Annotated in this window: 80 protein-coding genes, 2 tRNA genes and 1 rRNA gene (2 of these 83 running past the window's edge); 30 read left to right on the top strand and 53 right to left on the bottom strand. The window is 42.4% G+C overall.

Going from position 1 to position 80787, the window contains the following annotated elements; translation table 11 throughout:
* Positions 1-46, bottom strand: a tRNA-Ile gene (locus GVT53_RS03085) (it extends 28 nt beyond the left edge of the window).
* Between the two features lie 103 nt (positions 47-149).
* Positions 150-1671, bottom strand: a 16S ribosomal RNA gene (locus GVT53_RS03080).
* A 720-nt stretch (positions 1672-2391) separates the two neighbouring features.
* On the opposite strand from GVT53_RS03080, the gene thrS reads away from it, so the two are divergent.
* The 4 genes from thrS (at position 2392) to rplT (ending at position 5598) form a co-directional block, all read left to right on the top strand.
* Positions 2392-4332: a threonine--tRNA ligase gene (gene thrS / locus GVT53_RS03075; RefSeq protein WP_166247368.1), complete on the top strand. Its 1941-nt coding sequence runs from the start codon at positions 2392-2394 to the stop codon at positions 4330-4332.
* 90 nt (positions 4333-4422) lie between these two features.
* Positions 4423-4920, top strand: coding sequence for a translation initiation factor IF-3 (gene infC / locus GVT53_RS03070; protein WP_220123560.1), 498 nt, complete (start codon positions 4423-4425; stop codon positions 4918-4920).
* A 47-nt stretch (positions 4921-4967) separates the two neighbouring features.
* Positions 4968-5165 carry a 50S ribosomal protein L35 gene (gene rpmI / locus GVT53_RS03065; protein ID WP_108245191.1) on the top strand — a complete coding sequence of 66 codons (198 nt, stop codon included), beginning with the start codon at positions 4968-4970 and terminating at the stop codon, positions 5163-5165.
* 88 nt (positions 5166-5253) lie between these two features.
* Entirely contained in the window at positions 5254-5598 is a 345-nt protein-coding gene (rplT, locus tag GVT53_RS03060) for a 50S ribosomal protein L20 (RefSeq protein ID WP_014033571.1), read from the top strand.
* 132 nt (positions 5599-5730) lie between these two features.
* Here the strand turns inward: rplT and GVT53_RS03055 are convergent, their stop codons facing one another.
* The gene (locus tag GVT53_RS03055) at positions 5731-6153 is read right to left on the bottom strand and encodes a secondary thiamine-phosphate synthase enzyme YjbQ (protein WP_166247367.1); all 423 of its coding nucleotides are present in this window, start codon (positions 6151-6153) and stop codon (positions 5731-5733) included.
* 97 nt (positions 6154-6250) lie between these two features.
* Here GVT53_RS03055 and GVT53_RS03050 point away from each other — a divergent pair, with 97 nt between their 5' ends.
* Both GVT53_RS03050 and GVT53_RS03045 read left to right on the top strand, forming a co-directional pair.
* On the top strand, positions 6251-7042 hold the full coding sequence (locus tag GVT53_RS03050) for an HAD family hydrolase (RefSeq protein ID WP_166247366.1): 792 nt from the start codon (positions 6251-6253) through the stop codon (positions 7040-7042).
* Between the two features lie 87 nt (positions 7043-7129).
* A complete protein-coding gene (locus tag GVT53_RS03045; RefSeq protein WP_166247365.1) occupies positions 7130-8017 on the top strand; it encodes a dienelactone hydrolase family protein in 888 nt (295 codons plus the stop codon).
* On the opposite strand, the gene GVT53_RS03040 is transcribed toward GVT53_RS03045, so the two are convergent.
* From GVT53_RS03040 to tgt, 6 genes are all read right to left on the bottom strand, one after another.
* Complete coding sequence (locus tag GVT53_RS03040) at positions 8014-9234, bottom strand: asparagine synthetase B (RefSeq protein ID WP_166247364.1); 1221 nt, start codon at positions 9232-9234, stop codon at positions 8014-8016. The genes GVT53_RS03045 and GVT53_RS03040 overlap by 4 nt on opposite strands.
* A 64-nt stretch (positions 9235-9298) precedes the next feature.
* Entirely contained in the window at positions 9299-10150 is an 852-nt protein-coding gene (locus tag GVT53_RS03035) for a leucine-rich repeat domain-containing protein (protein ID WP_166247363.1), read from the bottom strand.
* A 9-nt stretch (positions 10151-10159) separates the two neighbouring features.
* Positions 10160-11707 carry a replicative DNA helicase gene (dnaB, locus tag GVT53_RS03030; protein WP_166247362.1) on the bottom strand — a complete coding sequence of 516 codons (1548 nt, stop codon included), beginning with the start codon at positions 11705-11707 and terminating at the stop codon, positions 10160-10162.
* Between the two features lie 167 nt (positions 11708-11874).
* A complete protein-coding gene (locus tag GVT53_RS03025) occupies positions 11875-12828 on the bottom strand; it encodes an acetyl-CoA carboxylase carboxyltransferase subunit alpha (RefSeq protein ID WP_166247361.1) in 954 nt (317 codons plus the stop codon).
* A gap of 114 nt (positions 12829-12942) precedes the next feature.
* Positions 12943-14025, bottom strand: a complete 1083-nt coding sequence (locus GVT53_RS03020; protein ID WP_166247360.1) for an LptF/LptG family permease — start codon at positions 14023-14025, stop codon at positions 12943-12945.
* Complete coding sequence (gene tgt / locus GVT53_RS03015) at positions 14025-15155, bottom strand: tRNA guanosine(34) transglycosylase Tgt (protein ID WP_166247359.1); 1131 nt, start codon at positions 15153-15155, stop codon at positions 14025-14027. Before tgt ends, GVT53_RS03020 begins: the two co-directional genes overlap by 1 nt.
* A 156-nt stretch (positions 15156-15311) precedes the next feature.
* Here tgt and GVT53_RS03010 point away from each other — a divergent pair, with 156 nt between their 5' ends.
* Genes GVT53_RS03010 through GVT53_RS03000 form a run of 3 tightly spaced genes read left to right on the top strand, consistent with a single transcriptional unit; the run spans position 15312 to position 17777 of the window.
* A complete protein-coding gene (locus tag GVT53_RS03010; RefSeq protein ID WP_166247358.1) occupies positions 15312-16157 on the top strand; it encodes a transketolase in 846 nt (281 codons plus the stop codon).
* A gap of 17 nt (positions 16158-16174) precedes the next feature.
* Positions 16175-17128, top strand: a complete 954-nt coding sequence (locus tag GVT53_RS03005) for a transketolase family protein (protein WP_166247357.1) — start codon at positions 16175-16177, stop codon at positions 17126-17128.
* Positions 17129-17177: 49 nt separating this feature from the next.
* Positions 17178-17777: an outer membrane beta-barrel protein gene (locus GVT53_RS03000; protein WP_166247356.1), complete on the top strand. Its 600-nt coding sequence runs from the start codon at positions 17178-17180 to the stop codon at positions 17775-17777.
* A 72-nt stretch (positions 17778-17849) separates the two neighbouring features.
* Here GVT53_RS03000 and GVT53_RS02995 read toward each other — a convergent pair whose 3' ends face one another.
* Positions 17850-18800, bottom strand: coding sequence for an FKBP-type peptidyl-prolyl cis-trans isomerase (locus GVT53_RS02995; protein WP_166247355.1), 951 nt, complete (start codon positions 18798-18800; stop codon positions 17850-17852).
* Positions 18801-18877: 77 nt separating this feature from the next.
* Between GVT53_RS02995 and GVT53_RS02990 the strand changes: the two genes are divergently transcribed.
* Both GVT53_RS02990 and GVT53_RS02985 read left to right on the top strand, forming a co-directional pair.
* On the top strand, positions 18878-19249 hold the full coding sequence (locus GVT53_RS02990) for an RNA-binding S4 domain-containing protein (RefSeq protein ID WP_166247354.1): 372 nt from the start codon (positions 18878-18880) through the stop codon (positions 19247-19249).
* A gap of 37 nt (positions 19250-19286) precedes the next feature.
* Positions 19287-19784 carry a phosphoribosyltransferase family protein gene (locus GVT53_RS02985; RefSeq protein ID WP_166247353.1) on the top strand — a complete coding sequence of 166 codons (498 nt, stop codon included), beginning with the start codon at positions 19287-19289 and terminating at the stop codon, positions 19782-19784.
* Here GVT53_RS02985 and GVT53_RS02980 read toward each other — a convergent pair.
* Complete coding sequence (locus GVT53_RS02980) at positions 19776-20288, bottom strand: shikimate kinase (protein WP_166247352.1); 513 nt, start codon at positions 20286-20288, stop codon at positions 19776-19778. The two genes, GVT53_RS02985 and GVT53_RS02980, sit on opposite strands and share 9 nt — an antisense overlap.
* Before the next feature lie 118 nt (positions 20289-20406).
* On the opposite strand from GVT53_RS02980, the gene GVT53_RS02975 reads away from it, so the two are divergent.
* Positions 20407-20479, top strand: a tRNA-Lys gene (locus GVT53_RS02975).
* Positions 20480-20705: 226 nt separating this feature from the next.
* Positions 20706-21923, top strand: a complete 1218-nt coding sequence (locus GVT53_RS02970) for a site-specific integrase (protein WP_166247351.1) — start codon at positions 20706-20708, stop codon at positions 21921-21923.
* Positions 21924-22096: 173 nt separating this feature from the next.
* On the opposite strand, the gene GVT53_RS02965 is transcribed toward GVT53_RS02970, so the two are convergent.
* The 20 genes from GVT53_RS02965 to GVT53_RS02875 all read right to left on the bottom strand — a co-directional run bounded on the left by GVT53_RS02965 (position 22097) and on the right by GVT53_RS02875 (position 38835).
* Positions 22097-22636 (bottom strand): DinB family protein, encoded by a 540-nt coding sequence (locus GVT53_RS02965; RefSeq protein ID WP_166247350.1) that lies wholly within the window; start codon positions 22634-22636, stop codon positions 22097-22099.
* Between the two features lie 380 nt (positions 22637-23016).
* Positions 23017-23859 carry a hypothetical protein gene (locus GVT53_RS02960; RefSeq protein WP_166247349.1) on the bottom strand — a complete coding sequence of 281 codons (843 nt, stop codon included), beginning with the start codon at positions 23857-23859 and terminating at the stop codon, positions 23017-23019.
* Positions 23860-24085: 226 nt separating this feature from the next.
* Positions 24086-25675 carry a type IV secretory system conjugative DNA transfer family protein gene (locus tag GVT53_RS02955; protein ID WP_166247348.1) on the bottom strand — a complete coding sequence of 530 codons (1590 nt, stop codon included), beginning with the start codon at positions 25673-25675 and terminating at the stop codon, positions 24086-24088.
* A gap of 4 nt (positions 25676-25679) precedes the next feature.
* On the bottom strand, positions 25680-26708 hold the full coding sequence (gene mobB, locus GVT53_RS02950; protein ID WP_166247347.1) for a MobB family relaxase: 1029 nt from the start codon (positions 26706-26708) through the stop codon (positions 25680-25682).
* Positions 26709-26710: 2 nt separating this feature from the next.
* Entirely contained in the window at positions 26711-27274 is a 564-nt protein-coding gene (locus GVT53_RS02945) for a BfmA/BtgA family mobilization protein (RefSeq protein ID WP_166247346.1), read from the bottom strand.
* A 373-nt stretch (positions 27275-27647) separates the two neighbouring features.
* The gene (locus GVT53_RS02940) at positions 27648-28097 is read right to left on the bottom strand and encodes a JAB domain-containing protein (protein WP_166247345.1); all 450 of its coding nucleotides are present in this window, start codon (positions 28095-28097) and stop codon (positions 27648-27650) included.
* Between the two features lie 83 nt (positions 28098-28180).
* A complete protein-coding gene (locus GVT53_RS02935) occupies positions 28181-28606 on the bottom strand; it encodes a single-stranded DNA-binding protein (RefSeq protein ID WP_166247344.1) in 426 nt (141 codons plus the stop codon).
* 260 nt (positions 28607-28866) lie between these two features.
* Entirely contained in the window at positions 28867-29202 is a 336-nt protein-coding gene (locus GVT53_RS02930; RefSeq protein ID WP_166247343.1) for a hypothetical protein, read from the bottom strand.
* A gap of 324 nt (positions 29203-29526) precedes the next feature.
* Positions 29527-29649 carry a hypothetical protein gene (locus GVT53_RS21140; protein WP_258537761.1) on the bottom strand — a complete coding sequence of 41 codons (123 nt, stop codon included), beginning with the start codon at positions 29647-29649 and terminating at the stop codon, positions 29527-29529.
* Between the two features lie 216 nt (positions 29650-29865).
* Positions 29866-30369 (bottom strand): DUF6252 family protein, encoded by a 504-nt coding sequence (locus GVT53_RS02925; RefSeq protein ID WP_166247342.1) that lies wholly within the window; start codon positions 30367-30369, stop codon positions 29866-29868.
* Between the two features lie 479 nt (positions 30370-30848).
* Entirely contained in the window at positions 30849-31109 is a 261-nt protein-coding gene (locus GVT53_RS02920) for a hypothetical protein (protein WP_166247341.1), read from the bottom strand.
* 145 nt (positions 31110-31254) lie between these two features.
* Positions 31255-31677: a hypothetical protein gene (locus GVT53_RS02915; protein ID WP_166247340.1), complete on the bottom strand. Its 423-nt coding sequence runs from the start codon at positions 31675-31677 to the stop codon at positions 31255-31257.
* A 239-nt stretch (positions 31678-31916) separates the two neighbouring features.
* Positions 31917-32744 (bottom strand): DUF4138 domain-containing protein, encoded by an 828-nt coding sequence (locus tag GVT53_RS02910; protein WP_166247339.1) that lies wholly within the window; start codon positions 32742-32744, stop codon positions 31917-31919.
* A 47-nt stretch (positions 32745-32791) separates the two neighbouring features.
* Complete coding sequence (gene traM, locus GVT53_RS02905) at positions 32792-33733, bottom strand: conjugative transposon protein TraM (RefSeq protein ID WP_166247338.1); 942 nt, start codon at positions 33731-33733, stop codon at positions 32792-32794.
* An 11-nt stretch (positions 33734-33744) separates the two neighbouring features.
* Complete coding sequence (locus GVT53_RS02900) at positions 33745-34356, bottom strand: conjugal transfer protein TraK (protein WP_166247337.1); 612 nt, start codon at positions 34354-34356, stop codon at positions 33745-33747.
* A 23-nt stretch (positions 34357-34379) separates the two neighbouring features.
* Positions 34380-35219, bottom strand: coding sequence for a hypothetical protein (locus GVT53_RS02895; protein ID WP_258537760.1), 840 nt, complete (start codon positions 35217-35219; stop codon positions 34380-34382).
* A gap of 2 nt (positions 35220-35221) precedes the next feature.
* Positions 35222-35797, bottom strand: a complete 576-nt coding sequence (locus tag GVT53_RS02890; RefSeq protein ID WP_166250402.1) for a conjugal transfer protein — start codon at positions 35795-35797, stop codon at positions 35222-35224.
* 29 nt (positions 35798-35826) lie between these two features.
* A complete protein-coding gene (locus tag GVT53_RS02885) occupies positions 35827-38244 on the bottom strand; it encodes a TraG family conjugative transposon ATPase (protein ID WP_166247336.1) in 2418 nt (805 codons plus the stop codon).
* The gene (locus GVT53_RS02880) at positions 38231-38515 is read right to left on the bottom strand and encodes a hypothetical protein (RefSeq protein ID WP_166247335.1); all 285 of its coding nucleotides are present in this window, start codon (positions 38513-38515) and stop codon (positions 38231-38233) included. The genes GVT53_RS02885 and GVT53_RS02880 overlap by 14 nt, the downstream gene beginning before the upstream one ends.
* 32 nt (positions 38516-38547) lie before the next feature.
* The gene (locus GVT53_RS02875; protein ID WP_166247334.1) at positions 38548-38835 is read right to left on the bottom strand and encodes a hypothetical protein; all 288 of its coding nucleotides are present in this window, start codon (positions 38833-38835) and stop codon (positions 38548-38550) included.
* Positions 38836-39022: 187 nt separating this feature from the next.
* Between GVT53_RS02875 and GVT53_RS02870 the strand changes: the two genes are divergently transcribed.
* Together GVT53_RS02870 and GVT53_RS02865 are read left to right on the top strand one after the other, a co-directional pair.
* Positions 39023-39661, top strand: a complete 639-nt coding sequence (locus GVT53_RS02870; RefSeq protein ID WP_166247333.1) for an N-acetylmuramoyl-L-alanine amidase family protein — start codon at positions 39023-39025, stop codon at positions 39659-39661.
* 214 nt (positions 39662-39875) lie between these two features.
* Complete coding sequence (locus GVT53_RS02865) at positions 39876-40553, top strand: DUF6904 family protein (RefSeq protein WP_166247332.1); 678 nt, start codon at positions 39876-39878, stop codon at positions 40551-40553.
* Positions 40554-40566: 13 nt separating this feature from the next.
* Here GVT53_RS02865 and GVT53_RS02860 read toward each other — a convergent pair whose 3' ends face one another.
* Both GVT53_RS02860 and GVT53_RS02855 read right to left on the bottom strand, forming a co-directional pair.
* The gene (locus tag GVT53_RS02860; protein ID WP_166247331.1) at positions 40567-41691 is read right to left on the bottom strand and encodes an endonuclease/exonuclease/phosphatase family protein; all 1125 of its coding nucleotides are present in this window, start codon (positions 41689-41691) and stop codon (positions 40567-40569) included.
* Positions 41688-41975 (bottom strand): helix-turn-helix domain-containing protein, encoded by a 288-nt coding sequence (locus tag GVT53_RS02855; RefSeq protein WP_166247330.1) that lies wholly within the window; start codon positions 41973-41975, stop codon positions 41688-41690. The genes GVT53_RS02860 and GVT53_RS02855 overlap by 4 nt, the downstream gene beginning before the upstream one ends.
* Positions 41976-42232: 257 nt before the next feature.
* On the opposite strand from GVT53_RS02855, the gene GVT53_RS02850 reads away from it, so the two are divergent.
* Positions 42233-43288 (top strand): helix-turn-helix domain-containing protein, encoded by a 1056-nt coding sequence (locus GVT53_RS02850; RefSeq protein ID WP_166247329.1) that lies wholly within the window; start codon positions 42233-42235, stop codon positions 43286-43288.
* Between the two features lie 30 nt (positions 43289-43318).
* Here GVT53_RS02850 and GVT53_RS02845 read toward each other — a convergent pair whose 3' ends face one another.
* The gene (locus tag GVT53_RS02845) at positions 43319-44131 is read right to left on the bottom strand and encodes an RteC domain-containing protein (protein ID WP_166247328.1); all 813 of its coding nucleotides are present in this window, start codon (positions 44129-44131) and stop codon (positions 43319-43321) included.
* Positions 44132-44608: 477 nt separating this feature from the next.
* On the opposite strand from GVT53_RS02845, the gene GVT53_RS02840 reads away from it, so the two are divergent.
* The gene (locus tag GVT53_RS02840; RefSeq protein WP_166247327.1) at positions 44609-45049 is read left to right on the top strand and encodes a MauE/DoxX family redox-associated membrane protein; all 441 of its coding nucleotides are present in this window, start codon (positions 44609-44611) and stop codon (positions 45047-45049) included.
* 71 nt (positions 45050-45120) lie between these two features.
* The gene (locus tag GVT53_RS02835; RefSeq protein WP_166247326.1) at positions 45121-45357 is read left to right on the top strand and encodes a DUF6520 family protein; all 237 of its coding nucleotides are present in this window, start codon (positions 45121-45123) and stop codon (positions 45355-45357) included.
* 127 nt (positions 45358-45484) lie between these two features.
* On the opposite strand, the gene GVT53_RS02830 is transcribed toward GVT53_RS02835, so the two are convergent.
* The 3 genes from GVT53_RS02830 to GVT53_RS02820 form a co-directional block, all read right to left on the bottom strand.
* Entirely contained in the window at positions 45485-47779 is a 2295-nt protein-coding gene (locus GVT53_RS02830) for a zinc-dependent metalloprotease (RefSeq protein ID WP_166247325.1), read from the bottom strand.
* A gap of 85 nt (positions 47780-47864) precedes the next feature.
* Complete coding sequence (locus GVT53_RS02825; RefSeq protein WP_166247324.1) at positions 47865-49271, bottom strand: RagB/SusD family nutrient uptake outer membrane protein; 1407 nt, start codon at positions 49269-49271, stop codon at positions 47865-47867.
* Positions 49272-49288: 17 nt separating this feature from the next.
* Positions 49289-52321 carry a SusC/RagA family TonB-linked outer membrane protein gene (locus GVT53_RS02820; RefSeq protein ID WP_166247323.1) on the bottom strand — a complete coding sequence of 1011 codons (3033 nt, stop codon included), beginning with the start codon at positions 52319-52321 and terminating at the stop codon, positions 49289-49291.
* A 379-nt stretch (positions 52322-52700) separates the two neighbouring features.
* On the opposite strand from GVT53_RS02820, the gene GVT53_RS02815 reads away from it, so the two are divergent.
* The 9 genes from GVT53_RS02815 (at position 52701) to GVT53_RS02775 (ending at position 62595) form a co-directional block, all read left to right on the top strand.
* Positions 52701-52850, top strand: coding sequence for a hypothetical protein (locus GVT53_RS02815; RefSeq protein ID WP_166247322.1), 150 nt, complete (start codon positions 52701-52703; stop codon positions 52848-52850).
* A gap of 180 nt (positions 52851-53030) precedes the next feature.
* Complete coding sequence (locus GVT53_RS02810) at positions 53031-53357, top strand: helix-turn-helix domain-containing protein (RefSeq protein WP_166247321.1); 327 nt, start codon at positions 53031-53033, stop codon at positions 53355-53357.
* Positions 53358-53573: 216 nt separating this feature from the next.
* Positions 53574-55295, top strand: a complete 1722-nt coding sequence (locus GVT53_RS02805) for a hypothetical protein (protein ID WP_166247320.1) — start codon at positions 53574-53576, stop codon at positions 55293-55295.
* A gap of 70 nt (positions 55296-55365) precedes the next feature.
* On the top strand, positions 55366-56235 hold the full coding sequence (locus tag GVT53_RS02800; RefSeq protein ID WP_166247319.1) for a hypothetical protein: 870 nt from the start codon (positions 55366-55368) through the stop codon (positions 56233-56235).
* 155 nt (positions 56236-56390) lie between these two features.
* Positions 56391-57626: a Shedu immune nuclease family protein gene (locus tag GVT53_RS02795; RefSeq protein ID WP_166247318.1), complete on the top strand. Its 1236-nt coding sequence runs from the start codon at positions 56391-56393 to the stop codon at positions 57624-57626.
* A 74-nt stretch (positions 57627-57700) separates the two neighbouring features.
* Positions 57701-59557, top strand: a complete 1857-nt coding sequence (locus GVT53_RS02790; RefSeq protein WP_166247317.1) for a DUF262 domain-containing protein — start codon at positions 57701-57703, stop codon at positions 59555-59557.
* 233 nt (positions 59558-59790) lie between these two features.
* Positions 59791-60240, top strand: a complete 450-nt coding sequence (locus GVT53_RS02785) for a hypothetical protein (RefSeq protein WP_205791870.1) — start codon at positions 59791-59793, stop codon at positions 60238-60240.
* A 114-nt stretch (positions 60241-60354) separates the two neighbouring features.
* Positions 60355-61554, top strand: coding sequence for a tetratricopeptide repeat protein (locus GVT53_RS02780; RefSeq protein ID WP_166247316.1), 1200 nt, complete (start codon positions 60355-60357; stop codon positions 61552-61554).
* Positions 61555-61842: 288 nt separating this feature from the next.
* Positions 61843-62595 (top strand): TdeIII family type II restriction endonuclease, encoded by a 753-nt coding sequence (locus GVT53_RS02775; protein ID WP_166247315.1) that lies wholly within the window; start codon positions 61843-61845, stop codon positions 62593-62595.
* Here GVT53_RS02775 and GVT53_RS02770 read toward each other — a convergent pair.
* From GVT53_RS02770 to GVT53_RS02760, 3 genes are all read right to left on the bottom strand, one after another.
* Positions 62576-64009 carry a DNA cytosine methyltransferase gene (locus GVT53_RS02770; RefSeq protein ID WP_166247314.1) on the bottom strand — a complete coding sequence of 478 codons (1434 nt, stop codon included), beginning with the start codon at positions 64007-64009 and terminating at the stop codon, positions 62576-62578. The genes GVT53_RS02775 and GVT53_RS02770 overlap by 20 nt on opposite strands.
* 292 nt (positions 64010-64301) lie before the next feature.
* Complete coding sequence (locus GVT53_RS02765) at positions 64302-64664, bottom strand: hypothetical protein (protein ID WP_166247313.1); 363 nt, start codon at positions 64662-64664, stop codon at positions 64302-64304.
* Between the two features lie 62 nt (positions 64665-64726).
* Entirely contained in the window at positions 64727-65491 is a 765-nt protein-coding gene (locus GVT53_RS02760) for a hypothetical protein (RefSeq protein WP_166247312.1), read from the bottom strand.
* A 134-nt stretch (positions 65492-65625) separates the two neighbouring features.
* Between GVT53_RS02760 and GVT53_RS02755 the strand changes: the two genes are divergently transcribed.
* Complete coding sequence (locus tag GVT53_RS02755) at positions 65626-66438, top strand: endonuclease/exonuclease/phosphatase family protein (RefSeq protein WP_166247311.1); 813 nt, start codon at positions 65626-65628, stop codon at positions 66436-66438.
* Between the two features lie 83 nt (positions 66439-66521).
* On the opposite strand, the gene GVT53_RS02750 is transcribed toward GVT53_RS02755, so the two are convergent.
* The 8 genes from GVT53_RS02750 to GVT53_RS02720 form a co-directional block, all read right to left on the bottom strand.
* Entirely contained in the window at positions 66522-66734 is a 213-nt protein-coding gene (locus GVT53_RS02750; protein ID WP_166247310.1) for a hypothetical protein, read from the bottom strand.
* The gene (locus GVT53_RS21235) at positions 66727-67026 is read right to left on the bottom strand and encodes a DUF6804 family protein (protein ID WP_417941339.1); all 300 of its coding nucleotides are present in this window, start codon (positions 67024-67026) and stop codon (positions 66727-66729) included. Before GVT53_RS21235 ends, GVT53_RS02750 begins: the two co-directional genes overlap by 8 nt.
* A 129-nt stretch (positions 67027-67155) precedes the next feature.
* Entirely contained in the window at positions 67156-68208 is a 1053-nt protein-coding gene (locus tag GVT53_RS02745; RefSeq protein WP_166247309.1) for a type I restriction endonuclease, read from the bottom strand.
* A 4-nt stretch (positions 68209-68212) separates the two neighbouring features.
* Entirely contained in the window at positions 68213-68506 is a 294-nt protein-coding gene (locus GVT53_RS02740; protein ID WP_166247308.1) for a SinR family protein, read from the bottom strand.
* A 287-nt stretch (positions 68507-68793) separates the two neighbouring features.
* Complete coding sequence (locus tag GVT53_RS02735; RefSeq protein WP_240905124.1) at positions 68794-69600, bottom strand: hypothetical protein; 807 nt, start codon at positions 69598-69600, stop codon at positions 68794-68796.
* A gap of 98 nt (positions 69601-69698) precedes the next feature.
* Positions 69699-70364, bottom strand: a complete 666-nt coding sequence (locus GVT53_RS02730) for a DNA-binding response regulator (RefSeq protein WP_166247307.1) — start codon at positions 70362-70364, stop codon at positions 69699-69701.
* A 13-nt stretch (positions 70365-70377) separates the two neighbouring features.
* A complete protein-coding gene (locus GVT53_RS02725) occupies positions 70378-72249 on the bottom strand; it encodes a tetratricopeptide repeat-containing sensor histidine kinase (RefSeq protein ID WP_166247306.1) in 1872 nt (623 codons plus the stop codon).
* Positions 72250-72393: 144 nt separating this feature from the next.
* Entirely contained in the window at positions 72394-72576 is a 183-nt protein-coding gene (locus GVT53_RS02720; RefSeq protein ID WP_166247305.1) for a hypothetical protein, read from the bottom strand.
* A gap of 380 nt (positions 72577-72956) precedes the next feature.
* Here GVT53_RS02720 and GVT53_RS02715 point away from each other — a divergent pair, with 380 nt between their 5' ends.
* The gene (locus GVT53_RS02715) at positions 72957-73661 is read left to right on the top strand and encodes a hypothetical protein (protein ID WP_166247304.1); all 705 of its coding nucleotides are present in this window, start codon (positions 72957-72959) and stop codon (positions 73659-73661) included.
* A 349-nt stretch (positions 73662-74010) separates the two neighbouring features.
* Here the strand turns inward: GVT53_RS02715 and GVT53_RS02710 are convergent, their stop codons facing one another.
* From GVT53_RS02710 to GVT53_RS02700, 3 genes are all read right to left on the bottom strand, one after another.
* Entirely contained in the window at positions 74011-74853 is an 843-nt protein-coding gene (locus tag GVT53_RS02710; RefSeq protein ID WP_166247303.1) for a nucleotidyl transferase AbiEii/AbiGii toxin family protein, read from the bottom strand.
* Positions 74831-75871 (bottom strand): type IV toxin-antitoxin system AbiEi family antitoxin, encoded by a 1041-nt coding sequence (locus GVT53_RS02705; protein WP_240905123.1) that lies wholly within the window; start codon positions 75869-75871, stop codon positions 74831-74833. The genes GVT53_RS02710 and GVT53_RS02705 overlap by 23 nt, the downstream gene beginning before the upstream one ends.
* Positions 75872-76263: 392 nt before the next feature.
* The gene (locus GVT53_RS02700) at positions 76264-77100 is read right to left on the bottom strand and encodes a DUF932 domain-containing protein (RefSeq protein ID WP_166247302.1); all 837 of its coding nucleotides are present in this window, start codon (positions 77098-77100) and stop codon (positions 76264-76266) included.
* A 27-nt stretch (positions 77101-77127) separates the two neighbouring features.
* On the opposite strand from GVT53_RS02700, the gene GVT53_RS02695 reads away from it, so the two are divergent.
* On the top strand, positions 77128-77952 hold the full coding sequence (locus GVT53_RS02695) for an AAA family ATPase (RefSeq protein WP_240905122.1): 825 nt from the start codon (positions 77128-77130) through the stop codon (positions 77950-77952).
* Between the two features lie 1075 nt (positions 77953-79027).
* Here the strand turns inward: GVT53_RS02695 and GVT53_RS02690 are convergent.
* Both GVT53_RS02690 and GVT53_RS02685 read right to left on the bottom strand, forming a co-directional pair.
* Positions 79028-79537: a phosphohydrolase gene (locus GVT53_RS02690; protein WP_205791862.1), complete on the bottom strand. Its 510-nt coding sequence runs from the start codon at positions 79535-79537 to the stop codon at positions 79028-79030.
* A 288-nt stretch (positions 79538-79825) separates the two neighbouring features.
* Positions 79826-80787: the 3' portion of a hypothetical protein gene (locus GVT53_RS02685; RefSeq protein WP_166247301.1), read on the bottom strand. Its footprint extends 7 nt past the window's final position; the window shows 962 of its 969 coding nt (coding positions 8-969); its start codon lies beyond the right edge, outside the window; the stop codon is at positions 79826-79828.

Genomic DNA, 80787 nt, shown 5'->3' with positions numbered 1-80787 from the left:
CTCTACATTATCAGTGTAGCGCTCTAACCAGCTGAGCTATGAGACTGTCTTGGCCTTATTGCCAGTATTTGTAACATATCATAAACGACAGCGCAGAGGATAGGACCACCTCGTGCGGGACAAGGCCTTCCGGACATCTCTTTCTCTAGAAAGGAGGTGTTCCAGCCGCACCTTCCGGTACGGCTACCTTGTTACGACTTAGCCCTAGTTACCGATTTTGCCCTAGGCCGCTCCTTGCGGTGACGGACTTCAGGCACTCCCGGCTTCCATGGCTTGACGGGCGGTGTGTACAAGGCCCGGGAACGTATTCACCGGATCATGGCTGATATCCGATTACTAGCGATTCCAGCTTCACGGGGTCGAGTTGCAGACCCCGATCCGAACTGTGACCGGTTTTGTAGATCCGCGCCCCCTTGCGGGGTGGCTTCCCTCTGTACCGGCCATTGTAGCACGTGTGTAGCCCAGGACGTAAGGGCCGTGATGATTTGACGTCGTCCCCACCTTCCTCACGGTTTGCACCGGCAGTCCCGTTAGAGTCCCCATCTTGACATGCTGGCAACTAACGGTAGGGGTTGCGCTCGTTATAGGACTTAACCTGACACCTCACGGCACGAGCTGACGACAACCATGCAGCACCTTGCAGGCGGTCCGAAGAAAGGGGTGTCTCCACCCCATGCAGCCTGCATTTAAGCCCTGGTAAGGTTCCTCGCGTATCATCGAATTAAACCACATGCTCCACCGCTTGTGCGGGCCCCCGTCAATTCCTTTGAGTTTCATTCTTGCGAACGTACTCCCCAGGTGGGATACTTATCACTTTCGCTTGGCCACGGAGACCGAAGTCCCCACAGCTAGTATCCATCGTTTACGGCGTGGACTACCGGGGTATCTAATCCCGTTCGCTACCCACGCTTTCGTCCATCAGCGTCAGTACATGGTTGGCCACCTGCCTTCGCGATCGGTGTTCTATGTGATATCTATGCATTTCACCGCTACACCACATGTTCCGGCGACCCCACCATGACTCAAGACCTGCAGTATCAAAGGCAATTTTATGGTTGAGCCACAAACTTTCACCCCTGACTTACAGGCCCGCCTACACTTTAAACCCAATGATTCCGGATAACGCTCGGACCCTCCGTATTACCGCGGCTGCTGGCACGGAGTTAGCCGGTCCTTATTCTTACGGTACCGTCAGACGCCCACACGTGGGCGCATTTCTTCCCGTATAAAAGCAGTTTACAACCCATAGGGCCGTCATCCTGCACGCGGCATGGCTGGATCAGGCTCCCGCCCATTGTCCAATATTCCTCACTGCTGCCTCCCGTAGGAGTCTGGTCCGTGTCTCAGTACCAGTGTGGGGGATCCCCCTCTCAGGGCCCCTAACCATCGCTGCCTTGGTAAGCCGTTACCTCACCAACTAACTAATGGTACGCATGGCCATCCCTGTCCGATAAATCTTTAATCGTAATATCATGCGATATAACGATACCATGGGGCATTAATCCAAGTTTCCCTGGGCTATTCCCCTGACAGGGGCAGGTTCCATACGCGTTCCGCACCCGTGCGCCGGTCGCCGGCGAAAAAGCAAGCTTTTTCCCGCTGCCCCTCGACTTGCATGTGTTAGGCCTGCCGCTAGCGTTCATCCTGAGCCAGGATCAAACTCTTCATTGTATTTCCTTGAATGTCTGTCCGACACCCGGAATACCGAGTCCCTGCATCAAAATGGTTCTTTTCTTAATTCTACGCTGTCGTTACAATATGTATATGAACTTCTTATTTCAAAAAAACCGAATCAACATTTCTACAATCAAACTTCCTTCGGCTTTCACCCCTTCACCTGTTTGGTAAAGCGGGTGCAAATTTACAACTGTTTTTTTAATCGGCAAGCTTTTTTTGAAAAAAATCAAAACATTTTTTTAACCTCAAAAAAACAATCTTTTTACATGAACTAAATCCTAAAACAGCTTACTGTTTTTCGGGCTGCAAATGTAAAACGCTTTTTTTGATTACACAATGCTTCTTTATGTTTTTTTTCAAGTCGTACCGACCTGTCAAAACTATTGCTTCAATATGCTTCTGAACTTACCGAAAAGCAAACCTGTTTGTTGTTTTCGGGCTGCAAATGTAACACCATTTGATCAATAACCAAGATGTTTTTTTCTATTCTCGGCGGAATTCATTCCAACTAATTGAAAGCAAAGCAGATAAAAATACAAAAAAAATCAAAAACACAAAACCACCCTTCGTTTAATCTTCCCACACCCCAAGAAAAGGCTTATATCCACCTTACCATTGGCAGAAAATTGGTGCTTATATATAAAGTAAGTATTGTAGCATCTATACAAGGTATTATCTTTGTGCCTTTCGATTATAAAAAATAGAAGTTCGAACATGATAAAGATCACACTGCCCGATGGTGCTGTAAAAGAAGTTGAAAAGGGAACTACTCCTTTTTCCGTTGCCCAAAGTATTAGTGAAGGGTTTGCAAGAAACGTTATTTCCGCAAAGTTCAACGACACAACGGTTGAAACCACAACACCATTGACCACAGATGGCACTCTAACGCTTTATACATGGAACGATGATGAGGGAAAAAAAGCGTTTTGGCACTCCACCTCGCACGTAGTGGCCCAAGCCTTGGAAGAACTTTATCCCGGCATAAAGTTGACCATTGGACCGGCCATTGAGAACGGATTCTATTACGATGTTGATTTTGGCGACAAGACCATCTCTGATAAAGATTTCCCTACAATAGAGAAGAAGGCATTGGAAATTGCCCGCGGAAAGCACGACTATAACATGAGAAGTGTTTCCAAAGCAGATGCCCTTGCCTATTATAAAGAACAAGGCAATGAATACAAGGTCGAACTCATCGAAAATCTTGATGACGGCACCATCACATTCTGCGACCACAGCACATTTACCGATTTGTGCCGTGGCGGTCACATTCCCAATACAGGAATCATAAAGGCGATTAAAATACTAAGCGTTGCCGGTGCATATTGGAGAGGTGACGAAAAAAACACACAGCTAACACGTGTGTATGGAATCTCTTTCCCAAAACAGAAGGAACTTACCGAGTACCTCCATCTTTTGGAAGAAGCCAAAAAGAGGGACCACAGAAAACTGGGCAAGGAGCTCGAGCTTTTTACGTTCTCTCAAAAAGTAGGTCAAGGCCTTCCTTTGTGGCTGCCCAATGGTGCCGCTCTACGCGAACGCCTGGAACAATTTTTAAAGAAGGCGCAGAAAAAAGCAGGGTACGAGATGGTAGTTACCCCTCATATTGGCCAAAAGGAGCTTTACGTTACCTCTGGCCACTACGCCAAATATGGAGAGGACAGCTTTCAACCGATTCACACACCAAAAGAGGATGAAGAGTTTCTGTTGAAACCTATGAACTGTCCACATCACTGTGAAATTTACAACAGTCAACCTTTTAGCTACAAAGATTTACCGAAACGCTATGCCGAATTCGGCACGGTATATCGATATGAACAAAGTGGAGAGTTGCATGGACTCACAAGGGTAAGAGGGTTCACCCAAGATGACGCACACATTTTCTGCACCACGGAACAGTTGAACGACGAGTTCAAAAATGTGATAGACCTTACCTTATATGTATTGAATTCGTTAGGTTTCGACAATTTTACGGCGCAAGTATCCGTAAGGGATCTTGAAAACCCCGACAAATATATTGGCAATATCGATGATTGGGAAAAGGCCGAACAAGCCATTATCGATGCTGCCGAGGAAAAGGGGCTGAACTATGTTGTGGAAAGTGGCGAAGCTGCCTTTTACGGTCCAAAACTGGACTTTATGATCAAGGATGCCCTTGGTAGAAGTTGGCAATTGGGCACCATTCAAGTAGACTATAACTTGCCAAAACGTTTTGACCTTACTTATAAAGGCAGCGATAACGAATTGCACAGACCCGTAATGATCCACCGTGCGCCTTTTGGCAGCATGGAACGATTTGTGGCTTTGTTGCTGGAGCATACAGGCGGAAACTTCCCATTGTGGTTGATTCCGACACAGGCTATTGTACTGCCCGTCAGTGAGAAACATGAAAAATATGCTGAAAAAGTTTTGAATTCGCTGGAAAATCACGAAATTCGCGCGCTCATTGATAACAGGAACGAGACGGTAGGGAAGAAAATCCGGGAGGCAGAACTTAAAAAAATCCCCTTTATGATCATTGTCGGGGAGCAGGAAGAAGATTCTGCAACCATATCTGTAAGGCGTCATGGCGGTGAAGATTTAGGAGGTTTAAGCGTAGATGCTTTTTCAGACTTGGTAACTACTGAAATAAATAGTACCTTAAAGTCGTTCTAAAAAATTAAGTTTAATTAAAAAGTTTACGTCATAGCAATTAGAAGAAGATTTAGACCCCAACCTAGGAGGGAAAACAAAAACCCTCACAACATCAATGAAAAAATAAAGGCCCGAGAAGTACGTCTTGTCGGGGACAATGTTGAGATGGGTGTTTACCCCATTTCCAAAGCAAGGGAAATAGCCAACGAACAGGAATTGGATTTGGTAGAGATTTCACCAAACGCCGAACCGCCCGTTTGTAAGGTAATGGATTATAAAAAATTCCTTTACGAACAAAAGAAACGCGATAAGGCCATGAAGGCCAAAGCGAGCAAAGTGGTAGTAAAGGAAATCAGGTTTGGGCCACAAACGGATGACCATGATTATGAATTTAAGAAGCGACATGCGGAAAAATTCCTGAAGGATGGTGCCAAACTAAAAGCCTATGTATTCTTTAAAGGACGTTCCATCGTTTATAAAGACCAAGGTGAAATATTACTTTTAAGATTGGCCCAGGAGCTGGAAGACCTTGGTAAGGTTGAACAAATGCCAAAATTGGAAGGAAAGCGAATGACCATGTTCATTGCGCCAAAGACAAACAAAAAATAAAAATCGGACTTAGTTCGGTATAATAAGCGGAGTTAAATACTAGGAAAATGCCTAAGATGAAAACAAAATCCAGTGCCAAAAAGCGGTTTAAGCTTACAGGAACTGGTAAAATCAAAAGAAAGCACGCTTTTAAAAGTCACATTTTGACTAAAAAATCCAAAAAGCGCAAGCTGAAGTTGACCCACTCTACCTTGGTTCACCAAGCAGACGAGGACAACATCAAAGAACAATTACGTTTAAAATAATTGTTCCACCGGTACATTATTTATTAACCATGGAGCCAGGCCAAAAAAGTACCCAATTTAGGGACGCCTGCTACAAAAAAATGACATTATGCCAAGATCAGTAAATTCAGTTGCTTCAAGAGCTAGAAGAAAAAAAGTGATGAAGCAGGCCAAAGGTTACTTTGGAAGACGTAAAAACGTTTGGACAGTAGCCAAAAATGCGGTAGAAAAAGCAATGCTTTATGCTTACCGCGATAGAAGAAACAAAAAGCGTACTTTCCGTTCACTTTGGATTACCCGTATTAATGCCGGGGCCAGGATGCACGGAATGTCTTACTCTCAATTTATGGGCAAGGTGAAAGCCAATGGAATCGAATTGAACAGAAAAGTTCTTGCCGATTTGGCCATGAACCACCCGGATGCGTTTAAAGCCATCGTTGAGAAAGTAAAGTAAAAAAGTCAATATAAACTTACCCCGCTTATTTAGATCCCGCCTTGTGCGGGATCTTTTATTTTATAAAAGGTCTAAAACAGGTTGACACGCCTGCCTGCCGCAGGCGGGAATTACTCAAATTGTCTCGAATGATCATTGCCCAAATGCAGTAATGACCAGCTTTCTGCCCGATGCGCGGTTCCTGTGCTCACAAAGATAAATTCCCTGCCAAATTCCCATGTTCAATCTGCCCTGGGTAATCGGTATCTGAACCGAAGCTCCCATCAACGAAGCCTTGATGTGTGCCGGCATATCATCTGGACCTTCATAATTATGGACGTAATACGGTGCGTTTTCAGGAACCATTTTGTTGATGTGGCTCTCAAAATCGGTTCGTACCGTTGGATCTGCATTTTCGTTAATGGTCAAACTGGCCGAAGTATGCTTGATGAAAACTTGTAAAAACCCAGTGTTTATCTTTTGGATCTCTGGCAGGGCATCAATAATTGTATCGGTAATCAAATGAAACCCTCTGGAATATGACCTTAATTGTATTTCTGTCTGATAAAAATTCATGCACAAAAACTATTTGTCCCCAAATTAATATAAAGTTTACCAAAACAAGGGTTCAGTTCGGTCAATAACAAATAACTTTGCAGCTTAATTGATTACAATGGACCTATCACAGATAAAAATGGTGGTTACCGATATGGACGGAACCTTATTGAATTCCAAACATGAAGTAAGCCCCCGATTTTTTGAAATCTACGAAGAACTCAAAAAGAAAAACATCGCCTTTGTTGCTGCCAGTGGAAGACAATACCATAGCATGGTGGATAAATTGGAGTCCATAAAGAATGAGATTTTGGTCATTGCGGAAAATGGTGCGCTCATCAGAAAGCAGGAGAAAACATTGCTCACCACGCCCATCGATAAATCGCAAGTGCTTCGTATTCTTGACACCGTGCGTCCATTGGAAAATGTACACCCCGTACTCTGCTGTCAAAACAATGCCTATGTTGGCGGTGATTCCAACGAATTCTTGCAAATGCTCCGTGAATACTATTCCGAGTTTGAGATTGTTGAGGACCAAAAGCAGGTTAATGACCAAGTGCTCAAAATAGCCATTTACCATTTCGAAAACTCCGAAAAGCACATTTATCCCCACGTAAAACATTTGGAAGGCGACTTAAAAGTGAAGGTTTCCGGCAACAATTGGGTGGACATTTCCGATTTGAACGCCCACAAAGGGTACGCGCTTAAAAAAGTGATGGATGATTATCAAATCATGGCCAACGAGATTATGGTCTTCGGGGATTACAACAACGATCTGGAAATGTTGGAGCTATCCGATTATAGCTTCGCCATGGCCAACGCCCACCCCAATGTTTTAAAAACAGCCAAATACAGCACCCACAGCAACGATGACTTCGGAGTGGAGCGCATTTTGGAGAAATTGATCTAGCCACAAGATAAAATCCAATAGACTTATCCTGGGTAATTTGCTTTTGTAAAATTTGTACCTTAAAAGGCAAAACACAAAAGCAACACTATGGCACCTCTTAAGAAAGAACAGATCAAACAAGAAGTCTTTGATCTCTACGATAAATACGCACACAACCAGTTAGACCGCAGGGAGTTTATGGAAAAGCTTTCCGTGTATGCCGTTGGCGGTATCACCATGGCTTCGTTGATGAGCTTTATGATGCCCAATTACCAAGACACACTTACTGTATCCCCAAATGATCCCGAATTGGACGCTAAGTTTATCACCTACAATTCTCCAAAAGGCGGTGGTGAAATCAAAGGATTGTTGTCCAAACCCAAGGACGGTAACGGTAAAATGGGCGGAGTCGTGGTCGTGCACGAAAATCGTGGCCTCAACCCCTATATCGAAGATGTGGGAAGACGAGCTGCCAAAGCAGGTTTCATTTCCTTGGCGCCCGATGCTTTGACACCCCTTGGAGGTTATCCCGGCAATGATGATGAAGGAAGAACATTACAACGGCAACGGGACCGTGATGAAATGTTGCAAGATTTCATCGCCGCCTACGAGTATCTAAAAAATCATGAAGATTGCAATGGCAAGGTGGGTGTGGTCGGATTTTGTTTCGGCGGATGGATTTCCAATATGATGGCCGTAAAAGTGCCCGATTTGGCTGCAGCGGTTCCGTTTTATGGCAGTCAACCCGCAGATGATGAAGTTGCGCAGATCAATGCCCCTCTATTGATTCATTATGCTGGATTGGATGAACGGGTAAATGCCGGATGGGAAGATTATGAAGCGAAATTGAAAGAACTTGATAAAGATTACGAGGTTCATTTTTATCCTGATGTCAATCATGGTTTCCATAACAATACCACGCCTCGTTTTGATGAAGCTTCTGCAGATTTGGCATGGAAAAGGACGGTGGATTTCTTTAAAGAACACTTGACTTAGGTCTTCTGCTTCTTTTTGCGGGCAGCAGGAAACAAAACATTGTTCAAGATCAATCGGTACCCTGGCGAGGTGGGATGCAGCTCCAACTCCGTTTTCGGGTCCCCTACCCTGTGCTGGTAATCCTCGGGGTCGTGACCGCCATAAAAAGTAAAAAATCCTTTCCCTTTAATGCCATGGATATATCTGGCTTCCCCATTGATTTTATTCTCACCCAAGACCATTACCGTGGGTTTAACCTCTTTACGGGTATAGGCCGTAGTCTGCCCCATAAAACCTTTTACCAAGCTGGTATGGTTCTGGGTCAACATGGTTGGAACAGGGTCCCATTTCGCCGAGAATTCCATCAAAGAGAAATAATCCGACTCCTTGGGCACATTCGCTCTTTTGTTCGTCATATCGATGGATGAGAATTCATATCGGATGGGGTTTCGCTCCAAGGTAAAATTGGTAAAGGCAAACGTATTGCTAAAATCCAATTTGGCCTGATAATTGGCATCCGAAGGATCTCCATCGAACATAGGCTCGCAGATATCCACCCCTTCAGCAGCAAGGGCAATATCAAAACTATCGGTAGCGGAGCACATAGCGAACATAAACCCGCCACCGATTACGTAATTTCTAATTTTAAGGGCAACGGCCAACTTTTCGTCGGATACTTTGTCATATCCCAGGCTTTGCGCCAACGCTTCAGCATTGGCCTTGTCCTGTATGTACCAGGGAGCGGCCCTGTAATGTCCATAAAACCGACCATACTGGCCCGTGAAATCCTCGTGGTGCAGATGCAACCAATCATACAGTGCCAACTTATCGCCCAAAACTTCCGTATCGTAAATCGTAGTATAAGGAATCTCTGCATAGGTCAGCACCATGGTCACGGCATCGTCCCAAGGTTGGTTCCCCTTTGGGGAATACACGGCAATCTTGGGTGCCTTTTCCAAAATAACGGCGTCTTGGTTTTGGGAAGGACTGCTGATATCGTCCAAAATCTGTGCGGCCTGACCATCGGAAAGCACTTCGAAAGAAACGCCCCTAATCTGACATTCTTTGCGAATGGCGTCACCATCGGGCAACATAAAAGAGCCACCCCTATAATTGAGCAACCATTGAACCTTTTGCTGTTTGGCAAGTACCCAATACGTAATTCCGTATGCCTTTAAGTGATTTTTTTGCCCCTCGGCATCCATCGGTATCAGGATTACAGAGGCATTAATTATCATTGGAAAACAAAATATAAGAAAACAAAAAAATGCTTTTTTTGATACCCTAAAGAATTTCCAATTTCTAAGCTTTTGTAGGTGTAATTCCATAAACAGATTCTTTAATATAGTCAAAACCAACATTAAAGACGTTAGCATTAAAATCCTTTAATGGATTACCACCAAAAGACATATACTTAAATTCATTGTCTATGACGACCTTATCCATAATTTTCTTAACAAATGAAATATTGTTATTGTTGAAAGATATTGATTTCAGATAGGGCAACTCCAAAAGACCTAAAGGAAATTCTGTGAAATCGTTATTATCAAAAATAACTTCTTTCAAATTGTTCAATTGAAAAATTTCATCAGGAATGTCACTAATATTGGCACTATGAAAACTTAATGTCTCAAGGTTTTTTAGATATTTTATCTCTTTTGGAATACATTCAATATTTGTACTGTAAATACGTAAATGTTTTAAATTAACCAGTTCAAACAATTCTGGAGGCACCTTGTTTACTGTTCCACCATGAAACCAAAAATAATCATCATCAATATCCTGTCTCTCTATGGTTTCAACAAATTTGTGATAATGAACGTTTTGATCAAGCTCCTCATATATCAAGCTAACTTCTTTATAATCGACACTATTCTCTGCCAAGTCCAAACATCTTAGAAAATACATTTGGCGTAAAACATCCGAGGGGATTGCTTTTATTTTATTGTTGTAAAGATATAAATGTGTTAACCTTTTTAATTTTCCAATTTCCTCTGGAATGTTTGTTATCCTATTGTTCATTAACTTTAGCTCCTGTAAATGAGTTAAATCAAAAACAGAACGAGGTATTTCGGTCAAAGCCAAATTAGACAAATCCAAGGTTGATGTTTTCCTTAAATAGTTCTCTCTAATTAATTCTTCAACTCTACCCATACGACTTTTTTAGAAAGGTACGTCATTATCATCTGGGTCATCATCACTGTTCATTGCGCTACCAAAAGCATCGTCCACACTGGGAAGATTTGGTGTCGCAAAGGGATTATCTTCGTCCGCATTCATCTTCGATTGGAATTCGAATGGGGAATCAAAGTCATCCAAGTTATCAAATTTACCCAGAGCACCCACAAATTTTAACCTAATATTTTCTAAACCACCGTTACGGTGCTTGGCCACAATAAACTCAGCTTGACCTTGGGTAGGGGTGCGTTCCTCATCGTCCCACTCGTCAATTTTATAGTATTCCGGACGGTAGATGAACGATACAATATCCGCATCCTGCTCAATGGCCCCTGATTCCCTCAAATCCGAAAGAATGGGTCGTTTGCTACCTCCACGGGTCTCCACGGCCCTTGACAACTGCGATAGGGCAATCACAGGAACATCGAGTTCCTTGGCCAATGCCTTTAGGTTACGTGAGATAGTAGAAATTTCCTGTTCACGGTTACCTCCCTTTTGGCTGCCTCCAGCCGTCATCAACTGCAAATAATCAATAATGATGAGGCGTATATTATGCTGTGAGGCCAAACGTCTGGCCTTGGCACGAAGGTCGAAAATGGAAAGCGACGGGGTATCGTCAATGAACAATGGTGCCTTTTCCAAGGTTTTCACCTTCACATTTAATTGTTCCCACTCGTGCTTTTCCAATTTACCAGTCCGCAATTTTTCTGATGACAAACCTGTTTCCGAAGAAATCAAACGGGTGATCAACTGTACGGATGACATCTCCAAAGAGAAAAATGCTACCGGGATTTCGGAATTGACCGCAATATTTCTTGCCATGGATAACGTCAAAGCTGTTTTACCCATACCCGGACGTGCTGCCACAATGATCAAATCACTGGGCTGCCATCCAGAAGTCAACTTGTCCAACTTATCAAAACCGGAAGGAATTCCACTAAGACCTTCTTTGTTGGAAATCTCCTCTATTCGTTTTTTGGCCTGAATCACCAAGTTTTGGGCAGTCTCCGCGGAACGCTTTAAATTACCTTGGGTTACCTCGTACAATTTTGCTTCCGCATTGTCCAGAAGGTCAAAAACATCGGTGGCATCACTGTACGCTTCCTCGATAATATCGTTGGATATTTTAATCAGGCTACGTTGAATATATTTTTGAAGAATGATCCTGGCGTGAAACTCGATATGTGCCGAAGAGGCCACTTTTTGGGTGAGTTTTATCAAGTAAAAATCACCTCCACAGGCTTCTAGCTTCCCATCTTTCTTTAATTGCGAGGAAACAGTTAATAAATCCACTGGTTCCGAAGATTCGAACAATTTAAAGATGGCCTCGTAAATATATTTATGGGAATCTTTGTAGAAAACGTCTGGATGAAGAATATCGATTACCTCATCGACCCCTTTCTTATCAATCATCATGGCACCCAACACAACCTCCTCTAAATCAACAGCTTGAGGAGGTATTTTACCTCTTTCAAGATTGATGAGCGCAGATTTATCCACACGGTGTCCTACTATTGGGGTGGGTTTTTCCATGAATGCGAAAGTAGCTAATTAACCTTAAGTTAACTTTAATTTTGACAGTAACGATTTCCACAGGTACTCAACAATTTAAATGTTGATAACTTAAAATACCTGTTAATAACATAAAAAAAATCGGGGATATAACCTAACTAAAAAGGTCAACCCCCAAAAAACAAGGATTATTCACTGAAAACCCCCATGTTGGAATATTTTTCCATCCGGGATTTCACCAATTCCTTTGGTGATAACTTATTGAGTTCTTCAAAATGGGAAGAAATTTTATTTGCGACGGTTTCGAATGTTTTCTGTCTATTGGTATGTGCCCCTCCCAAGGGTTCCTTAACAATTTCATCGACCAGACCTTGCTTTTTCATATCGGTAGCGGTCAGTTTCAATGCTTCTGCGGCTTGTTCCTTGTATTCCCAACTTCTCCAAAGTATGGATGAACACGATTCTGGGGAGATTACGGAGTACCATGTGTTTTCCAACATCAATACTTTATCGCCAACACCAATGCCCAATGCGCCACCGGAGGCTCCCTCACCAATGATGATTACAATTATCGGTACTTTTAAACGGGTCATCTCCAATATATTTCGGGCAATGGCCTCACCTTGGCCGCGCTCTTCTGCCTCGATGCCAGGATAGGCACCGGGGGTATCCACAAAGCACACCACGGGTATGTTGAATTTTTCGGCAGACTTCATCAAACGAAGTGCCTTACGGTATCCTTCGGGATTGGCCATACCGAAATTTCGGTATTGACGGGTCTTGGTATTATATCCTTTCTGTTGACCGATGAACATATAGCTTTGGTCACCAATTTTTCCCAAACCGCCCACCATGGCCTTATCGTCCTTTACATTTCTGTCACCGTGAAGCTCCAAAAAAGTATCTCCACAAATGGCATTGATGTAATCCATAGTGTAGGGTCTGCTGGGATGCCTGGATAATTGCACCCGTTGCCAAGCTGTAAGGTTTTGATAGATATCTTTTCGGGTCTGAGCCAGTTTTTTCTCGATTTGAGAACAGGTCTCGGTAACGTCTACATCACTTTCTTCCCCGATCACCATACATTTTTGAAGTTGGTCTTCAAGTTCCTTGATCGGGAGTTCAAATTCTAGATATTCCATGGGAAGTCTTTTATTTTCACGAAAAACAATGGGGACAAATATATAACATTATGGCTTACTCACATGAAATATACAAGTCTTTTAACTTCAACAATATACGCTGTAATGACTGAATTATCGTTTGGCTTTCATCAACATATAAATGGCAAAAACACCAAAAAGAAGGTTCGGAATCACCACCGCCAAAAGTGGTGAAAAACCAGATTGCTCTGCCAATGTTCCAAAAACTTTGTCAAAAAAGATATATACGAAGGCCACCCCTATGCCAAATGCCAAATTAAGGCCCATACCTCCCCTACGTTTTACGGAAGATACCGCCACCGCTATCACGGTTAGGATGAATGCCGCTATGGGCAGTGCCCATCGTTTGTATTTAACAAGTACGTATGCATTGATGTTGGATGCGCCCTTTCTACGCTGATCTTCGATAAAGTCGTTGAGCTCAAAAAGGTTTTTGGTCTCCGCTACATAGGACACCGGGGTAAGGTCATCTATTTTAAAGGAGAAAACGGTATCCAGCCTACGCTTGGCATTGATGTATTCCGTTTCATTTCTCACCTCGCGTTTCTCATAATTCGTTAAACGGTAAATACTATCATCCGCGATCCAACGAATATTGCTGGCAGAAATTTTATAGTCCAGCTTTCCGATGGAGTCGAAGTGCTCGTAGGTGAAATTATAACCGATTTGACGATTGGGGTCAAAGCTGCTTACATATAAATAGTCACGCTCGTTCAATTGGTTGAAGATATTCTCCGTTACCCGGGTCTGTTTGCCCTTCTTAAAATATTTGTACTCAAATTCGTTAAAACCGATACTGGCATGCGGTACAATGAACATCCCCATCATAAAGATGAGTATGGCCACCAATGTTGCCCCGACAAAATAGGGTCGCAAAAACCGTCCAAATGACACACCCGAACTCAAAATCGCTACGATTTCGGTATTACTGGCCAGTTTTGAGGTAAAAAAGATGATAGATAGAAAAAGGAAAATGGGCAACAACAAGTTTCCGATGACCAAGGTAAAGTTTCCATAAAAAACGATCACTTCGGCCAATGGGGCTTCATTGTCTATGATCTTACCAATTTTTTCCGCCAAGTTCGCCATAATCCCAATGGGCACGAACAGCAAAAGCATACCCATAAAGGTGATCAGGTAGCGTTTTAAAATGTATCTATCTAATATGGTAAGCATTACAATCTTTTATCCATTTGATTGACCATTTGGTTCTTCCACTCCAAAAAGTCTCCGGCTAAAATACGTTCTCTTGCGGTACGCACCAACCATAAATAAAAACCAAGGTTGTGAATGGTGGCAATTTGCTTGCCCAAATATTCATTGGCCGCGAACAAGTGTCGCAGATAGGCCTTGGAATACTCGGTATCCACAAATGTGATGCCCATTTCATCAATCGCAGAAAAATCGTTTTCCCATTTCTTGTTTTTGATGTTGATGGTGCCATGGGCCGTGAACAGCATACCATTTCTAGCATTTCGGGTGGGCATCACACAATCGAACATATCCACGCCCAATGCTATATTTTCCAAAATATTGATGGGCGTGCCTACCCCCATTAAATATCTTGGCTTGTCCTCTGGCAGAATATCGCATACGATTTCCGCCATTTCGTACATTTCCTCGGCAGGCTCACCAACCGAGAGCCCGCCAATGGCATTTCCTTCCGCCCCTACGGATGCAATGTATTCTGCGGATTGTTTTCTTAAATCTTTATAGGTAGACCCCTGTACAATTGGAAAAAAACTTTGTGAATACCCATATTTGAACGGTAGCTTTTCCAAATGGTTGATACATCTGTCCAGCCACCTATGCGTCATGTGCATGGACCGTTTCGCGTACTGGTAATCACATGGGTATGGCGTACACTCATCAAAAGCCATGATGATGTCCGCACCAATGGTACGCTGTATCTCCATTACATTTTCCGGGGTAAAAACATGGCGCGACCCATCGATATGGGATTTAAACTTGACACCCTCCTCTTTTATCTTTCTGTTATCAGATAAGGAATAGACTTGATAGCCGCCACTATCCGTCAAAATGGGCCGGTCCCAGTTCATAAATTTATGCAGGCCGCCAGCCTCTTCCAGTATTCCGGTACCCGGTCTCAAAAAAAGATGATAGGTATTTCCCAAAATAATATCAGGATTAATTTCATCCTTTAACTCCCGCTGGTGCACGCCCTTTACCGATGCAACGGTGCCCACCGGCATAAATATCGGGGTCTGAATGTTGCCGTTGTCGGTCTTCAACTCCCCTGCCCTAGCCTTAGTTTTGCTATCCTTTTGTAGTAAGGTAAAATCCAATTGTTCGTTTTAGAACCGCAAATATAACTAACTCTATTTCGTTCATCCTTAACAAAAAAATAAAGTTTCTGAGCATAAGCCGTTTAATAAATGTATATTCAACACTTGTTTTCTACGAATAATGCGATTACATTTGATATCTAAATTAGAAACACGATGCCGAACACGCAAGAATTACAGGACCTGGTAGTACAGGTTAGAAGGGACATTTTACGCATGGTCCATAAGGTAAATTCGGGTCACCCAGGAGGTTCTTTGGGCTGTACCGAGTTTTTTGTAGCACTCTACAATGAGGTAATGGAATTAAAAGAAGGTTTTGATATGGATGGAATCGGGGAAGACGTATTTTTCCTCTCCAATGGCCATATTTCGCCCGTATTTTACAGTGTACTAGCTCGAAGAGGTTATTTTCCCATCGAGGAACTCAACACCTTTAGGCTAATCGATTCCAGATTACAGGGGCACCCCACTACCCACGAAGGTTTGCCAGGGGTTCGCGTAGCATCAGGTTCCTTGGGACAGGGAATGTCCGTTGCCATTGGTGCCGCATTGGCCAAAAAATTGAACGGTGACGATCATTTGGTATTCAGCCTTCATGGAGACGGCGAGTTGCAAGAAGGTCAAAACTGGGAGGCCATCATGTACGCCGCTGGGAACAAAGTGGACAACTTGATTTCAACCGTTGATAGAAACGGACAACAAATCGACGGTGCCACAGAAGATGTACTGCCACTGGGCGATGTTGCAGAAAAATTCAGGGTTTTTGGATGGGATGTATTGGAAATAGAAAATGGAAATGATCTTGAACAGGTGGTTGCCGGACTCAAAGAAGCCAAGAGCAGAACTGGAAAAGGAAAACCTGTTTGCATTGTGATGACCACTGAAATGGGCAATGGTGTCGATTTTATGATGCACACCCATGCATGGCACGGCAAAGCCCCTAGCGATGAGCAATTGGCAAACGCATTGGAACAGAACCCTGAGACTTTAGGCGATTACTAATCATAGAAAAAGATACAATGACTAAATATACAGATCAAGGAAAACAGGACACCCGAAGCGGATATGGCGCGGGAATGACGGAACTGGGAAGGACCAATCCCAATGTAGTGGCACTTTGTGCCGATTTGGTAGGTTCCCTTAAGATTGAAACCTTTATCGAGGAAAATCCAGAGCGTTTCTTTCAAGTGGGAATCGCGGAGGCCAATATGATGGGCATGGCAGCAGGTTTGACCATCGGTGGTAAAATCCCTTTTGCTTCCACATTTGCCAACTTTGCCACTGGCCGCGTGTACGATCAAATCCGCCAGTCCATAGCGTATTCTGACAAAAACGTAAAAATATGCGCTTCCCACTCAGGTTTGACCTTGGGCGAAGATGGTGCAACCCACCAGATTTTGGAAGATATCGGTTTGATGAAAATGTTGCCCGGGATGACGGTGATCAACCCATGTGATTTTAACCAGACCAAAGCGGCCACCATTGCCATTGCGGAGCATCATGGACCGGTCTATCTTCGTTTTGGACGTCCTAAGGTTGCGAATTTCACCCCTGTTGACCAAAAATTCGAAATCGGCAAGGCGCTTATGCTCAACGAAGGAAGCGATGTGACCATTATTGCGACAGGACATTTGGTATGGCAAGCGTTACTTGCCGCAGAAAGCTTGGAAAACCAAGGAATATCCGCGGAAGTGATCAACATTCACACCATTAAACCTTTGGATGACAAGGCCATTTTGGATTCTGTGAAAAAAACGGGATGTGTGGTAACCGCTGAGGAACACAATTATTTAGGTGGACTTGGAGAAAGTGTGGCAAGAGTTTTGGCCAGCAACCATCCTGCGCCTCAGGAGTTTGTGGCAACACAGGATACTTTTGGGGAAAGTGGTACGCCAGAACAGTTGATGGAGAAGTACGGCTTGAACAATAAAGCTATCGAAGCTGCCGTTTTAAAGGTGTTGAAACGTAAATAGTTTCAACTATTTCCCTGTGGAAATATTTCAATCTTTTAAAACAACACTTATGAAAAAAACTTTTTTAGTAGTAGCATTTGCCCTAATCGGCTCTGCTGCCATGGCCCAGAGCGGCTCAGGATTCGGTATTAAGGCCGGTCTTTCGTACAACAAGAACGGAGATTTGGTCAACACCGTAACGGATGCCGTTGATGATCCTGAAGGTAAGGCTGGATATCATTTTGGCTTTTGGGGCAAATTGGATTTCCCTAAAATTTATCTAAGGCCCGAATTGGTATATTCCAAGACAAAGAGTTCCTATGATATTAATGGAAACTCACAGGACTACGATGTGTCCAAATTGGACATGCCCGTGCTTTTGGGGTATAAACTGATTGGACCCCTGCATATTTTTGCAGGTCCCGCTTTCCAATACACCCTTAAAAATGATTTGGAAGGTTTGACGGTCGAAGATGTAGAAAACGATTTTACAGTTGGTCTAAATGCCGGTATCGGTGTCAATCTTGGAAGATTGGGACTGGATGTACGGTATGAAAGGGGCTTCTCTAAAAACGAGGCCGAATTTATCGACGCCAATGTTGCCAATGTGGAAGGAAGAATAGATTCAAGGCCTTCGCAAGTTATTTTTGCAGCATCACTGAAATTGTAGATTGCTACTGAACGCATAAAAAAGCCCCGCTGAGTTTCAGCGGGGCTTTTTTTATCTAAATTTTTTTCTTTCCTAGTTATCCGGATCTAAATAATCTGGAGTCCCATCTCCATCGGCATCAGGGTATGGAGTAATAATGTTGCCATCGTCATCAGAAATCTCGTCCCGTGTGGGTATACCATCACCGTCGTCATCAGCATCACGAAAATTCGTCAAACGGCTATTAAACGGTTCCAAATCAAAGTCGGTGTTATCATCAAATAAATACCCATTACCGTTCAGATCCTCTTCAATGGAAGGAATACCATCGTTATCACTATCTGTATCCTCTACAAAAAGGCCTAGCTCAACTCTAAAAACAAGAGGTGCATATCTAGGTATTACGGAGGTGGTAGGGGAATTAAAATACCCAAGACCGGAAGGCATAATAATCAGCCCTATTCCACTATTGGTAATATTGTAGGTACCATCGGGATTATCAATAATTTGGTCGGGAGTTCCTGCTTTCATTTGTGCAATACCATTGGCATACCCCCTCACAGAAAAGGGAAGTACTTGCCATAAAAAATCAGGGTTTTGATCAAAAGTAGTTCCATTTAACAAAGAGCCTTCATATTTTACAAAAGTTGAATCAGCATAGGTCGGACTTCCGCCTTCACCTTCCCGAACTTCTATATAATAGAGTTTATGGGCTATATCCTCTTCCCCGGCATTCAACCCTAAAAAACTTGATGAAACATTTACGGTAACCGATTCGGCATCTTCCATTAAAGGTCTTTTGTCCGCATTCTCCCCGGCTATGGTATCAATAACTATCCTATAATCAAATCCCTCTGGTGGAGTTTCAAATTCTTCGTAGTTGTAAAAGTGAGTGTTCAAAAACTCCCTTATGGTTTCGTCATCCTCCGGTGCCACATCGCTCAATAGGCTTGGTGGTATGGCATCGGGGCCTCCATTATCATCATTTTTACAGGATAGTAGCGTGACCGCAAAACAAATAAATACTAAAATTCCGTACTTCATCAAGTCTGTTATTTAGGCGCGCAAGATACAATTTTCCATTATTTTTGTTCTGTCCATTAACAAAGATTTGCGAGACCATGCGAATAGACAAGTACCTTTGGTGCACCAGATACTTTAAAACAAGAAGCATTGCCTCCAATGTGGTAAAAAAGGGCCACGTTAAGGTAAATGGGGACGCCGTAAAGCCCTCCCGTGAAGTTTACCCCATGGATAAAATCGTGGTACGTAAAAACCAAATCGATTACCAACTTACCGTTTTGGATGTTCCCGAAAGCCGCGTTGGTGCCAAATTGGTGGACATCTACCGAAAGGACACCACGCCAAAAGATGCTTTTGAACACAGCGAACTGCTTTCGCACGCCAAAAAACATTACAGAAAAAAAGGATTGGGGCGACCTACCAAAAAAGACCGCCGGGATCTGGACGATTTTTTGGACGAATCGGAATAAACCGTTTTCATATCTTTGAATCAACTATAGCGTTACTATGAGCAACCATATACTTAGCCACGATCAAATTCAGCATATCACAAAGCGCATCGCCTATCAAATTTATGAGACCAATGTCGATGAGTCCGAAATTGTGGTTGCCGGGATTACGGGTGGCGGTGAGAGCTTTGCCAAAAAAATAATCGCGGTATTAAAAAAAATTACCGATGCCGATATTATTTTGTGCAAAATGGATATGGATAAAAAAAATCCGTTGGAAAGTGGGGTGAGCACCTCGCTCCCTGAAGAAGGCTATAAAAATAAGTCGATAGTGTTAGTGGACGATGTATTGAACTCGGGCACCACTTTAATCTATGGAACGCATCATTTTCTTAAAACACCGATAAAACAGCTTAAAACTGCTGTATTGGTCAACAGGAACCATAAAAAATACCCCATTAAGGCCGATTTTAAGGGCATATCGCTATCCACATCGCTGAACGAACACATTAAAGTGGATTTTGAACCGAAGAACAATGCGGTCTATTTAGAGTAGGTCCCGTATTCGTTGCACTACGGTTTCTACATCTGCCCCGTTGCAATCCACCACATTTTTAGCTTGCATGTAATACGGTCTACGCTCAAAAAGGTGCTTACCGATAAACACCGGAAGTTCCGCATCGGGAATATTTTTTACCAACGGACGGCTCTCTTTTTCCTTTGAAATCCTGTTCACCAGATTGGGAATGCTTAGGTCAAGGTAAATAGATGTGTCTGCCTGTTCCAAAATTGTGGTCATATTGTTTCCATAGCATGGTGTACCGCCCCCCGTCGAAATTATAATGGATTCCTCCTTTTCCAAAACCTCTTTCAACATTTCATGCTCCAACTTCCTGAAAAAAATCTCTCCTTTTTCAGAAAATATATTTTTTATGGATTTTTTTTGATTGGCTTCAATATAGTCGTCCAGATCGATGAATTGCATCTGTAAATGACTGGCCAACAATCGTCCAACGGTCGACTTCCCACTTGCCATATATCCTACTAAAACAATTTTCATAATGAAGAATTTTATCCGATTTCAAAAAAACACAAATTTATCCATAATTCACCTTGGAAAATAGATTATTGATGTTATATTTGCACCCGCTTAGCCAAACAGCTGGGCACAACTTGAAGACCTGATAGCTCAGTTGGTAGAGCATCTCCCTTTTAAGGAGAGGGTCCTGGGTTCGAGCCCCAGTCAGGTCACTTTTTCCGTTTTAAGGAAATTCAAAAAGTCTGTAAATCGTTGATTTACAGACTTTTTTGTTTTTATTGATTTCATTTGATATCAAATAGTACCATATATCGCGGTGAACGATTCGGTGAACGGTTTTAGAATCCGCAAAAATGGCACCTGATCAATGTTAAAAACGCTGCGAACATTTTTTTTCAAATGTTCCGGAACAAAATTGAATCAGCAAATCGATGACAAATGGAAACAAAAACATTCTCTTTAATCCACTATCTCAGAAAGGCCCAATTGGACAAAACCGGAAAAGCTGGTATCTATCTCAGGATTACCGTAAACGGTCATCGGGCAGAGCTCAGTATCAAACGAAAAACAAGTCCCGAAAAATGGTGTTCCAACAAAGGAAGGTTAAAAGGCTCGAGCAAGGAGGCCAAAGAGCTGAACCACTACATGGACCAGCTAGAATCCAAAGCTTATGAAATCCATTCAAAGCTGGTCGTCAAAAAGAAACCTTTCAATGCCGAGACCATCAAAAACAAACTTCTGGGCAAAGGAACTGCCCATAAAACACTCCTTGCCATTTATGAAGAACACAATGCCCAGATCAAAGAGTTGATCGGATCTGACTATTCCTATGGAGCTTACCGCAGGCACGTACGCACAATGAACCATCTTGCCGGCTTTATCCAAAAGGAATATAAAGTGTCCGACCTATATGTTATGGAGGTGGATTTAAACTTCGTCAATGGATTTCATCATTATTTAAAGACCCAAAAAGTTGGTAACCAAAATACAGTTACCAAATATGTTGTCAACTTCAAAAAAATCATGAGGATGGCCTTTGCCAATAATTGGGTGAAAAAAGACCCTTTCTATTATTGGAAGGCCGAATGGAAAAAAGTGGAAAGAGATGTTCTGACCGAAGCAGAACTAAGGGCTATAATGGAAACGGAACCCGAGTCAAAAAGTTTAGAGCAGGTACGGGACGTTTTTGTTTTTTGTTGTTTTACTGGGTTGGCCTACGTAGATGTCAAAAAACTTTCAAATAACCACATAGTAGATGGTATTGGTGGCAAACGATGGATCAAAATCAAAAGGGCGAAAACAGACTCTTTGAGCACAGTGCCCTTACTCCCCATTGCGGAAAAAATATTGCTCAAGTATAAAGACCATTCGCAAATCATGGGTACAGAAACAATACTACCAGTTGTCAGCAACCAAAAGACCAACGCCTACCTAAAGGAAATTGCTTCTTGTTGCGGGATTAAAAAGAAGCTAACCTTTCATTTGGCTCGTCACACATTTGCGACAACTGTAACACTGTCCAATGGGATTTCAATTGAATCGGTCAGCAAGATGCTTGGGCACCAATCCTTAAAGACAACTCAAATATATGCCAAGGTAATCGACAAGAAATTACATGATGATATGAGTTTACTTGAGGGAAAATATGAGTTGTGAGGTAAAAAGATTTTATCTAGTATGGTAGAGCATCAAAAAGTATTGAATGATTTTTCATTCATATTGATGTTTTTTACTATTCTATGACTGATATTTCATACATTATTAAAACTAAAATCACCAGAAGACAAAAAGCCTATAATAGGTCTTTATAAATGTCTTATTTCCAATAATTATAAGCTTGCACTGCTTATATCATTGTCATGTGCCCTTATTATTTCCGTAATTCTTGCTAAATGATGGTCATCGTGTTCGGCAACAAACAAAAACAAATCCATTATTCGCATTGGTTGCAATAATCTTGGGTGTAAGGCGGTTCTGTAAACATCTTTTTCTGTTAGCTTTGATAATTGCTCTAAAGTTGTTTTCCTTAATCCTTCGAATTCAAAAATTAAGTCATCTATAGACTTATTATTGTGTAGAGCAATTTCGGTTTTCTGATTCTCTAGATCAGCAGAACTTAGATATTCCTCATCATTCAATATCTCACCCAGTCGAATTTTCCATAAAGGTTCCAAGTCACTCAAATGTCCAACATTCACTTTAATGGACCATTTACCACCATTTTTGGTTTCTAGTAAATCAAATGGAATGGTCTCCAGTTTTGATTTTATTCGGATTGATGTTCCTTCAAGTCGCTCCACAATAGAAGGGAAAATATTCTGTTCATACGAGAAATCAAATTTTCTTTCAAACCATTTTATTTGATTCATAATTCTTGTTTTTAATTACTTAAAACGGTAGGCAGCTACCACAATTTTGTATGCATAAATAGGTCTGGAGCAATAGAAAACAGCAGCCGAAAAGCGCATTGGTAGATGACCGTATTGCACAAGTTAGGGAAAAAGTCCTTGTTAATAATACTCGTTCGGTAAATTAAAGTATCCTAAGGATAATCAGAAAATCAAAATGGAAATAAGGCTGTCCTTAAGTGGGATACTTAATGAAAATGTCGCTGATTGAGGATATTTCAGATTCGTTTGAAAATGTATGCTTTTCAAAACTCAAGTAGTTTAAGATTTGAATGTTTAAGTTCCTTATCCAAATTAAATCGTATAGATTTCGTTGTAATTCGATGTTTTCTATGAATAATCTAGAAAATACCAAAACCGAAGCCTATACCTAACCACGGATACCCTTTATGTATCCATGTATTTGCATTTGAACCCAAGGGAATATCATAGCCAATACTTCCTATGATCTCAAAACCATTAAATGAATAGATATAAGCCAACCCAAAAGATGGCATTATGACATTGGTGTTGTTATCGATATCTGGCTCTGTGTTTTCAGCATTGAGCGGTACTAGAGTAGTGTTGAAAAGAATGTTTATGGATTGTTCACTAAAAACACTTTTCTTTTGACCGGCATAGTAATAGAAGTGCTCTTTACCACAGAATATCCATCCAAGGTGCGTACCTATATTAAAATTTGCAGAAAGGTTTCCAGCGTCATTATCATTGTCCTTGCTACCCAAGTAGTATTTAAAGGGGATTGTTACCGCCCCCATGATAAAACCTCGATAATCCAAGGTTCTAGATGTGCGTTCTTTCAATTCGTAAAAATAATACCCTCCTGCGTTTTTTTCTTCTATTTTGGACTTTTCAAGTAATTTTAATTTGCCGTTCTCCGGAATTGGCCTAAAATAAACTCTAAGCTCATTCTCCTTCTGAAAGACGTCGGCTTTCTTGTATTTAGGTAACAATAATGATTCAATCTCCTTTTTTTCATAATGGTCGTCAGTATCATATGAGAGCTCGTTGTTCTCACCCAGGTATATGTTTTTGACTATTTTCTTTTTGGTTTTTTCACCATTACTGTAGTACAGATCAGTTGCATCCTTTATGATATACCATTTTCTCTTCACTTTTTGGGCATAAACGCTAGCAGTGGATATAACCAAAACCAATACACTTGTTAGGATTCGCTGTTTCATGGTTGTAATCTTTAAGAGAATTTTAAAATATTCTTTAAATGAATAACATATTATAGGCCCGATAATCGGATTTATAACTCAATAAGTTAAAGGTTAAGGAAAGCTAGTGGTGAAATAATTATATGAATGTAAGATATATATGTATAACTGGTAAGAAAAGACCTGTTTATTTACTGTGAAAGAATCTCAAAGGATGGATTAACAATCCCTATGAAAGGTGCTGATTTCACTCCGGTATCATTGACCTGACCTCCTTATGAATTCGGTCAAAATTCAATTTTAATTCTTCGGGCGTTTTTGGAGTGGGTTGAGGCAGCTCCTTTGATATCACTGGCTTTTTAAAGCGTATTTTTTTATCCTTCCCATCAAAGAACACTACAAACTCCCCTTGTTGTAACCCATAGAAAGCATCGGCCCGTGTCTTGGTCACTTCCCGTTCACTTTGGGTCACTCGAGTATCAAAATTCAGGTTATAACCTTTGTTCACACTCTTGGACTGCTTTTTTACGATTTCAAAAAAGCGCTCATAATATTTCGCGGTATCGGGATCATTGGCCTTGCCAAAAAACTGATAGGACAGATTGCTCAGTATGGCCTTACTGGCCTTGTCCCCGTAGAGCATATCATTTTGAATCTTGTCCTGCAATACATAGACCGTCGCGATATCATAGCTCCGTAAGGTCGCCGGAATCCGGTGCATGTTCAATAGGCGAATGGTGGAGGCCTCTTCAATGAGAAAAAAGGAGGTCAATCGGTTCCGCTCGCTCATCTGTTTGGAAATGGTATGGATGATCGTTGCAATGACGGGAGAAAGTGAGCTCTCTTTTTTTGGATTATTGACAATGGACACGACCGAGGGGTTTTGGGGATTATTGATATCCAAAGGCACCTCATCCGCTGAGAGCGCCATAAATATCTTCCGGGTACTGATTTTCTTGAAGGCATTGGCCAAGGTGCTTTTCACTCCGGCGGTCTGTCTATCGGAGTCCACCCCACTGATAAAAGCATCGGCCATGGCCTTGGAAGTCAGGTCGGCACTTAAGAAACGTACCAAGTGCTCCGTATCGAGGTATTGGTAGAGAGCAATCATATGGGGAATGGTGCAATAGTCGGGAAAGTCTTCCTTCAACCGCCAGATCAGCCCTCCTATCAGGCCCTCCACGGCATCCTGGAAAAAACGTGAGGTACCACTACTACCACTTTCCTTGAGTTCCAAGAGATTTTCCAAAAGCACCCGGGAGATCTCATGGACACTTTCCTCATCGGGCAAATAACGGGGCGCAATGGGATTGACCCGTTGGTAAATGGGATCAAAGGAAACGATATGGAATTTCCGGTCAGTGCCCTTAAACAACGGATAAGCCATCTCGGTAATCTCAAAGTTCTTGTAATCATGCATCACCCCACAAAAGCGATGGGCCGCAAAATGTTGAAAAAGGTTGAGGACGATGCTTTCGGTCTTTCCGCTGCCCGCTGCCCCGATAATGGAAATACCCCTTCGGATATTGGACAATACCAATTTGGTTCCCTTGGTCTGCAGCACCAATCGATATTTTTTATCAATGGTATTGGCTTCCTTGTTTGGGATGAAAACATAACATAGCAAATTGATAAACGCCCAAGGCAACAATAGGTAGAGCATTACCCTTAGGAAATCACTCATTTCCAATAGAAAGAAAAGAGCTGTCACCACTCCAAGAACCAACAGCCAAGACCCGATAAACCCATAACGGAAGTACTTGACCAAAAGAAAAGAAATCAAGCTTCCCAATAGAAGCACCAGCAAAACAATATGTATAATGGAAGCAGTCAACATTATATTAGATTTCAATGCCCCCTGATCGGATGGCCTGTTCGACACCTTGTTTGAGCTTCATCAGGGTCTTATAGGCCAACTGCACCTTGTTGGTCGGGATGTTGGGGATGGTTACTCCTCCTTTGCGCAATAGTTTTAGGGCCAGTTGCTTTTCGTTGTTCGGCAATCCCAACAAAAGGGCCACAAACTTTTTGGGATCCTGTCGGTATAGCTTTTTCGTGCCATATTTTTCCATAAAGTTTCGGTCATAGGCAAACATCCGATCAAAGGACTTTTCTGCGGATTGGTAGAATTGATCACGGTGAAAACCCTGTTTGACCTTTTTACCCTGTAGGGTGGTTTCGGATGCCTTGAACTTGCTCCCTGGGGACAGGCTGTAGGTATTGGTCACATCCTTTCGGCTGACAATAATATGGATATGGGATTGTGTCCCTTCCTTTTTCATCCCCTCTACGATCATTTGGCCTTTTATCTTATGGGGAGCCTCTTGGGTCAGGCGCTGGATTTCCTGTTGAATGACCTTTGAATTGCCTTGTAGTGCACCCCGTTCCACCTTGGCCAGGTCATTTCGGAGTTTGGCGATTTGTTTGCGGTACGGGACATTTTCCTGCACCTGCTTTTCAAAGCCCCGAAAGCTGCGTTCGTATTCGATTTTAGCATAGTATTTGATATCATCTACAGTGACCGTTCTATCACGATAAAAGGATGCGGCATAATCCTTAATGATTTCCCGGGTGTATTTTCTAAGCGCTTTTGGATTATTGCTGATCTGTTTGAGTTCCCGTTGGCTTGGGCTTACCACGATGGAATAGAATTTAGGTTCATGCTTCTTGAGTTTGGCGGTATTGCCATCAATTTCCGATATGACGGTTTCAGGAGGAATCTTATCTTCTTTTTGGTCAAAAAAGGTCTCCTGTTCCTCTGGTTCCAAATCTTGGTTCTCTTTTTCCAAATAGGCCACATAGTCCCGGACGCTACTGTGATAAGTCTCGAAACCTCTGCCGATTTTCTGTGCCGTGATAGTGATGTACATGGTCATAGATTTTGAAGGGTACGTTTATAGTTTTCCAGCTCCCCCTCGGTGATATCCAATCGCAGGAAAGGTTTACCAAAGGAGGGCTTTACAAGCGTTGTATGTTCCATAAGATATTGGCTTTCCTTTTTTAGCATTTCCAATTTGTCCTGGAGGCGTTCGTAACGGATTTTGGGAACGGTAATCTCAATCCGTGGTTCCTGTTTTTGGGGTACAGGTTCCACTTTGGGTTTTTCGTGTTTGGCCTTTTGTTCCAATAAAACTTCCAAAATGGCATTGGTGGGTTTGGTCTGTGTGATCTCGATATCCCGGATAATGGCGATGGAGGCCTCGGTGCGTTTAATGGAGGTTTCGGTAAGTTTTTGGTTTTTGATGATTTCCTGCAAGACACTTTGATACATGCGGTCCGTAGGAACAAAGCCATGCCACTCAAAAAAGTCCATGACCGCTATTAAGGTTTCCGTGTGGGATTTTGCCGTTTTTTTAGAGAAATTACGGAACCTATTGGCCACCGCCTTTTTAATATTGATGGCCGAGAATCGATATGTTTTGCTTTTCTGCTTCATGTTTTGCTGCAACTTTTTGCAATCTTTTCAGGTGTTTCAAAAGGATTTACAGCAAATCACGGATGTCGCATATACACCATCATTCTTGAAACCCTCTGTTATTATGGGCTTTGCGAAGCAAATGGGATACGTAGCACCGCCTTGGCGTGCTACCCTCTCGCTATTCCGTTTCCCCGCGCACACGGGGAAATCGTCCTACCTATCCCAAGGTATAGGCCCTTACGGTGAGGGAGGTCGGAACATTGAATTTTAAGAGGTTGGAAAGGTTGGTTTTGGCGAATAGGCAAGTAAACCCTCCGAAAGTTGCACATTTTCAATAAAAAAGGGAACCGATATGATTCCCTAAGCTTACATAGTGCGGTTGTTCCCGCAGTCATAACACCCCTTGATCGGCAAAACTGAAGTAGTCCCCATTGGGGGCGATAATGATATGATCAAGGACCTTGACATCGAAGAGCTTGGCCGCCCGTTGGATTTTTTGGGTAATGTCTTTGTCCGGTTGGCTGGCCTGCAGTTTTCCGCTGGGGTGGTTATGGGCGAGCAGGATTCCCACGGAGAGCGTTTTGAGCACTACGGCAAAGAGGATACGCAGATCCACTAGGGTGCCCGTTATCCCTCCCTGTGAGACTTGGTAAATGCCCTTGACCTTATTGCTGTTGTTGAGCAGGACGATCTTAAAGGATTCATGAACGGCGATGGTATCGGTATTCCATGTTTGGTATAGCATTTCCGCAGCATCCTTGGAGGATTTGATCTGTTTCCAAAAGGGGGCTGGGATGCGTTCTTTGTATCGGATATGGATTTCGTTGACTTGTGTTCCCATGATGATGGTATTAGGGTGCTGATGAAAAAAAGAGGGCGGAAGTTTTTAGCTGCCCACCCTCTTAAGGCATCGGCCTTACCGTATTAGGCGGTCTTTGCCGTTTTGGGGTTCTTGGACTTTGAAACCGTTTTTTGGCCTTTTCCCTTTTCGGGGGTTGACTCGGCTTCTTGGGATTCCTTGCCTCCCAAGAGCAGGATCTCAGTGGCCACAATCTCGGTCACATAGACCTTGACATCCATGTCATTGGTATAGCTACGGGATACCAGTTTGCCCTCGATGGCGATTTCCTTGCCCTTGTGGGCATACTGTTCGATGACCTCCGCCCTTTTGTCCCAGGCGACCACGTTGTGCCACTGGGTGGACTGTACCTTTTCCCCTTGGGCGTTCTTGTAATACTCGTTGGTGGCCATGGCAAAGCGTACGGTCTTGCTCCCGCTTTCCAGTACGGCCACTTTGGGATCGTTTCCGATGTTCCCGATCAATTGGACTTTGTTTCTCAATGTACTCATGATTAAAAATTTAAAGATTAGAATTATATGGAGCCCTATCCGTCAGGGCGTTGAAAACTGATTTACTTATTATATCCAGAGCGTTTTCCTTTTTGTTTGTTTTTAACTTTTGAAGTGCTCCCGTTTTATTGTTTTCGTATGATTTCATCGTTCTTGGTTTAAATGATTTACTTCCCATAGGGCCGTCACGTATCCTTTTTGTTGCTGATCGCGGTACAACCTCCAGGCTTGTACAAGGGCGTATAAAAAGCGTAGCGGCTTTATGCCGCCCGCAAGGCTGGATGTTGTTGTTTTGCCGTCAAAAAGGAAGCACGGACGGCTTGGGCAAGGGAATCAAGAACGGGAAATGCGAAAGGAATGGGAGCAACGGAAAAAACAACGGCTATTTGAAGTGATGAAAAATGGGGATTACCGGAAGTTCCAGGTTTACAGGTATTCAAAAAACACCGACAGAAAGTGTCCCAAGACAAGTCCACCACCACAGTATCAGGGGGCACTTTCCATGTTTGGGAATCTCCTTTTGTAATATCATTTAATTTTGGGGTTCGGCCATTGGTAACAAATCCTCCCTGGGGACATTCAATCCCAGTTTCCATTCACTTACAAACCATCTTTTATGAGGGGCCACCATGCATAAGACTATAGTTGATTGACCAGTTTCTTGGCATACTGGATGAATCCCTGTAAACTATTCCTTCGGAATAGGTTTTTTTTAACCAAAATGGTAGTTGGAGATAGCACCCTTAGGTTATGATAATACAGAGTAGACCAATAAGCTATGGTACTATAGGAACTGAATAAGGTGGCAAAGACATTTAGGTTGGCGTTATTGGGTTTGGAATACAATTCCGTGCTATGCGGTTGAGCAGTCCATGTCGATATAGGTTTTCCACCAATTCATGGCTGTTGCCCGCCAATTTTTATGGCAATTGGACCGTCAACTCCTTTAAATGCAAGTACAGGATTTCAAGGTCTTCCAAGTATTTCAACAATGCAATGCGATCTTCATTGAGATTTTCCGAGATGTATGTACTTTTTGCCATTACCCTTTATGTTACAAAGAACCCTAATTTTTAGGGTCCATTGTTACAGGAATGGTAAAAACAGGCCAAGGTTTCAAAATTCCACGCTAAAAGATAAAAACATGTTCATTTTACCTCGGTAAGGGCATCAAAATTTATAATGTTCCTCGGAAAAATATGTTTTAGGGTATCCCACCATACCATGGGTATTCGGTTTATAAACGCGAATCAAGCTGTCTAAGGAACTTCCGTCAGGGTTCCCTTAAACCTGCCCTCGGTGATCCTTAGCACATATTCAATGTTCTTGCCATTCTGGGCCTCGGGAACCAAATCCAGCTCAAAGCTACCGGTCAAGGTTTTACTGGATTGGTCATAGGACTCCACCATAAAGGTGGCTGTTTCGGGTTCCTGTAGGGTATATTGCGCCACAATGGCATCCCCGCCTAGGGTATCGTAGTATAGACCATTTTCCTTGGCCACGGTATAGCTGCCCTCATCTTCAAACTTCACCTTGACCATCAAAACCCCATTGTCGAGCCCTTCCCCTTTGGCCAAGAAGACCAGGGTACCGTTCTCCATCAGCTGCAGTTCAGTGCTGCCTTCCCATAGGACATCGTCCTTTTGGGCCTCAAAGGTATTCTCGGCCAAGGGAATATCGGAACCGTCATCAGAACTACATCCAAGAATGGACAACAAGCTGAAAAGGAACAGGTATGACAATGAAAATCGAAAGCGTAACATAGGTGTTTTTTCTTTAGATGGTGGGATCTTGTTTAGGTTGCTTATAGCTTGAAAAGATAATAGGAGCCCCTCACTGCACGATCAGGGTTTTGTGCAAAGCCTCAGTCGATTTGGCAACCCGTAAATCAAAAATGGGGGCTAACCAAGTTCTTCTTAAAAATCTGCCCGTCCTGTTCTCCCTTGATGGATTCTTTCGTCGAATATATGTTGGTTTAGTTGCAGAATCTTCACTATCCCTTTAGTTTCGGGCTGCATCCCATTGGGAGCAAATCATAGACACTACAAGACATCTTGAAGTTTCATAATTATGACAGCCTGCCAACCCGTAACCGGAAAAACGAATTCATTTACCCGGGTCAGTTGTCGGGGGCGGGCTGTTCTTTTCAGGCCTTTCATTAGAAATACCTTTGGCCTGACTCATTACCCAAGCACCTCATATTGATTTGAGATGTACCTTAGTACTATTTCCATTCGTTAGGTCATTCTTTTAATTCCACTCCTGCTTTCCTGCATAATTCCTTAATTTCAGAAAGTGTTTTTGTGCCACAATTCCTAAAACCACCGATAACCCGCAACGAAAGTTTACCAATATCTGAAACTTTAAGATTGCTGTACATGATCCAAGAGGCCCGTTCAACCCCAAATGCTTCTGCATTGTTGTAGAGCACATTTTGTGTTCTTACACTAAGGTTGCAATCCCTTATAAAAGAATCCTTGTCTATTTTTGGTCCATCCTTCATATCCATGTAAAATTATAAGAATATAGGAAAAAGGACGTAAACATGTAGAGGTTAGCCGTTGGAAGGAATGAAATCTTAATGCGCTACATTTACAAACGTTACATATTCTTTTTCGGCATTACTTAAACTACGGGTTAATGCTCTTTCAAGACATCATGTTTAAAGGTGGTAATTCACCAAATTCCTTGACATAGGATTTCAGTTTCTCACTTTCCATTTCCACGCTCTTGTCAGTGCCATGGAGTTCGACATAGAGATGTTCATAGGGATACTTTTCTTGTAGGGTTTCGGAATCCATGTACCTAACACCACCTTCATGGTTTAAAGATGAATCATCTGGGGCCATGGCTTTTTTGAGTTCAATGACTTCATCGCAGAACTTCTGGGCCCGACCAATGTACAGCGTCCCCATAGCATCTGTTTTGTGCATTTGCTTTACTGCTACAATTTCAGTTTTTGGCAACATGCAATAAAGCTCATAGATACCTCCTCCATCACCGAAATCCCTATTTATCCTTTGCCAAAGCCTACTATCGGACAGCCTGTAGTTTGCGCTTCTTGTCTTCATAAATGTACTGTTGTATCGGGGGAGGGTAAATATATGGATATCAACAAAAAATACCTATATGAATCGACCAATCCATAAAATTTCCCTACATAACTAAGGAATAGCTAGTTATTCATAAATTAAAATTGCCCAGTGTCTTGATAACCACATTCCATTAGGTTTATTTGGGAGTCTCGTTTCGATCAACAATTGTACCAATCAAATTGGTATTAAAAACCAGCTTTAAAACATCTAATACCTTACTTAAAGGACAATACAACCAGCCTCGATGTACCCGCTTCAGAAAGGTTGACCTTCAGCCTCTCCCCTTTGTCCAAATGAAATTTTGGATAAACATAGACCGATTGAACCGTTTGGCCATGCATAACATTAACAGGGACATTATGTCCATGCAAAGGCAGCAGTTCCAATTCCTGATAAGAAGCCCTCCTCCCTCTTTTACCACTGACCTTGAACAGTTCCAAGTCTCCAAAATCAAACCGGACACCCGAATGGTTCGCTATTTCAAATTGGACATACACCTCGTCTTGCATGTGGTACATATTCTTTACGGCCAATGAGAGCCCCTGCTTTTTCTTGACCGAATGCTTTCGTTCGGGCAGTTGCAAGAGTGATTCACAAGAGACCTGAAACCTTCGGTCACTAATGGTAAGAACCTCCGAGGAATCCGCAATCAAAGTCCGGGCTACCCTTTCCTGTTGGGCATCTTCCCTTACCCCTTGGTCTTCGGTCCCGATGCGTTCCTCCAATCCAATAAATCTATTCGGATATTCTAGTTTTTCGGCATAACGGACCATAAAGGAATAGACACTTCCGTCCTTAGTAATGACCAGCAGATTGCTGTCCTTACCCGGAACGGCCTTTAATAGTCCCAAGGTCTGTCCTTTTTCCCGATTATAGGTAAAGGCGAAATTGTTGTTGCCCACGATGCCCTGCTTGATCTTGGCGGGAAAGAACAGGGCCATGTTCATATGTTCATTGGCATAAATGGTGTCCAAGGTTGTATTGTTGGCGGCTTGGGAGGCAACGGCAAGTAACATCCCAACAATGATGATTGCATTTTTCATGACGAAATGGTTTTAGAAGCCCGAAAGACCCCGGTTCAAACGAGATATCAAGGCTTTATTTTTAAAAGGATTTTATAGTTTCTGTTTACGGTGGCCCTGACCTGACGGTTGGAGCGTTGAAAGATATTTTTCAGGCCCCTTACCTGGGGGACCCCCGGTACATTGATATCTCCCACGACATCATCGACCACTTCCTTGGACAGTTCGGCCCTAAGGGAATTCTGGATATAGAGACCTTCCAGCCCGTCCCGATAGTCATATGCCCTTAACTTTAAGGGAATATGGTCAATATTCCCAATATCCAGTACCATCCTATTGGGCTGAAAGCCCACGATTCCGAAAACGATGGTACCTTCTGGCACGACCTTACCGTGAATGACCATCTCTTCCAGAAGTCGGACTTCCAATCGGTCGTGGGCCCTGACTGTCTGTGTCCGATCTACCACCGCCGAAATAACCATGTCATTCCGATCATCTACATCGGGTCGGGGATCGGAAGCAAAGAACAATTGCTGTTCCAAGGCCATTTCAGGTAAGGTAGGTATTGTGCTTTCATTTTGTTCAGATCCATGCACCAGCTCGTTTGATTCCTTAGGAACATGGGCATTGACCTTTACGTCATTTTCTTTATATGGTTTCCGATAGGACCCCTGTGTATAATCAATGCGCCCCAAGCTGTAAATACTGTCCACAATCCGCGCCTTCTTCCTATCTATAAAATCTGGGGCAAAAACCCCTGTAGTATCCAAATACTTCTCATCATAGATACTTGGCGCATTGGTCGTCTTCACCTCTTTAAGATCATCAATGGCCTCCAGTTTGGAGGCATACTCCTTTTGGGCCGTTTCCAAAGCGGGTACCAAGGGTTGCTTCAATGGTTCCACGGAATCACCTCCATCGGTAAGGAAGAGCATGGCATACACTACCATAAATACCAGGACCAACAGAATGACGATCCCAAAAACGATTTTCTTTTTATCCAGTTTCATAGCAGAAGTCTTTATAGGTCATTGACCTTTTTCAATTGATTTTCAAAATAGGCCGTGATCAATAGTCCATGGGGATTATTGGGAAAGTGTCGGTCGACCATATGAAGTTGACCTGAGGTCTGCAGTTCGTAGGTATCGGTTACCGAACCCCTGTCAATTTCAAAAATCACCCGGGACCTGAAGGAGAAGGCACCTGCTTCCCCAAAAAGATCGGTTTCCACGGACAGCACCTTTTGGACCAAGGAATATTGCAAGAGCCGGTTATAGACCCCATCGGCCTTTTTTTGCCGGTAGACATTGTCCACAGAACTGTCCCCCAACCATAGGGCCTTTTCCAAATGCTTTTGATAGTTACTGGCATCGATACCATAAAAGTACCTATGGAACTGTTCAATATGGGCCAAGGCCTCCACCTCACGGTTTTCCTGTTGGAGCGTCCATTTCAATGGAATGATGGAACCATCCGTTCCAATGGCAAAGTTTCCCGTCCTAGTTTCCTGATACATTTGATAGGCCACCAACACAGCACCCAGCGTACAGAGGGTCGATGTCATGACCACGGTCAGGACCACAAAACGATTGGTCCGAAGTATTGCAGATATATTTTTATACATTGTTTTCATATTATTTTAGGTTTGATCCGGTACTAGGCACCGAAGAGTTTGAGTGAAAAAGAAGTTGCCCTTCGGTACAGTTTGAATTTCAAAAAGACGATAAAGCCAATGGTGCCCAGTTCCACCAAAGGCGCAAACACGGAACTCCCGTAATTAGTACCAAAAAGGTTGATCCAAAAGTTGGTCGTCAACTCCCCATAGAGGGCATTGATAAAAATGTTCACGAGAAAAAAGGCAGGTACCAGCATGTAAACGGCCACATAGAGCTTAAAAAAGTTGTAGGCCAAGGTTCTGAACTTCTCAAAAACCGCCAAACTGATGACCAAGGGAAAAAAGGCACGCATGATGCCGAGGAGAAAAAAACGTTCCGCCAAAAACATCGGATAGATGAACAGGTCCAGCAGCCAGAGGAACACACTAATGATAAATGCCAATAGCCGCATCCCGAACAAGGGACTGACCAGCGCCTCATAAAGCAGCGCCATCCCCTTTCGTGCAGCGTCCATGAATCCGGCATCCTCTTCAATGGAAATATCCTGCAACTGCAGGGGCAACAGATCCGGTGCCGTGCCGCGGTATTGGGTCTCAATGCCCACCAGGATGGTATCAAAGGCATCCAACACCTGATCGGAAAACAACACCAACAGCACCACGACAAAATTCTTTGCCAGTTCCGTTGGTGTCAGCCCCCAGGTATGTCCATCGCGTGCCGCTATTCCCTCATTGTATTTTTTGATGATATTGATCAAAAAGAACAACAGGGCCAAGGCCTTCATGCCCGTGATGGTGTACTGGGAAAAATCACTTCCGGTGATGGTGCTGTACACCGCATCCACATATTCCAGTCCGATACTTAACAATACGCCGGCCATGATCAATGGGTTGTTATACGGTTATTGATGGCCTCCTGCATTTCCCGAAAGGAAACAATGTCCCGGTATCGTTTGGCCTTGCGCTGGACCTCACCGACCATTTCCTTGGATTGGACTTCTTTTTCCTTGAGCACCCTGATCCGTTCCGCATCGGTCATCTTCAAAAAATCACTGGAGAGTATGTGTTCCACAAATTTCACGTCTTCCAGCGAGTGCTCGATGATGGCATTGAAGGCATCGGAAATGTATTCCACCTCCTCTGGACGGATATGGGGAGAGTCGAGAATGTCCCGCAGATCGTCCCGCACCAGATCGAAAAGGCGTTGGTGGTTCCGGGTCAGTTCACGGACCGCCCTTAATTGTTTGATGACATCGTTGACTTTTTCGATACGCTCTTTTTGTTCCCGTAAAAATTCCACGGTCTTCAAGAGTTCGGAGGTCTGCTTGGCCGATTCGATGATCTGTTTGCCCAAGGTGATAAAGTTGGTATTGTCATATACCGGCATCCCCTGGGCCGTAGCGCGGCCGGGCAAGTGCATTGCCAAGGACAGGGACACCACAATTATTAATAGGCTCATTTTTCCACTATTTTGATTCTCCTTTGTTTTCATTCTTCCTTGTTTTTTAGGTTTATAAATGCTTTGATGGCTTGCTCCATATCACCATATGCTTCGTACAGGGCCATAATGGACTCATTATCCGGGCCCTCGGTCAGGTAGGCCGCATAGACCTCTGGGGGCACCTCCAAGCGGAAGATGTTGCTTTCCTTTCCAATCTTGATAAAGATTTCGGTGTATTTAGGATGTCCGGAAAGATGGTTCCTGATGGATTTCAATTGATTCAGGTCATGTGCGGATAGCTGAAGTCTTTCCTGGAGCGCAGCATAGCCTTTTTCATTTCTAAGGCTATAAATGATCTGTGTATTCTCCAGAATACTGGCCGAGGTTGAATTCTGGGGCAGTTGGTTGATGGACTGTAGGATGATGCCAATTGCCCCCTCCTGTTTCCGGATAGCCTGGTAATAAAACTCCACGCTTTCCAACACATTGTCGAACTTGAGCTGTTTGGCAAACTCATCAAAGAGGATGATGCCCCGCTCCTCCCTATTCCTCCAAACGGTCCGTTGGATGGCCGTTTTGATGAGCTTGAGCATCACGGAGAGAATCTCCTTGTTGTCCTTTACTTCATCAAGTTCGAACACGATCAACCGTTTATCCTCCAATCGATAGGACTGGTCTTCATTGGCGCCAAAAAGAAAGCTGTAGAGTCCTTCTCCCACATATTCCGAAAGGATGTGCAGGAATCCCTTGACATTAAAATATTCCGAATCGATCTGCAATCGTGACAGTAGGTCCTTTTGATGTTTGCTGACGAAATTGTAGAACCCTTCCAAAGAATGTGGAACAATTTGGCTTTCCTTATAGTAGGCCAGCAATAGTTTCTTCAAGGCCACCGACCATTCCTTTTGGGGTGTGGTACCGGCCCCCATTAGCTCAAAAAGGAAGAGGGAAAGATCCTCCAAGCGTTCTGGGATCACATCGTCACGATTCGATATATAAAATGGATTGATGCCAAGACTCTTACCGTTTTCATAACGAAGCACGGTACTCTGTCCGGGATAGAGGCTCGCGAACTTGGTGTAGGAACCGCCCAGATCGATAATGACCAGCCGGACCCCCACCTCAAAGTATTGACGGAGCATGTTATTGGCCAAAAAGGACTTCCCTTCCCCGGTCGGGGCAAAAATAGCAAAGTTGCGTGCCTTGATACGCTTTTTCCCTTCGTCCCAGACATCTTTCAGCACAGGAATATTGAACTCGCGATCATTGAACACAATCCCCGTGCAGTCCGATCTATAATTGGTTGTATTTGTCCAAAGACAAAGCGCATGCTTTAAATCGGTCACATAGAGATCCTCATTGGAAAAATTGGGGGCAAAACAAGGGAAACTGTTCAGGATATAGTGTTTACGTTCCTTACCACATGGGTAATAGGGCATGATATCCAGTTCCTTGAAGGTGGCCCTGATCTTTGTGTTCGTCCGATCCAGTTGCTCCACATCCCGGTTCCAATGGATGACATTTAGATGTCCACGGACAATCCGTGCATGGTCATCAGTGTTGATCTGATCGAGGATATGCTCGATTTTCTTGAGGACCACTTTGTTCTGTGTACCGAAATTGGAACTCTTTTTCAGTTCCTCCACCTTTTTCTCGAGCTGCTTCCTCCATTGGTGCCTATCATCCAGATAGATGATCTGGTTGATGATATGATTTTCCTTGAGGGAAAGGCCAAGACCGTCGATGAACCCTTGGTGAAAGGTAAAATCATCCGAGGTAAACCGTTCATTGACCTTACTGGTCTGTACGCAGTCCCCAAAACAGGACTCGCTATTGATGGCCAGCACATCGAAGTGATGGTTCCCAATGGCCACTTTGGGGCCGTCCAGAACGATATCGGTATCACAATCCGGGTTATATCCGTTGAACTGTCTTTGGGCCAAGTCCAGAATTTCGCTGTCCACCATGGGTTCCAATCGGATTTTTTGCCCATTGTTGAGATAATTCACCGCATCGGAGACCGCATCCAAAAACTGCTTTACCCTATCATCCAACTCCCTGGGCAATGCCTTGGGCACGCTTGCAAAGGGGTTGACATATTTGGGATGGTTGAAACCCTTCTTACCGGGACAAGTAAAGAACAGATAGCTCTGGTGCTCCATATATTCCCTTCCCTTGAAATGATCATGGGTCGCTTTGGAGAGGAAGGTATCCCTGCGCAACTGGACGGAAGTAAAGGAGGATTTCAGGTAGACCTCCTGCTTGTGGACCACCGTCCCTACGGGAAGGGACTTGAAGGCCTGAAACCAACTGCTATGCAGCCCTTCAAAATCGGTTTCGGAAAGCGAATAGACCTCAGGGAGCAAAACCTTATAGCAGGCCAGGACACTGCCATTATTGGCAAAGACGATATGGTCCCGTATGTCCACAATGGGATGATGGGCGGCGATATTAAGGGTCGACATGGTTCAATAGATTATCGGGTTTATTGCTGATGCAGTTGGGAAAGGTTTTACTGAAATCCAACAAGTACTTGTTGGAGGCTATCTTGGTCAGCCCCACATACCAACAGCAGTTCCAGACCATGGCCAAGATGATGGCCATAAGGCTGAAGGAAAAGATGATGATCAGCAGGGAAGCCAAGATGGAGAGCATCATAAAGGCAAACAGGGATATGGGAAGCCCCCATATCCTCGCCCCTTTACGGATGTCCTTATAGATTTTGTACGTTCTCATAGGAAATGACTTTTGTTGGATCTGTAAAAAGGTCAGACCACGATTCCGATGAGATAGGTAAAGATGCCGACCACGGCCCCTGCAATGAGCACGAACACCAATACGCGTGTGATGCCTTTTTTGAGGTCTGCGTTCTCCCCAAAAAAATGACCTGCATTGAACAGGAAGCCGACCAAAAAGATGACCCCCAGTAGGAGTGGAAAGATGGTTCGGATGGTATCGGAGATGTCATTGACCGAATCCTCGATGCCCCCGATCTGTGCAAAAGCGGACATGCCCATAAGGAGCATGGCCCAGATACTTAACATTGTTTTTTTCATGATGTCAGTTTTGTGGCCGATTGGGCCGATTGATGAATAAACTTTTTCGAAAAGTATCGGTAAGCTCTGGAAAGGATGGCGATACGCTAAAAATTAACGGACAGCAGCGTTAAATTTTGATGAATCCCAAGGGTTTTTCGCAAACTGTTGAAGATTGCACAATGAACCATTTCAAAATAAACATGCCATGAAACGAAGGAACACGTTGCTGCTTTTGGGGATTTTTACCTTGCTCCTGCCCAACACCTATGGGCAAAGGAACAGCTCACACAAACCGATCATCATCATCGACCCAGGCCATGGCGGGCTTGATTCAGGTGCCATTGGGGTCAATGGCCTCAGCGAAAAAGAACTGACCCTGAAATTGGCCGAGGCCATTTTACGGTACAATAAGGTCTTATTGGACAATCGCTATGATATGTATCTCACGCGATATTCAGATACCCTAATATCATTGGGCCATCGCACCCGACTGGCGAAAGTGCTACAACCGGACCTTTTTATTTCCTTGCACTGCAACCATGCCGACAATCCCAAGGCATCGGGATTGGAAATCTATCTATACAACAGACCTATTTCCCAGAGCCATATCAGCATGGCCAAGGCCATGGAAGTCTATCTCAAAACCACATTGGGCTATCGAAGCCGAGGTGTGAAACGGGCCAATTTTCAGGTATTGCGCGACAACAGGGAAGTATGCCCTGCGCTGCTTTTGGAACTCGGTTTTTTGTCCCATTCGGATGAGGCGGGACACTTGGAACGTAAGGAAAACATCAGTGCCTTGGGATTGGCGATCTTAATGGGAATCAAAAAGATGATGGAATGAAAAAGTTATTTGCAAGTCTATTTATCCTACTCAGAACAATTGTGGTTGAAATGGGAAGGGAACTGTGGGATGTTCTAAGACATCGGCCCAAAGTTTAAAAAGTATCCATTTTAGGTATTAGTACCGATGATGCCCTTCCCATAAGTTGTTTTTATGTAATTTTCCCCCATTAACCTTACAAAGGCAAAGTGTCAATTCATCAATCGTATTTGAAATGTTATACCTAACACCGACCAAAAGAGGAATAGGGGCCGAAATTTGGGGCACCTATGAGGATCTGGATGCTTTATATGATGTGATCGGCACGTTCTGGAACCAAGAGCAATACCATAATGCCAAGGGGTTTGAGAACAGGGACAAGCTCATCAGCGGGTTCTCCTACGAGATAAGGAAGGCAAAGGAGGGCAGTAGGGACCAAAGGGAAACCAGCCATTTTTCTCCGGAACGGGCCACCCATTATGGCACCAAGATCTCTTGGGTCCATTTTCTGTTTTCACTATCGGCCATCAAGTACAATATGCAGTTTTATCCTACGGACAAGTTAGCTATTTCCATGTTGCTACAACTCGAGTTCTGGCTGGAAAGCGCCATGAACGAGTTTGATGAGATCGGAGCCAAAAATTTGGTGGGCCATATCGAGAATGGCCTGGACGGTGCCAACGAGTTCAGTTATCAGTACATGCGGAGTATCCATATAGATTATGTACAGCTTGGTGGAGGGAAAAGGGCCTTTGGAAAACTTCCAGAGCTTCTCAAACGCGGCATTTTCTTTACCGGGGAATACAAGGAATATCGTGATTTTCTGGAAAAGGAGGCCAAACGGCTACAATGCAGTATATCGGACTTGGAGATGGATGACGACCATATCGATTACGAACATTTACAATGGTAAGAATATAGACTGATCATATAGGGATTTGACACCAGAGCAGCGGGTGTTCACTGGCGGCATCCCGTTCACTTTTGATGCTCCCCAGCATTTCCCATTGCGGGCGTTCCTTGAACCACATCCCTTTTCTGACCAAACCACATTTTTCAACCCCATCAAAAAGACCATCGGACAACATGAGGTAATCGCGTTGTTTGATGTTGACCCCCATCTTGTAGGCGCCCAAACGATAGTATTCCGCGTCCCGGCCCTTATCCACATCCCCCATAAAACTGGGATGTCGCGTAATGTCGGTCAGCCCACTGTCCTTGATCAGGGGGGAAATGGCATTTTCATAGGCCGGGGCATTAAGGGTGCCCACCAGTATCGTTCCCATATCGGTACATTCCCCTTGGGCCAGAATTTCTGCAATATGTTTGGATTGTACCCATTGGCGTTCTTTGAACGCTTCCCCGTCAGCTGCACGATCTGGAAAATGGGTACAAAGAACGGTAAAGGTCCTGCCAGAAGCCATCCTGAGCCTGTACTCCTGTAAATCCGTATCAAATATGGGCCTTTCCGAAGCATCAAGTTCATTGGCCCTGGTTCGTATCGAAACCAAGTCGATCCTTGCTTTGGCCAAGAGCCCCATACCGCGTCCGAAAGGGTCATTGGTTCCCATAAAGACAACTTCCCGATAGGGAGCAGTAGCTGCGGAACTCAGAAAATATCGGTTGAACTCCACAAGGGAAGCACGGCTCTCGACCTCCGTGACCACCAAGATATCCGGGTCCATCGTTTGAATGATCTTGGCCTTGTTCCCAATGGCCCGCTCATCGATGGGCAAGGAATCCACTTTGGCCCAGCCTTCCCAATCGGTCAGATGGCTTGCCTTAGCTTTACCCTTGTACAGCCCTCTTGAGACCAATAATTGCCCCATGGCATTTCGTATGGTGCAATGGGTTAAAAAATCTTGGTCATCAAATCCCAAAAAATGGGAAAGCACACGCATCCGGTCGAAGTCTTTCTGTGAACGTTCCCCTTGAAGCAATAGTCGCTCAAATTCCGTTATCCAACGGGCCCTGTTTTCCGCACGGAACCGATGGACCAGATCAATGGGACGGTGAAAGATGTTCTGCAGGTTATAAAAGGCGATTTTCATGATCCATCGTTTAACATGAAGTTCTTGTTGTCCATCAAAATCCGATGGATCTCCTCCTGATCATAGTAGATGACCCCTCCAAGCTTTGTATAGGGTATGGTCCCATTGATACGCAGGTTCCGGAGGGTACCGGGGCTGATCTCCAATTTCCCCATGACACTGTTGGACTTGATCCATCGGTCCAGGGTGATGCGGTTATGTTGTAATAGGATATCCTTGATCTCTTCCAAAAGGGATGCCTTGAAGCCTTCGAGATCTTCCTGTGTGACAATATGTGCTGGCATGACTTTAGGTTTTTGTTAGACCCCAAATATGAAATAAGAACAAAAATTAAATTCACAAGTTGTGCCCAACTTGGGTCAAACTTTAACATAAATAGCCCCTTTATCCGATATTTTGTACGATTTATAGCTGTTATATTGTAATACTTAACTTATAATCTATACTTAATATGGGTAACCCTTCCATCAACTTTTGTGATGATCGGGTGATTTATCGTTCCCTGGCCCTGGCCAGTAACGATTGGTTCAAATAGAAAAAGATGTGTTTTCGAATCATTTTGACAGTTTTGGCATTGGCCCCCATCTCCATTTCTTCCAGGGAAGTGGACAGGGAACACAGCCTATCGTTGGCGCCACAATACAAACCATCTTGGGTTGTATCCGGGAAGATTTCATACCAGTCCAGTATAGGGTATTCCGCATCCCATTGGATAAGGAGGAGTCCACAGCTAAGGACCACTGGAGTTCACTTTTTTCAAAGCAATCAAGTCCAAAGTCAAACCCAAGGAAATTTTACTGATGGTAAGTCCACGTTCACTGCATTGTACAACACCCTACCTGTGGACCGATCACAAGGTCGGTATATCCTACCATGCAGCGATAGTCTTCAATGGCAGGGCCTTCCATCCAAACTTCTGTGGACTTATTTGCAACCAACCATGCTCCATCCACCATGGACAGAAGATCAAGCCATGGCATCGGATACGATTTCGAATAAAACCGAATTGCACCACAACACGGAGACCCTTACAGCGGAAATTTTGGCACGGGAAGAAACCATAAAACTACAATTGGTTCTCGCTGCCTTACTGGTAGCTTTATTGGCGTTCTTCTATGTCAAATACCGAAAGATGCAACGCAAACTGAACATGATACTCCAGGAAGGTGTGGAACCCAATTTAAACCAAGTGACCAATGCAACTGCCATTGCCTTGGAGATCGAACCGGAAGTCGTGCAACGCATTCTTTTGGGCTTGGACCACTGGGAAAGTAGGCAAGGCTATCTCGATCAGGGAGCCAGCCTATTTAACTTGGCAGCAATTCTGGAAACAAACACCAGCTATCTTTCCAAGGTCGTCAATAGCTATAAGGGCCAGAGCTTCCCACAATACCTCAAGGATTTACGGGTGACCTATGCCATTAACCACATCAAGGAACATCCGGACATCCTAACGACCCATTCCACCATCCAACTGGCGGAACGGTTCGGTTTCCGTTCGGTGGATGTGTTTGCCAGGGCGATGAAATCCAAGATTGGTCTGACCCCCGGTTTGTTTTTCCGTAAAGTTAGCCAAAAACAGCGCCATCAAAGGTAAAGCACTAGGTGTTTAGAGATCAAAAAGACATCACCTATTCCCTTTGTCCATATAGGCCTTAAGGGTGTAGGCCATACCATCAAGAAAGCGTGTCCTATCTTTTTTCCGGGCACAGATCTCGGTATAGGTGCGGTAACAATCGCCAAGCTCACAATTGAACGCCGATGATAAAGTCTGGGCAATTTCCTTGACATCGGCCTTTCCCCCATTGATGGCCCCGGCATGGTAGAGGGCATACACCAGTTCCGTGAGGGCCGCCTTGGTGGAAGACCATTGGAGCCTTGGGCGGAACTTTCCAGAACCCAGGGTGTTCCGTCTATTCCCAAGATAGCCAATGGCCTTTTCATAGGCCCGCAATTGCCCCAATAGCATATCATGGGAGGTTGTAAAGACGGGATCGATAGCGATATGGTGGGCATACGTTGGATTGAGGGAATCCTTTTTCCTTCGGGTAAAATACTGCGAATCCCAGTGGGTATGTCCCAATTGTATGTACTTCCAGAACTGTGCATGTCCCAATAAAAAACTGGACCATAGCTTCCGTTTTGCTTTGATCCATTGCCTTCGGGCCTTTTTACCGCATACAGGAATTTTAAGCTCCAAATCCAAGAGTTCCGAATAGTAGATCAGATACACCAAGGGCACTTGTTTGGTATGCTTAAAAAAATGGATTTCCTCGGCCTCATCCACAAATCCCGTGTGCACTACATGATTTCTTAGCTCCAAGAGCTGGGAACGACAGAGGGCTGTGATTTTTTTGGCAGCCTCAATAATGTTGGGCACACGGGCCTCGATGTCCAGTATCTCGGTCTTAAGGGCTTCAGATGTCAATGAATGGTCCATATCCAAATAATTTAGGCACAGTAGAAACAACAAGCACAAAACAAACAACATCTATGTTGGATATAGGTTCAGGCCATGGTAATCTGGGAACCCATTCAATATGGCCCCTAATTCCAAGAACACAAAAAATAAGTGGCGGCACTTTATAAAAGCAGGTGTTTTCACTATGGGACCCAACCCAACAAAACCCTTGCAAGGTCAAAGGTTCTATGCTGAACAGCCCCCTGATAATCAACAACACCAAAGGGTAAGCATTTTATAAATCGTCGGGACCTACCTATACCATGCCCAGCCCTAAATACCCCTTGTCCGACAAAGACCTTGGAAAAAAACTGCAAATAGTCGGATTTTGACATCTGATTCCCGAATTATGCCATTTTAAACATCCGATTCCCTAACTAGTTTAGTGTGTAAGTGGCATATAAAAACAGAAAGCCTCAATGAGCACATTAAAAAACCACGTATTATCCTATATCGATGAAAACAGTATCCAGACATAAGAAAACCATCATAGATATCATCTCCATCCTATTCCTTGTGCTGTTTGTCTACACAGCCAGCAGCAAATTGTTGGACCTTGGACTGTTTGAACTGCGGTTGGGCCGTATGCCCTATATCGCGCCATACGCCAGTCTTTTGAGTTGGAGTGTACCCTTATTGGAATTGGTGATCGCCGGACTATTGTTACTTCCCAAATTACGGATAATCGGTCTGTACGCCAGCGGCATCCTGTTGACCCTTTTCACGATCTATATCATTGCCGTATTGCAATTCAGCGATGACATCCCCTGTTCTTGTGGCGGGGTACTTGCGGCATTACGATGGGACGACCATATCGTATTCAATGCCATATGTATGGCCTTGGCCCTAACTGCCATCGTCCTTAACAAAAAACAGCATAAAACATCCAATGGATGAAACTACTGCGCAGTGTAAGGGGAAGCCGAAAACCTTGAACAGAGTAGGCATCATAATTAATTCATAAAACAATGAAAACAAGTTTTTTAAAAATCGTTCTACCGGCCTTCGCCATTGTAATGGCGGTCGGTCTGGCCTTTGCCACGGAGGACAGCAATAGCTCCTATGTAGGATATATTGCAACTCCGTTCGGAGTTCAACAGATCCAGACGGATTGTCCCGATACCGGTGAGTTGTTGTGCTTTGAAGGGGCTAATCAGGTGTACAATGATCCTGGACTTACCGATCCAAGACGTGATTGGCAATAAACTGATCATTTGCTGAACAACATAAAGGTGTCCCTCGGGACACCTTTATTACTAACTCAAAAAACAACGAAACCAGGTTCGCCATATCGTGTACCATAGCTTCTGCGCTATGATGATGTCTTAAAAATTAAGGGCTCACTCTTTCCTCCAAGGTGGCCAAACAATGCCCCCAATGTCCCTTCAGTACCGTATCTTTTTTATCAGTTATCTTATCCTCCAATTGCTGTTGCAATCGCATCAGTTGTTCCTTCATCAAGCCTTTGGCATAATCTGTATGCACAAACAATTGTTGCTGCGGGTGGATATCAGCTGCTTCCTTATCAATGGCTTTTTTCATCCAATCGATATAGCTCAACTGTAGCCCTTGTTTTCTGGGATCTACGGATACCGCCCCTTCTTTGAGCTCGCTAAACAGTACATTCTGTAACTGTTCCAAATAGTTTTTCATGACACCCTCGTATCCATCCATAGTTTCCATATGCTGCAAGCGTTTCATAAATCTTGACTTGAGCATTTCCCTTAACAACATCTGTTGCCTACTGAGCAGAAGATCTGGATGTGTCGTTACCCTGATATAGGTTTTGAATGTCGGATAGGCCAACCACTTGGGTGGGTCAAAGACCTGTTGCAGCAGATAATCCAAGCCCTCCTTTTGGGTCTGCAGGGGTATCGGATCGAACATATTCCCCCCTTGTTGGTCCATTGATCTATAAAAAATCTCATAGCCCCCTACCATAGAAAACACGCGCCGCACCAAATGGTACCATAGGGAAATGGCCCTTTCATGAATCCGTTCGATACGGACGTAATCCTTTCTATTACGGTTGATGCTGGGCAATAGTTCCATAGCGCGTTCCAAGTTCTTTAGGCCCAATACCGCCCCTTGGACCGGATCTCGGACCTCCACCACCTCATTTGTCACTGCGGGTCCCATGGTATCTCCTTGGGAGTTGGCCAAGCGGTACCATGGAATGGTGTCCTGCAAACGAATGATACGCTCCAGACTATCGGCCTGCTGCTCCTTGGACATGGATTCCGGAAACGTTTCATAGGCCCATCGGATATAATAGGCATCGGTTGGCCCTACTTTTTGTACCAAGAGTGAAGGAGGTATGTTATCCTCAGGCTGGGCCATATTGTTATGGCGGGCATAGGTCATGATACTTGGGGTATGTCCCATGTTCCGAAGCCACGCTTCATCTCCCATTTTTTCGACAGGATACTGATTTTCCCCAAAGTTATTGTCCTTTATGCCCAAGGCATGTCCCGTCTCATGGGCCGTTACGGATTGAATCAGTTCTCCCAACAGTTCATCCGGAAAGGGATAGGTTTGTGCCCTTTTGTCCAATGCGGCACATCTGATAAAATATTGGTCCATACGATGTTCATAGCCTGATCGCAAAAGCACATCGGTCTTGATCAGTTCCCCTGAACGCTGATCGATGACATAGGTGACCGTTCCACCACCACGCTTTTCACCGAAATACCTAATGTTCTCGTCGCTAAACCAACGTACGATGGAATGTCCCAGGCTATAGGCCGACCATGAATCTAAAGAATCCACTTCTTTGACCACAATAGCATCCTTGAAGCCGGCCGCTTCGAAGGCGGGCAGCCACTCCTCGATACCGGCCTTGACGTAGGGCCTCCATTTTTTGGGAATATCCGGGGAGAGCGTAAAGGTAATCGGTTTAATGGGCACACTCATCTTCCTGTCCTTGTGTTTTTTCTCCAATCGCCAACGGGCAATGCTCGCCACATAGTTGTTCAGGTGTTGTCCCATCGTTCTGGACTCGTTCCAAAACCCCATCCGATAATCAAACCTCCGTGGCTCCATAGGAGGCGCCAACTTCAGAAAACTATAATGTACGGGCTGTATAATTTTGGCACTTTCCTTCTGATGTCCCAATTGCATTTTGATCATCAGTTCGTCGTCCAACAATTTTACCCCAATAAGCTTATTGAGGGCAGGGACCATGGGATCGGAGGATACGGCTCCCCAACCAACGGAACGATCGAACAGCATATCGGTGATATCAAAACGATACCCCGCTCCATGTTCTTGCAAAATCGGAAAGACCCCTAAAATATTCCGTTCCAAATCAGGATCATTTTGCAGGGCAATCCATATCCCTGTTTCCGACCACACCCTGGTCTCCTCCAAAACGAGCTGGTTCCCTGACTTTCGAAAGACGACCTGTTTTTGATCATACCGCGACAATCGCCCGATACGTGTTAAGAGCATTGGCTCTTCCAAGCTGGTTACGGGAAGCTCCATATAGAGCCTCCCCTCTTCCAAGGAAGCATCCAAGAAAGGTGCTGCCGTGGAAACCAATTCACCACTATCGGTATAATTCGCATTTTGGGACCATCCCAGTAAGGGCATCAAACTAAGCGCCCATATCCATAAAATGTATTTCATTGTTCCTTTGTTAATGGGATGGGCTTCCCCTGCCATCGTACTACCCCATTCGAAGGTCAGTGGCACAGGGGACTTACCCATCCGGTTAATATCCTTGATTTTGTGGCAATAAGTTGGGGTTGGTATCCAATTCGCTCTCAGGAACTGGAAGCAACACATCGGTTTCTTCCCAATTGGGCTTTAGGCTCCCCAATACTTCCGTTGCCTTACCGCTTCTTTTCAAATCGAACCAACGATCTCCCTGCTCGGCAAACAGTTCGATCCTACGTTCGGCCAGAATAGCCGAGAAAAGCTCATCCACGGTATTGGCCGTGGTATTGGGCAGCCCTGCCCGGCTACGGATTGTATTGAGGTCATTACGTGCCCCCATTAAATTTCCCAAGGCAAGCAAGGCTTCCGCCCGTATCAGGTATTGTTCCGCCAATCGGAACTGAATGGCATATTCCAAGGATTCGGTCACATTAAATCGGGCCTTATACTTATAGGGAAAAAAGAAGGTTACGGTATTTTCGGCATCCGATATGCTATCGACCCATGCTGTTCTTCGGAGGTCCCCAGCCTCAAAGGCGGACAACAAGCTTTCGGTCATGGCAAAAGTCTGTCCAGGAACGGAAGTGATGATTAATCGATTGGCCTCTTGGGTATTGCCAGGCAGGTGCCCATGGCGCAATTGCCAGATGGTCTCCCCGGATTCCTTGAGGAATACCTTATCCAAATCTTCCTCCAGACCAAAAGCTGCTATCAGATCAGAGGCCTGACCCGCTGCCAACTCCCACTGTTCGGTCAACAGATACATGCGTGCCAAGAGCGCTTTTGCGGTAAAATGATCGATAAAAGTCCGTTCCCCATTGGCAATGGAGATATCCTCCATCAGCGCTATGGCTTCCTCCAAATCCACCATACTATTTTCGTACACCAAATCCTTGGATACCCGTGACACCTTATTGTTCACTCGATAATCCGTTGAGGTCACGTAGGGCACATCCCCAAAAACGGATGCCAAAAGGCTGTGCATAAAGGCACGCACAAACAAGGCCTGTCCCCGAAACTTTTGCTGTTCTTCAGTATCTAAAGAAGCGTCCTCCAGTCCGTCCAAAATGGCATTGGCCCCATAAATTACCGTATAGGCCTCGCTCCACCAACCAAGTAGTTCCGTATTTGGGGGCAGTACCCGGTTTTGGTAGAATTCCAACAGTTGCGGATCGGAACCATAATAGTCCAGTTCATCGCTATAGAGGGCCATTCGAGTGGTCAGCCCCACATTTCCGGAGACCATTCCTGTCTCCCGCATCTTAAAATAAAGGTCTGCCAAGGCAGACTCCACCGTCGCAGGATCATTAAATACGGTCTGGGAGACCAATACGTTCTTTGGGGGATCTACTTCCACAAAATCCGTACAGCCCAATACTCCCAAAATCGGAAGGAGCAGCAGGAAATATTTCAAAATCGAAGCGTTCCATTTCATCATAAAATCGGTTTGTCTTGTTTTCATATTCGTTGTATTTAGCATTAGAATCCCACTTTCAGTCCCAAGGTCAATTGTCTTAGCGGCGGTAATCGGCTATTGAGAGTCTGCTCTGGATCCGGCCCAGTATAGCGGGTAAAGGTGAATAAGTTCTGGCCTTGCAAATAGACCTGGACTTCAAGTCCCTTCTCCAACATGGGTACTTTGTAGTTAAGGGAAATGTTCCTGACACGGATAAAAGAAGCATCCGAAACCGCAGCATCACTACTGCGTTGGAGGTCGCCATTGCCAACCCCAAAGACCAATCCCGAGGAAGCCACTTGAACAGGTTTCATATCCCCGGGTTCCTGCCATCTGTCGAGAAGCTCCACACTGGCATTTCTGGGAAAGCCCGGTACGGCATCGTTCCGAAAATTGTTGAAGCCCTCTTGTTTTTTGAACTGTAGGAACACATCAAAGGTCAGGTTCCCCCAACTCAACGTATTGCCCAGTCCCCCATAAAAACTAGGGGCCAGGTCTGCAATAAATTGTCGGTCCTCGTTACTGGTGATGGCCCCGTCCCCATTGAAATCCTCTATCTCGTACTGTCCCGTTTCGGGGTCGACCCCCAAGGAACGGTAGAGCTTTACGATGGACAGGGGCTCCCCGATGACATATTGATTGGCAAAGGTGGAGGTCTCCAAGCCATCAAAACGCACCAATCTGCTCCGAGGTACGGTCAGGTTCAGGGTCGTCGACCATTTAAAACGGCCCTTCGACAAATTGATGGAACGCAGGTCCAGCTCCAGGCCGGAGTTCTCCACGGTGGCATCGAAATTCCCCGTCAGCTCCGAAAAGCCCGTTGTGGCCGCCAAGGGCACTCCCACCAACTGATTGGAGGAGCGGTTCCTGTACCAAGCGGCATTGAGAAATATCCGACTCTTAAAGAAGCCCAGTTCAAGCCCAGCTTCCAGTTTGTTGTTTGCTTCCCAACCAAAGGCGGGATTGAAAATTCCTGTGGGACTTAGGACGGACACCCCGGCATAATCCTCCCCAACAACGGTATAGGTATCCAAAAACTGGTAATCCCCGATAGTATCGCTGCCTGTGGTCCCATAACTGCCCCGCAGTTTCCCGAAACTCAAAACAGAACTCTCTGCCAACAGCTTCTCTTTGGAAAAGATCCAGGCCAGTCCCACCGCTCCAAAGTTCCCGAACTGCCTTCCAGGTCCAAATCGGGACGAACCATCCCTACGACCCGTAAGGTTCAGGATATACCGGTCCAACAGTTGGAGGTTGAGCCTCCCAAAGACGGCATTATACCGATAATCGCTATCGGAACTGCCACGTGCCTCCACCTCATCGGCCGCTGCCATATTATTGATCAGGGCATTGGTGGGAAATCCCCGTCCACGGAGGACAAGTTGTTCTGTGGTCTCTTGTTGGAAGGTCGTACCTACAAGCACATCCATCGAAAGTACATCCCACTGTTGTTTCCATTGCAATTGGGGCTCCAGGATCCAAGAAGTCCTTTGGGACTGATTGGTGGTCAGACTGGAATAGTTTTGTGGCGTAAAATTGAACCTCGGGTTACGGGCCGAACTGGGCAAGGTCCGGTAGGAATCCAAGCGATAATCCGTATAGCCGAGACTACTGCGCAGCTCAAGACCCTCCCACAGCTCATAGGAGAGCATGGCATTGGTCAAAAGGGTACTGCTCTTCACCCCTACCTTTTCCTCCAAGGAAGCCAACGGATTGTTCCAGGTATTGTTCTCCCAATTCAAATTGCCTTCCTCATCATAGAGGGCCGGGGCGTTGGGCGCCAGGGTATACGCTTGAGAAGAAAGATCGATACTGGGCACTAGGTTATCCTCATGGGTATAGCTGGTGGAGAGGTTCAATCGGAACCGCTCATTGCTGGAGCGATGGTTAATGTTGCTATGGACCGTGGCCCTATTATACTTGGAATCCCCGGGAAATACCGTGGTTTCGTCCAAGAGGGCCCCACTGACCAAAAACTGGGTCTGGGCACTCCCTCCGGATACGGATAATTGGGCATTGTTCCGGTAGGCGGTCCCTCCGATGAGCACCTGTTGCCAATCGGTGTAACGGTTGCTGTCCCACAAGGTAATATCCGGCCAAAAGCTATCGAAAACAGGGTTCTCGAGCGCGGCCTCGAATCCATCGTTGATGACGCCTTCCCGACGGACTTCCAAATACTGCTCCGTGTTCATCAGGTCCACAAAGTTGGAGACCCGTCCAAAGGTGGTACTCAGATGCGCATCAAAGCGCGTTTTTCCGACCCTCCCCTTTTTGGTGGTGATCAGCACCACTCCATTGGCCCCACGGGAACCATAAATGGCGGTGGCATCGGCATCCTTGAGCACTTCGATACTCTCGATATCGTTGGGATTGATGGCATTCAGAGGGCTGATATCACTGCCGAGGATAAACCGTGACACATCATCAGAACCCAAGGACTGGGAACCAAAGGGCACCCCATCCACAATATAGAGGGGGTCGGTGACCCCATTGATAAAGTTCTGACCGCGTACCTCCACGGAAAACCCACCTCCGGGCACTCCGGTATTCTGGACAATATTGACACCCGACATTTGGCCTTGCATGGCCGCCAAGGGATTCCCCACGGGCTGTTTATCGATCACGGTGGCCTTGACCGTAGCTATGTTCCCGGTACGTTCCCGCTCCGAGACCGAATAATAGCCGGCATTGAGGACCACTTCCCCCAATACCGTTACATCCTCTTCCATGGTAACAAGGACCTCATCCCTACCCGCAATGGGCACGGTAAGGGTCTTAAAACCGATCATGGAAAAGACCAGGACATCGGAAGGGCCTGCATTAATGGCAAAGGAACCGTCAAAATCGGACATGGTACCGCTATTCTTGGATTCCACCACAAGGTTCACCCCGGCCAGGGGATTCCCAGACGTATCGGTCACGGTGCCGGAAACGGTGGCCTGTGGCGGTTCCAAGAAAGTGCCCGCTTGCAGACTAAATGAAAAAAGGGGCATTAGAAAGACATATAGGAGCACAGGCAGGATTCCCCTGCGCATGCATATTATTGAATGTTGCATAAATTGAGTTCTTTTAATTAAAGCGTTAGTTGTTCTATACACTGCCCCATAAGTCACGGAAAAGCCGTAACTTCCAACAAGGACATCAAGGTTCGGACAAAGGCCATCCTGCCCAAAGAGCAAAAGCTCTCGGAAATAGGATTCCTAAACCAAAAAACATGGTTTCGTGATTGGGCCGGCTGCCCTCAAAGTGTACGTGAATTGTGGGACTTAAGGATATCGTGAACCGGAATAGTGTAACGTGTTCCCACAATCAAAAACCAAAAAAGGTTATACGGGATTCTTCGGCTTTTTACTGAAAAGGATATCAAACACCGAGTGCGATGTCCCAAAAACGGGACAACAACACGATGTAAAACCCAAACAATAAAACTGCCAAATGTTTCCCATAACCCATTGGTCGGGCGATGCCCCAAAAGGACCAAAGAAACGAAACGCCAAGAAACAAGTTGGGCGTGAAACTCAACTCATTGCCATTGGGGTACTGGTATACCTTGCAACAATAAGCGAGCCCACGCCCGGGTCGTGAGCAAACTGCTTATCATCTCGTTGCAAAAAATTACCAGTTTTCAATGGCGAGATTCAAAGCGAATGCTTCTAGTATTTTCCTTTTAGAAGAATCGCAAATGTATTTATAACAATGGCAAGATAGCAAATTTTTATAATCATTCGCTATCACGAACAGATATTTTTTTGTGAACGTCTTTTTTTGAATAAAGTAAATAAGTTGCCACAGAGTAATTCAAATAAAATAGAATTAAAGAAGATAAACGCTTTAGTGAATAAGTATTTATGCAACTTTATCACTAAAAAATACTTTAGCCCATTTTATGATAAAGACGGCAACGAAATCTCACAAAATGAATACTCCAAAGGTTGTGGAATTACCTCTTCAACTTTAAGTAAAATTAAAGAATCAGATGGCTACAACATTCCTTTAACCACTGTTTACAGTATTTGTCGTTTTGAAAATTGTTCCTTGCAAGATTTTTTTTCAGAATTTGAAAAGGAATATGGAACAAACATCCGGCCGTGAGGCAACAAAAATAATAGGTTTACTTTCCTTACAGAATTCCGTATTTCTTCTTAATAGGTATTTCTTACTTTTAGTTCAATTCTATCTTAATAAACCTTATAGTTTTGATATTGGTTGTTTTAAATAACCAAACTTAGGCATAGCCAACCACATTAGAATATATGGTTAATGAAGTTCAGTATATAAACTTGTTGGAAATAATTAAAAGAAAGTCCATTGAGATACGACCCAAAAATCATTGATGATTACATAAAATCCATTGAGTATTACTACTTCCAAGATTTTTGTGATAGGTTATTGTTAACCCTTTATCCAGAAGAGTACGTTCCAGTGCGTGCAGGTGGAAGGAATGGTGATATGAAAAATGATGGTTACTGTTATGCTTCTCGAGCATTCTTTCAAGCACACGCAACTAGAGGTGAAAGTGCTAAACAAACAAAGATTAAAATCGAATCCGACCTGAAAGGGTGTCTTGAAAAATGGAAAGACGTATTAAAGTTTGTCTACATAACAAACGATACTTTAATTGGAGAGGTTGAAAACCATGTTGATAAATTAAGGGTTAAATTTCCAGACATTAAAATCGAAACATGGGGTCACAAACGACTTACTTCTGAAATTAGAAAGCTCGAATTGAAAGAAATTGAATTTGTGATTGATCGAAAAATAGTTCATGAAGTAAATTTAACAGATAGTGATGTCATTAGCACTAAGTTTCTGATTACCCAAGAATTTGATTTTATAAAAGAAATTTCAGAAAACAATCTATCCAATTTTCCTTTCGAAAACCCAATTCTTTTTGAAAATAAGACTCTTCAATTTCTACGTAAACTAGTGAATAATCAATCATACAGACACACGCAAATTGAAAAGTTTCTTGATATTGAGAAACAACATTACTCTACTCAATACCCAGATGCAATTGTCTTATCAAGCAAAGAAGGTGAACATCAATTTTTTTATCATAAACGCGTTCCCGAGAAAGAGGAGTTAAGGAATACAACAAAAGAAGATAATATTTCTCAATTCCTCTTGAATAATGGAGTATCTGCAGAAAGGATAAGTGAAATACTAACTTGTTATGAAGGAGAATGTGCGGGTGTGGGAAGATTCGAAGAACTTTATCAATTAAGGCCTCTATATGCTCAATTTCTGATAGTCAAAAACATTTCAAATTTTCCTATCAGATTGAAAAGTATTGAATCTGTTTCGCATGATGGTGTATTGTATGAATCAAACGTGGTGAATGAAAAAGATTTGACCAAGCTTCCCGAGTTTATTGTCGAACCGTCACAGAACCTTGCTATCCCGATTGGGCTATTTCTAAGCCAGTTCAAAGAACTGTTGAAGCATAATCAAGATTTAGTTACTTCGACTTATGTCCCAGAACAAATCCAAAAGTTAGAATTAGGCTCTATTGAGGAACATCAGAGTATAGAATTCATTGGTCCAAGACTTGAACCTCGAAGAATCTTTATTGAGCATCAGAAACAAGATTTAGTGTGTGACATACATGATTTTTCTTTCAATAGAATTTATTGGGTTGACAGACATTGGCAATGTGGAAGTTGTCCTCACCTGTTCTTTATTCAAAATGGTGAGCCAAAATACCAAGGCGAAATCTTCTCGATTAAACCTAATCAAGTTAGCATTGAAAAATTTTCAATTCCTAAAATGGTTACAAAATTAATAGTAGCAGAATTGGAACAAGAAGTAACCCATATAGATTATTTAAAAAGGAATGGTGAAATCATTGAAAATCAAATAGAACTAGAAGAAGGTCAGGTTTTCTCTGTTATGGTTTCTCCAGATGACAGAGTAGAAATAAAAGGTAAGTATGAATTAAGGGGGACGTCATACAAGACCTTACCGATCAAAGCGAAATATAACCTAATTGAAAAATTCAAAAATAACTATTCCCAACAATGTGTCCTATAATGCATAGCACCCTTCGAGATGCTACGACATCATACATGAGGCAATTAGTCATAATATGAACTAAGAAAACATGAAAAAAAACTATTTAACCATATTATTTTTAGCCATTTTACTTTCGAGTTGTGGAAAAGACCAAAAATTAGTTGATTCCGAACAAACTGTTTTGATGTTTTTTGAGTCGGTTAATGATGGAAATGAAGAACAAATGAAAAGTTCTTATCCAAACATTTCGACTTTTGACAGCTACTTTAAATCTGATTCAATCAAAATTGTAGAATCAAAACTTGTCAATGACAGTTTGGTTTCTGTTGCAACTACGAATTACTATACCAACGGATTTGGTAAGCAATCAACTAAAGAAATTGAACTTTATCTTCTACCTGACTCATTAAGTCTTTATAATCAAATAGTTGATAGTAAAGGACTAACTGACCATAAAGAAAATGAACTTTACAAATTTGCCGTTAACACTGGTTGCATTAAAGAAAATGACACGACTGATGTACAGAAAAATGGCAAATACATTGACGCCTATTTGCTTCAGTACAGATATACCGTAAATAAGTTATTGGATTTTAAAACAGATGTTTCTGTTACTGACTGGAGTTGGAAAACTGGATATGGAGGTTCCGCTTCTGGAAAAGGAATAGTTAAAAACAACACAACATTTGACATTCCGAAGGTAAAATATGAAATAACTTATAAAGACCGAAATGAAAATCAAATCACAACTGACGATGGTTATGTTACCTATGATGTACTTAGGGCTGGAAGTTCTGAATCTTTCACTTTTTACACCAGCTATGTTGGTAGTCGGGCATCAAAAGCAAGTATTTCACTGGAGTTTGACGAGGATATGATAAAAGAGTATGTTCTAAATGCCCATTACAATGGAGATGAATACGAAAAATATAAATCGGAAGAAGAAGAAATTGAATAAAAACACTATGGCAAACAATTGCCATAAGTAATTGCTTGTCCTAATCCACTTCTGAAAATACTATAGGATTTTCAGTATAGCGTGTACTTGCGAATTTAACAACTAAACCTCGCAACTGCTTATAGCAGGGGCAGTTGCCATTAATACCGAACATTATGCCCAATTATAAACCTGAACAAGAAAATACAACAACTGATAACCAAACAAAAACTGTTTTGACTTATTGTGATTCGGAAGGAAAGCCAATTCATAAAGCCAAGGAAATTTTCAAAAAGGAAAAGAGATTTGTTTACTATCCTTATTCTGTAAACCCAAATGACGGTAGTGTTAAGGCAAAGAAAATACATACAATTGAACTTAAAGGTTGGGAAAAGGAATCTGATATTCCAAAAGATTTTAAAACAACCAGTAGATATGGATTTAGAACGCAAAGAATTAGGCAACTTTTTCAATATCTATATACCAAATTCAAAGAGGTAGAAAAAATTACAATAGGAGTTAATGTTCAAAATAGATTTTCGAAAAAGTCAATTTCCATAAATTGGTCCGACTTATCGCCTCTTTTAAAAAAAATTGCCAATGAAAAACGTTGGTATGACCGCACAAGAAAATTGATGATTCACAATGAAATTAGTGGAATTACAACTAAGCTCGAAAAAAAGAAAGTATTTTTAAATGCAGGACAATTAGATGGATTCTTGAAAAAGTTCGACTCGTTTGAAAAAGTAACGAAAGCTGATATCGAATCATTGTCAACTGTAATGGAAACAGCCCCTCCAAGTAAAATATCTGTTACGTCAAACTTTATAAAAACTAGAGATAAAATAAACAAAGTTTTTATTGAAGACATCATAAAGCGGTTTGAAAAACTAATGGCTTCTAAAGTTGATAATGAAAAACAATGGCAGAAATTCTTTGGTGAAAACTCATGGATTTTAAATCATTTGTTTCCATTCGAAGTAATACTCAGAAAACAAGAGGCTTATGTTGGAGGAAAAACATTAGAAAATGAAGACGGTAGAATAGTTGACTTTCTTTTTGAAAATGGATTTCAAGATAATTTTGCCTTACTCGAAATCAAAACCCATAAGAAAGATTTGTTAAAAAATAGTCCTTATAGAAAACCAGATGTTTTCTCTTATTCTGATGATTTATCAGGAGGTATAGGTCAATGCCTTGACCAAAAAGATGTCTTTTTAAAAGACTTCGGCAATAAAGAAAGGATAGTGAACCCTAAGTGCATTCTTGTAATCGGGTTGAAAGGTAATTTAACCGAGCATCAAACCAAATGCTTCGAACTTTTAAGGTCAAACCAAAATAATGTGGATATTTTGACTTTCGATGAGCTTTTAGCCAAATTGAAAGGTCTATTGGAGGTAGTAGCTGAATAAAAATTAAAAAGTGCTAATGGCAAAAATGGTTATCAGTAGTTGCCTGCAAGCTTACACATAACAAACGAGAATAAATGAATCAAAACTTAAAGAATAAAATTGACGCAACTGACATTAGCATCAGTTCACTTTTAAAAGACCAAAAATTTTATATAGACTATTTTCAAAGAGAATATCGTTGGCAAGAAAAACATATCAAATTACTTGTCGAAGATTTGACTTCAACTTTTTTAAAATCCTATAAACCGACGGATAAAAGACCAGCAGTAGCAAATTATCAAAGCTACTATTTAGGGCCAGTAGTTTTCAGCGTAAACACAGATGATGGCAAAAAGTCAATAATTGACGGACAACAGAGAATTACATCAATTACACTATTATTAATTTACCTCAATCACCTACAAGCCGAATTAAGTGAAAAGGTTTCTGTTAGCAATCTTATTTTTTCAGAATCTTATGGCGAAAAGTCGTTCAATATGACCGATGAAGTTAGAGAACCTTGCTTAAAAGCATTGTTTGAAACAGGCACATATTCAATTCAAGAAGATGATGATGAAACCGTTCAAAATATGGTCGAACGATATGAGGATATTGCCCAATCATTCCCAGAAGAACTGAGCAACGGAGCACTTCCCTATTTTATTGATTGGTTTATCAGAAACGTGGTAATAGTTGAGATAACTGCCTATTCAGATGAAAATGCTTATACCATTTTCGAGACAATGAATGACAGAGGTCTTAACTTAACGCCAACCGAAATGTTGAAAGGTTTTGTCCTTTCAAAAATTACCGATAAAGATGAAAGGACCGAAATCAACGAGATTTGGAAACGAGAAATTCAGAGACTTCACGACTACGGAGATTCAGTTGACCAGTCATTTTTCCAAGCCTGGTTTCGTAGTAAATATGCGATGAGTATTCGTCCAGGAAAAGCAGGTTCTGAAAATCAAGATTTTGAATTGATTGGAACACGTTTTCACAATTGGTTCAAAGACAATCACAAAAAATTATTCAAACTCAAAACGTCAGACGAATTCTACAACTTTTTCAAATACCAATTTCCATTTTTTGTAAAATGGTACACTAAAAATTGGGATGCACAAGCAGATTATGAAAGCGATATGCCTCATTTGAACTATATTAATTCTTGGGGTATTGCTGAATCTCTTCAAGACCCATTATTACTGGCTTCAATAAAATTCGATGATGATAATGGCACAATTAAAAAGAAACTTGATTTTGTTGCACGTTACATTGAGACTTTTACAGTTAGACGTGCCGTGAACTACAGGAAATTCGGACAGACCTCCATTAAGTACACAATGTTTGGGATCATTAAATCAATTAGAAACAATGACTTACAAACATTGGGTGAGAATTTGAAAAAAGAAATTATCGAACTCGACCAAAAATGGGAGGCAGTTGATCGCTTTCGTTTGCACGGAATGAATAGAAAATTTGTTAAGCATTTACTTTCCCGTATTTCAAGCTACGTAGATAATTTAGTAGGCAAAGACACCAACTATGTTTCATATCATCATCCAAAAGGAAGACAATTTGAGATTGAGCATATTTGGGGTAATAAATTTGAAGAACATAAAGACGAGTTTGAACAAAAAGAGGATTTTCAAGAATGGCGAAATTTGATTGGAGCTTTAATTCTACTTCCAAACGGGACGAATCAATCTTTTAATAGCGACAAGTATGAACATAAGCTAAAACACTATATAAAAGAGAACACTTATGCTCAAACTTTGCATTCAGATTATTACGAAAAGAATCCGAATTTTTTGAAATCATCAGTAGTTGCGGAATTGGATTTTAAACCACACGAGGAATTTAAAAAAGATGATATTTCTGAAAGACAAGGACTTGTGAAGCGATTTTGTGAAAAAATGTGGAATACCGATTACTTTGAAAATGTGGAATAAAAGCCAGCAGGCAATATTGTAGCATATTAGTAAACCCAAAAGCCTATGATTGAAAAATATCGGAACCGTTTAAAGGAAATAATTGAAATGTCATTTCGGACATTGGAAATGAAACTCGCCAATGGCGGAATAATTTCAAAAAACGAGCCTCCTTCCAACTCGAATTAGGATATATTTTAAAGGTTTTCGGACAACTTTACGAATTTCATCCGAACGAGAAATTTAACCTTGAAATGGAAAATTACGTTAAGTTAAAATCGACAAGTGTTAAGAGTAAAAGCAAAAATGCAAGAGTAGATATTTTAATGACTTTTGGAACGGAAAATGAATACGCGACCGGAGCAATTGAATTGAAGTTCTTTAAGAAGAAAAACCATCGAGAGCCAAATAACAGATATGACATTTTCAAAGACATTTCGAATTTGGAAGCTTACAAAGAAAATGGAATTGACATAAATTATCTTTTCCTCTCGACCGATCACAGTCATTACGTGAATCAAAAGGAATATTCAGCGGACACTAAAGATTTTGACATCCGAAAAGGTTCAAGATACAAATCAGGAGAAGTTTTGGAATATCGAACAGCCAAACCTTACGGACCTCCTATCATATTGAAAGGAGATTATGAATTTGATTGGAGTGAACCGACAGACAATATTTACTTTACCAAAATAGAAATATAAAAAGACGTATTTCAACAATGTATGATCGGCGTGAAACCAAAAGTTAACACATATAAACCCGTAAAGGACAGTTATCCGATGCCTTCATCTGTCATTTACAAAGCATTCTATAAAATGAAACATTTACTGATTTTATCCTTATTACTCTTGGGGTTTGGCTTAAACGCTCAAGTAAATCCCAAGTACCATAAGGTTAAAGCATATACAAGGAGTGATGGAACCTACGTGCCATCGCATTATAGAACTAATAGGAATAGTACAAATCGAGATAATTATACCACCAAACCAAACATTAACCCCCATACGGGGTCGAGAGGCTATATAGAACCAGATAACAACTATTTGTCCTATCCAAGCACTTATTACAACTCCTCAAAAAAAAACAGTGCTACCACAGGTTCAAATAATTACCAAAATACTAGAAACTTCAATTCTACTGATTACATTTCTTATGATACAAACGAATCTTATAAAAACAGGCACTTGGAATTGTTTCAGTATAATGAAGCATTAATGATAAGAAATGTAAACGCTGCAGTTGATGAGAATAACCAGGGGAATTACAATCGGGCTGGAGGTCTGCTTGTGCGAGCCTTCCAATATTCTGCTGGATTGGAAAAAATATACCTGTATTATGCCGCATCCAGCTATGTCAATGGAGGAAATTATGAAATGGCTCTTAAATATTATTTAATATCAATTGACAAAGGGATTAGCAGTTTAGAAAAAAAACAGCGGCAAGAAATCTATAAAAATTCAGCAATAATCTATTATAGACTTGGAGAATTTAAGGAGGCCATCAAATATTTTAAAATAGCTAAGAAAGAGAATCCCCGAGATATTAATTTAATACTCAATGAAGCCAATTGCTACCATAAACTAGGCAACAAATATAAATTCAAATCGCTTATGGAGGAAGCTGTCAAAATTGACAACAACAATCCGGACTTGTGGTATAATATAGGAGTAATTAATATGGAGCAAGGTAATTTACAAGAAGCCCGAAAGGCCTATAAAAGAGCTTTAGAAATCAACCCTTCCTATTTAAATGCAATTATAAATTTATCAACAACTTACATAAATGAAGGGAATCTGTTGATTGACGAAATGAATGCCTTAGGAAGTTCAAGAAATGATATTAGAAGATTCGATGAACTTAGGCTACAAAAAGACAAACTTTTTGGTAAAGGCGCTGATATATTGGAAAGTTATCTCCGATTGAATTCAGGAGATCGAAGCGTTATATATCAACTGAAAAGTATCTATGGAGCAATGGGAGATAGGAAAAATTATGAACGATTGGAGAAAATGTAGCACAACGTTATACTCAAAAAACTATACTTAACCATTACCAAGATTAAGTGCTTTTTCTCGCTTAATTCTGACAATTCTATCGGTTATTTTGTTGTAAAATATTAGCTTAAATAAAAAACCTTCCAAATTGGATTTAATCAGTATTCCCCACAAAGACGCTGAATGAAATAAAAAGAGCATTCTTTTGAGTTAGATAGCACCAATAGACCTACGTTTTATATTGTCCCTCAATGCTTCGTAATACAAAAAACTTATATTTAAACAGCCTAAGCGGCCAAAATATCCAATATGGAAGACTACACCAAACAAGAAATCTCCGAACTGTTGAAGGACATCGTACTGAACGCCGCCAAACGGACAAAGGCCAACCTCGAAACGGATTTGAAGCCGTTCCACACGGCCCTTCTAGGCCCCGAGATCATCAAACTCTCCTCTTTCGAGCGTTCGTTCTCCACAAGCTTCGGTCAAAAATATGTCGAGGAGATCGCCAAGATATTGGCTCTAGCCTCAGGTGCCAAGGCAGAGCGTCAAAAGGAGACTGTGGTTAGCCTGTACCAAGGTGCCAATGACGAAATAGAGAATATAATAGATGCCCTAAAGTCCAACAAATCCAAACCAGACTGGGCATCCGAACTCAAATACATCGCGGCCCATGACAAAGGAAGAACCCTATCCCGGAAAATCATCAGCGACCTTTGGATGGAACGCGACGGAAAGGAACACTTCTTTTCAATCAAAACGGTAAAGCCCAACCTGGACCAGACCCGTATCGCCAAACACGACATACTCTTGCTCAAGGCACACAACCCAGCCTATAAGACTTACTTTGCGCTGTACTACAATCCCACTGGGGAGACCCAAAACGATTATACCGTATCGACACCCAACAAGTATTTCGATATGAAACACGATTCCTGCGTATTGATCGGTAAGGATTTTTGGGACTTTGTAGGTGGCCCGGGAACCTATGAAGCACTATTGGAGATATTTGACCAGGTCGGTGAACAGACCATTGAACAGGTCAAGCAAATGAAGCTTTAGCCCCCATATGCTTCTTGTATTCCAGTTCGATCATTTGCTCCCATTGTTCATCACTGGTATTCCTATAACGTGAATATTTGAAGTCTTTGTATTCCTCGACACCTTCCCCGGTGAGATGGTTCATGATCAATCTACCAACGGCCTTTCCCAGTCCGACCGGCACGGCATTCCCGATCTGTCTATACTGTTCAATCAAGCTCCCCTCAATCTGCCAATTGTCAGGAAACTGCTGGACACGCTTGTATTCCTCCACGCTGAGCGGACGGTGTTCTTCCGGATGTGCCAAATCGGTGGCCGGCATCGCCGGGTGGGTGACCAAGGTCGGTGATGGTTTGTCCCAACCCAATCTCCGCAAGAAACCGGTCTTGCCGCCCCCAGCATAAAAGGATTTGCCCAGGGCTTCCTTTTGCAGATCCAAGGGAAGGTTTCTCCAATTCTCCCCAGGGGCCAACATTCTATAGTATTTAAGTCTTTTCTCAGGAAAGTTCAAGTGGTTGTTACCGGTCAGTGAAACATTGGATACCGCATCCCTGAAGGTTCTCCATTTCGGCAGTCCATATTCCCCATTCTCGGCATGGGTAGGTTCCAAAAAGGGCAATTTTTCTCCATCCCTGGAACAGACGATTACCACACGCTCCCTTTTCTGCGGCACACCAAAATTGGCAGCATTGTACAGGTTGAAACTAACGCCGTAGCCCGCTTCCCGAAGAACATCCAGAATACGAAGCAATGCCCCGCCCTTGAGTTCCTTGGCGGACAAAGGGTCAAACTCCTCTCCTCTCATGGAGTGGGGCCGATGCTTTAGCGGTGCTGAGAGGATACCGCGCACATTTTCTATGACCGCGTATTTGGGCCTCAGCTCCAATATCCGATCTATAAACGTTAAAAAAACATTGCCGCGCTCATCCTCAAATCCTTTCCTTTTTCCTGCAGTGCTGAAGGCTTGACAGGGAGGGCCACCTACAATCAGATCGATATCATCTTCCTCGGAAAGACCAGCGGCCTCCCGTATCTGTTCGGAGCTATAATCCCGTACATCACCGATAAGGGCAATGTTGGGCCTATTTTTCAAAATGGTCTTCCGACAGGCATTATCGGTCTCACAGGCCAACACTACCTCAAACCCAGACTTTTCAATACCTTGGTCCAATCCCATGGCACCACTGAAAAAACTCATCGCTCTGGGTTTCTCAAAATTGATGGATTCCTCCAATTTGCGGGTATAAACTTTGTTATCGGCGGTCCCACAGCTTGTGGTGTCAAAATAATCCCTAACATCCGATTCGTCCATAATCCATGTCTTGCCTATACGCTCCGCAGGGATTTTGCCATTCCTGCAGAGGTTTCTAATCTGTTGCTGTGTCAGGTTTAATATGTTTGCAGCCGTTTCAACCCCTATTTTGGTACTTTCCATTTTTTCCTTATCGAAAATTTTACAGGTACCAAAATACAATGGTTTTCAATGCCACTCAACTCATTTGTATCTTTTTTTTCAACAAATTTAAAAACCATCGACATATCCTTGGTCATGCCAGTAAAAGCTTTGTGAGAATACCAATTGACTGCAGGATGACACAATGGATATACCACTATGTTCTCCCATTGATGTTGTCCAAAAAAATTGTATGATCCAACAAGCCCTGAGTTCTAGACCATTCTTTTTCCTGAATTTATCCCTGTCCGGTTGCAACCTATATGCTTTATCACTACATATCCGGGGCACACCCTAGATTTTTATTGTAGGGTTGTATATATTTCCAGAATGCTTTACCAGCACTTTCCCTATAATTCCTTGAATAGTACATTTTGGTATTCGAAGCCACTTGATACATATATTCCGAGCATTGGTAAGCATATTTTCTTTTAAAGCATACGATTGCAAAATAGTACGTTTTATAATCCACATATACACTGTAGAATGTAACCCTGGAGATAGCATCACTGTTGTAACTACTGTAAGTGCTCCCATAACTCTTAGATTTCACAAAATCCATCATCTCTTCGCAGGACTGAGCCTCTATTCCCACGGAAAAAAGTACAGCGAGAACAACCAAAATAAATTTTCTCATAGTATATGAATCATGTTTTCTTCGTTATCACTGTGCGTACAGGAAAAGTCACCGGTCTTTCTTTAATCGAGGTAGGTGAAAGCCAATGACACCACCCCTTGGTCTGAATCCATTACGGAGACCGCAGTGATATCTGCGGAAGTTGGATAATTATCTTCGTCATAATCAAAGTTTGCATTAATGGAATATACTGTCTCCCCTTCTTCATTTTTATAAACTATCTGTGAAAGATTGTTTAGCGGAAACAATAACCTGGCCTGCACAATTTCCGAGGACTGCGGCGTCATGGAAAAGTTGAGTTGCACATTGTCAAGCATGTCTATCAATCCCCCGGATTTCATGGTATAATAAAAGGGATTGGGAGCATCGTCGTACTCTAGGTTTGCCGTATACACTTTAGCGATATAATCCCCAAATTCTTCGTTCCATTCTTCTTCAAAAAACTCAATTACTTCTGGATTTCCCTTATCATCGTAGGAGACAACTTGACCGATGTCAAAGGCATCATAGGGAGACTGATATAATTCTTCCGTATCAAGGTTATCATTGGAGCCGGTAATCGTTTTAAGTTCACTGTTCTCATACAAAAAGATGCTCGTATCGGTCCCATCGGAGACCGTATTCAAACTACCATCATTATTATAGGAGAAACCGACCGTTCTATTATCTTCCGGCTTCTCCGGGGAGATATATGAAACACTTCGGATTAACTTCTCCGCTACATTTCCATTGGCATTTTCAAATTCATCAGTAACGGATTCCTCACTACAAGCAACATTTGACAAGGAAACGATGGCACAAATAAGTGGTAGTTTAAAATTTTTCATGGGACTATGGTTTTATTTATTATTCTTTAGGTAGTCCAAAATTACATGGAACACCAGTTACTGCCTTACGTTTTTCCGTAATAGCCCTTTGTCCATTTATGCTTATTTTCCAGATTCAAAATGCAATCAACCTTATGTTAAAAAAGACATCTTTCCTTGTATCGATATGCTTCCAATGTGTCGTTTTTGCTCAAACTGAAGCAATTCAACTAGTATCCTGGAACATCCAAGATTTTGGACGGACAAAAAACACCGAGGAACTCAATCAAATCGCTGAAATCGTCAGAGATGTGGACATCCTTACCATTCAAGAAGTGGTCGCGGGTTATGGCGGAGCACAGGCCGTTGCCAAATTATCCGACCTGCTTAACAGAAAAGGGGCCAAATGGGACTATGTTATCAGTGACCCCACAAACAGTCCGAAATATGTTACTGAGCGTTATGCCATTGTTTGGAAGACCAAAAACATAAAAATAAAAAATCGAGGTTGGCTTATTTCAGAACTAGATTCGGTGGTAAACCGAGAGCCATTTTTACTGGATTTATTTGTAGAAGGAAAAAAATTCACTTTGGTCAATTTTCATTCCAGGCCCTATAACAAAGACCCGGAAAGTGAAATCATCGCAATTTCTGATTTTGTCGTTGATTCACTAGAAACTCCTTTGATTATTGCTGGCGATTTTAATGTTGAAGAAAAAATGCCTGTTTTTGATTACTTGAAAGATAATGGTTTTAAAGCAGCCGTATCCAATGCAAAGACCACTTTAAAAAGAAAATGTGACGGAACTGATTACCTCAACTACCCTATCGACAATATTTTTTATTCACAGGATATTTACAAGACGGAAGGAAAAGCTATTGATTTTGTGAGGTTTTGCGATCAATTGGAAAAGGCCAGGAAATTGACGGATCACCTTCCTGTCTTATTGGTATTTAGGTTGGATTAGGGAAAAAAGGATTCCAATACGCCTTTTCTGAACAGCTTAAGTACGGCCCAATCACCTAAAATGTATTGGTTAATTAATGGTCTTTAATCCATTCCGCCAAAAGCAGCTACAATTCCCATTGCTATGAAGTGACCAATTTTGCTAAAGACCGCCCATACAATTAAAAATGCGATGGCTCCAAAAAAACTATCAGGTTCAATCCAATTCCATGCCAATACTCCGGAAGCAATCGATATTGCAATCGTAAGTAAATACATAAATACAATCAATCCTCCGCCGTTATCTGAATTACTCATTTGTTCTTGATTTATAAATGAATGTTTTAATTAAAAATAGTATGCCCACTATCATATCAATTGGCATCCAAGCACTTTTATCATTTAGATATATGGGAAGTACAGGATTAAATAGGATGGCAATAATTCCAAAAGCAACGACCCAAAAACCTATCCCCTTTTCCAATTCAGTGATTACAACGGCAACAGCACCAATGGTCACAACAAACCTTAAAAGCCTGTAATACCCTATCGGTAGATTGGCCAATGCCAAAAAAAGAAGAACTGCACAAACAAACAATAAGTACCTCATAAGAACTGACTCAATAGCTTCTTAGTTATAAAATAATTCACCTTTTCATGCTTTTGGGGGTCTGGCGACGTCATAACACATCAAGAAAACATGACAACCATATAAAAGAAAGTAGTGAAAAGACTCCCTTTACTCATCCTGATAATAGTCAACGGTGCGCAACAATTCATTTTCAAATTGATAGATGTCATCAACGGTTACAATTGAATGTCTGGTCTCACGTTTGTTATCGTCAAAAACACCTAAATACTTATTTCCCCCGTTCAAGTGAAGGCGGCATAATGGCTTACGGTTATTATCATCCAAGAGTATTCCAAAATAGGATTGGGTATCCCTATGTACGATACGATCGACCGAGAGTTTTCTGCGCAAAATGGCCACCACAATACGATACGCATCCATTTCTTCCTCCGTGGTTTTGACCTTGCTTAGCTTTTCGGGTTCCTTGTCCTCTTCCTGTTGTTTTTCCGCTTCCTTATGAAGCGCTGAATTCAAGCGATCGTTCACCTTTTCGCTAATGGTCTGGGTAAAGGCCTTGCTTACCAAATCGGTGAATTCCCCCATTACCTTTTCAGTAAGCCGGCCAGTATAGATCCGTGATGCGAAGAGCCTGACAAAATCATAGCTGGGCGCTTGCAGTTCTTCGCCTATGAGTTTTTTGATTTCCTTGGTATATTTAAGGGAGCTCGCGTTGTCCACTATCTCATCCACGTTAAAGTTCTTCTTGTGGAACTTGGCAATCTCATTGACCACATTCTCCTTTAACTGGGTGATATCAAACTCTAAAAAAGGTTTTTCGTCCATTTTATTGGCCGATTCCAAATCGGTGAAAAATTGATACTCGATACCATTGGTCAGCAGTGCAAAACGAGTTTTCGTAGTATGGAAATACCGGAACAATTGAGAGTTGTGGGCGTTCAACTTTTCTTTCCAGTTTTTACACTCGATAATAATGATGGGGACGCCATTTTGAAAAATCGCATAATCCACCTTTTCCCCCTTTTTCAATCCCAGGTCTGCGGTAAATTCAGGTACTACCTCGGTAGGGTTGAAGGTGTCATACCCCAATAAATTGATAAATGGCAACACAAAGGCATGTTTGGTCGATTCCTCGGTATCTATTTGCTCTTTGAGCTTGATGACTTTTTCGGCCAAAGTCTTAAGTTGGTTCTGAAGTTCCATGTTACTATATCTTTTTAGATAGCCAATCGGTACAGTCTTTACTCAGATTATGTACGGCCCAGTGGGGTTTTAATCCAACGACAAGGAGTTTATCGTCCCTATCGATATGTTTGGTGAGCCGCTCTTTTAATAAACCACAGGTTTCATTGGATTTCACCACCCACAACGAATCCAGGCATTGTCTACAGCTCCCTATTTTCTGTATTTCCTCGACCAAGGGACGATAGACTTGGATAGGATCATGTAGGTCATAAGAGATCAAAAAGTACCCCATGTTTCTAACGATCAGTTTGTACACCCGTTTTTTTTGCAGGTAATTGACTCAGTGGTATCTTCCCATTGATCGGGATTTGCACGCATATCAAATCCACAACCCGTAATGCTTACTTTATACCCCTTATGTACTTCTCCAGTTGGAATATGTTTTACTGCCATTGCCCCTTATTGATTTTATAATCAAACCTAGCCCTATAAAACATCATTCCCTTACAGAAATCTGTAAGGGAATGTCAAGTTGTGCAATTCATGTACAGTAGGCTGAACTAACCTACATTACCATTGCAATGGTCAGTGTGTAATAGTATATCAATTCTCCTCATAAAAGAAATCATGGAGTTCGATTAAGCTACTTCTTTTTATTTGTACAAGGTCACGGGTATCTTTCAAGAAAATACCTAAGGATCTTTCATTATAAACAAATTTCATTTCGTTGGAATAATCCGTTACGACATACATATCTCCTTCCATCTTATAAAATGGAACCATATTCTTTCCTTTAACCCTGACGCCTCTATTGACAATCTTTCCATTGATAATATCACTTTCCACGTCGGAGGTTACTCCAGAGGCAACTTTTACGTAAGCCACCATCATTCTTGTCCATTCCGATCTGTTGATCATGAACCACTTGACCTTGTTAAAATCAATACCATATTCATTGATCCATCCATGACTGGTGAACCCAAGAAGTACATATTTTTTCCCGTTCAGAACAGGATTGTCTTCCGGTACAAATTCTTGAATTTTGAAACTGATCACGGATGCGGATGACATGTCCTTTACTTTTTTGCCATCAAAGTCAACTGTCTTTAAAGAAAAACTGGACATTTCCGGATGGTTGGACAATACCCATTGCGTTGCGGTCAGCTCTGCTCTTTCCTTCATTTGTTCGACCGCCGCTACCCCTGCCCCTACCAATGCCAATGCTCCCACGGCACCTGCAATCGCTGCACCATCATTTTGGGCGTGCGTCTGTTTTGGCGTCAATAGGCATAGAAAAACCGTAATCAAAGCAAATATCCTGAATTTTAGGCCTACCTTGTTGATGCTTGAAGTTGTTGTAGATATATGTTGAGATGCTATAGTTGTGTAAAAATTATCAGAGGACTTCATCGGTATTAGTTTGATTTCTTCAATATTACCACCTTATGAAAAAGTGACCTTACAGATATCTGCAAGGGAAATTCAAAGGTTCATTAACAAACTATAAATCAGATTTTTTCCTCCCGGATCATTTTGGCGATCAAATGATTGGTATTCTTGGCCCCGAATTCATCGAACATTTTACTGACCCTTTTGTCTATGGTACTTTCGCTGTTAGGGGTGATATGCTCCTTTTTGAACTTTTCCGAAATCTCCTTTTTGGTAAGCCCTTCCGCCAAGCTTTGAAGTATCATCAGGTCAAACTCTTCGAGTTCAAATACGTTATTGGAAACATTCAAATCGATGCCAGGAGAGACATAGGTACGGTTATGATAAACTTCCTGAACGGCATTTACCAATTCGATAAGTCCGTGACGTCCCTTGCATACATAACCATTGATCTTTTCTTCCTTGAAAAGTGCATTGACCGTGACCGGGTTGTCCTCCATGGAATTCACGATGACCTTTAAGTTGGGCTGAAGGGCCCTAGCGGCCGCTATCAGTTCAAGTCCCGTAGTAAGCCTCCGCTGTACATGATCACCTTTAAAAAACAGATCGGTGATCAATAATTCAAAAGGTTCATTTTTGGTTGCAGCATATTTTAAACGGTTGTATGCCTTATCACAATAGAGTTCATCCGGTAGCACAGGAATATGCAAGGTATCCCGCAACATTTCAGAAATCCCCTGATTGGTATCCTGAAAATCCTCCGCAATCAATACTTTTTTGAACATAGTATATTTTTTATTAAAACGGAATCATGATATGGGCCGTAAAGCCCTCACCCTTATCGGAATCAAAAATAACGGTTCCTCCAATGGCCTGAATACGCTTTTCCGTATTCCGAAGCCCATTTTTGGCATTCAGTTCCTCCTTGGATGCCCCAACACCGTTATCGTAATACTTCACCACCATGGTTTTTCCGGTATGTTTGAATCCAATGGTGACCATATTTGCCTTACTATGTTTGCCCATATTGATCATCAGTTCCTGTATGGCCTTGAAAAGGACTTTTTGCGACAATGGGGGCATTTCCCCCCAATCAATATCCTTGACACCGGTAACAAAAAGGTTCGCCTCATTTGGGGTCCGAAAGCGAAGCATTTCCAAAAACTCGTCCTTAAAACGGCCTCCCGTGCTCACTTCATTGACCTCCCTGGAAAAATTCCTGCTTTGGCTATAGAGCCCATCCAAGCGATCCAAGATCTTTGAACGGTCCATATCCCCCTGTACCATCAGCATGGTCTGGTTGAGGCCCGCCCCAAAATCATCGTGGAGCCTTCGGGACATATCAGCCTCCGTTTCAAGGGTAGCCTCCAACTTGGCGAGTTTGTTTCGCTCTTTTAAACGTTTGGTACGTTGACCAAAAAAATAAATGGCAAAGCTCAGGCCCAAAAACAGGACTATGGAACCCAAGTAGGACATGATTTTCTTACTGCGTTCCTCGGCGGCCGATAAGGCTTGTTCCGCATTTTCTTTTTCCAATCGCAAGATGGATTCCTGCTTCAGCTTGTCATCGTATTTGTATTTGGCGAATTGGGTCTTGACCATCGTTTCTTTAGCATCAAGGCTATCGGTCAAAAATATGTAGCGGTCACGGAGTTTTACATTTTCGGGACTTATCTGCATCAGGAACTTCAATGCATCGGTCTCCGCCCTTGGTACTTTGATTTTTTGAGCCAATTGGATTACAGTGTCCAGATAAGCACGGGACACGTGGGGCCGCTTTTCCATAAAATATTCCCCTAAATGCGTATAGCTGGCTATTTGCCCTCGTATATCATGTTTCTCCTTTCTAATTTGGAGGGCTTTTTGGAAAGAAGCGTCAACATCCTTTTTTTCCAAAAGCCATTGGGCATAGGACAGATTGTCCAATACCCTTGCGTAAACCACAGGAGTGGAATCCAAGGCTGTATTTCCCATAATCTTTTCTAAAATCACTATGGCCTCTTCATATCTTCCATCATCAATATAGGTGGCGGCAAGATTGTTCTCAAACGCAATCCTGTCTTCCATGGAGCCGCTATTTTTAATGGCCTCGGCATAATAGAATATGGCATCCTCGAAGTTCAATAACTTCCTATGGTTGGTGGCCAAGAGCCCATAACATTGGACCATATCATTGTTATCCTTGGGTTCCTTAAAAAACTGGAGTGCTTCCGTAACCGTTTCCTTGCTTCCAAAAAAATCATTTTGGTTCTTCTGTATCACCCCCATAAGCAACAAACATTTCCCTGTCCAGCTACTATCCTTCGCCAATTCGAATTGGCTTTTGGCGGCACTGTAATTTTCAAATGCCTTGCTATAATCAGACCGGACCTGATCATAATAATATCCCATTAGATAATATTGGGACGCTTTTAGCTTCGGCCCATCGACTTGGGATTGCAATGTGAGGAAACTGTCATGGTGTGCCACCAAGCTATCGTAGTCCCCAGCTTGAAAGAGCAAGGAACTTTTTTTGTACATCAACTTGCCCAAGATGGAATCCGCTTCCAGATCTCTGGCCAGGAAAAGGGCCCTGTCTATACTTTCCCTTTTTTCTTCCAATGAATTTTTTTGGTCAAAAGAACGATCATAATATCTATGTATACTGTCATACTCCGTCGGGGAAGCCATCGCTTTCTTTTTATTCGATGGACCGCAAGACATAAAAATGGACAATATGATAAGGAATAAAAATGGTTTCAATGATTACAGGTTTGTTTACAAAAAAAAGCCATGCCCGATTTCCAGACATGGCTCAAATTAATCAAATTATTCTTACTGATCCCCTCCTCCTGGCGGTGGCGGTGGCGGAGGTGGTGGTGGGGTCGGATCTTGGTCATCCCCTTCGGTAGCGACCATATCATATTCGCTCGCTATCTCAGCCGTATCCGTAGTGGAACAAGAGAACAGGAACATATTCAAAACAACGGCCATCAAGGCCAAAAACACTTTTTTCATTTTTATGAAATTTTGAATTGAACAAAGAGGTGGCCATCCGGAATCTTCCGGAGCGTTTTTGCTTTTCAGCCACCCGTGAGTTTTGGAGTACTCCTTTGCTATTTTTGGAAAGTGGAAACTGTAAGCGACCCTTTAGGTTACTTTCCAATGGACCTTACAGGCCGCATTACAGCATCCCATAAAAATGAACTTTCTAGAAAAGCCATGTCAGCAACACATAGCGGAATCCATTTTCTGCGACAAAGTAAATTGAAGTGTTCATTTACATTGCAGACAGCAGTTGGACTTGTATTGGACATTTTTTAGACACCAATAAAATCAAGGGTTCGGAAGGGTTCAGTAATATGATTTGCCTTTTTAAAATTTGTACTTTTAGTCCAATGGATGAAAAATATATAGCAGAGATCGTTCGGAAGGTTTTTGAAAAAGCGAAGACGGAGCATGCTTCCCACTCTAGGTTTGCATTGTCCAGTCATATCAGCGACCATAGCGATTTGAGTTCAAAAACCTTGGAGAGGGCCTATGACAGGTATATCAACAAAAAAAAGAAGTACGGTGCCCCACAAGCGGAGAGTGTGGATCTATGCTGTAAATATCTAGGCTATGACAATTATGCCGATTATATAAAAAAAAGAAAAACGGTCCCTGCCACAAAATGGACCATACCCATCCTCGTGGTCGTTTCCTTGGTTTTGGCGATCGTGATGGGGATACGATATGGGAACACTACAGTTTCCACAGGTGAAAAGGCTGAAAACCAATGCATGGCATGGGCCGACTCCATATATGTGGAAGTCCCCTGTACTACCAAACCCTATTCTTCGTTTGGAACCAAGGTGGAGCCCATGGATATAACAAAGCTGAAGCATTTTAAAAAAGTGGACGTCAACATGGCAACGCAGTTCTTTTCGGAGGATGATAAACCCTTACTATGGTACCATAAGAACAAGGATGGGGAAATTGAATATTTTACGGCTCCGGGACTGCATCCGACCAATGACGAAACCTTGCGAAAGATCACCCCCTATATCATCCAGACCTATGTACCAGTGCACTCCTATAAAAAGGACTCCTTCTTAGAATAAATGTGGGTTAAAATGCCTATCAACAGTTAACGATATTTGTTTTTCAATCGATAAAACGACACCATTGTCCGTGGAATTCATCTATCTATGGTTTACCTGCCAAAAACCTATGGTTTTACTTCAATGTTATTGAATTTCAATTGGTTATATTTACGTCTCCCCCAAGATAACATTAAACAAAGCTTTCATAGGAAATCTTTCCTTTATGCCACCATTTCATATATCCTATATCATGAAATGTGATTTGGAATTTAGGAATGTCTGAACATCCTATTATAAACAGAGTAATTGGTTATCCTCTAATACGGTACTTTACTTTTTTTCTTTTATTTCTGTTGCCATTGATTGACTATATTTTTATTTGGTTGTTTAAGTTATCTATACTTTTTAAAACCTCATCGTAGTTTAAAGTCTTATGGGTTTCCAATATTTGATTGATGAGTCTGCTTTCTTCTTTTTTATCCACTTCAATTGAAAGCACCTCCTTGATGCTTTGTTTAGCCTCTGGATAGTTATCTAACAAGTGATTGATGTGTATCCCCAATAAGGCTGCACCACCTTTAATTATGGTATGGTCATCTGTATATACAACATCATAGTGCTCTATAGCTTCGTCCAGATGAATTTCCAGATAGTTTTGCAGGATAAAAGCGATATCATCCGCATCTTTATTCGTTTTATGATTTCGGTCTTTCCAAGCTACTATTTTTAGGAGCCCTATACCTGCCAAGGATGCAATTTGAATATTGATATCCTCATCAATACTTACCTTTAAAGACGCCTCATTTACGGCAGAAAACCCAAGTACCGACATGGCAAACTCTTCGTCTGGTGGCCAAAAGATTTTGTCGTCTTCCTTCATTATATTACCAAAAGGAACGATATCTAAATCGAACTTTCCCAAATATTGGAAGCGTTGCTTTTGGTCTTGGTCTTTAGTAAAATTAGGTAGTTGGGTGATACCTTCTTCAACTGTTTTGTATTGTTCCCAATCGTTGATGGTGATGGCAATATCCAAATCGTGAGTTAAACGTCCGGAACTTTCATCGTGTAACTCCATAATAATATCCCGCGCTGTTGCCCCAATGACAAAAAAGGAAATACCCGAAGCCTTGAAATAGTCGGTTAATTCCTGAAGAATAGGCTTTAATAGCGGATGGTTGAACTTTTTACTGGATATGCTGTAACTCATTTTCAAATATTTGGTTCGCTATTTCCATGTTTCTGCCCTGGCCACTATTGATCAAATCTGCATATATTAATAATGCCGGGGCTGCATTGCCTATTACAGATGAGTCATTCCAAAACTTTTTATATATATAAACTTTTCCTTTTGAGTCTGGTACTAGTCTTAACTGATTGGCAATTAGAGGAATTTCATAATTTGTAAATAAGGTAAAGACCTCTGGTCTTAGTCTACCTGTTAGAATGGAAGCACCAGGCTCTCCACCCCAAAGTATATTATTTTGTTGCTCTGCCTGTTCATAAATAAAATCTGATGTTGTTTTTAATGTTAAACTCTTCCATTCATTTTCAGAAAGTCTATCAATAAACCTCATTCTTTTCCTTAATATTCTAGGTTTCAATACCTCGTTGTAAGCTACCACCCATCTTTCTAAAAGCTCTTTTTTATTTTTCAATACTCTTTTTGATCTTGTTTTTAAAATAAAGTTAAGATCTTCAAGCTCAGACATTACGTTGCTTACAGAACCTAATGACACATCTGCTTTTTGAGCTATCTCTCTGTAGGAATCCTGTAAGTTTATAGGTTCGTTTAATAGATGGAAAATGGTTTTTATACCTGCTTCTTGAAAAGCACGAGATTGATTAGTGTGGTGTTTAAAGGTTCTTTTCCGGCCCTCCACAAAAATCATTAAATCGCCGTTACTTATGAAAGCATTCCCAGCTGCATCGATATAGTTAATTCCTCTTTCCTTTAGTTGACTTGCTCCTGCTTTTGAGATATAATCTGCAATAAATATTACTGGCCTATTACTCATGCTTCTCAATTCTTCTAACTTTGATAATACAAGTCCTTGATTGGAGGTTCTCATAGTTGATTTAGCTTCTACTATGAACTGAATATCCTTTATATTTAATATCGCATTATATTGCCCCCTATTCGTTTCAATATCTATTGGAACATCGATGACGTTCTCTAGGTTCGCGACTGCTTCATAAACAAAATCATTATTGTGATACATGGCCATGTGTGTTCATTTATTTTGTGTGTTCAGTGACAATGAACAAGTAAATATAATGAACAATCAATTAATAACCAAGCTTTCTAAGTATTGTATAAATTTCAAAGCAGAACTAAAAAAACAGAAATATAAGATTGGTACCATACCAATCGAAATTCTAGACACAAAACAAACCGAACTATTCAGTAGCTTGGATAAAAATGCCTTAGTTTAGATTAAAGCTTATTTTAAAACAGAAAACATCTTTATCTATAAATCCCAGCACCAACCCAATTTTTAACCATTAATATTGATAATATTCTAAATAATAAATTAACAACTCTAATAAAATTTATCTCTACCCCCGCGCTCATCAAAAATCTCCGGTTTATGGGCACCGGAGCGGCCCTTTCTGGCCTTTAGACCATCTCACAAACCGTCTCGAACAATTGTTTGTCCAAACGTTCCTGTCGTGAAAAGCTTCTTCTGAGGCTACCGTGCAATACAGCATTAAAGGCATTATAGCCCAACCAGAGGTTGGGAGTCGTACCCAATAACACGGCTTCACGATCTAGGACCTCGATGACCTCACGGGCCCTTTTGGAGGGATCGTCATTGGTATCACTGCACTCATAACGGAAGAGTTTGGTCCGATCCAGCACCTCTTTCACAAAGGCCTTGGTATCCAATAGCTCCACGGTCATCAATTGATGGAACCTATCGGAGATGGTGTAGAACTCATTGTCCATAAACTTACGGAACAATCCTTCCAGCTCGGGCATGATCAAGTTCACACAACGCTTGTGGTGCTTGATGGAAAAACCGATCTCCGTTTGGGCCACATGCAGTCCATTGGAGCACACCTTGCGATAGCATCCAAAATGTCCCGATGTGCGTTCGCTCCCATCATAGGAATTGGTAAAGCGCAGCATGGGCAGTATGGTATCCTCCCGCTGTCCCACGGAAAACTGGGAACTGTCGGTAAGGATAAAGTCCATACTGAAACTACGATCGGCCCGGTTGATAGTCTGCCTACGGTAGGCCAGTCCCGTTTTGATGACCCGCTCCTCGGCTTTCCCAAAAAACAGTTCATTGGGGATATGCCCGTAGCGCTTGGATACCACGTTCACGATCTTCTCATTGCTCACAATGGCCCGCTCCATCCCCTTTCTGTTGGGCATTCCCGTCAATGCTTCCAAAGGTCTTAGCTGTACTGGCACAAAGACCTCATCCTGTTGTAATCTGTTCAAATACATAATCAATGATTTAAGGTTAAACAATATGTGCCGGATGCACCAAACGGAAGACAGGCTGTGGAGCGGCAAGGAAACGGAATAAATGTCCCCTCCCCTACAAGCAGAAACCAACGGAACCGTTTTATGCCGTCCCTTGTCCGGCAACAGGCTGCGACGTTTAGCTTTGGCCACCTATTGATGGAACCCTTATTTCCAAAGCTTGCCCAAGTAGTTTTGGATTTCATGAAAGTTTGTATTATTGCAGCCCGAAATAACAGTGACAACACCAAACCAAATTCCCTACCCTTGAAACGAAGCAAAGACCACCTTCCGTTTTATGTAATTACCGGAGGCCCTGGCGTGGGCAAGACCACCCTTTTGGAGGAACTACGTCAACGCGGCTTTAAGGTCGTGCCCGAAACGGCCCGCCAATTGATCAAGGCGCAACAGGCCATCGACGGGGAGGCCCTGCCCTGGAAAAATAGAAAACGGTATATGGAGCTGATGTTCGAGGGTTGCAAAGCCCAATTTGAAAAGACCCTCCATGACGTCAGGACCGATCAGCCCGTATTTTTCGACCGCGGCTTTTTGGACGCCCTCTGCTATGCCGCTTTGGAAGGCCTTCCCATTGACCAGGAAATGAAAAGCTTGGCCGAAACCCGCAGATACCATCCCCAGGTCTTTATCCTGCCCCCTTGGAAGGACATTTACCATACCGATGCCCAGCGGACACAGGACTGGAACGAATCGGTGTTCACCTACAACAAAATGATCCAGACCTATCGGGGCTACCAATATGACCTAATTGAGGTTCCCAGGGTTACTGTTCAGGAAAGAGCGGATTTTGTGTTGGAGTCGATCAATTCCAAGTGAACCATCGCCAGTAACCAATCCTTTCATCGAAGCATACCCCTTTTCTGGAAGGCAAGAGTCCACCGGTTCGAATCCGGTATTCTACACTAATGTTTACAAGGGCTTCAAGAGTTTATGACTTTTGAAGCTTTTTTCATCTGCACGCAATTTGCACGCAATTTTGGTTTCAAATAAAACTTGGTTTTTTTGATAAAAACTGGTCTGTTTTGATGTTTTTCACTCTTTGCAGTATATTTTGAAAAAGTATCACATCATCTATTACATTCTTTAACTTCTTCTTAGCTTTAAGAAGCTATGTCCCATAAAAGGTGAATTTACGAAACCACGAAAGAAACCGCAATTGAGACTCACTTTGGGAAAGTAGTAATTATTGGAGAACCGTTCCTTAAATCGCCCGTTGTGAAAGACTGGAGTGAAAAACCAGCAGATTCCTTTAAATTCTTCGGACCAAGAAGTCTTTTAAAAAACTTCAAAAAGAAGTTCAATTCTTAGGTGAGTACGAACGACTCCAACACTGTGTAAGGTTTAAAAATATTTGAGTAAGGTTTCTAAGAAATATTCCTTTAAAACCTATCCGAATCTGGCCAATATTCCTCGTCTAATTTAACCTCATACTTCTTGAAAAAGAAATGAATGTCTACCATAGGATTTTTGTCATTGTAAAAGAATGCTTCGGTTAATAGTGCAATAAGCTTTTCCTTCCGTTGCTTTTGGGACAATTTCTCTTTCCTTATCCATAGAAATAATCTTTTTAGAAGATTTTTCTACCTCAGGTTTTTCAACTAATATTCTTCCTTATTCTTTGGGATGTATAACAAATGCTCACCACTGTGGTTGTTCCCCCTTATACACACCTTTCCATTAAAAGGAAAGATTTCAACGGATTCGGCGAGTCCTTTACGATATAAAACATTGCTGTTTTTCATTTTCACGATAACTGTTAAAGAAAATATGATCTTAAAATAGCCTTAACGTCAACTTTTACCGTTTTTGTAGAACTAAACCAAAAAGCTTAAAAAAATCAATCTTAAACAAAAAGGTGAGTGTTCCGTTATTTTCCATAGTTGATATCATACTACTCCTCCAATATTTTTTTTAAATATTCAGAGACTTCTTCGCATTCAGGAACAAATATTTTGGTTGTAAAAGCCTCATTCTCATCTTTGTATTTTTTAAACATCCTTGAACCATTATTTTTTGAATGAGTTACATTGGCAATTCTATCGCAAAACTTTATGAATGAAGCATTTTTGGTCTCTCTGATTCCCTTATAGTATTTGTCATTGGCCCGCTCCTGCCTGGTCCGTCCCTTTTCATTTGTCAAGGCATAAGCAAGTTCAGCAATTGTTTCATTTGTCTCCCTCTTGACATCGTTGTAGGTCTCTCTTGCATCTTCAATAATATCGTGTACCCAACAAGCAGCCAATACATTTTCCCGTTCATCAAATTCTATCAAGTGTATAAATTTCAAAGCTGTTTCAAACACCATGTTTAAATGAAAATCATAATCATGCTCGCCATATTTTTGATTTACACTTTTATGTTTTCTGATAGCGTAGTCTTTTGTTCTTTCCAGTATATCCATAATTGTATGGTCTATTTTTGTCTATGGAGAATAATGGTCACCTTCTCAAGGAATTCAAAATTTGATTTAAGAAAAGAGAAAAACCAGATAGTCATTACATTAAAACTTGAGTAAATATCCTGATTCTTTTTCACTTTTTGCTTCCCAAAACCAATGGGAATATCATTCATATCATTCTCCAACTGCTAGTGGATGGAGGCATAGATGTTCTTTCAATCAGGTTTTCATGTTTTGAACCATAGGAGTATATTCATAAATTTCATTAAAAAAGGAATCTCCACAAAAAATCTACCTGGAATATTCTCCTTTCGCATAAGAAGCCAATATGGATGCATTTGGTGTTTTACAATTATTCGGGAAATCGGAGAAATAGATACATTTCGGAATACCTTTTTCAAAGGTGATCCTAACAGTTCCTGGACTGTTGGTTTTGAACCCGTTGTATCTGTAATTTGCGACCAGCTCTGTGGGTCTTCCTCTGGCATTTGTATATTTTTTTACACCGGATACACTGTTTGGAACGTAACGATTGAATGCCCAAGTTTTTGCCTGGTCGTCCACTAGGTCGTCTATCAATCTTTCAAAGTCTTGGTCACCACTTGGCCCTCCTGAATTTTTCATTTTTTCATATTTGCTGCGCTCCTTCATTCGAATTGCCGGCCGGTCCAGTGCAAACAATCGCAAATTCTCTTCAAGGCGCTCAATAGAGGGACTGGAACAGGGATTAAGATTGAAGATCATGGTCATATCCGTTGCCAGACCTTTGGCTTTATGGGCCATATCAACGGTGTTTCCCATGGCGTTGGGATCGGTCATAATCTCAATAGTAGTCTTTAGTGCATCGCTGTTCTGTATGTCACGAACGGTCAAATAAGCCCCGTAAAGTTGAGGACGTGCATAGATTCCTGTACCAACGGTTTCCCACTGCACGCATATCCTATCCGTCTCCACCCCGAAAACATCGGTTTTGACTCGTTCCTTAACGCAAACATCTTCCATAATCTCAACTTTATCATAGGGTAGTGCTTGAGGGCACTGCTTTCCAAAAGCCCTTAGATATTGACTGAATATGGATAGGAATTCCATGTCCTCCCTGGTCATTTCAATGTTTTCAAAATGCCCCCGAAAGACATAGTCAAAGAACTCTGCATAGTACAATCCTTCTGTATTCAGTTCCATGGAATCGCCGCTCTTTTTAATACTGATTGGATGTTGTTCAACTGGGTAATCAAAGGAACCAAGGAACATAA

The organism is Flagellimonas oceani (assembly GCF_011068285.1).
Lineage (GTDB): Bacteria > Bacteroidota > Bacteroidia > Flavobacteriales > Flavobacteriaceae > Flagellimonas > Flagellimonas oceani.
Note: the sequence above shows the minus strand (reverse complement) of the source record. Positions and strands in the feature narration are given on the sequence as shown.

Bases quoted from the DNA above. Each gene is read 5' to 3' on its own strand.
- GVT53_RS02835 (WP_166247326.1), top strand. From the start codon at position 45,121: ATGAAAACAAGTTTTTTAAAAATCGTTCTACCGGCCTTCGCCATTGTA.
- GVT53_RS02700 (WP_166247302.1), bottom strand. From the start codon at position 77,100: ATGTATTTGAACAGATTACAACAGGATGAGGTCTTTGTGCCAGTACAG.
- dnaB (WP_166247362.1), bottom strand. From the start codon at position 11,707: ATGGAAAAACCCACCCCAATAGTAGGACACCGTGTGGATAAATCTGCG.
- GVT53_RS21140 (WP_258537761.1), bottom strand. From the start codon at position 29,649: ATGGCAAAAAGTACATACATCTCGGAAAATCTCAATGAAGATCGCATT.
- GVT53_RS02745 (WP_166247309.1), bottom strand. From the start codon at position 68,208: ATGGAACTTCAGAACCAACTTAAGACTTTGGCCGAAAAAGTCATCAAG.
- GVT53_RS02765 (WP_166247313.1), bottom strand. From the start codon at position 64,664: ATGAGAAAATTTATTTTGGTTGTTCTCGCTGTACTTTTTTCCGTGGGA.
- GVT53_RS03055 (WP_166247367.1), bottom strand. From the start codon at position 6,153: ATGAATTTTTATCAGACAGAAATACAATTAAGGTCATATTCCAGAGGG.
- GVT53_RS03050 (WP_166247366.1), top strand. From the start codon at position 6,251: ATGGACCTATCACAGATAAAAATGGTGGTTACCGATATGGACGGAACC.
- GVT53_RS02760 (WP_166247312.1), bottom strand. From the start codon at position 65,491: ATGAAAAATTTTAAACTACCACTTATTTGTGCCATCGTTTCCTTGTCA.
- GVT53_RS02970 (WP_166247351.1), top strand. From the start codon at position 20,706: ATGGAAACAAAAACATTCTCTTTAATCCACTATCTCAGAAAGGCCCAA.
- GVT53_RS02920 (WP_166247341.1), bottom strand. From the start codon at position 31,109: ATGAAGGATGGACCAAAAATAGACAAGGATTCTTTTATAAGGGATTGC.
- GVT53_RS02795 (WP_166247318.1), top strand. From the start codon at position 56,391: ATGCCCAATTATAAACCTGAACAAGAAAATACAACAACTGATAACCAA.
- GVT53_RS03025 (WP_166247361.1), bottom strand. From the start codon at position 12,828: ATGGAATATCTAGAATTTGAACTCCCGATCAAGGAACTTGAAGACCAA.
- GVT53_RS02865 (WP_166247332.1), top strand. From the start codon at position 39,876: ATGTTATACCTAACACCGACCAAAAGAGGAATAGGGGCCGAAATTTGG.
- GVT53_RS02945 (WP_166247346.1), bottom strand. From the start codon at position 27,274: ATGAAGCAGAAAAGCAAAACATATCGATTCTCGGCCATCAATATTAAA.
- GVT53_RS02790 (WP_166247317.1), top strand. From the start codon at position 57,701: ATGAATCAAAACTTAAAGAATAAAATTGACGCAACTGACATTAGCATC.
- rpmI (WP_108245191.1), top strand. From the start codon at position 4,968: ATGCCTAAGATGAAAACAAAATCCAGTGCCAAAAAGCGGTTTAAGCTT.
- GVT53_RS03000 (WP_166247356.1), top strand. From the start codon at position 17,178: ATGAAAAAAACTTTTTTAGTAGTAGCATTTGCCCTAATCGGCTCTGCT.
- GVT53_RS03045 (WP_166247365.1), top strand. From the start codon at position 7,130: ATGGCACCTCTTAAGAAAGAACAGATCAAACAAGAAGTCTTTGATCTC.
- GVT53_RS03040 (WP_166247364.1), bottom strand. From the start codon at position 9,234: ATGATAATTAATGCCTCTGTAATCCTGATACCGATGGATGCCGAGGGG.
- GVT53_RS03010 (WP_166247358.1), top strand. From the start codon at position 15,312: ATGCCGAACACGCAAGAATTACAGGACCTGGTAGTACAGGTTAGAAGG.
- traM (WP_166247338.1), bottom strand. From the start codon at position 33,733: ATGAAACTGGATAAAAAGAAAATCGTTTTTGGGATCGTCATTCTGTTG.
- GVT53_RS02960 (WP_166247349.1), bottom strand. From the start codon at position 23,859: ATGAAACAGCGAATCCTAACAAGTGTATTGGTTTTGGTTATATCCACT.
- GVT53_RS03035 (WP_166247363.1), bottom strand. From the start codon at position 10,150: ATGGGTAGAGTTGAAGAATTAATTAGAGAGAACTATTTAAGGAAAACA.
- GVT53_RS02750 (WP_166247310.1), bottom strand. From the start codon at position 66,734: ATGAGTAATTCAGATAACGGCGGAGGATTGATTGTATTTATGTATTTA.
- GVT53_RS02990 (WP_166247354.1), top strand. From the start codon at position 18,878: ATGCGAATAGACAAGTACCTTTGGTGCACCAGATACTTTAAAACAAGA.
- GVT53_RS02705 (WP_240905123.1), bottom strand. From the start codon at position 75,871: ATGGCCATGTATCACAATAATGATTTTGTTTATGAAGCAGTCGCGAAC.
- GVT53_RS02885 (WP_166247336.1), bottom strand. From the start codon at position 38,244: ATGTCGACCCTTAATATCGCCGCCCATCATCCCATTGTGGACATACGG.
- GVT53_RS02840 (WP_166247327.1), top strand. From the start codon at position 44,609: ATGAAAACAGTATCCAGACATAAGAAAACCATCATAGATATCATCTCC.
- GVT53_RS02985 (WP_166247353.1), top strand. From the start codon at position 19,287: ATGAGCAACCATATACTTAGCCACGATCAAATTCAGCATATCACAAAG.
- GVT53_RS02710 (WP_166247303.1), bottom strand. From the start codon at position 74,853: ATGAGTTACAGCATATCCAGTAAAAAGTTCAACCATCCGCTATTAAAG.
- GVT53_RS02820 (WP_166247323.1), bottom strand. From the start codon at position 52,321: ATGCAACATTCAATAATATGCATGCGCAGGGGAATCCTGCCTGTGCTC.
- GVT53_RS02830 (WP_166247325.1), bottom strand. From the start codon at position 47,779: ATGAAATACATTTTATGGATATGGGCGCTTAGTTTGATGCCCTTACTG.
- GVT53_RS02780 (WP_166247316.1), top strand. From the start codon at position 60,355: ATGAAACATTTACTGATTTTATCCTTATTACTCTTGGGGTTTGGCTTA.
- GVT53_RS02845 (WP_166247328.1), bottom strand. From the start codon at position 44,131: ATGGACCATTCATTGACATCTGAAGCCCTTAAGACCGAGATACTGGAC.
- GVT53_RS02815 (WP_166247322.1), top strand. From the start codon at position 52,701: ATGTTTCCCATAACCCATTGGTCGGGCGATGCCCCAAAAGGACCAAAG.
- GVT53_RS02730 (WP_166247307.1), bottom strand. From the start codon at position 70,364: ATGTTCAAAAAAGTATTGATTGCGGAGGATTTTCAGGATACCAATCAG.
- GVT53_RS02775 (WP_166247315.1), top strand. From the start codon at position 61,843: ATGGAAGACTACACCAAACAAGAAATCTCCGAACTGTTGAAGGACATC.
- GVT53_RS02925 (WP_166247342.1), bottom strand. From the start codon at position 30,369: ATGTTACGCTTTCGATTTTCATTGTCATACCTGTTCCTTTTCAGCTTG.
- GVT53_RS02895 (WP_258537760.1), bottom strand. From the start codon at position 35,219: ATGGCCGGCGTATTGTTAAGTATCGGACTGGAATATGTGGATGCGGTG.
- GVT53_RS21235 (WP_417941339.1), bottom strand. From the start codon at position 67,026: ATGAGGTACTTATTGTTTGTTTGTGCAGTTCTTCTTTTTTTGGCATTG.
- GVT53_RS03020 (WP_166247360.1), bottom strand. From the start codon at position 14,025: ATGCTTACCATATTAGATAGATACATTTTAAAACGCTACCTGATCACC.
- GVT53_RS02860 (WP_166247331.1), bottom strand. From the start codon at position 41,691: ATGAAAATCGCCTTTTATAACCTGCAGAACATCTTTCACCGTCCCATT.
- GVT53_RS02785 (WP_205791870.1), top strand. From the start codon at position 59,791: ATGGAAAATTACGTTAAGTTAAAATCGACAAGTGTTAAGAGTAAAAGC.
- mobB (WP_166247347.1), bottom strand. From the start codon at position 26,708: ATGTACATCACTATCACGGCACAGAAAATCGGCAGAGGTTTCGAGACT.
- GVT53_RS03005 (WP_166247357.1), top strand. From the start codon at position 16,175: ATGACTAAATATACAGATCAAGGAAAACAGGACACCCGAAGCGGATAT.
- GVT53_RS02890 (WP_166250402.1), bottom strand. From the start codon at position 35,797: ATGAGCCTATTAATAATTGTGGTGTCCCTGTCCTTGGCAATGCACTTG.
- GVT53_RS02800 (WP_166247319.1), top strand. From the start codon at position 55,366: ATGAAAAAAAACTATTTAACCATATTATTTTTAGCCATTTTACTTTCG.
- GVT53_RS02825 (WP_166247324.1), bottom strand. From the start codon at position 49,271: ATGAAAACAAGACAAACCGATTTTATGATGAAATGGAACGCTTCGATT.
- GVT53_RS02955 (WP_166247348.1), bottom strand. From the start codon at position 25,675: ATGTTGACTGCTTCCATTATACATATTGTTTTGCTGGTGCTTCTATTG.
- GVT53_RS02965 (WP_166247350.1), bottom strand. From the start codon at position 22,636: ATGAATCAAATAAAATGGTTTGAAAGAAAATTTGATTTCTCGTATGAA.
- GVT53_RS02900 (WP_166247337.1), bottom strand. From the start codon at position 34,356: ATGAAAACAATGTATAAAAATATATCTGCAATACTTCGGACCAATCGT.
- GVT53_RS02910 (WP_166247339.1), bottom strand. From the start codon at position 32,744: ATGAAAAATGCAATCATCATTGTTGGGATGTTACTTGCCGTTGCCTCC.
- GVT53_RS02915 (WP_166247340.1), bottom strand. From the start codon at position 31,677: ATGAAGACAAGAAGCGCAAACTACAGGCTGTCCGATAGTAGGCTTTGG.
- GVT53_RS02870 (WP_166247333.1), top strand. From the start codon at position 39,023: ATGAAACGAAGGAACACGTTGCTGCTTTTGGGGATTTTTACCTTGCTC.
- thrS (WP_166247368.1), top strand. From the start codon at position 2,392: ATGATAAAGATCACACTGCCCGATGGTGCTGTAAAAGAAGTTGAAAAG.
- rplT (WP_014033571.1), top strand. From the start codon at position 5,254: ATGCCAAGATCAGTAAATTCAGTTGCTTCAAGAGCTAGAAGAAAAAAA.
- GVT53_RS02850 (WP_166247329.1), top strand. From the start codon at position 42,233: ATGTGTTTTCGAATCATTTTGACAGTTTTGGCATTGGCCCCCATCTCC.
- GVT53_RS02930 (WP_166247343.1), bottom strand. From the start codon at position 29,202: ATGGAAACTGGGATTGAATGTCCCCAGGGAGGATTTGTTACCAATGGC.
- GVT53_RS02880 (WP_166247335.1), bottom strand. From the start codon at position 38,515: ATGAGAACGTACAAAATCTATAAGGACATCCGTAAAGGGGCGAGGATA.
- GVT53_RS02720 (WP_166247305.1), bottom strand. From the start codon at position 72,576: ATGAAAAAAGTGTTTTTGGCCTTGATGGCCGTTGTTTTGAATATGTTC.
- GVT53_RS02980 (WP_166247352.1), bottom strand. From the start codon at position 20,288: ATGAAAATTGTTTTAGTAGGATATATGGCAAGTGGGAAGTCGACCGTT.
- GVT53_RS02725 (WP_166247306.1), bottom strand. From the start codon at position 72,249: ATGGCTTCCCCGACGGAGTATGACAGTATACATAGATATTATGATCGT.
- GVT53_RS02735 (WP_240905124.1), bottom strand. From the start codon at position 69,600: ATGAAGTCCTCTGATAATTTTTACACAACTATAGCATCTCAACATATA.
- GVT53_RS02715 (WP_166247304.1), top strand. From the start codon at position 72,957: ATGGATGAAAAATATATAGCAGAGATCGTTCGGAAGGTTTTTGAAAAA.
- GVT53_RS02995 (WP_166247355.1), bottom strand. From the start codon at position 18,800: ATGAAGTACGGAATTTTAGTATTTATTTGTTTTGCGGTCACGCTACTA.
- GVT53_RS02770 (WP_166247314.1), bottom strand. From the start codon at position 64,009: ATGGAAAGTACCAAAATAGGGGTTGAAACGGCTGCAAACATATTAAAC.
- GVT53_RS02755 (WP_166247311.1), top strand. From the start codon at position 65,626: ATGTTAAAAAAGACATCTTTCCTTGTATCGATATGCTTCCAATGTGTC.
- GVT53_RS02935 (WP_166247344.1), bottom strand. From the start codon at position 28,606: ATGAGTACATTGAGAAACAAAGTCCAATTGATCGGGAACATCGGAAAC.
- GVT53_RS02875 (WP_166247334.1), bottom strand. From the start codon at position 38,835: ATGAAAAAAACAATGTTAAGTATCTGGGCCATGCTCCTTATGGGCATG.
- GVT53_RS02855 (WP_166247330.1), bottom strand. From the start codon at position 41,975: ATGCCAGCACATATTGTCACACAGGAAGATCTCGAAGGCTTCAAGGCA.
- GVT53_RS02940 (WP_166247345.1), bottom strand. From the start codon at position 28,097: ATGGGAACACAAGTCAACGAAATCCATATCCGATACAAAGAACGCATC.
- GVT53_RS02690 (WP_205791862.1), bottom strand. From the start codon at position 79,537: ATGGATATACTGGAAAGAACAAAAGACTACGCTATCAGAAAACATAAA.